Origin of the sequence: Acinetobacter wuhouensis (assembly GCF_001696605.3) — a bacterium.
In the GTDB taxonomy this organism is placed as follows: Bacteria; Pseudomonadota; Gammaproteobacteria; order Pseudomonadales; family Moraxellaceae; genus Acinetobacter; species Acinetobacter wuhouensis.
The window spans coordinates 2,536,452-2,651,794 of the sequence record NZ_CP031716.1; the positions used below are offsets into that span (position 1 = coordinate 2,536,452).

Sequence of the window (115,343 nt, forward strand, 5' to 3'; positions counted from 1 at the left end):
ATTGTGCTGATGATGCTGTAATCGCAATATCAAGCGCGTCGGATTTGGCAGTTAAAGCCGTACTAATTTTATACTGTTCAGCCAATTCATAAATAACTGATAAATTCGGTTTTGCCTGAATTACCTGCTGTTCAGACTCACACACCAAAATAAAAGCCTGCGCATTACGATAGACTGCTTGAATTGGTTGATCAATCACTTGATTTAACAACTCAGGATAATCATTTAATTTCTGCGCTGTTCGAATTGGAAAATTCATTTGAATCTTGCCATCATCTGCCTTATTGATAATGAAAATGCCTAAATTTTTCACATGAAATTGAATCGTTTTTGACAGCGTATAATCTTTAAATAATACAAAGGCAGATGCCAACGTCGCATGTCCACAAAAATCCACTTCAACTTTGGGTGTAAACCAGCGAATGTGGTAATTCTCCTCATCAATTGGTTTTACAAAAGCGGTTTCTGCTAAATTATTTTCTAGGGCAATATTTTGCATCAATGCATCATCAAGCCATTCATCGAGTACCAAAACCGCAGCAGGATTCCCCTTAAATAATTCTTGTGTAAAAGCATCGACTTGATACATTTTCATGGTTCAAACTCCTTATCTAATTAATGTTACGCAGTAACATCAAAAACATTTTTGTTTCTCAATAAAATTGGATACACGATAACGTCATCCGCAACGTGTTTGAGGCAGGACTACATCTATAAGTTAATGTTTCTGCGATATATCAATCAAAAGATGGTAGTTGACGAGTTTTGCGGATGACAATGGTTTTGCCTACTTTTTCCGAAAAAAAAGTAGGGCGAGCCGCAGGCTAATCCTGAAATTAAAACTTTCGATGTACGACTCCGCCGAGTGTGCTCTAAAACAGTTTGAAAAGTGCATCGTTTTTTAAAGTGCTTAACATCAGTTATTTAAGATAATTTTAAACAATTATCAAAATGAATACAGATACAATTTAGATCATAAAATAGGTACAGATTAAAAACCAATGCATTCTCAACTTTGCCTAAACTACCCATTCACATGAACAAGATGGTATAAGACATAAGTTATTTCAAATAGTTGGGATATGATGAAAATAATGAATTTAACTGCATTCAAGCTAATGATGCTCGGCTTGATTATTTTCAGTCCGATGGCACATGCTAAAAATGAAACGTGGCTTGCGGGTACACGCTACAAAGGTCAACTGACCATTCCAATGGGAAATCAAACCCTTTTATGGAAATGTAATGGCTCAGTATGTCGTGTGTCAGGTTCATTTACCCATACATTATCACTTGAAGCATGTCAGGCATTGGTCAAACGTACAGGACCACTACGTTTCTTCAAGAATACTCAGGGAAAAATTTGGACATATAACTCAAAAGAATTGGCTGAATGTAATAAAGCTGCGCGTTAAGTTTTATTATTTTTTTCAATCGTTGAAATAAAAAGAGAGATCTTCTAGACCTCTCTTTTTACTTGAAGAATAAATTCATCCAACATCAATTAACGATTCGCCAATTCACCATGTTCTTCTGACATTAAAATCTCTTGATTGGTTTGCCCCATGAGCTGACTGGTCACCATGCCTGCTGTCATCGAACCATCGACATTTAAAGCTGTACGCCCCATATCAATCAAAGGCTCAATTGAAATCAGCAATGCAACCAAAGTTACAGGCAACCCCATAATTGGCAACACGATTAAAGCGGCAAAAGTTGCTCCACCACCCACGCCTGCGACACCAATCGAACTTAAAGTCACCACACAGACTAAGGTTAAGATCCAAACAGGATCAAGTGGATTGATTCCTACAGTTGGCGCAACCATGACTGCTAACATTGCAGGATATAAGCCTGCACAGCCATTTTGTCCAATGGTTGTACCAAATGATGCAGAGAAACTGGCAATAGACTCAGGTACACCAAGACGTTGAGTTTGCGCCTCAATATTCAAAGGAATACTGGCAGCACTTGAACGACTGGTGAAAGCAAAAGTCAGTACAGGCAATACTTTTTTGAAGAAGCGTAATGGGTTCACACCTGTGAGCAATAAAACAATTGCATGCACCCCGAACATAATCGCTAAGCCGAGATAAGAAGCCACGAGGAAACCACCTAAGTTGATAATATCCGCAGCTTTTGAACTGGCAACAACTTTAGTGATCAAAGCAAATACGCCATAAGGAGTAAATGTCATCACCAAACGTACCAATTTCATCACCCAAGCTTGTAAAGTATCAATTGCGGTGACGATACGTTGCCCTTTTTCCGCATCATCTTTAATTAGATTTAATCCTGCTAAACCCAATAAAGTTGCAAAAATGACCACACTGATAATTGAGGTTGGATGCGCGCCCGTTAATTCAGCAAAAGGATTGGTCGGTAAAAATGATAGGATAAAATCTGGGACACTTAAATCTGTTACTTTTCCAATATATTCCGTTTGAATTGCTTCTAGACGTGCTGTTTCTTGCATACCTTGTACCAAACCAGCAGCGCTTAACCCAAATAAATTAACCACAAATACACCCACTAAAGCTGCAATAAAGGTGGTGAATAATAAGGTTCCAATACTAATGAAACTGATTTTCCCTAAGGAAGATGCATTGTGTAATTTAATCACTGCGCTCAGAATTGAAACTAAAACCAATGGCATGACCACCATTTGTAATAGTTTCACATAACCATTTCCAACGATATTAAACCATTGAATTGATTCATCTAAAACAGCAGTATTTGTTCCGTAAACCCAATGTAATCCCAACCCGAATACAACACCTAAACATAAGCCTGCAAATACTTTCTTCGCCAGACTCCAGTCTGTTTTTCGCGTTTGCATCAGCAAGATGATTAGGGCAATGAATATGACAATATTCACAATGAGTGGATAATTCATATGAGTTCCAATAGTTTCGATCGCTTTATTATATGCTGAATGTGAAATATCCAACAGTCTTTAGCATTTTTGCAGATTTAACAGCTATTTTTTAAACAATCTGAATCAATAATAAAAACAATTAATTATTGAGAATATGTAAATTTTGCATAAGCTTGTGTAAAGAAAGACTAACTAGATCAAAGCATTCAAGGTAGCTTATGAATCCGTACATTCAACCTGTAGAACTGGAAAAAGCTTATCGCTTGCTCAATCATGGACCTACGGTACTTGTTTCTGCACAGCATGAGGATGAAAGAAATGTAATGACCGCAGCTTGGGCATGTGCTTTAGAACTTGTTCCTGCAAAAGTCAGCGTTGTTTTAGATAAAAGTACCAAGACTCGAAAACTAATCGAAGCTTCAGGTTATTTCATCTTGCAAGTTCCCACATTGAAACAAATTAAATTGGTACAGCAATTGGGGGCAATTAGCCAATTTAATGATCCTCAGAAATTAGAACATTGTCATACCCCTTTATTCCAATTTGAAGATTATCCTCTACCTGCCGTTGAAGATTGTGCCGCTTGGCTAATCTGTGAGTTGATTTCAGAACCCCATAATCAACAAACTCACGATTTATTTATTGGAAGAGTTGTTGCAGCTTATGCTGATTCACGCGTATTTCGTAATGGTCATTGGTATTATCATGAAGTGAGCTCTGAATGGAAAAGCTTACATCATGTTGCAGGTGGACATTATTACACCATTGGCGATCCTGTCGATGCCAATAAATGTTTGTGACACCAAGATCAATTAGACCAAACGATCAAATATCACTCGATAAAATAATGGTTATTTATTGTCTATTGGATCAATTCACTTTATCGTGAATTGGTCAAAACAGATGATGAATCACATGAATAGGATGTTCAGTAATAAAATTCAGCTCAGTCTTTTCCTCTGTTTAAGCATGTGCTTAGGCATTGGCATACTTCGTTTTTCCTATACAGCTTTACTTCCTTCAACTCGTCTTGCATATGGATGGGATACGAATTTTGCCAGCATTCTGAGTAGTGCAAACTTATTGGGTTATTTAATCGGTGCTTTCTGGGCAATGAAATTACCCCAAAACGCCACTATGCCACGCTATATCTTAATTGCAGCTTTTTCAGGCGCAATCAGTTTACTCAGTTGCGCATTTTCAGGATTACACGAAACATGGTATGTGTTTTGGCGTGTCATTTCGGGAATCAGTGGAGGGTTATTGATGATCCTTTCACCGAGTGTCGTAGCACAATGTTGTAAAGCGGAAGATCGTTTAACTATTAATTTTATCGGTTTTAGCGGTATAGGCATCGGGGTTTTATTGGCAACCTTATTCCTCCCCTATTTAGACCGTATTAGCACCCAATCTGCATGGTTGATTTTATTTGCCTTTTCAACGTTGATTTGTTTAGTCATCACCTATTTATTGTCTATTTTTAAAAGTCATCTCAGTCAAATTTCTGCTGCTCCACAGCATATCAATAGCGTCAATGGCATGTATCTGAGTTTGCTTATTGTCTATGCAAGTAGTGCTTTTGCCTATGTGCCACATTCATTATTTTGGATTGATTATCTAAAAAATACGCTACATTTAAATTTATCATTCATTAATTTGAATTGGATTTTATATGGTTCAGGCAGTGCTTTAGGTGCAATCAGTGCTTTCTTATTGGCTCGAAAATTTGGCAATTTCACTGCATTGAAAATTCTCTATAGCCTCTACGTCCTAGCCATTCTTATCGCAATCTTTTCGACCATTTCTATTTTTACTTATATTTCATCGTTCTTTACAGGTTTACTCAACCCTGCTGTTGTATTTTTGACTTCTTATACGATTTTACAGCTCTATGGTATGGCATATAAAAAATTATGGAGTATGGCAACATTGGCTTTTGCCATCACGCAGTTAATCGGTGGAATTTGCTTTAGTGTGTTACAGCATTGGGGTGTATCGTATCATCAGCAATTCATACTGGCTTCCGCTGTATTGTGTATTGGCACAGTTCAATTTCTTGTCTATTCACAAATCAACCGAGCACAGATGCATAATAACTCGAACGAATCGTGATTTTTGACTCGATGTACATACATAACTCTATGCGAACTATGCACGATGAGTAGAGAAATTATTATGTAAATAAAAAGCAGAGCTTCATCAGAAACTCTGCTTTATTCAACCGAAACATATTGTTAAAAATGCGAATTAAATTACTTCGTTGTTGGCATTTTCTCTTTAATAAAATCCACCAATTCAGGATTCTTCGCCACAATTGCACCAGTATGATCAGCTTGTTCTACAAGTAAGAATTTAACATCTGTGCCCATATCTTTGAGACCTTGCTGTAATTGCGCAGTCACTTGATAAGGTACAGCCATATCTAATTTGCCCTGAATAATCATCACAGGTGCATTAATTTTCTTCGTCGCCGGTTGGTTATCTGCTAAGAACTTTTTAACTGTCGCATTCTCTTGGAAATCTCCAGCCAAACCAGGGTAGTTAAGGACGGTCTTACCTGCATTTTTAACTAAGTAATCTTGAATGTCAGCAGCAAATTTATCGTGTAAGTCATTCAAACATAAGCCATTTTCACCTGTAGTGCCTTCTGCAAATTCTGCTACACTTCTTGAACGCTCTTGGAATATCTCGCGATAGTTAAATTTTGGATCATAGGCGGTAATTCCTACAGTGGTATATGCTGCATAAGCCAATAATTCAGCATAAACTTCTACAGCCGTTCCAGTCGGTAGTTTACCTTCTTGTTCTTGCTGAAGAATCCCTTGAATCGCCTGTGGTGCAACCACGGAAATAATATACCCCAAACTGGATGCAGGTGCGCCCGCAACAGCACCTTTGTAGTTAGCATCATTATTTGATAGTTCAGCAGTACCTAACGAGGCATGACCACCCTGAGATTGTCCAACAGACATCCATTGCCCATTGATCTGGGTAGAATAATGTTCTTTATAGGCTTTGACTGCATAAATTGCAGAATTGGCAGCGCTCTTCAAATTAAGGTATGGATGAATACCTGCTGTACCAAGCCCCTCATAATCAGGAGCAATGATAACATAACCTTCTTTTAACAGACTTTCTGCCATATTTTTAAAGCGTGGGTTAAATGCATTATTACTTGGCGCACAGCTATCACCAATCCCAACTGTACCATGTTCCCAAACCACAACTTTCCAACCATCTGTAGGTCGTGTCGTTTTAGGGACAAAGACCATCGCTGTCGCTTTCTTTGTTTCTCCCAAAACATTCGGCATGTTATAGGTCATCACTTTGACCGATGCTGCTGAACTCATTTGATCTAAGTTATATGATTTTTCAGATACATAAGTTTTATTTGATGTCCAATTGTCCCACTTATCATTGTCATCATTACACGCAGTGATCAGCAAAGTTACACTGCACGTCATTGCGATCAGTGTCTTTTTAAAGAATGTCGTCATTACAAAGTCCTCGATTTTTGTTGTATTAACAGCTCCGTGTTGCAACATTGCATCGCATAAATTGTCTTTATCACGTCAAAATATGCAGGCAACTCGCAATAATTAAACATAAAAAAAAGCATCTTACTAGGATGCTTTTTACCAAAAAGTCGAATAACTACTTAAACAAATTCGACCAGTTTTTAGAATATTTAATTTTCAAGACGCAGTTAAAACAATGCGATAAAAATCCCAACAAAAATAATCAAACCTACCCAACGATTATGTCTAAATGCCCAAAAACACCACTGTGGATCGCGATCTTTGGTTTTCGTCCACTGATAAATAAAGTCGGCTATCACCAATAACAATGCAATTAAGCCAATTGGAATTAAAATATTTTCCAAATACAGCGCTGCACCAATCAGAATGACACTGGTTGCCTGCAATAAAGAAATAATTTCAATATCGTATTTTCCAAATAAAATTGCAGTGGATTTCACCCCAATTTTTAAATCATATTCACGGTCAGTAATGGCATACTGCGTATCATAAGCCACCGTCCAAGCTAAATTGCCGAAATAAAGCAACCAGCACGTCCAATCCAAAGGTTTACCCATCGCAGTGAATGACATTGGAATTCCCCATGAAAATGCCATACCTAAAACCACTTGTGGTAAATGGGTATAACGCTTCATAAACGGATAGACAAAAGCCAAAACCAAACCCGCTAATGCACAATAGAATGTGGCGATCGGCAAGAAGAATAAAGTACAAGCACTTAATGCAACCAAACCAATGAATACACCTATTGCTTCTTTGGCGGAAATAACACCAGTTGCCAAAGGACGATTCTTGGTTCGTTCAACATGCGCATCCACTTTACGATCTGCAAAATCATTGATGGCACAACCTGCCGCACGCATGAAAATCGTGCCCAAAACCATTGCCACTAAAGTCACTAAATCAGGAATACCTTCTGCGGCAATCCAGAGTGCCCACATGGTTGGCCAAAAGACCAATTCTGTGCCAATTGGCTTATCAAAACGACATAAATAATAATAAGCTTCTAACCGTTGTCGCCAAGTGGTTTGCTGCGCTATTGCCATGACAGTCCTTCAGTAAGCTTAAATATCAATACTATTTAAAGCTTGGTTAACACATGCTTAGATTTATTCAAATCAAAGCATTATTTAGAATTCATTTGTTGCTGCAAAAATTGTTCAAAAGCAGGTAAAAAAGTTTCCTGTACAATGAATTTACAACCATGCCAAGTATAGCAACTTTGACGCGTCCAACCATCTGCCAACTTTAAAACACGGCGCTCGCACAATGGTGTTGTCCGTTGGAAGAGAAATTTTCCAATCGGTTGATTACGAATGTGTTTAAACAGGCGTGCTTTACGATGGATACTGAGAATAGGAAAAATACTTTTGGCTTTCACCCACGGTTGTGCATCACAACCATATAAATAACTTTCTCGTACCCACGAAGTGTGTTGATACGGCATTTTCATCCATTGACTATCGATCAATGTCATTCTTTGATAATGCTCTTGAAGTGGTTGAACTTTAAAAACTCCACCCGCCACATCAGTTAATTGTTGGGTTAATGAACCTTGTGCATACAACCATGTTTTTAATTCAGGAGGAAAACGCTGATCCCGCATTGAGCATGATTGTTTCAATGTTCTACCCTTCAATTTTTCGATGCCTCAGTGTAACTGAAATTTAGATATTTGTTTGCAATGCGCATTAAAATAATAGGGTTTGGTGTGAAAAATCATCATTTGAGAATTAATTAATATTACTCAATATAGAATTTCAAATCATCAGAAAATATTTTATACACCCTCCACTCTATATTTTTACATTAAAAATGCTTTCTGCTACATTTCAATGAATCGCTTAAATTCCACCTTTATGGACAATAAAATGAAGATAAAAGCACTATTACACTTCAGTCTTTTTTGTATTCCTTCAAGTTACTGTTTTGCACTGGGGCTATCTCAATCGCCTATTCAGCAAGTTACGCTCTACCCGACTGTTGCCAAAATTGAGCGAAGCATTCCAGTCCAAGCAGGTGAACAATTGGTGACATTGACGGGACTTGCAGCTAACTTTGATATCAATCAATTGCAATATCAAAGTACCAATATTGAAGTGAATGCTGTTTCACATACCGACAGTGCGCTTGATAAACCTGCAGGCAATGAATCTAGCCAATTACGCAATAAAATTGATGACATTAAAAAGAAAATTTCTGAGCAAAATTCAATTATTCAAGCGGCTGAACTGCAAAATAAATTTCTGGGTAATGTGACCACTGGCTCTGCTTCAGTTGTACGTGAGCAAGCTTACCAAGCCTTTATTGCCATTGATAAAGCTAAAATTGAAAAAGAAAAACTCGCACAACGCCTAGAAGAACTAGAACAGGATTTAAATGCGATTGGCGATAGCGAGTTTAATCAACGAACGCTTAAATTTTATGTCAATGCACCACAACGTGGTGAAATTACCCTGAGCTATATGGTGCCTTATGCACGCTGGCAACCGACATATAAAGCTGAACTCAATACACAAACCAAGCAAGTCAAACTCACACGTATGGCGATGATTGCGCAAAAAACGGGAGAGGATTGGAATAATGTCAAACTTGCACTATCCACTTCGACACCACAAAATTATGTACAACAAATTCAGCCACAACAATGGTGGGTAGACTATTACGAACCGCAACCATATCCAATGCCTGCACCTGCCCCTGTTTTAGCAGAAGTCGCTTTTTCTGACAGCAGCGCAGAAAAATTAGGAAAAAGTCAACGCAATCCTGCACCAGCTTTTCCTCAATTTCAATCAATGGATCTTAACTTTAGTACCGAATTCCGTTCTGAAACTAAAGCGACTATTCCAAGCAGCCAACAGCAGATTTACTTACCACTCAGCGCCGAACAGTATCCTGCAAAACTTTCAGTTTGGGCGATTCCTAAACAAAGTACACAAGCAACATTAAATGCAGAAATTGCCAAACTTGATCAAAATTGGCCATCTGGAACAGTCAAACTATATCGTGATGGTGACTATATTGGACAGCGCGCATGGAATAATAGTGCTGACGAAGCCTTACAAATGAGTTTTGGTGTAGATGAACAAATTCAGGTTAAAGTTATCGATCTAACGGATAAGAAAAGCCCTGTACGCAGTCAATCAGAAACTATTCAAAAACAGCAGTATTCGATTCAAAATTTGCATAATTATCCAATGGCTGTGACCATTTTTGAGTCAGAACCGCAAAGTCGTAATGACAAACTGACAACGCAATCCGTTTATAGCACACCACCAACAGCAACCAAGTGGAATGACCAACCCAATATCAACCAATGGCACATCAATTTAGAACCAAAACAGACCTTTAAACTAGATGTACAACATCAATTTAAATATCCAAGCAAAGGTAATACTTCAGGTTTTTAAAGTTTAAATTTTAGGAATAATAAAGCCCAGTCTGACTGGGCTTTGTTTTAATCGATATTCTCTATTTAAAACATCAAAGATTAATTAAAATCACCTTCTCTTTCAGGCTGAAAAAGCACTTTTTCAATTTTAATTTTCATAGTGTGACCATCAGGCTGCGGCCATTCAATTTCTTGACCTTCAGCTAAACCAAGAATTGCAGCACCCACAGGAGCAACGATATTCACTTGACCTTTATCACCGTGAAAATCATGCGGATAAACCAAAGTGATTTCTGTCGACTCTGTAGCAGGTGCAATAGTAATCAACACTTTTGCATTCATTGTCACCACATTGGTTGGAACATCTTGTGGTGCAACAACATCAGCTCGCGCCAATTCTTCTTCTAAATGTTGCATTGTCGGCGTCAATTTCGCCTGATGCTCTAACATCGTTTCAAGTCGGTTTAAATCTTGTTCAGAAATAATAATATTCGGTTTTGCCATGTGCTTAATTCCTTTGACCTTTCACATCATTTGCTATAGCAGTGATCATTTTAATAAATTCTATTTCTTTTATAACAGATATTTATATCGTAAGTGGAACTATTCCACTTTTTACTTCAGCATAAAAAAAGCCCCCTTGAGGGGGCTTTCTCAAGTCAATGCTTATTTTGCATAAACTGGAAATTTAGCACATACCGCTTCAACTTTCGCTTTCACAGTATTGATCACAGCTTCATCACCTTTCGCATCAAGGATATCTGCAATCCAGCCAGCCAAGTCACGAACTTCAGCTTCACCGAAACCACGTGTAGTTACAGCAGGCGTACCAATACGGATACCAGATGTAACGAATGGAGAGCGTGGATCATTTGGTACAGAGTTTTTGTTCACAGTAATGTGAGCAGCACCTAACCATGCATCAGCATCTTTACCAGTCACATCTTGCTTAATTAAAGACAACAAGAATAAATGGTTTTCAGTACCACCAGAAACCACATCATAACCACGAGCGATCAATACTTCAGCCATCGCTTGAGCATTTTTAACCACTTGTTGTTGATATGTTTTGTATTCAGGTGCCATCGCTTCTTTAAAGCAGATTGCTTTAGCCGCTACAGCGTGAACTAAAGGACCACCTTGGTTACCAGGGAATACAGCAGATTGAAGTTTTTTCTCGATTTCTTCATTTGCTTTTGCAAGGATTAAACCTGAACGTGGACCACGTAAAGTTTTATGTGTAGTCGTTGTTGTTACGTCAGCAATTTGAACAGGGCTTGGGTAAACACCCGCAGCAACTAAACCTGCAACGTGTGCCATATCTACGAATAAATATGCGCCAACTTTGTCCGCGATGTCACGGAAACGTTGCCAATCAACGATTTGGCTATAAGCAGAGAAACCTGCCACGATCATACGTGGTTTGTGTTCTACAGCTAAACGTTCAACTTCTTCGTAATCGATTTCACCAGTTTCTGGGTTTAAACCGTATTGAATTGCATTATACGTTTTACCAGAGAAGCTAACTTTAGCACCGTGAGTCAAGTGACCACCGTGAGCAAGGCTCATACCTAATACTGTATCACCAGGATTAAGAAGCGCTAAATAAACTGCCGAGTTTGCTTGTGAACCCGCATGTGGTTGAACGTTAGCATAATCAGCACCGAATAATTCTTTAGCACGATCAATCGCCAATTGCTCGATCACATCTACATATTCACAACCGCCGTAGTAGCGTTTGCCTGGATAACCTTCCGCATATTTGTTAGTGAGTTTTGATCCTTGAGCTTCCATTACTGCTGGTGAGCAATAGTTTTCAGATGCGATCAACTCAATATGAGCTTCTTGACGAGCATCTTCTTGAGCAATTGCTTGAGCGATTTCTGGATCAAATTCAGAAATAGAGATATTGGCGAACATTAGCGAGGTCCTATGAATTAGGGCTTTTAAGCCGTGCTAAGATTGCGCGCATTGTAACATGAAATAATCGCTTATACAGAATGAAGTTTGCTCTGTTTTAAATAAAAATGGTTCATGCTTAAAACACGAACCATTTGATTAAAATATGATGATTTTAATATCCATCATGATGTACAGAATCATGAATTTATTGAGCAGGCATCATGCTTTTCACATCGTTCACAATATTCGCTAAATTTGCCGTGTACGCAGTGGTATGATCCCACTCCGCTTCAGTATGATACGTGATGTTACTTTGTTTCGCACCATCTCCTGTGAGTAAAAAGTCTGTCACTTTTTTCGGTACTGTTGCATCCGCACCACCCTGATAAATAATCACAGGCTGATTCAGTTTAACTTGTAACGGTTGAGACTCTGAAATAAGGAATGTGCTCACAGCAGATAATTCAAGAAAATTACTCTGTGTTCTTGGATAACCTTCTAGTGAATAATTATTTTCAGACGCATATTTCATCATTCCGCCCCCCAACGTCAGCCCAACATCCCCTGAACATAATGTTTCAGCAGATTGTGCTAATGTATCTGTTGGGGATTTAAAAACCTGACTAAAAGTTAGTTGTGGATTTTTATTACGCAAGCCCGCTGTAATCAATGCCGTATAGGTATCTAAAGAAGCCAATGTTGAAATTTTAGCGCTTAAATCATTCATTTCATTTGCTTGCGCTTCACCACCTAGCAAAATTAAAGACAGATTAGATGCAGGTGCAACGGCAATCGTTCCTTTATAATTCAGTTGTGCTCTTGATGCATATTGAGCAGCACCTAATACAGCTTGTCCACCTTGAGAATGTCCAATCGCCAACCAATCCTTACTGACAGACTTACCTTGTTTTTTAATATAATCTCGTGCAGCTACAACAGCATCTGTAATCGAATAAGCTTCGCTTTTTAAATTTAAGAATGGATGTACTTCACGACCACTTGGCTCACCTAAACCTTCATAATCTGGCGCAACAACCACATAACCCTGAGCCAGTAATTGCTTCAATAATACTTCTGTCCCTTTTAGACCTTGCTGACTCGGTGCACATTTGTCCGCTACACCTGTAGTCCCATGCGCCCATGCAACCACAGGCCAACCTGCTGCTGGCGGTGTTGTTTTAGGTACAAAAACTAAAGCAGTGGCTTGTGTTTCTTTATCATTTACCCCTTTCATTTTATAAGTCATCACCACACTTTCAGCTGCGACGGCACTCATATCATCTTTAGAATATGCCGTTGGGATTCCCACAACTGGATTGGTAATATTATTGGCATTCGGATCAGTACTTCCACCAATGATTGAACTACCATTATCATCACTATCATTACAAGCACTTAGGATTAAACCAGAACTTAAAATGAGCACCGTTAACAGATTTCTTTTCATGTGACTTATCCTTAAACACAATTTTAAAATTTTGTATGCAAACTACATTTCGCACATTAATTCATCAATACGTCAAAAAAATATGTTAGGCAAGCATTTTTACAGCGAATTTTTAACAATCATTCTATAAATCAAATAAGCTCTATAAGTAGATTAAACTTTAAGAATAACAGCCAATAGATTTAGAATTTTTTTAATCTCACCATCACATTTTGGTCATTCAAAAAATCATGAACATCGGATATTGATAATAAAGTTGTCGTTAAAATAAAAATATCACGCTTTAAATTGTATTCATTTCTCAAAAACGCTAGTGTAATAAAGTTTTCCGTTTTACTGGCTTGGGAATAAAAGGCATGCAGGCAATTATTTTAGATACTGAAACTCATACGCTGAATGGTTTACCCATTGAAATTGCTTATGCACCGATCCAAATTCAAGCTGGCAAACTCAGTCTAGACCGTGAACAAATGTTTGATCAGCTTTATAGCATTGGCGATGAAAAAATCGCTTTCGGTTCAATGGCTGTACATCATATTTTAGAATCAGATTTGATCGGACAACCGAATTTTTCCAGTTTTACATTACCCTCAGACACGACCTATATCATTGGACATAATATTGATTATGATATTCGTGCAATTCAACAATGTGGTCTAGATACTTCTCAGATCAAAGCCATTTGTACCCTTGCTCTTGCACGCTTAGTTTGGCCAGATGCCGAAGCGCATAATATTTCCGCATTGATTTATATGATCAGTAAAGGCAGTGAAAAAGCTCGAGAGATGTTAAAAGGTGCACATCGTGCAGATGCGGATATTATTTTAACTGCCAATATCTTAATGCACATTATTTATCATTTGAAAATTCAAACAATTGAAGAACTTTATGAGGCATCAGAAGATGCCAGAATCCCACGTAGTATCAATTTTGGGAAGCATCGTGGTACTGCGATTGCAGAATTGCCTAACGATTATGTGCAATGGTTACTTCGTCAGGAAGACTTAGACCCATATCTGCGTAAAGCACTCGAAAATGCGAATTTAATCACACTTTAAGCTTATGATTTGTAATAATAAAGTCATATTAGTGTAATTTTCATTCTTTATCCTAGAGTCATTTTATTGGGGAATAAATTGACTCATGGAACATTATATTAAAACTGATTTAGGCATTCAGGCATTACAACAGCGCTCTTTTCAACTTAATGCCCGCCAAAGACAGCTTTTACTTTTGATCGGAACAGATGACTTTAAAATATTGAATAGTGGATTAAAACAACGCCTAGCCACACCTGAACTGATTCAACAACTCGAAGATTTAGGGCTCATTTTTCAAAACCAAACTCATCAAGCAAATCCCGTTACAATTGAATCTACTCAGCGCCAACAATCCCCTGTTCAAAACGTAGACTCGAAAAATTCCAATCAAAAACTCGAATTAAAGAGCAAGGAATACCCTACTGAGATTACTTCACAGCAAGACTCTAAAGAATCATCAACATCCAACATTCAAGTCAGTGAAAAGTTAATTGAAAATGTCCAAGCCAAACCAATACTCGAAAATGTTGTTGAAACCGTAGAATCTATTCAATCCGAACGTATAAGTCTTTCTTTTAATGAAATTCAACAAACAATGTCTAATTTATTGCAAACCCATTGCGGACTCATGGCAAAGCAACTCATCGTCAAAATACAACAGGCGACATCAGTACGTGAATTAAAACTTTGCCAAATGCAATGGATTACCGCTTTACAGGAATCAAGAATTTCACCGATCCTACTGAATCAAACCATGCAGCAAATCAATTATTCATTACAACATTTACAATCATCTTAAATAAAGTAGATTTGCCAATTTTACAATCTTGATTTAGATAAATCAGAAGATCAACTTAGCGCTTTTAAAGTGCTTCTCAGTCTTTTTTTGTCTAATTTTTTAAATTTTAAAATAAACTTATCAATAACTTGTGAATTTTCACCGTAAAATTAAAACAATTGAATCAAATATTTTAGACTTTTGCTGAATCAACGACATCGTATTTTGAACGTATAAAAGTTGTTTTGGGGAAATTTACAAATGACGCATACACAGTATATCCAATTTCATCCTGCGGACGATCCAACTCAGCTCAGTAAAATTGGAAACTGGGTGATTACATTTTTGACTGATCAAGTTTCAAATAAAACACAACTTGCGATCACCAATGTCATCCCATGCCAAATTCAAGAGACACTACAGCCTCGTCGATTTGTGATAGAAAATATGGAAATGGCTCAAAATTGGTCGATTCAATCCATTGAATGTTTTGATAGCACTTTAAATCAAACATCCAAACTGAACTTAGACTCTCGACAAGCTCAACAGTTGATTCAACAATTATTGTCTGAGTTTGAACGCTATGATGTTGAAGCTGTTTATATACAGGCTTGATTTAATTTTAGATTCTTATTCTTTTATCTCGTTTAGAATTGACATAAAAAAACACATGAAAATATTTACATGTGTTTTTTTACGCATTGATCAATCGAATAATAAATTATACAAAACGAATCGGTTTAAACTCAGGTTCAGGCACATGAGAATCACACTCCTCACCTTCTTCCTTATGACCTTTGTCGATATAACCTGAACGCTCTTTTTCAGGAACATTTTGATGTTCCCAAGCAATCACAGCTTGCATACAAATTTGACGTTGCTCTGCGGTTAACACAACACCATTTGGCCATTTACCGATTTCAACGGCTGTTTTCAAACGCTCAACAATATCAGCATCTAAAATAGATAGCATTTGTTCAATATTCATGGTCAATCCTGCTGAAATGAATCAAAATCTTGATTCCAACCAAGTTTCGTACGACAAGCCATATAGAAGTCATAGCCTGGTGGATGTAATAGTATAAGTTTGAATGGATGTTTGCGAATATGCAAACTATCTCCAATATTGAGTGAAACACTATGTTGCCCATCGGCACTGACCATCGGCAAAACACGGTTTTCACGAATCAATATTTTAATTTCACTTTGTCCACCGACGACGATCGGACGGGATGATAATGTATGAGGATGCATAGGCACTAAAGCGATGGCATCCATACTTGGGTGTAGAATTGGACCGCCACCTGAAAGCGCATAAGCTGTTGAACCCGTTGGGGTAGAAACAATTAAACCATCACTGTGCTGACGATAGACGTACTGACCATCAATATTCAGTTCAAAGTCAATCATGTGTACAGATTTACCTGAATGAAGCACCACATCATTCAAAGCAATTGCATCATAAATGCTTTCATTTTTAGAGCGAATTTCCATTTCCAATAGAAAACGGCGATCTAACTGGAAGTCACCTTTTAAGACCTGATCGAGTTTAAATAAAACTTCAGTCGGGGTAATATCGGTTAAAAATCCCAAACGACCACGGTTAACACCAAGTACTGGCGTATTGTATTTAACTAAAGCTCTTGCAGCATGAAGTAAAGAGCCATCACCACCCACCACAATAACCAAATCCACCACTTCGCCAAGCAGATTTTTACTGACCGTTTGCGTATTGGGATAAGGAACCAATGCAGCAGTAGCTGTATCAAAAACTGGATGTAAGCCTAAACTCAATAAATGATCATGGATTAAACACAAAGTATCAATCACTGATGATTTATCAGGTCTGCCAATCAAACCGATATTACGAAACGTTTTTGGTGAAATTTGCACAGGTGCGGTAGCTCCACTTAATATCTGAGATATAATAACACTTTCAGAATATTTTTATAAAATCATTCATAAATGAAAACAAATAGAAACTTTAAAATGCCTTTAAATTTGTTTATTTCACAGATTTATTATTGCAAATTTAAGAAAAGCTTCGCATGATTAGCGAAAATAAATTGGGTATTATCATCTATATATGAAGACCGAACGTGGTATAGGCTTAATTGCACTGATTTTTTGTGTATTGGTTATTGCTGTATTTCTCGCATTTAGCGTCTACTTAATTCGCCTCGACAATGTGATTCGAGATAAATTTGAAGGAAACCGTTGGGATATTCCTGCGAAAGTATTTGCTCGACCTTTAGAAATCTATGCAACTGCGCCTATCGCTCAGTCTGATTTTGAACAAGAATTAAAACTACTCGGCTATAAAGGCAGTGATAGTTATACCAAATCAGGAACTTATGTTACCCAACCCAACACTGTTTATGTCCATACTCGTGGTTTCGATTTTGGCGACAGCGTAGATCCTGAACAAGTGCTTCAAGTTTCATTTACTGGTGATACGGTTGCAGATGTCAAAGCAACTAAACCGACCAATACTGGCATTGCACGTTTAGAACCGATGTTGATTGGTGGCATTTACCCACAGCATAATGAAGACCGTGTGTTAATTAAGCTCAACAAAGTCCCTAAACCTTTGATTGAAGCGTTAATTGCCACTGAAGACCGTAATTTTTATAAACATCATGGTATTTCGTTCCGTGGTACAGCTCGCGCTTTAGTCAGTAACGTGACAGGTGGTAAGCGTCAAGGTGGTTCAACATTAACTCAACAGTTAGTGAAAAACTTTTTCTTAACCCCTGAAAAAACGCTAAAACGTAAAGTCAATGAAGCGCTGATGTCATTGCTACTTGAACTTCACTATAGTAAAGATGAACTTTTAGAAGCTTATTTAAATGAAGTGAATCTAGGTCAAAGTGGTAACTATTCTGTCAATGGTTATGGTTTGGCATCACAATTCTATTTTGGTTTACCTTTAAGCGAACTCAATATTTCCCAACAAGCTTATTTGGTTGGTTTAGTACAAGGCCCAACTTTATTTAATCCTTGGAAAAATCCTGAGGGTGCGAAAAAGCGTCGTAATATTGTGCTGAACAATATGTTGGTCATGGGCTATTTAGACCAAGCGCAATATGAAAAAGAAATTGCTCGTCCACTCAATGTTGTGAGTAAACCATCACTTGGCAATGCCAGCTTCCCTGACTTTTTAGATATTGTTCGTCGTCAACTTAAAACTGAATATCAAGAAACGGATTTGACCAATCAAGGTTTGAGAATTTTTACAACTTTAGACCCGATTGCACAAACACGTGTTCAAAATAGTTTTAGAGAAACAGTAAAACGTTTAGTTAGTTCAAATCCTGCTCGTTTGAAAGACCTACAAGGTGCAGTACTCATTACTCGTCCTGAAAATGGTGAATTGATTGCAGCTGTTGGCTCAACACAAGATTTCACTGGTTTTAACCGAACTGTAGATGCGAAACGTCAAGTTGGTTCATTACTCAAGCCAGTAATTTATTTAAGTGCTTTGGAGTCTGGTCGATATAACTGGGCATCGCAAATTGAAGACTCGCCAATCAGTATTCCAACCGATGGGAATAAGTCTTGGACACCGAAAAACTACAGTGGTAGTGGCTATGGCTTTGTCCCAATGTCACAAGCTTTGGCAAATTCCTACAACTTATCTGCTGTACGCTTGGGGAATGAATTTGGTATTTCAACATTTAGCAATAATTTGACTAAATTTGGCGTAACTTCAAAAATTCCAAACTACCCTTCGATTTTCCTCGGTGCTGTAGATATGTCACCAATGGAAATGACCAGTATTTACGGTAACTTTGCAACAGGTGGATTTAAATATCCAACCAAAGCCATCAGAACCGTGGTTGACTCAAATGGTCGCTTACTTGAACGTTTTGCATTAAATGTACAGCAAACCATTGATCCCTCTACAGCCTATTTACTGAATTTTGGCTTACAACAAGTGATGTCTTCAGGTACAGGGCGTGCGGCGTATGCGAGCCTCCCTGCTGAATTGAAACTTGCAGGTAAATCTGGCACGACCAATGATACCCGTGATTCATGGTTTGCAGGCTATTCAGGTAATCACTTGGCGGTGGTGTGGTTAGGCTTAGACAATAACAAAATAACTGGCTTAACGGGTTCATCAGGAGCATTACCTGTTTGGACCAATGTCATGAAACAATTGCGTCAAAAACCTGTGAATTTGCGTCAAACTGATGATATTTCATGGCAATGGATTAATTCTGGAACAGGTGAACTTTCCGCGCAAGGCTGTGCAGGTGCAATGTATATTCCATTGCTTAGACATACTGTACCGAATCGTGCTGATGCCTGCGGTGCTTCACATTACCAAGTTGAACCGCAGTACATACCTGATACACAACAAAACAGCTCTCAAGCGCAATCAAGCGATAGTATGGACAACTATATCCGTGAAAGTGAAGACAGCATGGATCAAGACTCACGTGGTCGTGTGATTTCAAGTGGCAGTTATAGTCATTGATATTAGAAACTAATATTTGAAATTGGACACCTAAATTGATTTTTGGATGGTTGTTGATATGAAAAGTTATACCGCTCGTATGCCTAAGATTGGTTATGTCACCACGTTATTGACGATATTCGTGGTGACTGGCTGCCAAACTGTTCCCGAACAAAGCAACCATCCTAAAAAGCCGATAGAGAAACAACAAACCACACCTCACAAACAAGGTGTTCCGACACCTGATGGTGTGAAAATTACCCCTTATGAACGTCCTGAAATAAAACGTGAACAAGCTCCAGTGATTATTCCGCAACAAAAAGTTCAAAACCAAACATTTGATGATGGGAAAAATATTCCTGCTGTTCAACAGCTTTTGCAACAAACTCAATCTGCATTTCAAAAAGGTCAATGGGATGAAGCTGAACGCTTCGCACTCAATGCACAACGTCTTGCACCCCAATCAGCCGATGTATTTGCATATTTGGCGCGTATCGCCAATCAAAAGAAGCAATATGCCAATGCTGAATCTTTAGCACGTCGTGGACTCAGTTATGCACAAAGCACCACGCAAAAGAAAGTGTTTTGGAATGTTATTCTACAATCCGCACAACAGCAGAAAAATCAACAAATCATTGCAGAAGCATTAAGACATTTACAAAGTTTGTAATATCATTTTTTCAATATTCCTCATGCTTCCATAACACGATTAAAAATTACGAATCCCTGCAACACCATAAGCACCGTGTTGCTGTGCGATCTCTAAATCATTCGGCTTCAAACCGCCTAATGCAAAAACAGGAATATCTATACTTTCTACATAGCTTGCAAATGTATCCCATCCCAGACCATGTGCTTCAGGGTGCGATTCAGTAGCTAAAACAGGGCTTAAAATCACAGCATCGTAGCCAAGCACCTGTGCTTTTTGTAAAGAAACTAAATCATGACAGGCTGCGATACATCGAATCCCTGTGGGTAATTGCCCTGCCATTTGCGCCATCAATTGATCATGTTTGAAATGGATTGCTGAAACCTTTTTCTGAATCTGTTCAGATAGTTGTTCCCACAAATCGACATTGACAATCAATTTAGACAAAGCTACATCATCTAATTGTTGAATTTGATCAATTGCAGTCTGATCTGCCTCAGTTCGGAAATAAAAAAGTTTGTGATTTAAATCAGCGCCAGTATTTTCAACAAGTGTAATAATCTCAGATGAAATTTTAATCTGGTGTGCCCAAAACAAACGCTGAACAATCGCTTGATTGGCTTTAGGAAAATTCAGTTCTAATAATTGATCACGGCGATACCACGTCCACGGCTTTTGAATATCATTGAGATATTTCTCAGGAACTTGTGCATGAAACAAGTGTAAATATACTTCTATATCTTCATATTCATGATGAATCACATCAAACACATGCCACTGTTGGATGCCGATTCCTACTTCCTCAAAAATCTCACGACGACATGCTTCAACAGGTGTTTCCCCTGCTTCAACTTTACCACCTGGGAATTCATATTTATTGCCCTGATGTTGATCTGCATTGCGCCATCCAACCAAAACTTTTCCACGGTGAAATAATAAGGCGATTGCCACATGAACACTAGGTTTAGACATCTAAACGAATCCCTGAAATTTTATAGAATTGTAAGCAATTATAGAAAATTTATAAATGATAAAAATTATCGTTGACAGAGCTATTCGATAATGATTATCATTTAAATCACTTAGACAGCACCCCACATGGAGTCACAATAATGAACGCACCATTTAGCCTATTCACTCGTAATACTGAAGCTCACCAATCATTACCGATGTTACATTCAAACAATTTATTTGCACTAGGTCGTGAAATTCGCATTATGCATGCAGGAGAAGAATATCGTTTACGTTTAACACGTAACAATCGTCTGATATTGACCAAATAATTATAAGAATTTTAATTAAAACAAAAAACGTGGGAACAAGCAGTATGAATCAGCGCATGCTGCTTTTTTAAGTATTAATACATTTCAAATATTCTCCTCCAAGACTCGCCATTTTTTAAAATACTGATCAAAAAACACTAACCGTTGGATAAATCGAATAAAAACATTAAAAACTAATGAAGATAAAGACTCACTTTTAAACCTCCATGCTCCGAAGCTTCAATATGCATCTGTCCACGGTGCAACTCAGTAACTTTTTTACAAATGGATAATCCCAAACCTGAACCTTGCGTTTTCGTACCCAAAGCTCGATAAAAGCGTTCTCCCAAATGTTTTAAAATGTCCGGAGGAATACCCTCACCATCATTTTCTATTTCAAAAACTTCCCAATTGTTTAAATATCCAAGATGGATGTAAATATTTCCCTGCGGAGGCGTATAACGAATCGCATTGTCGATTAAATTACGGATACAGATGAAGAGTAGTTCCTCATTGCCATATACTTTTACTTGTTCATTTTCAATGTGAAGCTGAATCTGTTTTTCACGTAATTGCGACGCTAAAGTCTGTAAAACCTCTTGCGTGATTGCTTCCAAATCCAACCACGTTTTGGCTAATTCACTGTCATTACTTGGATCTAAACGTGCCAAAAGTAATAAATTTTCGAGTACTTGTGTACCACGATGAACATCTTGTTGGATATTGTCTAAATAAGGTTGTAACTCAGGTAAATCTTGATATTTACGTTTCAGCACTTGCAAGCGCATTTGAATCGCAGAAAGTGGCGAACGTAATTCATGTGAAGCATCCGCAGTAAATCGTTGCTCATTGCTGAGTGCTTGATCTAAACGAGTTAACATCTGATTGAGCTGATTGACCATTGGTTGCAGCTCTTGAAACTCTGGTTGTGGTTGCTGAATGATCGATAAATCTTGGGCATTTTTTCCTGCAATTTCATTGGAAAGTTGCTGAATCGACTTGAATTGTTTTTTAACTGAAAAATGCAAAACGCCCCATTGCACAACCCACAAACCCAACAATACTTCAAGATAAGTAAAGAAACTCTGAGTGAGATCTTTAAACCGTACACTGAGCGGTTGTAGCATGTTCACCGTTAATTTTGAATCATCATCTGTCGCTTGGTAACTTCGTTGCAAACGTTGATCGATCCATACAATGTCATAGCCATTTTGTAAGTCTGTGATCATTCGTTTCTGTGCTACATGCTTTTTTTCTGTATCAATTTCATCTGTGGCAGACTCAGTTGAATCTGTTAGTAACTGTTGTCCATTTACCAATTGATATTGGATATCAAACTCATCACTCAATTCATCCAGTTGTGAACCTGAGTTTTGGCTGAGATCAGACTTCAACAGCATATCTGCAACTTCATCCATGATTTGATCTTGGACTTTCATGGTGTGATAAATCGAAATCCCCACCAAAAGCAATAACGCAAGCAACCCTGCCACAATCGAACTGAGCATGGATGTTTTTATCAGTCTTTTTCGGAGCGAAATTGCTTGGGTCATTGTTGCCTTTTTAAATACCAAAATGAGTTGTGGATGAATTTATGGTTCAAGGTGCTGAACAGATTCAATCTTGTGTCGTATTCTGATTCATTCGATAACCTAAACCGCGTAAAGTCTTAATCAAATGGCTACCGATTTTTTTCCGTAATTGATAGATATACACTTCTATGGCATTACTTTCGATTTCATCGCCCCAAGCATATAAAGATTCTTCTAACTGCTCACGCGTCACCACATGTTCAGGTTTTTGCATCAATTTATATAAAATTTGAAATTCTTTTGCTGTTAAAGCCACAGCTTGCTGATCTTGGAAAACAGTTTTTGCTTGGGGATCTAGTACCAAATTGGCATATTTGATTTCATTGACATTGCTCGACTGCGACTGTCTCAGTTGGGCGCGGACACGGGCTGATAATTCGTCAAGGCTAAAGGGTTTAACCAAGTAATCATTTGCACCCAAATCCAAACCTTGGACACGATCTTGAATGGTATCTCTTGCTGTGAGAAAAATCACAGGTGTATCTGGATAAAGCTTTTTAAGTCGCTGTAGAATTTCATCTCCAGTCGCTTTGGGTAAACCACGATCTAAAAGCACACAATCATACTGATGCTGTTCGATGGCTAAAATGGCATGATCACCACGTTCTACCCAATCAACATTATAACCATCCATTTCTAACCAAGATTTAATGCTTTCAGCCTGTGAGCTATCGTCTTCTGCAAGCAAGATACGCATAAAGTACCTATTTAATGGGTTAATGAATCAGGGAATCTCTGTCTTTTATAAAATAATTTAAAAAATAAATCTGTAGGAACTTGTTGAATGCTTGGGCTAAAGCGAAAAAACCACATGTATCTACATGTGGTTTTAGTTTACAGACGCTTTAAATCAATCTTGTTAAATAAATTTTGCGACTGAATCAATCGGCTGTGAATGAATTAAAACTGAACAGCATCCACATCTATTTCAACACGCTTGGTTGGCTTGTAGTCGATGTCTACTTCACCAATCAACGTAACTGTTGTATTTGGCGCAATCGGTTTGCCTTGCCATAATTCATCATCAATATCGACAGTGATCGTACCTGTGCTGTCACGGAATTGATATTTTTCATCGCCAGTCGCTTTTACTACATGACCACGCAGTTGTACCTTGGTATCATCTTTGAACGTCAAAGCTTGTTTTACCGTGGTTAAGCTCGATGTCAATGCTGATTGGTTGACCGCTGTATTTGCAACTGCAAATGTCGCTGTACCAATTAAACCTGCTGCTAAAATTGTTTTAGAAATTGAGTTCATCTTCTTACCTCATTGCTGTTTGTTATTTCGATAAAGCTATTTAAACAAATCAACATGAGGTGAATCTTAGGAATTCTTCATTTTCAATTTTAAATGCAAATTTTAATTTCCACTTTTAAACGTAAATCCTAGAAACTCATTCAAAAACTAATTCAACGGCACAACTCTTAACACTTCTTCTAAAGTCGTCACGCCTTCTAAAACTTTACGTGCCCCTGAAATTCGTAACGGTTCAATCCCTTCTTGCTTCGCTTGCTGTCTTAAATCATCCAAATTGGCATTGGCACTGATCTTTTGTTTGGCTTCAAGGCTGATTGGCATAAATTCATAAATCCCAACACGCCCTTTATAACCTGTATGACGACATTCTTCACAGCCTACAGCTTTATAGACAAAATTAGGCATTTTGGTCTGATAACCAAAAGTCAGATGTTTCCACTCTTGTTCATTAATAAAAGTTTCTTGTTTACAACTTGGGCACAGTCTACGAACGAGTCGTTGCGCCAAAACACCTAGAATGGTTGCAGCTGTTAAAAATGGCTGAACGCCCAAATCATGTAAACGCGTCAAACTTGAGGGCGCATCATTGGTGTGTAAAGTGGATAGAACCAAATGACCTGTTAGTGCCGCTTGAATCGCCATATTTGCCGTATCTTGGTCACGAATCTCCCCGACCATGATAATGTCAGGGTCTTGTCGCATCAGCGCACGAATACCATCGGCAAAACCAAGATCAATGCCTTGATTGACCTGCATTTGGTTAAAACTCGGCTCTAACATTTCAATCGGGTCTTCAATGGTGCAAACATTGACTTCTTCAGTCGCTAATTGCTTGAGCGATGAATAAAGCGTGGTAGTTTTACCCGATCCTGTTGGACCTGTGACGAGGATAATGCCATGACTATGTTGTGTCAGTGCTTGCCACTGCGATAATAGATGTTCATCAAAACCTAATTGTTGGAAACTACGAACCAAAACTTCAGGGTCAAAAATACGCATCACCAACTTTTCACCAAATGCTGTCGGCAATGTTGATAAGCGCAGTTCTGTTTCTTGCCCTTTTGGTGTACGCGTTTTTAAACGACCATCTTGCGGTTTACGTTTTTCTGCAACATTCATTCGACCTAAAATTTTAATTCGTGAAATCACCGCAGTGAGTGTGTTGGCAGGCATGTTATAAATCGTATGCAACACCCCATCGATACGGAAACGGATTTTTCCTTTTTCTTTACGTGGTTCAAGATGAATATCACTTGCACCCTGTTCAAATGCAAACTGCAAAACCCAATCGACGAGTTTTACAATGTGTTGATCATTGGCATCTGGATTTTGCGTATCGCCCAATTGTAAAAGCGCTTCTACGCCTTTATTTTCCTTATCATAAGACCCTGATTTTTGTGAATTATTCACTGCACGGCTAACTTGATAATATTCAACCAAATAACGCTGTAACTGCTCAGGATTGAGTAAAACTTTTTCAATTTTCTTCGGGCTTAAACTACGTTCTAAGTTATGTATCCAATCGGTGGTAAATGGTTGTGCTGTACCAATCAGAATCTTATCCGCACTCACCTCCACGGCAAGAATTTTATTTCTCAATGCGAATTCTTGTGACATCACACTGGTTAATGAAGTCACATCTGCTTTTAATGGATCAATAGTAAATAAATTGATCTGGGCTTTTTCTGCTAACCATTCGCTCAATGCTGTGAGTGTTAATCGTTTGATTGGATCTTTGGCATCAGGCAATTTAAAATGCGCAATCCATTGCAGAGGATGCCATTTCAACTGCTCACGCTGACGGTGTGTAGTTTGAATCAATAACTTTTCACGTTCGGTGATACGCTCATCTTTTAATAATTGTTCTAAACACCAAGCTGTATCGATTTCAAAATTAAATTGCATTGTTATCTATCCCCAAAACTAGAACTACTATAGCAAAATTAGCTTTTATATCACTTGAATTTTTATTGTTCCTTTCATCTTTTGAATAAACTCAAAAATAGCTTATGTTTTTATGAACTTTGTTATACATTTAAAAGACTTAATTAATTCATGGTTTTATTTGGGGAGAGCTATGAATTTTATATCATTAAATCCGTTATCTCTTAATTCTTATACAGATTTTTTGACGATCATTGCTGCGGCTTTGGGTTGCGGACTTTTGATTGGTTTAGAGCGTGAACGCAGTAAACAACGTGAGAATCAGCATAGTTTTGCAGGTTTACGTTCTTTTGCAATTTGTGCGCTATTGGGCGCGGTTTGTTTTATTTTTGGTCCCTATTTCGGCATTATTGGCGCACTCGCTGTGACGGGCATTGCAATATATTCACTGAAAAATCAGATTGATGATCCTGGGGTTACCACTGAAATTGCGTTTGTTTTGACTTATTTTATCGGGGCAATGTGTCTGTGGAATATTTCCTATGCAGCAGGTTTATCCGTTATTTTAACGATTTTACTCATGACCAAACATTCTATGCACGGGATTGCTGGAAAATGGATTACCGAAGCAGAATTTAGGGATGGTATTTTTCTACTGGCTTTGCTTTTAATTGCGTTACCTTTAACTCCAAACAAACCGTTTTGGGGTTCAGTGCTCAATCCTTATGTCATTTTAAAATTACTCACTTTAATTTTAACTGTTCAAGCTCTTGCACATATTGCCAAACGTTTATTGTCCTCAAAAAATGCCATGATGCTCTCCTCTTTGGCTTCTGGCTTTGTTTCCAGTACTGCAACGATTGCAAGTTTAGGTTTAGAGGTTCGTAATGGTCGTGCTGATGCAAAAGCCAATGCTGGTGCAGCATTGATGTCTTGTGTGGCAACACTTTTACAACTTTTGATTATTGTCATTGGGATAAGTTTGTCGTGGTTTAAAGTCATTCTTCTTCCAAGCCTTATTGCCATGTTGATTTTGATCATTTTCTCGGTATGGTTCATGCGCAGTTCTCAAACTTTAGAAAGTGTTCAACAGTCAGACAGTCGGATGTTTAGTTTAAAAGAGGCTGCGATTATTGTTATTTCGTTAACGGTGATTCAAGCGGGTGTCTATGGGCTGAATGTTATTCTTGGTGATGCTGGGTTAATTGCGGGAACGCTTTTGGCATCTTTGTTTGAAATTCATGGCGCGCTTTCAACAATTGTGATTCAAGGCGAGCCTAGTAATTCAGTTTTAGCTTGGGCATTTGGACTTGGTTTGGGCGCACACGCAATTGCAAAATCGGTCAATGCTCTCCTTACAGGTGGAACACGTTTTGCTTTAGTTTTTGCTCCGATTCAAATTTTGCATATGACGATTTTTGTCCTGATTTTTTTCTGGATGCTCAATTTGTAGTGGTTTTTCTAAGCTGCCTATATGGCAGTGAACCTACACCTGTATTTCGTGGAACTTACCACAATTTTCTAAGCTGCCTACATGGGAGTGAACAGCGTAAATGGCGGGCGGATTTTCATTTAGTTTTTCTAAGCTGCCTACATGGCAGTGAACAGGAACAAGCCGAGGATTGATCCAAAGAGCGCTTTCTAAGCTGCCTATATGGCAGTGAACCCTGTGGTGTATTACCACTCTCAACAATTTGCTTTCTAAGCTGCCTATATGGCAGTGAACACGCCACAATTGACGACCATTGCCCGCAATGTTTTCTAAGCTGCCTATATGGCAGTAAACATTCTTGCTTAACAAGGTCTGCTACTTCTTGATTTCTAAGCTGCCTACATGGCAGTGAACAAGCACCCCCATTGGTGGGGTTGACTTATAAATTTCTAAGCTGCCTACATGGCAGTGAACACACACCATCCAATGTTTATGCGTCAGCATAATTTCTAAGCTGCCTACATGGCAGTGAACTTGGGATTGGCTTTTCTCTCATATCAAGCAATTTTCTAAGCTGCCTACATGGCAGTGAACCGACACCAAGAATGCTGAACTTTGGAGAAAATTTTCTAAGCTGCCTACATGGCAGTGAACCGGAATTGTCGGCTTTGCTTTCTGATGGTGAATTTCTAAGCTGCCTATATGGCAGTGAACAGAAATTGACTTTAACCAACAACTGCCGTCTTTTTCTAAGCTGCCTATATGGCAGTGAACGTACTTTTTCAGGTTTTGGCTCAGAAGTGGAATTTCTAAGCTGCCTATATGGCAGTAAACCCTGACCAATTGCTCCTGAAGTAGGATCCATTTTTCTAAGCTGCCTATATGGCAGTGAACGACTTTATAATTGAAACAAAGGAAAGAATTGATTTCTAAGCTGCCTATATGGCAGTGAACGGGGTGGGTGGAAAGTGAATAAAATATTGTATTTTCTAAGCTGCCTACATGGCAGTGAACTGAGCGCTACAATGGGCAAGGCGAAACTATTATTTCTAAGCTGCCTACATGGCAGTGAACTTGCCAACTTGCCTTTACGACCGCCTGACCATTTTCTAAGCTGCCTACATGGCAGTGAACGCTCAATCAAAAAAGTTTGAACCTGCAGTCGATTTCTAAGCTGCCTACATGGCAGTGAACCATAATACATCTCGCCTTCTTCATTAATGTTCTTTCTAAGCTGCCTACATGGCAGTGAACTTGCTCTTGACGTGCTTTTTTCCATCCACCTTTTTCTAAGCTGCCTACATGGCAGTGAACACCAGAGAACGTGGACTTTTTCATGCTTCGCATTTCTAAGCTGCCTACATGGCAGTGAACAGGAAAAAGAAAAAATTTAATTTATGTTTGGATTTCTAAGCTGCCTACATGGCAGTGAACTTGCTTCTTCTTTCATACGTTTTTTTTGGTCGTTTCTAAGCTGCCTACATGGCAGTGAACTTTATATAATGAGTTGTAATTTGAGGATTAAATTTCTAAGCTGCCTACATGGCAGTGAACAGAACGTGCATTGTGGCGCAAATGGTGAAGCATTTCTAAGCTGCCTACATGGCAGTGAACCCTCAGTCGCAGTTTAACTACAAAATCGCATATTTCTAAGCTGCCTACATGGCAGTGAACACAAATAAATACTAGTAAACATGTTAACTGTATTTCTAAGCTGCCTACATGGCAGTGAACTTTCTCTCCCTAGCTCTGTAAATATGTACATTTTTCTAAGCTGCCTACATGGCAGTGAACAGGAATACAAAAATGAAATTAACAACTGAAGCTTTCTAAGCTGCCTACATGGCAGTGAACATTTACAGTCAGGAGCGTCGCCCTTTCACGGCTTTCTAAGCTGCCTACATGGCAGTGAACCAACATAGTTATTTGCTTGAGTTACTTCCTGCTTTCTAAGCTGCCTACATGGCAGTGAACCTTTAGCTGTTGCAACTCAATCCTTGCTTGATTTTCTAAGCTGCCTACATGGCAGTGAACTGCTTAAGTCTTTTAAAAAAGAGATTCCTGCTTTTCTAAGCTGCCTACATGGCAGTGAACGCTTTAAATCTTTTGGATTAGGACAAACAACATTTCTAAGCTGCCTACATGGCAGTGAACCAATTACTCGGTTTTATTGCTTTGATCATTGCTTTCTAAGCTGCCTACATGGCAGTGAACTATTGTTTCTGCCTTGGCTTTCGCCATTACTTTTTCTAAGCTGCCTACATGGCAGTGAACTCGAACGGTCTGAAATAGTGATGACCAGTAAATTTCTAAGCTGCCTACATGGCAGTGAACACTTTATAACGGTGCAAAAAATGTTTTAATTATTTCTAAGCTGCCTACATGGCAGTGAACTAGATAATTCTAAAATCATAGGGTTTTTTGAAGTTTCTAAGCTGCCTACATGGCAGTGAACCTGCCGTTTCTATCAGATTAACAATGAATGCATTTCTAAGCTGCCTACATGGCAGTGAACCATTTGTAAAGCTCGTGGAAATCGACTTCAACTTTCTAAGCTGCCTACATGGCAGTGAACGTCCACACCGACACCTTTTATGCGTCCTTGGTTTTCTAAGCTGCCTACATGGCAGTGAACAATTAAGCCGATTTAAACCACAAGCACTATCATTTCTAAGCTGCCTACATGGCAGTGAACCGGAACTCAAAATGAACGAGGAAATAAAGATTTTTTCTAAGCTGCCTACATGGCAGTGAACAAGAGCTATGTCCCAGTTGTCATGTTTCATATTTTCTAAGCTGCCTACATGGCAGTGAACTTTTGGAAACTCGTCCTTTTCAGGCATTAAGATTTCTAAGCTGCCTACATGGCAGTGAACAATTGAAAGAGATCCGAGCAACTGATGGTTCATTTCTAAGCTGCCTACATGGCAGTGAACTTTAGCTCGTATGTTGGATTGGTCTAAAGCTTTTTCTAAGCTGCCTACATGGCAGTGAACACCTTTCCCGAAAGGCGCTCAAATCAGTAATGTTTCTAAGCTGCCTACATGGCAGTGAACAATTGTGCCGCGTCTAAGTTCAGCAGCAACACTTTCTAAGCTGCCTACATGGCAGTGAACCCAGCAAGTTTTCTTTATAAGCAAAGTCGCATTTTCTAAGCTGCCTACATGGCAGTGAACGACATTGCACGTGTATTTAATGCGCTTGCACATTTCTAAGCTGCCTACATGGCAGTGAACGAAACTCATGCAAAATTGTACTTGGCTCAACTTTTCTAAGCTGCCTACATGGCAGTGAACTGGGTCCATGTCGTTGTTATCTGCAATTACCATTTCTAAGCTGCCTACATGGCAGTGAACATGCGCGAATACGTTTTAAGACTCGGCCAGATTTTCTAAGCTGCCTACATGGCAGTGAACAATATCAACGAACTTGTTGTCATGATCTGTATTTTCTAAGCTGCCTACATGGCAGTGAACAAAAAGCTCGCAGAAATGCAGTTTGCCTGGGATTTCTAAGCTGCCTACATGGCAGTGAACAAAAACTTCTTAGATGCTGTTGAGCAGTGTAATTTCTAAGCTGCCTACATGGCAGTGAACATAAATATAACGAAGGCGCAAAACTTTATGTTTTTCTAAGCTGCCTACATGGCAGTGAACGAGCCGCCCAACCTTCTAACTTTTGTCTATCTTTTCTAAGCTGCCTACATGGCAGTGAACTGTAATTTTACAGCAAAAAATAAAGTTATAACAGTGAGTTAAACCTTAAAATCCATAAAAGACCCAAGTTTCACCCCACGTTTATAACCTATTGATTTTATTAGACTGTTAAAGAGTGAAAAAAGATTGGGTTAAAATTCAGGTACAGTCGATACCGAACTTAAACCATAAGTGCTAAAAACCTGAGTTTCAGATTTTGTCGCAGATTTCTTTTCAATAAAAAGTTTAAAGTAATTTTTATCCTTTAATTCTAAATTAGGCGCTGTACTATCACTCAACATTTGAATAAAAGGCAAATTGGTACTTTTCACAAATTTCCGATAATGCGCTAAAGCATTTTCATAATCGTAACGCCCATTTTGAGCTTCAGCACGTGCTAAGCGCTCTGCACTGCTTTTCACCTGTTTGCGCTTATATATTGCATAACCCGTTACTTTGTCATCAGGAACAGTCTTAATTGAACTAATATGTACATAGTCCAAATAACGTTCTAACCACTTTTGCACCTCAACACAGGTTAAATCATTTTCTGATTGCGCAAAAATCCGTAATTTCTCACCGACAAAACCGTTTCCCTTGTTATAGTCAAAGCGATATTCAGGAAATGAAAATCCGACATTCACTTTATTATCAGCATCTTTCATACTTGCCAGAGCAAGATGTAATTGCTTATAAACTTTAGACCATAAAAAGTGGATTGAAATATCATCATCAGGCAGAAATTTAATTTCCAGATAATATTTCATTATTTATCGCTCTCCCCAAACACACCACCACGAACCAATACTGCCATTACATAATGCTGCTGTTCTAAATCAGGTGCTTTACCTTCATTGACCCATGCATCAAATAAACTATAAAAATCTTTCTTTTCTTTAGGCTGACGATATGCTTTACCTTCAGAAGTCACTGAACCATAAGGTTCAACAGCAATTGGCTTTTCTGCATTTGGATACCATGTATCAATCGTGCGCAAAGCATTACCAATTTTCTGTGAATGCATACCTGCTTCTTTATTTTCAAAGCTATATAAAGTTTTACTTTTCGCACCTTTTGAATTGCTTGCATCCAAAATCAATTCTTGTGATGGATAAACCTCCTGCCCTTCACCCAAGCGCGCAAAACCCGTCACTTTAAGCAAAACATGCTCGTCACCATTGAGACCGACCTGTAACCAGTCCGCTAATTTTTTCAATTCAGCTTGCTGATCCTGATGAACAGCCGCTTGATTTAAACGATTATTCAGCGCATCAAAGTTTAAGGTTTCCGCAGCTTTCCCATCAACAATACGCGCAACGGAAACACTGACATTTTCAGCCCCGATACGATTGCGCCATAAAAAACGCCCATTGGCTAAATTCACTGCATAACGACTCGCCAGTTCTGTAAATTTATTTTCAGCTTGATACCCAGAAACAACTGCATCCAAACGCTCTGCGAAAGCAACATCATTACACGCTGATGGTTGTCCTACATTAGGCAAAACACGTAAGGTAAAACTAACTGCGACTGTATCCTTTCCTTGTGGCAATGCAGCGACATCAACTGTCTGCAAATTAGCTTTATTTACCGCAGCATCAATATAAGCAGGATCGACCTCTTTACTGTTTTTAGGGCGGTTAGAAATCGTACCACGAACCGATTTTTCCTGAATCACAATCGCCTTATTGCCTGCTCCTTGTGCAATATCTCCCCAATTCACCGCAGACATACGTCCATCAGATGGATCTAAATGGCGGTTAAATGAAAGTACCGATGCCGTTTTTAATTTCTCGTTTTTAGCCATGATTAATATTCCTCTTCTTCTGATTCAAATTCGATAGATTGGTTTTCACTGTCATTATTAGACAATGATGTTAAGTTCTGTTTTGGTGCAAAAGGCTGTACAAGTTCGTATACGCCCTTTTCAGGTTCTGAATTGTAATTCCATAAAATGTCTGTAATATTTTCAATACGATGCGGGCTTTTCCATTCAGCAAGACTAAGCAAAGTTTCTACAAAAGTTGCTGGATATTGGTCATTACGCAAACCTTTAATAACACCCTGCTCCTGCATATCTGTTAAAGCGGCATAACCAATTGGAATAGGCACAAGCCAGCCTTTTAAATGTTCAGGGCGACTGCGGACTTTCCAGCTCCCCAATTTTTCCTTAGCATCCTCTGCTTCTAAACTTTCATCATTTTCGGTACTGACAAAATTTAAGCGCTGAATATCCAATAAGGTATCAAGCAAATTTGGCTCAGTCTTTTGTGTTGAAACATAGTTTGGATATTGCTTAAGCCATGCTTGATGTGCCAATAAAACCTCTTGTCGATGCTGTAAAGCAAAACCAGGCAATACATAACGACGCAATGCTTTAGTTTTTTCTTCAGCTCCGCTCCGTGACCAATTGATTAATTTCGGCTGAATACGTTTATGCGGAAAAATAGAGCCCCCTGCTAAACGCATGCCGTAAATGAATTGATTGATCTTTTTCAATAAGGCTTGACTTGTTTCAGATAAATCTTCGTCATTGGCTGATAAATGTTGTTCTAAGCCCTCACCCGTGAAACCAATCACCAAACTGACTTCAATATGCCCTTTACCCTCTTCAATCATTGCGGGTGTAGAACCATCTGCCTTTAAAGGATGACGCGCTAAATTGAGCTGATAAGGTGAATAACGATAGCTGCTACTTTTTGTCACTTGTGGTGTAAATTGATGTGAAATAATACCAATACCGCAGCATTCCACTTCTCGATAAGCATCAATCGTATTTAACTGACGTTGCAAATTATGCATCAAACCTGTAAATGCACTCGGTGCAGGAAATCCCCATGTCAAATAACTACTGATAATAGATACGTTTTCAACATTCAAGCGCACGACATACAATGCTTTCGGATAGGAATATGACATTATGCAAACTCCTCTTTCAGCAATTGCAATTTTTCCCGCAAAATCAGTGACCAAGCTCGATCTTCGTGATCATCTAAATCGACCAGTTTAGCTTTTTTCATGAGTAGCTCACTGAGCCAACGACCAAAGTTATAACCAACTTCCACATGCCAATCCCGCTCACGATAGGCTTCCAACCACTTGGTTTCCTCCTCCGTAAGTTCACCTGCATCTTCTTTATCAAAAAGTTCTTCGCGGTAACCACGATCCAACCAGAAACTTTCAGCAGTGCTATACACACTTTTCTGCTGAGTCCAACCCGATGGTGCGCTTTGCTGTAATTCAAAACTCATATCAAGTACACAGTCAGCCAATTGCACCACTAATTCATCTCGTTCCTCACGAAATTCAACAGTATTACGGCGATCTTCTTTACGATACAAAGCAATAAGTTTGCCTAATAGCGGTTTAATGTCTTTCCGATTGGTTAAATATGCGGTAAACACTGAAGCACTTTTGGGCAACTCCACCATTTGACCTTGCCACGTTGGCGGAATTGAAGGTAATAACCACATAGAACCACGTCGATCACTATTTAACTGCGAAATATTTTGCGGCTTTGACCCACCGAAATTTTGCACCAATAAATTTGGATACTCGCGACTTTCCTGTTCTGCATGTAGTTTATTAAAACGTGCTTCTCGCAGTTTTTTGCTTTCTTCACTAAAACGATCTGATGAAATTTGCTGATAAACACGATGTGCCAAACTGCTTGGATATAACAATACCAAAGTATGGTAGTCATCTTGCTCGACGGGAAATAACACCTGTTTAGACAAACGACCTGCATTGAGTTCTGTCGGCAATTGGCTAAAAGCTAAAAAGCGCTGATAGCGAATCTGTGCGGATTCTTGATTTAGAGCCAATGCTGCAATCAGCTCCTCATCTGCTTTCAGCAATCGTTCCAGTAAAGATACATTTTGAAATTGCAGTCGTAGCAATTTAAATACGTCCAATACTGCTGCATTGCCAATCACATCAGCATCCAGCTGCATTCCTTGCGACCCAACAAAATCGTGTGCTTTTTCACTGCTACTGTAAAACATTGCGGATGCTTTGGAATCAGGATGATGCTGTTTTGGTGTATGGGTCGCTAGGCGCAACTGACTGATTCGTAAACTCGCATCTTCCAGCCATGTTTCAGGCTGATATTTTTCCAACAACTTATTGCGTTCTTCCACATCATCTTCTTTGAGTTTTTCCAGCTTTTCATTTAAACGCCCCTGAATGTATTGCTCGATTAACTCACGAATGCTTGTGGCTTCGGAATTTGAAATTCCGTCTACTTCTTCATTCATGACTCCTCCATTTTAACCTAGTTAGTATTATATTAATTACAATTTTTTACTTACCAATATTTTTAACATAAAGGTTATTTCGATACAATCTCGATACTGAGAGATCAATCACTGCTTATAGGCAGCTTAGAAATAGTTTGAATTCTCTTAATTATTCACTGCCATATAGGCAGCTTAGAAAGCTTGGTTTATCAGGGGTTATTCCCTGATAAACCCTAGCCAATTGTGGTAAAGCCATTTACGGTTTTCTTTCAGCTCAGGTAAAGTTAAACTTAAATATCGTCCGCAATTTTCCATCCAGTTACGCTCATTTGGATTTGTATCTAAATATTTCATCAAAACTGATTCAGGCTGTTGATTTGGCCAGCAATGAATTTGTAAATTTTCAATCAACTCTATTCGACGCACTAAACTTTCTTTTTTAAGCCAATTGCCTGTTTTATCGTTATATTCTTGCAACTCTAAAGGCTGCTCTTCTTCTGCCCGCAATGCCATAAAGTTTTCAGCTTGTGACTGCCTAAACCGGCTCAAACGCTGCAAAATTCCTGTGTAATGAATGGGTGTATTCCAAAAATCATAAACTGGAAATTTCACTCGAGGTTCAGACATTGAAATATCATGATCCAGTTTGGTACTGATTCCACGATTTAACAACACATGCATCATGCGATCATGTTCCAGATCCGCCAAACGGAAGTAACCATTTTGATAATTTGCACGAATTTCATCTGGAATATTCGGTCTAAGACGAGCTGTCGCATCTAAATTTTCTAAATGAGTGTCAGCAATCAATCCATCATCTGCGTTTGGAGCAGAGCTTTTTAAATAATGCTGTGCAACCTTAAAAGTTGAACTTTCAAATCCTGGTTTGGAAAAACAAGTTTGTGCTGCATATTGATAATGCCGAACGTTAGATTCCATCAGAAAAATATTCACTTGATCATAAGCTTCAGAGCGATGTCGTCTTGCCCGACCCGATGCCTGAATAATGGATCGCATAGATGAAGGTTCTAAAATCATCCAGTCATAATCATGGTCACGCCCCACTTCACATACAGGTGAAGCCAAAACTAAAATAATATGTTTCTGTTCAGGATAACGCTGTAACCAAGCTTTGATCATCTCATGATCGTGAGGCTGTTTTCCTTGATTTCGATCCAGTATTTCATCCAGATACTTTTCAATATTCGCCCGCATTAACAACGGAAAACGTGAGTGATAAACACATAAATGAACACGTGTATCAGCATCAATTTTTTGCTTTAGAAGATTTTGCGCAATCGTCGCTAATGGGTCTATATTGGCAAAACGCACCAATCCCACACTGTATTGCTTTCCGGTCTCAGGATCTGTCAATGCATTCAACTCATGTGCTTTTAGTGTAGTTTCTAAAATTTTTTGTGTGAACACATTCTGCCATTTTTCCTGTGCAGAAATTTCACGAGGCAATCCGACCCATTCAACAGTTCGTCTTTTAGTCATTGGCGCTTGCTGATTTAAAAACTCAACACGCTGTTTCGTAAATTTTAAATGCGCTTTTTTAAATGAAGCTTCAACTTCTGAGTTACTCATCGTTACTGTGCAAGGAATGACTTCATGAAAAATACTGGATTTATTTTCATCAAACCAAGCCGCAATAATCGGTTGATCTTTATCTGTTCGATTTGCATTATAAAACTTACGTCCCGAACTATAAGCCAGATACAGACCATTAATTTCTGCGGGTGTTAATGTCGCAGAAGATAATAGCACCCGACTGCCCAATAACCCTGCCCAATGTACCAAGCGGGCTAAAGCATAATAATCTTCAGGTGAGAAATCATCAGGCTCATCAAAAACCAGATCGGAGGACATTAAGCGCAGCATCGGCGCAATTTGCTTACCGCCACGCGTACTTTCAGTGGCTGGAATCAAATGATCAATAGTGCAACATAGAATTGGACTATTCAGCATTTTCTTCACTTGATGATTGCCTTTCAGCCATTTGGCAAACATATGCTGATTGTCTAAGATGCCTTCAAAATCTATTTCACAATCATCAAAATCGACAAAGCTTTCTGCATCAGATAAGCCTATTAAAGATTCAGCCCCCATATTTTCAGCCAAAAACTGATTTTGTTTTGGATCTAAGCTTTCAATATTTTCTTCTAAAATTTCAGATGAATCTTTTTGGCTGTAATGTTCAAAGATTTCTTTGACTGCGCCTCCACCAACCATAATTGCCAGATCAGTTTCATCTAAATCTAATTTTTGTCTTAATGCTTTACCCGTTTGCAAGGTAAGAGTTCGCAATCCCAAAGCAATATTAAAACGCGCACCTTTTTCAGGATCAGCCAATCCATACATAATGCGTGTATTAGCCAGTGTTTTACCACGCCCTGTTGATGCCAAATTCACGCCAAAAAAACCATGATTTGGATAGTTTTTTTGGATAAATTTTGCTTCTTGATAGGCTTTATCTTGCCATTGATAATAGGGATTATTGGTTTTTCCCTCTAAACTTTTTTGCTGCGGCAATCGATCAAAAAGTTCATGCAAACGTGTCATCGCGCCCATCAATTGACGCACATTTTGACTCACACCAACCAAATGATCATCTAATGGCTGTTTTAATTCACCAAACTTATCGGTATTGGCAAATTTTTTATAACTCGGATCATGCCATTGTGCTGTTGGATCACAGCTTGAGTAATAGTGATCCGACAGCATTAAAACCAAACGAGAAATATGACTGACATAAGGATCATCCAGACTCGGTAAATGTGGCAAAGCTATAAATTGCTTGAGTTTAATGGCACAGGCTTGCGCTTCTTTACACCAAGTATGACTATTAAATGGAATATCTTCCGCTTGAATATTCCAGCATTTTTTTATTTCTTTTGCCTTGTTTTTATCATCATCTAAATATGAACGTGGATAACACCATTTAAAATTCAAGTCTGTTAAAACAGTACCAAACTTATTAGCGGCATATGAACGGTCTGCATTGGGATCTTTACTTAAGATACTATTTGGAATAGGCAATCGATGATGAGAAATAATAAGCCATGCTGTTAATTGCGCAATCTGAGGCAAGCCATTAAAAGGCGAACTCAGCGTATTAACACCATCATCTTTGATTAAATGATTCAACCAAGTTAAATTATCTTTTCTACATGAAATTTCTGATAACTTATTAATCCAGTTTGCATCTTCAGTTCCACAATTTCGAACAAAAGCTTCAAATAAACGCAATGAAATCCATTCATGACGAAATGGATCTGCAATTGGTTTACTGCTTTTATTGGCATTAGCTAATTTGGCAGCGAAGAAAGGATTAATTTTTCCAAAATCATGAAACAAAGCCGCAATACGGCTAATTATGGAAATCAACGCTGCTGAATGCCAATTGCTGTCTGTATAATCAATTATCAGCTTCTTCTTCGTCCGATTCACAGGAACAATCCCCTCTGAATTAAACTTATTCCGATTTCCCACCACCCACAGCAATTCACTTCTACGTCGCCCACGTATCCAATGACAACTCACCGCAGTACTTTTGGTCACGGTTTTACGAAGTAACTTTTTTACAGCAATCAAACCATCTTCCGTGATTACGGTTTGCCACGTGTTATCCCCGATCCGATCTGCAAAAGCATCAAGTACACGGCGAGTACGTGGAATCGCTTTCTTTTCACATTGGGAAATAAAGGTCACGATCATCATGCATCCCCATCTACATCATGCGTTCTGCAAGCTTGTGCTTTCACCTGATCAAACATCCAATCCAGGCATTTATGCTCTATAAATTTCTGTAAAATCTGAGATCTGAACTCTTGCTCCGTCATCTTTTCTTTAGCACAGATAAAGGCATAAGGTAAAACCACAGCATCCTTAATTAAATCCGCCACATCAAAGACCAAAGCCCCACGACGAGTTTTACCATGCATCACCGCAAAACCATGTGGAATGCCTAATACCCAAAGTGTGGTTGCAGCGAGTCCATATGCCAAATAATTCCCATGATTAAGGAAGTCATTGGCTAAGTCTCCTTGTTCAGGATTACGGCTAAAATCTTTAGAGCCTGTCCGAGTGGCAGCAATTTTATAAAGTTGTTTAGTGGTCGCAGCTTCGGCAAGTAATAAGTCACCGACTTTATTTAAATTTGGAATTTTCTTTTCAAAACCATTTAATGCATTTTGAATATCTAAATCATCCAGAAAAAAACCTTCGGCTTTTAAGTCACGATCTTTGTCCCAAATTTTTCGGATAAATTCGATCCGTGCAAGTTGGAACTGCTTAGCAACCTCTAAACGCTTCTGATCATCAAACCAGAACTGCATCCAACCCTGCATGTATTCAGTTGGGCGGTATTCACTCTGTGGCGTCATCCATTCTATTTCACAACCCATAAACAATGGTGTTCCGCCACCGCCACAAAAACCGACCAATACGCCTGCACTCGCAAGCATACGCATAGCTGCCTGACTGATGGACGTACCTGTGCCAAGCATCACTACCGTAGTATTGGCAATAGGAATATTCCAGTATTGATTTTCATTTTTAGCTTCGGTCAGATAAAGCACCCGACCATCTTTTTGCATGACACGCGCGTGTTCAAGATAGTAAATATTAGCGCGTTTAGAATGTAATATTGCTTTTAAATCAGAGGGATTGAGTTGTTCCATTTTTATTCAAAATTATAATGTATTCACAGCAGTATAATCAGAATAATAGGAAGTTATAGTTATACCAACGAATGATACGACAAAATACGTCGCTTAAGAATCAAACCATTTTATTGATGATTTCAGATCTGTTTAGCAGTATAAGATCAAGTCTTCATCAACTTGAATAATGGAGATGAACTGTACAGATAATTTTTAATTCAGTTATTTTTTGTCTGATGCTGGCTGTCAAAAACTTCATACGTCAAACGCCCTGTTTGTATTTCTGAATGGGGTTCAACCTCTTGCAATGTATTTAAACAACGCTGTGCCAAGTGAATATATTCCTCAGTCCCTTTGCTTTTCCACGCAATTTCTTTGGCTTCCAAATCACGAATCACTTTTGCAGGACTGCCCAAAGCCAAAACATTGGCAGGAATGATCGCTTTGGCTTTGACGGTACTATTTGCCCCAATAATAGTATTTTCACCAATTTCAGCATAATCCAAAATCACGCTGTTCATTCCTACTAAAACATTTTTGCCAATTTGACAGCCATGTAAAATCGCAGCATGTCCGATATGTCCATATTCTTCCACAACAGTCACGCTATTTGGGAATCCATGAATCACGCAGTTATCTTGTACATTGGCATTTTTCTTGATGTGAATGCCACCAAAATCAGCACGTAAGGATGCAAAAGGTCCGATATATACGCCTTCTTCGATGATCACATCACCAATTAAGACTGCTGTGGGGTGTACATAGGCTTTGGGGCTGACGACAGGAATCACACCATCAATTGCATAACAGGTCATATTTTAGTCCTTTAAAAAATAATAACATTGTGAAAATATAAATAATTTATCTTGAGTTTTATATATGTCATATCATTCTGAAAATATAAACTTCTCACTCAACGGCAACATCTATATCACTTAATGCAATAGCATCATTTATAGTGAAATCAATAGACTTCTTGCGAAAGTTAGTTTCGGTAAGATTTAGATCAATATTGAAATGTTCCCTCTCCTTTTAGGAGAGGGTTAGGGAGAGGTTTTTATTTATGAACCCTCATCCTAACCTTCTCCCAAAGGGAGAAGGGACTCCCGATATTTTTTTGAATAACGCAAGAAGCCAATATAAAACTATATATTTGTGATAAGCCATTTTATAAAATCAAACAGCTAACTCTTCCTGTTTTAAACCACCAAAACGTTTATAAAATTGCGGATGCAGTGGTGGCATTGCTCCTTCAGAAGTTCGGGCAAACTCCATAAAGAACTCTTCACCGCTCGACACCACCAATTGATATAAATTACTGCTCAAATTACGGGCATTTAACGACAACCAATTAGAAGGTAATAATTCCGATGGCAAATCAGGGTCTTTGAGTAAAATACGGCGATATTGATGAATCAATAAAATCCGAATTTGGAATGCCTGAACTGCATCTAAATCATCGGCATTTTCAACAATATTCATAAACTCACGGAAGTCTTTGATAAATTTGTCATAACGGGCATGTAACTCTGCCACTGACCAATTGGTCTCCACCATGCGTTTAACTGTTGGATAAGATTCTTGCCAAAGCTGTAAAGTTTCAGCTTTGAAAATCACCACTTGATCGGTCATTTTCAGATTGAGCAATAAATTTTGCAGTTTTAAATGATCACAGCCCGGATATGCCATCACATTACTTGCGATATTGGCAAAGCCTAACCATTCCAACTCCTTCTTTAACACCAATTTATTTTCAAGATCAACTGAACTGAGCAGTACCAAGTCCCATTTTTGATCCCATTCAATATGATTGAAATTATAAATTTTAGCATCCGCTTGTACAAAGCGCTGTCGACTTGTTTCAGTCACCCGATAGTAGCTGGTGCGCCCGATTTTTTCGGACACCAACCAACCATTTTGTACCAAACGAAACACCGCAGTTCGTACTGAACGCTCATTGAACCCAAACACATCCATCAATTGAATCAGGCTTGCAAGACTGATAATCCCACCATGATGATATACACAATCACCAAATACGGTCATGATCAAAGACGTGCCACTCAGTGCTTCTTTGGCAATAAAATCATCAATTGCGAGTTTGAGTTTTGGATTCATATCGTTTCACTATAACCTTATATTTTTCAACCAATTCAGTACAAATTTACATAGATCAACTAAGCAGACTTGTAGTGTTCCTGAACAATATGGCGAATGTCAAATACACGTTGTGCCTTGCCTTCTGAACGTGGCAATGTGCCTTCCTGTAAAACTTCCACGCTGACCGAAATCCCCACCATGGTTTTAATCTGACTTTTCAATTGAGCAGCCAATTGTTGGATTAAATCAGGATGAATATCTTGACGCATTTCAGTACGAATATGCAATGTATCTAAATGACCTTGCTTACAAATTTGAATTTCATAATTCGGCAAAAGTTGCGGAATATGTAAAATCTGTTCTTCGATCTGCGTTGGGAACACATTCACCCCACGGATAATCATCATATCATCACTACGACCGACAATTTTATCCATACGGCGCATTGGACGTGCAGTTCCTGCCAATAGTCGGGTTAAGTCACGGGTACGATAACGAATCACAGGCATACCTTCTTTGGTAATGGTGGTGAATACTAATTCGCCTAACTCACCATCTGCCAATACTTCACCTGTTTCAGGGTTGATGATTTCAGGATAAAAATGATCTTCCCAAATGGTTGGACCATCTTTACTTTCAATACATTCCATCGCCACACCCGGTCCCATCACTTCTGACAGTCCGTAAATGTCCAATGCATTGATACCAAAACGATCTTCAATCTCGTTACGCATTTCATTGGTCCACGGTTCAGCACCAAATACACCTGTTTTGATTGAACATTTTGCCGTACCAAATTTTTTCTCTAAGGCCTCAATGATATTTAGACAGTACGATGGTGTGACCATCAACGCAGTCGGTTTAAAATCATTGATTAATTGCGCTTGTTTATCGGTTTGCCCACCTGACATTGGAATCACGGTTGCGCCTAAACGCTCAACACCATAATGCGCACCCAAACCACCTGTGAATAAGCCATAACCATAAGACACTTGAATGGTATCTTTATTGCTCAGCCCTGCGGCACGGAGTGAACGTGCGACCACATCCGCCCAAATGTTAATATCATTTTGCGTATAACCCACCACCGTTGGTTGACCTGTGGTACCTGAAGAAGCATGGACACGGACAATCTGTTCCTGTGGCACTGCAAACATGCCAAAAGGATAGTTATCACGTAAATCTTTTTTGGTGGTAAATGGGAATTTGGCTAAATCCGCCAAGCTTTTTAAATCATCAGGATGCACACCTGCATCATCAAATTTCTTTTTATACACGCTACTGTTGTCATAAGCATGGTGCAAAGTCTTTTTCAGACGTTGTAATTGCACACTGCGTAATTCATCTATAGAAGCGGTTTCGATTTGTTCCAAAGCATTATTATTCATCTTATTTCTCCTTGGACAGCCATCCTTTGGCTGTCATTTACAATCCTGTTGTGTCTTAACTTTTAATCCTTAAAAATTAAGTTTAAGCGACATTTTCCAAAATCAGCGCCACACCTTGCCCAACACCAACACACATGGTGCAAAGTGCGTATTTTCCTTGACGACGTTTAAGTTCATGCATGGCAGTGATGACCAAACGTGTTCCACTCATACCAAGCGGATGTCCTAGTGCAATTGCACCACCGTTTGGATTGACACGTGCATCATCATCTTTTAAACCCAACTCACGCATCACCGCCAAAGACTGTGCTGCAAAAGCTTCATTCAATTCAATCACATCCATTTGATCCAAACTTAAACCTGCAAGTTTCAAGACTTTTTGCACCGCAGGTACAGGACCGATGCCCATATATTTAGCTTCTACACCTGCGCTTGCAATCGCAATCACTTTGGCAAGCGGTTCTAAGCCATTGTCTTTGGCAAAATTCTCACTCGTCAAAAGCACACAAGCTGCACCATCATTCACACCTGATGCATTGCCCGCAGTCACCGAACCACCTTCTTTACGAAATGGCGCTTTTAACTTTGCCAATGCTTCAAGTGTGGTATCTGCACGTGGATGTTCATCCTCAGTCACTTGAACCGTATTTTTCTTACGATCCGTAATATTTACAGGCAATATTTCTGCTTTAAAAATACCACTTTGCTGCGCTTTTGCGGTTTTTTGTTGGCTGTTAAATGCAAATAAATCTTGATCTGCACGACTGATTTGATATTTTTCAGCCACATTTTCAGCCGTTTCAGGCATGCTATCCACACCAAAATTGGTTTTGAATTTTGGATTGATAAAACGCCAACCAATCGTGGTGTCATAAATACTTGGGGTACGGCTAAATGCAGCTTCAGGTTTAGACTGTACAAATGGCGCACGGCTCATCGACTCTACGCCCCCTGCCAAGACAAATTGCGCTTCACCTGATTTGATCGCACGGGCTGCCAAACCTACTGCATCCAAACCCGAAGCACATAGACGATTTACGGTAATTGCAGGCACAGCATCAGGTAAGCCCGCCAATAATGCAGCCATACGGGCAACATTACGGTTATCTTCCCCTGCTTGATTGGCACAGCCTAAAATCACTTCATCCAACTGTTCCCAAGGCAAATCAGGATGTTGCTGTTTTAAATATTCAATTGGCAATGCTGCCAAATCATCAGCACGAATGCTGCTCAACGCACCTGCATAGCGACCGATCGGGGTACGAATTGCATCACAAATAAATACCTGTTCCATTATTCTTCTCCCTTAGCCTGCTTGTTTCAGTGTTTGAGCTTCTGCTTCTTCATCTGTGTGATGAATAGATTGCAGTGCGACTTTTTTACGTAAATACAAGCTTGGACGATAACGTTCCTCGCCATAGATGCGGTATAAATTTTCAAGCGTATTTAGAATCTGTGTATAACCGATTTGAGCTGCCCATTGGAATGGACCTTGCGGATAATTCACACCATATTTCATTGCAGCATCAATATCTTGTTCAGTGGCAATGTCATGTAACACTGCTTCACAGCCTTCATTCACCAACATGGCAATGCTACGCATCACGAACAATGCAGGATGGTCTTTGACCCAAATACTTGTCACGCCCAACGCTGCAAAAAGTTGGCTGACTTTTTCACGATCAGCGGTGCTACATAATGGCGAAGCGGTTAAAACCACAGCCTTAGCCGTTGCCCAATCCGCATGCCAATCCATCAACACCACTTTTTCACGGGTATGATCAAGTTCTACAGACTGCCCTTGACTGAGTTGAATGGTAATGTCGTCCAAGCAAAGCTGTTCATGATCTGCAATTGCATTGGAAATATGAATATTATCCGCATTTTTAAGACGTTGAATCAGACCTGTGTCATGCGCCCACTCACCAACAACCTGTAGATTGAATGTTGCAGATTGAACAGCAGAAAGGTCAGCTAAATGATAGCTTGGTGTACGTTCTGCCTGATGATAATCATAAAAACCTTGTTGGCTTTTACGACCATAACAACCTGCATCGACCAATTCTTTTTGGATCAACGATGGACGATAGCGTGGCTCATAGAAAAATTCTTGATAGACGCTTTGTGTCACAGAAAAATTGACATCTTGCCCAATTAAATCCGTCAGTTCACATGGACCCATGGCAAAATGACCACATTCACGCAAAATAAAATCAAGCTGTTCAGGCGAGGTGACATTTTCCTGCAATGCACGAAACGCTTCCGCATAATATGGACGTGCAACACGGTTCACGATAAAACCCGGTGTTGATTTTGCTGTCACAGGGACTTTTTTCCATGCTTGCATCAAGCTGAATAATGACTGTGCAATCTGTTCCGAAGTTTTTAAACCACGGATAATTTCCACCAACTTCATCACAGGTGCAGGGTTAAAGAAATGCAAACCTACTACACGCTCAGGATGTGGAATCACTGAAGCAATTGCGGTGATTGAAATCGAAGACGTATTTGACGCGAAAATAGTCTGTTCTGAACAAATTTCTGCAAGCTGTTTGAATAAGCTTTGTTTAACTTCTTTCTTTTCCACCACAGCTTCAACGATCAAATCTGCAATCGAAAGCTGTTGAAGCTCTGCAACGATTTGAATATTGCCAAGCGTCGAATCAACTACGGCTTGGGTCATTTTTCCCAATTGCACACGTTTTTCAAGTTGTACTTTTAATTGTGCAAATGCAGCATTGGCTTTTTCTACATCCAAATCAAATACATAAGTTGTATGACCGTGCATGGCTGCGAGTTGGGCAATGCCCATTCCCATTGTCCCTGCACCAATCACAGCGACTTTTGCTTGCTGTAAATTGAGGTTTTGCATGATCAGCATCCTCTAAATTCAGGAGTACGTTTTTGCATAAATGCTTGTACGCCTTCCTTATAGTCACTTGAACGCCCTGCCAAACGTTGTAAATCACGTTCTAAAATCAGTTGTTCATCCAAATTATTGTCTGCTGCGGCATTGATGGCTTTTTTGATCAATGACAAGCCATAAGTTGGTTGGGTTGCCAAATGTTCCGCCATTTTTGCAGCTTCAATTTTTAATTCTTCATCTGCAACACATTGCCAAATCATGCCCAATTGCACCGCTTTTTCAGCAGGGATTTTATCGCCCAACATCGCAAGTCCCATCGCTTGTGCACGACCGACCAAACGTGGCAAGAACCATGTACCACCTGAATCAGGCACTAAACCTAAGCGACAAAATGCTTGGATAAATGAAGCTGATTGCGCTGCAATCACCACATCACAAGCCAAGGCAATATTTGCCCCTGCACCTGCGGCAACACCATTTACCGCACAAATTACCGGTTTTGGCATTTCCGTAATCAATTTAATCAATGGGTTATAATATTTTTCAATTGATAATCCCAAATCAGGTGCATCCGCATTTGGATCAACCACACGGTCACCCAAATCTTGCCCTGCACAAAAACCACGACCTTCCGCAGAGATCACCACTGCACGAATGTTTGAATCTTTAGCCCATGCTTTCAGCGTTTGTGACACTTCCTGATGCATGGTTTCATTAAAGCTGTTTAACTGTTTTGGACGGTTAAACGTTAAATAACCGACTGCATTTTTTTCTTCTGCAATAATTGTTTGGTAATCCATCACACACCTCTAAAATTTGGTTGTCTTTTTTCTAAAAATGCATTGATGCCTTCTTGGCGATCTTGGGTCGCTGCAAGCCAAACAAAATGCTGACGTTCTTGCTTCAAGCCTTGGCTTAAAGTCACTTCATGAATAGATTTCAAAGATTGTTTAATGACACGGATCGCAAGTGGTGCTTGCTTAGCAATTTTTTCTGCAAGTTCAATCGCATATTGCACGGTTAATTGAGTCGGACAAATTTGACTTGTGATGCCATGTTGCAAAGCGGTTTGCGCTGAAATTCGCTCACCTGTCATTGCCCAACGCATGGTCAGTTGTTGCCCCATCAAACGTGCTAAACGCTGTGTGCCACCTGCTCCCGGTAACATGCCTAAACCAATTTCAGGTAAAGCAAATTGTGCATTTTCACCTGTCAGTACGATGTCACCATGTAAAGCCAACTCAAAGCCTGCGCCAAAGGCAAAGCCATTGACTGCAACAATGATCGGTTTGGAAAACTCATCAATCTGTTTCCATAATAATGGGCGTTGATCTTGTTGAATCGACACTACATCCAAAGCCGCAAGTTCATTTAAATCTGCACCCGCAGCGAAACAGCTTTCATTGCCGGTAATCACCACGGTTTTAATGTTCGAATCTGCATCCACACTTTTCAGTAAAGTCACAAGTTCTTGTAATGTGGCATTATTTAAAGCATTGCGCTTTTCAGGGCGATTCAGTTCGATCAGCATCACGCCTGATTTCACCTGTTGGCTTTTTAAGAATTCCATCTCATTGCTCCACTTGATGTTTTGATTTGATTTTTATTAGAGTTTTTCAATTTCTAAAATATCAAATCCTGATTCATCAAAACTGTATTCATCAATGTTCTGTTTTTACACGCTGTTTTAAATCCTCAATTTCAATCTCGTGATTGAATATTGGAACCCATTTTAGTCATCAAAGCTGATTCGCACATTTGGCGTTACAGGACGTGCCTGACAACTTAAAACATAACCACGCTCAACTTCTTCAGGCTCTAAGCTGTAGTTGATCGCCATGTCGACCTGACCTTCCAAAACTTTACATTTACAGGTTGCACATACACCGCCTTTACATGCATAAGGTAAATCTGCACCTGCACGAAGCGCTGCATCTAAAATGCTGTCATCTTCTTTCGATACTTCGATGATCAACTCACGACCATCAAGTACGATATTGACTTTTTCTTCATTACGGCTTTCGATCTGTTCCGCAGTGGCTTTTTTCGCTGTACCTGTATTAAAGCGTTCAGTGTGAATTTTGCTGCGTTCAATACCAAGTTCAGGCAATACGGTTTCAATCGCATCCATCATTTCATCAGGACCACAGGCAAAACAGTGATCAAAATCCGCATTGATCAAATCCGCTTTAAATAATGACTGTAATTTTTCAGCATCAATACGACCATTAAATAAAGCACTGTCATTCATTTCACGAGAAAAAACATTCACCAACTGAAAACGATTTTTAAAGCGATCTTTCAAATCCATAATTTGCTCAGCAAACATGGTTTGTTTCCAAGTACGGTTGCCATAAATCAAAGTAAAATTGGCATCTTCCTGTTGCAATAACACGGTTTTGACAATGGATAAAATCGGAGTAATACCACTGCCTGCGGCAAAGCCAAGATAATTTTTACCACCGACTTTGGCAGCTTTTTGGAAGAAAACGCCTTGTGGTGGCATGACTTCAAGCTGATCGCCTGCTTTTAAATTGTCATTTGCCCAATTTGAAAATTGTCCTTGATCAATTTTTTTAATGGCAATGCTCATGTCTTCATTGTGATCACTGCAAATCGAGTAACAACGGCGAATTTCACCTGCATCGGTTAAATGACGAATGGTGAGATGTTGACCTGCCTGATATTGAAAATCAGCTTGTAATTCAGGGCTAACCTCAAATGCAATACAAATTGCCTGCTCAGTTTGAGGCGTAATTGATTTAATGGTTAATGGTATAAATTGACTCATTTGAAAATCCCTCTTTCTGTTTAGATGTTGGTGTGTTCAGCATTTTTAAATCCACCCCAACCCTCCTTTTTCAAAGGAGGGAGTTTTCCATTACTAAAATTATTTTAGTTCCGGTAATTCCTCTCTTTTTCCTTGCGCCATATATGGCTCAGGGCTAGGGGAGATTTTTAGCATTTGTTCAGTAATTTACTTAACTCACCACCATCAATATTTCGATTTAACCTCTAAATGCCTTAAATACATTTAAAATAGTCAAATGGTTCTAAGCAGTCTTTGCATTGATATAAGGCTTTACATGCAGTCGAACTAAATTCACTTAATAATTTGGTGTGTACACTGTGGCAATGTGGGCATTCAATGCCATCGGTCAATGCCACATGAGTACCACAGCTATGCGCTTCGCCTTTTGGCGGTGCGATGCCGTATTTTTTCAATTTGTCTTTGCCGTTTTGGCTAATCCAATCGGTTGTCCACGCTTCGGATAAATCTACAACGACATTGACAGGGGTAAGTTGATGCTGTGTAAATGCTTGTTCAATTTCAGCTTTTAATACATCTGTTGCAGGGCATCCGCTATAAGTTGGTGTCAGTCGAACCACAAGTTCATTGTCCTGATTGAATTCCACACCACGAATCATGCCCAAATCCACCACAGACAAAACAGGGATTTCAGGATCAGAAATTTGTGCCAAAACATCCCAACATTGATCAGTACATTGTCGAATTAAATTCATGGAACTTGCTCCTTGTTCTGACTGAATTACCAATTCATATTTGGATAACTGCGTTGCATAGATTGCATTTCAGCCAAAACATAGCCCAAATGTTCAGTATGCAAACCTTGTTTTGCACCACGGCGATACGCACCCAATTCAGGAATGTTCAAGCCATAATGAGCAGCTTCTGCATTTACAATGTCTTGCCACTGTGCTTTTAACAAAGTGATATTTGGAATCACGCCGTCTTGTACCAATTGCTGTTCATCTGCACTGAGATCAAAAAGTTCTTCGGTAAAACGCCACAATTCATTTAAACCATTTTGGGTTCTTTCATGCGCTTCTGCTGTACCGAGACTTAAACGCTCCATCCAAGCGGTTGAAAAACGTAAGTGATATTTCACTTCACGCAAAGACTTGATGGCAAAAGCACGTAGTTCCGCATGATTGCTATTACTTAAAGCTGCGAACAATAAATGGTGATAATGATCCATTAACCATTGACGCACGATGGTTTGCGCAAAGTCGCCGTTTGGTTGTTCGCAAAGCAATAAATTGCGATATTCACGTTCAGTGCGAAAAAAAGCCAATTGATCTTCATCACGACCTAGACCCTCGACTTCACCTGCAAGGCTCAACACCGTGCGAGCTTGACCAAGTAAATCCAAACCAATATTGGCAAGTGCAATATCAAGTTCCAATTCAGGCGCATGACCACACCACTCCGCCAAACGGTGCGATAAAATCAGTTGGCTGTCTGCCAAATGCAAAAGATATTGAGAAAATACTGAATGATTCATTTGCCTGCTCCTTACATGTGCTCAATGCCATCAGGGATATGGTAAAAAGTCGGATGACGATAAACCTTATCCAAAGCAGGATCGAAAAATTCTTCTTTTTCCTCAGGTTGTGAACAAGTGATCAACTCAGATTTCACCACCCAAATGCTGATCCCTTCGTTACGACGGGTATACACATCACGGGCGTTTTGCAAAGCAATTTCAGCATCAGGCGCACGTAAGCTACCCACATGACGATGACTTAAACCTTGTTTACTACGTACAAATACTTCGAATAACGACCAATTGTTTTTATTGTTCATGAGAGAATCCTTCCTGAAATTTAAACTGATAATGAATCAATGTGCTGAAAATTAAGTGTGCTGTGAATTAAGCGACTTTTGCAGTTTCATCAGCTTGCTGCTTTTGTGCATACACCGCTGCTGAATCACGCACCCATTTTCCGCCTTCCCACGCTTTGCGACGTGCTTCGATGCGCTCATGGTTGCAAGGACCTTTACCTGCAAGGATGTCATTGAACTCATCCCAATTGATTGGACCTGACTCGTAATGCCCTGTTTCTTCATTAAAACGTAGATCAGGATCAGGTACAGTCAAACCCAACATGTGTACTTGTGGCACAGTGTTATCAACAAATTTTTGGCGTAATGCATCATTACTGAATAATTTGATTTTCCACTGCATGCTTTGTGCACTGTTTGGAGAATTGTCATCACTTGGACCAAACATCATTTGCACAGGCCACCAAAAACGATTCACCGCATCTTGCGCCATCTGTTTTTGCTCAGGTGTGCCATTTGCAAGTTGCATCATCGCCTCAAAACCTTGACGTTGATGGAAACTTTCTTCTTTGCAGACACGAACCATGGCACGTGCATAAGGACCATAAGAGGTACGACACAATGCCACCTGATTCACAATCGCAGCACCATCGACCAACCAACCGATTGCGGCAACATCTGCCCAAGACAATGTTGGATAGTTGAAAATAGAAGAATATTTCATACGACCTGCGATGAGTTTATCCATCATGTCGTCACGGTCTGCACCCAAAGTTTCAGCCGCACTATATAAATACAAAGCATGCCCTGCTTCGTCTTGCACTTTTGCCAACAATACTGCTTTACGTTTCAAGCTTGGCGCACGTGTGATCCAATTGCCCTCAGGTAACATGCCAACCACTTCTGAGTGTGCATGTTGTCCGATTTGGCGAATTAAAGTTTTACGGTATGCATCAGGCATCCAATCTTTTGGTTCGATTGAAATGTCCTTTTCAAGCGCTTGATCAAAATCTTGTTGATGATTTTTCATTGTGTCCTCACTTATCCCAAGTGTTTATGAGATTTAAAGTAAAACGATACGAATAAAAAATCAATACTATTTTATATGTATCATATTAAAATTTTCAGCAAAATTATTTAACTTACTGTATTTCAATAATATTAATTTTTAAATATTTGTTGTTACAGCATTTTAATGGAAAAATATTTGACAATTTAAAAATAAAGGAACAAATTATGAATCATCAAAATTAAAAATTTATGTAAAACGTATCATAAAAGGAGTTAGCCATGCTTGAGCTAGATGCAGGATCAAATCCAACCGAGCACAACGCAGATCACGATGCTTCCACACAAGCATCTGACGTGAAAAAATTAAGTTCTTTGGTTTATGGACAGAACTTTATTGCACAAAATGAGTTCCGTACTGTTTACCATGCCATTACAGGTGCAGCGATTTATCAAGTCAGCAGCCAAGGCATCGACACCAAAGCCATTGTTGAATTTGCAAAAAGCAAAGGTTCAGCGATTGCCAATCTGACATTCCATGAGCGTGCCAATGCTTTAAAACAAGTAGCGCAATATCTACTTGAACGCAAAGAAAGTTATTATGAACTTGCCAAAGCAACAGGCTGTACCCGTAAAGATGCTTGGATTGATGTCGAAGGCGGAATCGGTACTTTATTTGCCTACTCAAGTTTAGTCCGCCGTGAACTGAGCGATGAAACTGCATTGGTTGAAGATGCTTGGATTCCATTGTCAAAAAATGGCACCTTTGGCGCAAAACACATCCTCAGCCCGAAAGCAGGTGTTGCGGTACACATTGACGCATTTAACTTCCCGATTTGGGGAATGTTGGAAAAAATCGCACCAACACTTTTGGCAGGTGTGCCTTGTATCGTTAAACCTGCGACTGAAGGCGCAGAAATGACCCATGCTGTAGTTGCTGATATTTTGGCAAGTGGCTTCTTACCTGAAGGTGCTTTACAGCTGATCTGTGGTCAGACTTATGATTTATTTGAACATTTAAATGCACAAGATACTGTAACCTTTACAGGTTCAGCCTCTACAGGTCAAAAATTACGTGCCCATCCACATTTAAATCAATATTCAATTCCATTCAGCATGGAAGCGGATTCGGTGAATAGTGCGATCCTGACTGAACAAGCCAATGACGAAACGATTGACCTATTTGTACGTGAAGTTTTCCGTGAAATGACCACCAAAGCAGGTCAAAAATGTACTGCGATTCGTCGTGCTTTTGTTCCTGCAAATTTATTGGATACGGTACAAAGCCGTTTGGTTGCGAAGCTACAAAAAGTCGTGGTCGGTAATCCTGAACTTGAAAATGTCACCATGGGTGCATTGGCAAGTGTTAAACAAAAACACGATGTGGCTGAAAGAGTTGAGCAACTCAGTCAAGATGCTGAAATTGTTTTTGGTAGCCATTTACGTCAAGACTTTAACATTGTTGCAGAACACCCTGAAAATGGTGCGTTCTATCCACCGACAGTTTTGGTGTGTAAATCACCCAATGAAGCCCAAGCCATTCACCAAGTTGAAGCATTTGGTCCTGTGGTCACCTTGATGCCTTATCACAATCTTGCCGAATTGGCACAGTTAGTAGCAAAAGGCGAAGGTAGTTTAGTTGCTTCTGTGGTTCGCAATGCGGATGAAAATGTTGAACAAATCATTGCCAAAATCGCACCATGGCATGGTCGTGTACATGTACTTGATGCTGAAAATGCCAAAGAAAGTACAGGTCATGGTTCACCACTTCCATTGCTTGTGCATGGCGGTCCGGGACGTGCAGGTGGCGGTGAAGAACTCGGTGGTTTACGTGCAGTAAAACATTATATGCAACGCACTGCGATTCAAGGTTCACCAAATGCGATGACCCAAATCGGACACAGTTGGACGATTGGTTCGCAAGTGTTTGAAGATCGTGTTCATCCGTTCAAAAAATCCTTTGATGAACTGCGTGTAGGTGAGCGTTTATTAACAGCTCGTCGTACGGTGACTGAAGCAGATATTGTGAATTTTGCATGTTTAAGTGGTGATCACTTCTATGCACACATGGACAAAATCGCTGCGGCAGATTCCCTGTTCGGTGATCGTGTTGCGCATGGCTACTTTATCGTTTCGGCAGCGGCAGGTTTATTTGTCGATGCTGCACCGGGACCTGTGATTGCTAACTATGGTATGGACAATTTACGTTTTGTTGAACCCGTGAAAATTGGTGACACCATTCAAGTGGAACTGACTTGTAAGCAAAAAACACCAAAACCATTGCGTGATCCTGAACAAAAACCGCATGGCGTGGTGGTTTGGGACATTAAAGTCAAAAACCAACGCAATGAATTGGTCGCAACTTACGACATTTTAACCCTCGTAAATCGTGACTAAAATTGTGTGAAGATTCATTTAATTTTAATTAAACTGAATTTGAATAATCTTTGTTTTCGATAGCTCACTTGTGAAAATATGTTACTGATTAATTCAGATCAATATTGAAGTTCCCTCTCCTTTCAGGAGAGGGTTAGGGAGAGGTTTTCAATGAAAGCCCCAACCTAATCACGGAATTATTACCTCCTAAGAGAAATTAATTCCGAATACACTTTTAAATATTTTTTGAATCTTAAATCTGAATATTCTGTGTCTAATGCAAGAAGTCTAATCATTACTAAGGTGGTTCATACTCAAAAATATGAATAAATGCATTTCCAAATATGGATTTTGGAGCATCATTGAAGGATTTCAAAATGAATAAAGTCTATCCAAATAGTCAGGCAGCACTGTTTGATATTGTTCAGGACAATATGCTGATTGCTGTCGGTGGTTTCGGTTTATGTGGCATTCCTGAGTTACTTATTCAAACCTTACGTGACTCCAATGCCCAACAACTGACTTGCATTAGTAATAATGCAGGCATCGACGGTATTGGTTTAAGCCTATTACTTGAATCACGCCAAGTGAAAAAAATGATATCATCCTATATTGGTGGCAATAAAGAATTTGAACGCCAATACCTGGCAGGTGAACTCGAAGTTGAACTCACCCCACAAGGTACATTGGCTGAAAAGCTACGTGCCGCAGGCGCAGGGATCCCCGCTTTTTATACCAAAACAGGTGTAGGAACAGCGGTACAAGAAGGCAAAGAAGTCCGTAACTTTAACGGACAAAACTACCTACTTGAAGAAGCCTTAAATGCAGACCTTGCTTTAGTGAAAGCCTATAAAGCGGATAAAGCAGGCAACTTAGTGTTCCGCAAAACTGCCCGCAATATCAATCCTGACTGTGCGATGGCTGCCAAACTCACCATCGTAGAAGTTGAAGAGTTGGTCGAAATTGGAGAATTAGATCCCGATGACATTCACCTCCCCGGTATTTATGTCGATCGTATCGTGGTTAATCCAAATCCAAACAAACACATTGAAATTCGAACCATCAAAAGTGCTGCATAAGGAATACGCTCATGGCTTGGACACAAGAACAAATGGCACAACGTGCTGCACAAGAGTTACACGATGGCGATTATGTCAATTTAGGCATCGGTTTGCCAACATTGGTAGCGAATTATATCGATCCTGAACTGCATATTTGGCTGCAATCTGAAAATGGTTTATTGGGCATTGGCGAATTCCCGCTTGAAGAACAAGTCGATGCGGATCTGATTAATGCAGGAAAACAAACAGTTACCACTAAATCAGGCGCATCTTTTTTCTCAAGCTCAGACTCATTTGCCATGATCCGAGGTGGTCATGTCGATGTGGCAATTTTGGGTGCAATGCAAGTGTCTAAAACAGGCGATATTGCCAATTGGATGATTCCAGGACATAAAGTCAAAGGCATGGGCGGTGCAATGGATTTGGTTGCAGGCGCTAAAAAAATTGTGGTGATGATGCAACATTGCAATAAAAATGGTGAAGCCAAAATTTTAGATCAATGCACACTCCCCTTAACAGGACAAGGCGTGGTGAGCCGAATCATCAGCAATTATGGTGTATTTGATATTATTGACAATACAGTACGCATCGTTGAACTTGCGCCTGACATCAGTCTTGAAGAAGTCATTCAAGCTACAGGTACGACTTTAATTTATGACGAAACTACGTTAGATGCTGCGTGATTAAATATTTTGCGTAACTGTAAAAATTCCTCATGATTTAATCATAAATATCTGTTTTTTTTACGTTAAATCATTACAAATAAGTTACTTTGAATAAGGATTAAATACTAGACTTCTTGCGAAAGTTAATTTCAGCAAGATCTGAATCAATATTGAATGTTCCCTCTCCTTTCAGGAAGAGAAATATCGTTTCGCAAGCGGTAGAGGTTGTCTATTTAAAAGCCCTCACCCTCTTGTAATGCCAGTCAGTTAAGGATTTTTGAATCCTCCCCTTGCGGAACATGTTCCTCACCTTTTTCCAAAGGAGGGATGAGTAGCTCAGCTACGCAAGATTACTAAAAATCATTTTAGTTACAAGAAGTTCCCCCTCTTTTTCAAAGATGAGTAGCTAGGCTACGCAAGAGGGGAGATTTTAGGAATTTTCAAATAATTTTGCTTAACTGATCAGCATTACTCATCCTCTTGCTGAGTTGCCTCCTTATCCCTGAGATATGGCGCAAGAGAAGGAACTTCATTACTCATTATAGAACTATGATTGGCACACACATCAACACCAATGCGATGTATTAAAACCACATCCATTTCCTCCCCTAGATAAAAGACCTTTTATCTAGGCTTTTTTGCGATTACAATAATAAAACATGATACACTTTTGAAAATTATAAATTATTTTTACATCATATTATTTTAAATAAACAACACTTTTCAATAAATTAAAAATAATAAATTATTGATATATAATTTTTATTTAAATATAAAATCCAATAAAACAAAGTTCATAAATTTATTTAAAAGATACAATTTTAAATAAATATTATTTAAGGTGTATCTTTTTAAAAATTATTAAGCATAATTAAATGAATTGATTCATGACGAATCATCGCGACAAGGATATGGTTCCAATCAAAAACTAAAAAATAGATTGAAGCCGCTCGCACAAGACAAAAAAGGAAATGCTATGGAAAATTCTCAAGTAGAACTGCACAGCCCGACGCTTGCATTACCCCATGCGTCACGTACCCGTAAAATCGCAATGGCAACCATCGTGGGCACTACCATCGAATGGTACGACTACTTTATCTATGCCGCAGTTGCGGGCTTAGTCTTCAATCAACTGTTCTTTAAACCCGCAGGACCTGTCTTTGCAACCCTATTGGTTTTTGCATCGGTGGGAATCAGTTTCATTTTCCGTCCTTTTGGTGCATTCATCGCAGGCTATTTCGGCGATAAATTTGGACGTAAAACCGTACTTGCCATCACCTTGATCATGATGGGCGGTACCACAACTTTGATTGGCTTACTGCCGACCTATGACAGCATCGGCATTGCTGCACCGATCATTTTGATTTTACTACGAATCTTACAAGGTATCTCCGCAGGTGGTGAATGGGGTGGCGCTGTGTTGATGGCAGTTGAACATGCACCGACTGAAAAACGTGGTCTATTCAGCTCATTCCCTCAACTTGGCGTTCCACTTGGTTTATTGCTTGCATCTTTAGTACTCGTGGTCATGACAGGCTATGTATCACCGGGTGAAGAATTTATGGCGTGGGGTTGGCGCATTCCATTCCTATTGAGTATTTTACTGTTCGCTTTGGGTTATTGGATTCGTCGTTCAGTTGAAGAAAGCCCGATTTTTGAAGAATTAAAGCAAAAAGGCACGACTCAAAAACCAATTCGTGAATTGTTTGGTCAATACAAAAAAGTCATTTTCAGTTCAGCATTGTTGATCGCAGGAACAACTGCACTCGGCTATATGACTGCGGGTGGTTTCATCCAAAGCTTTACTACCAATCCAAAAGGTTTAAACCTCGACCGCCCTACTATTCTTGGTTTAGTCAGTATTTCAGCGGTAATTTGGACATTCTTCACGTGGTTGTCAGCCGTTCTTTCTGACAAATTTGGACGTAAACCGATTTATATCGTGGGTTCAATCATCCAAGTCATTACTGCACTCGCGCTATTTCCATTGATCAGTACAGGCAACTACGGCTTGATCATGTTGGGCTTGGCACTTTTATCTATGGGTATCGGTATCACTTACGGCGTACAAGCAGTTTTCTATTCTGAACTGTTCCCTGCTTCGATTCGTTTCTCAGGTATTTCAATTACCTATGCGATTGGCTCGATCATCGGTGGCGCATTTGCCCCGCTTATCGCAGCAGCACTTATTGGCAAAGTAAATGGAATTTATTTGGTCAGTGCTTATTTGACTGTAATGTCAGTGATTGCATTCCTTGCGATTTGTATTTTCAAAGATCGTACAAGCATCGCACTCGAACCTGATGCAGAAGACGTTCAAAAACAATCGCCTTTCATTTGGAAATAAACTTAAGCCAAGGATGCCTTATGTTAAAAAAATGCTCATTTTCAACACTTTTTTCCGCACTGATGCTGATCAATGGCTGTGCCATGATGCAACAACTTCATGCGGAAGATGAATGGAAATTCACCCTGAAAAATGCCTATATCGACCGTAATTTTGATCAGTCAAATGTCAAAGATACAGGCAGTTGGTCACAAGGTGCGTCATTATTTTACACTTCAAAATTTCATGACACACCGCTACAAATTTTAGATCAGCCGATCCAAATCGGTGTCGATGGTTCGGTGCAATATGCAGTACGCCTTAGCAACGATAAGCATGTGGATGATACGGTGCTGCCTTTTGACCCGATCAAAAAAGAACAAGCCGATGATTATTTAAAATACGGTGGCACACTGAAACTGAAATATGATCAGGCAGAACTGCGTGTTGGGGAATTGTGGCTGAATTTACCGATGACCACCGTCGACACAAGTCGCCAGCTACTCACCACTTATCAAGGGGTGAATTTAAAATTTCCTGTGATGGAAAAATTAAAAGTTGAACTTGGACATGTCACTCGTAATTCACCACGTAACAAAGAAGATTTCTATAAATTTTCTTATACGCAAAATGGGGTAAAACACTATTCAGATGGCTTGGACTACATCAACTTTGTCTATGATGTAAATAAAGATTTGAATGTGAATTACTACTATGGGCATTTGGATAATTTATATGACAAACATTATTTAGGTGTTGAACATAAATATCCGATTGCCGAAAATATCGCACTACATTCCAAGTTGCGCTATTTTAATTCACAGGACAATAGCAGTGCATTAGACATCGACAGTCAAAACATAGGCTTATTGGAAACGGTAAAAGTAAAAAATCATAGTATTGGCGTGGGCTATCAGCAAATCGTGGGCGATGCCTACCCTTTACCGGATGGTTTTTTACCTGAGTTATATTTTATCAATTGGAATGTCACCGGCTTTTTCAAGAAAAATGAGAAATCTTGGCACTTCATCTATGGTTATGATTTTAAAGACTATGTACCTGGTCTGACAAGTACTGCCAAATATGCCATGGGCGATGATATTAAAATGGCAAATGGGCAGAAAAATAAAGAATCTGAGTTTAACTTATTTACAAGTTATACCTTCCAACAACCGATGCTCAAAGGTTTTTCGATACAACATTTATTTGCCAAATATGATCAAGATCATGGCAATGACTTTGTAGAAAATCGTTTCTTTATCAATTATCAACGTAAGTTTTAAGCCGATGTAAAATATGAGCAACTGCATCAACATGATGTTGTAAATCAGTTGCTCATAAAAACTCAATTTTCATCAGTTATAAAAATTTTCACTTTAGAACATAAATAATTCATTCATCAGCAAACGCATCATCAATCTCACTCTTTAGCCTTATGGCACTCATTTTGCTTAACAAATATTACGTTTTTAAAGATTCGTAATATTCAAGCGAAATAGGGGGCAAAATGGGCAAAATCACAATGGATGTTAGAAAAAGGCACAAGCTTTTACTTAGCTTTTGTTCTTTTCTCATTCCGATTCTAATTTGGTGTGCTGTCAGTTATTTGCCTTTTATTTGGCATCCTCAAGTTCAAATCACCAACTCCGGCAGTGTCGCATATTTACAAGTTGGCAGTCGGGTTGATAAAAATGTGTTCTACAGCGAAGCACAAAATGCCGTAGATCAGCATGCAGCTCCACCTCAAGGTATCCTTGTCAACCCAATATATTTACCTGCACCGCATGAGGTCGCAAAAGCTTTGGTGACGGCATTTATCACACCACCCGAACAACCTGACACGCCTTGGTTTCATCAAAGTCTATGGCATAGCATCAAAATTGTATTCCTGGCATTTTTTATTTCATCAATCATCGGCATTCCGCTCGGTATCCTCTGCGGTTTTTCTCAAAAAATATCCCTACTCACCGAACCCTTTGTTGAGTTTTTCCGATACTTACCTGCACCTGCATTTGGTGCGCTCGCTGTGGCAATTTTAGGTATCAATGACGCACCAAAAATCGCCATTATTGTTATTGGGACTTTATTTCAACAAATTTTAATCATCGCCAACACCACCCGAATGGTTGATAAAAGTTTGATCGAAGCAGGTTATACCTTGGGAACGAATAAATTGAAGAGTTTATTTAATGTCGTTATTCCTGCTGCCCTGCCTGATATCTATCGTGATTTGCGTGTTCTACTTGGTTGGGCATGGACATATTTAATTGTCTCAGAATTGATCGGGACAACATCGGGGATTACATGGTTTATCACCCAACAAGCACGTTACCAAAACTTTGACAATGTCTATGCAGCCATCCTGATTATTGGTGTCATTGGTCTTGTGTGTGATTTGATTCTAATGAAATTCGGCGAGCGCATGTTCGCATGGAAAGCAGGAGTAAAATAATGAACCATTCAACATTTAATGCGCATGAATACTTTCAAAAAATCTATGCACGTCCTGTTCTTTTAGAAGCCAAAAAACTCAGCCAAGTGTTTAAACATGGCAAAACTGAACGCACTATTTTAAATCAGCTCGATTTGAAAATTCATAAACGTGAATTCATTTGTGTGATTGGTCCATCGGGCTGTGGAAAATCCACACTTAGTCGAATCGTTGCAGGATTAGATCCCTATAGTCATGGCGAACTGATTGTGGATGGCGAGTTAATCACAGGTCCCAGCCCTGAACGAGGTATGGTATTCCAAGGCTATACCCTTTTCCCGTGGAAAACAGTCAAAGAAAATGTCATGTTTGGCCCACTCATGAAAGGTGCGAGTAACCCTTCCGCAGAAGCGGCTGCACGTGAATGGATCAATCTCATTGGTTTGGAAAAGTACGAAAATCAATATCCACATCAACTGTCAGGGGGAATGAAACAACGTGTCGCTATCGCACGGGCATTGGTCAATGAACCTAAAATATTATTGATGGATGAACCTTTTGGTGCGCTTGATCCACACACCCGTCAGAAAATGCAAAAGCATTTAATGGATCTTTGGCAAAATATTGATATTACAATTATTTTCGTTACTCACGATATGGATGAAGCGATTTTATTGGCAGATCGAATTGTTGCCTTAAAAGCCAATCCAGGTGAAATCAAAGAAATCATCGAAGTGCATTTACCTCGCCCTCGAACTCCTGAATTAATGCAGACACCAGAGTTTAAAAAATTGCGTGAGCGTGTGGATGACTTAGTTCATGCACAAGATGATGAAGTTGATCCTGCATTGGAGGATTTACCGAAAATTCCGCTGATGACTTCAGTCAATGAAGATTAATGTTCTATCCAAACCAATATAATTTTTCAATAAATCAATTTCTTACCAATTTTATAAAGGCTTATTCAATCATCCATGATGAATAAGCCCTATCTAAGCCCTAAAAACTCAATATTTAAATAAGAATGAGAACCACGAATATTGTTCGTTTTCGGTTGATCTATATTTTCAAATAAAAAACACTTTAGTAATGAAAAGCTCTATTCAATTAAGTAATACATTTTCATCAATCAAGACTAAAATTTATCATCATTCATATTCTAAGCATTAGTTTCGCCACTAAACCTAAATGATTTGTTTATTAAATTGCTTTAATTCTTTTTTTTAAAGATCAGCATTCTGTTTAGTTTTTATCGATTTCAATTCTTAATAGGCAAAAAGCCTGAATCTTTAAATATTTCAGGCTTTTATATTATGTCATCAAGGCGATTTTATGGAGATCATTTTAACGCTTGAATCAATGTTGGATAAATCAAGCCATCTACGTTCTGTTCTGTTTTATAGATGCCATTTTCAACATTGAATTTATTGACATGGTAGGACGAACCGTAGATTGAATCAAAACCTGTACCTTTGGTAAAGACTTTTTGGTTGGCTTCAAGATCCAGCAAATGTGTACCATCCACCATAGATTCATACTGTTTTGGATCAACCCCAGAACGTGCAGCCATAATTTTTATAGCGTCACCACGAGTTGCAGGGTCATTGATATATTTAACGGTTTTGTCCCAAACTTGAAGTAACTTTTTCCATTCCTCTTGATGTGCGGTTAAATGACTCATATTCACAGTTAAGGTGTCATAAATTAACCCAGGTTTATCTTTTGAGGAGTAAATAATTTTAGCTCCTGAAACAGCCTTCAGTGCCTGACTTGCCACAGGTTGCCAAACTGCAATCGCAGAGACATCAGGACTTGAAAATACTTGGGGTAATTGATTGGTTGTAGAGTTGACCAATTTAACATCCGTTGCGGAAATTTTTTGATCTGATAATGCGGTTGCCAATAACAAATGATCGACCAAACCTTTTTCAACTCCGACTGATTTTCCTTTTAAGTCTTGGATTGAATTAATCCCTGCTTTGGCAATAATCACATCATTGCCTGCGGAATAGTCCGTTGCCAAAATCATCATGCCTTGTGTACCACCAGAAGCGGTCACAAGGTTATCGCCATTGGTCACAAATACAGCATCTAATTGGTTCGCTGAGAAAGCGGAGAGTGAAGCTGAATAATCAAACCATTTAAAATCAACATTTAGCCCTGCTTCTTTTAACCAACCTTTCTCTATTGCGACCTGCCAAGCCACCCATCCTGGCCAGTCACTATATCCAATCGTGATCGGTTTACTGTCTACTGATGCTTTGCTACCGTCCTTCGCTTCAGGAATTTTTGCCGTGTTATCACAACCACTGAACAGGATTGTAGAAACAATCGATGCAGATAAAAGTGCCTTTTTAATCATGATATTACTTCCCCAGTTTTTGTTGAATTTGATGTTGCATTATTTTGCTTTAACGACTGAATATAACTGCGCCAACCACCGAAGTGACTAATATCGGTAGCATCTTGGATCGCATAAGATTCACAAATAAAGCCTTTTACCCATGAGCCATCTTCGAGCTGTACATTGCCGATCCCAAGCGGTGCAGGGACTTCAGCGACAATTGCACCAAAATTGGCAAGTGGAATATCCCATACTTCAAGTTCGATACTTTGACCCTGCGCATCACATTGCAGTCCAGGTTTTGGTGGTGTGGTATTTTTTAGCGCATAAAGTTTATAGTTTGCAGCACTCTTGGTTTTCTTTAGCAAGGTCGCTAAACGTGTGGTCAATTGAAAATTTAAAGGCATACCCGTTAAATGAGCACCAACAACTGCCAATTTCACTGAATTATTGGATTGAATTTCGAGTGTTTTTTGATAATTTTGCTCTGATGTTCCAAGTGTTAATGCTGTTTCTGCTTGCCATTTTTGTGCAAAATTTGCCAAAGCTTGATCGTGCCAAGCAGGCGCAATAAAGGTTACGCCACTTGGCACTCCATCAGCTCGAATGACATTGGGCAAGGCGATTGCTGATAAATCGGCAAAATTGACGAAATTGGTATAAGCCCCCATGTGTGAATTTTTCACAATAGGATCAGCTTCAACATCCATAATTTTATAAATCGTTGGTGCAGTTGGTACCATCAATGCATCATACGGCGTTAGGGCTAAATTTATTTTTCGAGCCAATTCCGCTCGATTGTATTCCGCTTGTAGCGCATCGGTTGCTTTAAATTTATCTGCTTGTGCAATGATCTGTGCAATCACAGGATGTGCTTGATCACGTGTAATTAATTTCTCTACAGCAACTGTCCGTTCAGCAACCCATGCATCATTGTAAAGTGCCTGAGCAAGTTGATTAAAATCTGTAAAATCAATTTCTTCAACCTGATAACCCAGTGTTTTTACACGCTCAATCGCAATTGAAAATGCTTTTTCAGTTTCTATATCCCCATAAAACTCAAGTTGTTTCGGGACGGCTATTTTGCCTTTGGAAAATTGTGTTGGTACATTGGCAGGATGTGTTCGTGAATATACATCTGCATCATCATAACCTTGCATGATGTTTGCCACTGCCCACGCATCGTCTATGGTCAGTGCAAATATAGAAATTACATCTATAGTTCGACATGCAGGAATTAGCCCCGTTGTAGAAAACCAGCCTTTGGTGGGCTTTAATCCCACGATATTGTTGTGTCCTGCGGGTACACGTCCCGACCCCGCAGTGTCTGTGCCTAAACTGAATGGAACAACACCTTTGGCAACTGTTACCGATGAACCTGAACTTGATCCGCCACTGATATATTCAGGATTGAAACTATTTTTCACTGCACCATAAGGTGAGCGCACACCAACCAATCCTGTCGCAAATTGGTCAAGGTTGGTTTTACCGATGACAATCGCCCCTGCTTTTTTGAGTTTGGCGACAACTGTTGCATCCGTAGTTGCTAAATATTCTGCCTCTTTACATGCGGCAGTCGTATGAAATCCTGCAACATCTATATTGTCTTTGACTGCAAATGGTACACCGTAGAGTGGTAAATCTGTATCTTGATTTTTTAATTGATCTATTTGTGTTTGAAACTGTGCTGTAGATGCAATCTCAATCCAAGCATGATCATCATTGCTAATAGATTTTACGTAATCAAATAAATCCTCCAGTTTGATCTGCTTATTTTCATAAGCATTTTTCCAATCTTGGATCGTCCATAGCTGTTTCACGCGCTTACTCCTTATTCAATCATTTTGTGGAATGGGCGGCATCACGGCATCCATCAGTTCAAGATGCCCTTTGATCACGCCTTTTAATGCGATAAATTGTTGGCTGATATGTCGAAGTTCAGAACTTGCCCCTTGCATCAGCATGACTTGTAATATTTTCTGTTGATCGAGTTGAATATGTAGTGAGCTAATCACTTGTGCTAAAAACTGCTGTTGTAAATCAATCAGTTGATTACGAAGTTGTATGTGTTCAACCTCATAAAGCAGTGTCAATGTTCCGACCATCACTGCATTTGTGTGTTCTTGCGCTGCAGTCAAATGCCGATTGATCATATCCACGATTGCTTGTGATCGGCTTTCGTAGTGTTGATCGACAATTTTTTGGTCGAGTGCATTGAGTGTAGTTTCAGGCACAGTAACGCTAATCCGTGCCAATTTTGCTTTGGGCACGGTTTATCCTTTTTTAGTGATCACTGAGCTGTGTTGTTTGATATGAACACCTGCACGAGCAGTAAAAAGTTCGACAAGAAATACTTTAAGTGGATGTGCTTTTTTGGCTTGAGGATGGGGATTGTTCATATCGCAACTCCTGAAAGTATTACTAAATTAATTTTTAGTATTACTTGATAGGAAATGCAGAAAGCGTGCCAATTTAGAAGCTATATTTTTCGAGATTTAAGGATAAATCACGCTTACTTTTTGGGCATAAAAAAGCCCCATGCACGGGGATGGGGCTAGATGTATAATTATTTTTAAGGCATACCCATTTTAACAAATGACAACACTGAACAGAGTATTTGGAAAATAAAATGAACTGTTAGTGTAAATGAATCGTTGCCTTTGCTACATCATAGTGGGATTTATCCAACTTATTTTGCTGAAATAACCAAGTTGCTACTTCTGGCCAAAAATACATTGCAGATTTTGAAGCCAAGCCGTACATAGGACGAGGAAAATTACCATTTCCACGTTTATTTTGCGCATAAAGTGATAATGCCTGACGACTCATTCCCGCCCTTTCTGCCATTTCAGACAAAGTAGAATAACCTTGTTCTTCAACAACTAAATCACTAAATCCAAGTGAACTGATATTATCAATAGCAGACTGAATGGCTTGTTCAGCATTTTCTGCTTCACGATCAAATTCTAAATAGACCGTGCCGTTATAACTACAAAGTAAGGCATCATCACAGCCTGCTTCAAAGAATTGATCTTCCAATGTTGCCAGATCAGAATCTGCATCACGTACAACGATCGTAAAGTGATAAGTATTCATTCTTCCTCTCCATTACATTGCTTTACTTTCTGCATAATTTGCTTTGCGTGAGTTTCAGGGTTTTTAGGCGTACTCCAAATACTCATTTGATGCTCAGAATGCCCGAGAATACATTTAAGTCGACAAAAGGCATGACCTGATTTACCTGTTTCAATAACATCCCAACCATTTTCAATTGCATATTCAATCGCTTCTCGAATATGTTTATTAGGATGTCTTTTCATAATTATTCTCTTTATTTATGTTTCAAGATTAGCAATAGCGTTGTCATACGTCAACAATTTTTAAATATCGGTTCTAAAGTATTTTTATAAAAACATTGTCATGTGCTTTTGCCTGTATAGCACTAATACCAAAATAATTTGCTAAATTATCTAACAAAATTGATACATCATCTAAGTCTGAGTCAATAAACTGCTCACTTTAAATATTCATATATGAATTGCTCAAAATTTTTACTTACTCTTAACTGAGCTGAAAAAGACATTCATTCATCCTTTTTATTCAATGTTCTCGTTTATTTTAAACAAAAAACCGCCCTTACGGACGGTTCTCTACCTACTATTTTCTCAAGCCACAGGCGCTAACGTAAACAACACTTGCCCTGTTTTCACCGTTTGACCTTTTTCAATGGTAATCGCTTCAACCTTCATCCGTTCAGGTGCAATGATAGGAATTTCAATTTTCATGGCTTCAATCACAGCAAGCGTTGCACCTTCTTCCACAATATCACCCGAAGCACATTCAATTTTCCAAATCGAGCCAGGCATGTGCGATTCAACCGCACAACCACCCTCAGGAATCAAAACAGCTTCACCATCATCCACAGCATCTAAACTTTCAGAAACATATTCCTGCAAGCCCGCTTCATGCCAACGACGACGTTCAGCCTCAAAATTGGCTTGTTGCAAAGCTTTAAATGCATGAATACTGTCTTGATTGGCTTCTAAAAACTCATTGTATTCTTTAAGGTTTAACACACCCTCTTCAATACGAAGTTTTAAACGTCCTGCTTTAAAATCCTCACGCATTTGCAAAAGTTCAGCTTCAGACACTTCATAAAACTTCACTTGGTCAAAGAAACGCAATAACCACGGCATACCTTGTTCAAAATCAGGATTTTTACGATAACGACTCCACATTTGTGTAGTACGCCCAACAAACTGATACCCGCCAGGCCCTTCCATGCCATAGACACACATATATGCCCCACCAATACCCACAGCATTTTCAGGCGTCCAAGTCCGAGCAGGATTATATTTAGTGGTCACTAAACGCTGACGTGGGTCAAGCGGTGTGGCAACGGGCGCACCGAGATATACATCACCTAAACCCATAACCAAATAGTTGGCACTATACACCACATCTTTAACCGCTTGTTTGGATGCCAAGCCATTGATACGGCGAATAAATTCAACATTATCAGGACACCACGGCGCATCTGGACGTACAATTTGGGTATAACGCTCTGTTGCCAATTGCGTTTGTGAATCTTCCCAAGCCAAAGGCAGATATACTGTTCTCGAAGGAACTTGCATATTGTCAATATTTGGCAATTCAGCTTCTGCTTTTTGAAGCTGCGCCAATAATTCAAGTTGATCAATTTTGATTGAGTCAAAATGAATCTGTAGTGATCGAATCCCAGGTGTGAGGTCAATAATACCTTGAATATTCTGTTCTTTTACCCATTGCATCAAGGCATGAATACGGAAACGAAGATTTAAATCAAGGACTAATTCACCATATTCCACAAGTAAATAACTATTTCCTGCAGGACGATAAGTCACACTTGGTAAATCATCTTGTCCATCCAATGTCGCCAAAACAGCATCATTTAAGGTCTCCATTTCAGCATGTAAAGATGGATTAAAATCAATCATTGCTGTGTCAGATGCGCTAATACTTTGATGATATTTTTGATCTAGAGCTTTGGCTTGCGCATAACTCACAGGAATGAATTTTACCTTATCACCTGCTTTCAGCTGACCTATTTTCCAAAGCTCAGAATGGATCACCACCGCAGGGCATACAAAACCACCTAAACTTGGACCGTCTGGCCCGAGAATAATCGGCATATCACCGGTAAAATCAATTGCGCCAATCGCATAGGCATTGTCATGAATATTAGAAGGATGCAAGCCTGCTTCGCCACCATCCTCACGTGCCCATTCAGGTTTTGGCCCCACCAAACGAATCCCTGTACGACTGGAGTTATAGTGAATTTCAAATTCATTGGCAAAAAAAGTATCTATATCTTGTTTGGTAAAGAAATCTGGCGCACCATGTGGACCATACATCACCGCAATGTCCCAACTATGGCTAAAGCTTGGGATATTTTGAGTGTCTAACTGCGTTGACTCTGCTGAGGAATATGCTGTGATCGGCAACATATCTCCGATCAATAAATTACGTCCTGCATGACCGCCAAATTGTCCCAATGTAAATGTCGCTTGTGAACCTAAATATTCAGGTACATCAAAACCGCCTTTAATCCCGATATAACTTCGGCAGCCTGTCATGATCGTACCGCATTTTAAGACCTGACCTTTTTTGACATTGATAGTCTGCCACATCGGCACATTGACGCCATCAAGTTTTGATGGCATTTCACCACCTGTAATTACAATTTGGCTATCACAATGGAACTTTAAACTTGGCCCCTGCAAGGTACATTCAAGTCCCGCGGTATTTTTTGCATTGCCTAATAACTGATTGGCAACGCTTAAACTCAATGGATCAATTGCACCTGATGGTGGTACACCGACATCCCAATAGCCCAAACGTCCATCTACATCTTGGATTGAAGTTTGAATCCCTGATTGTAACACTTCAATTTTTTGGGTTTTCCATTCAAAGTTATTTAAAAAACGTGTGGTTTGTGTCCCCGCTTTAAACACGTCACCATCAACAATATTTTGTAAATATTCAAGATTGGTTTCAATGCCTGCGACTTTCGTTTTTGCCAAAGTGTCAATCATGGCTTGAATTGCAGATTCACGACTGTCACTTGTCACGATAATTTTAGCAATCATCGGATCATAAAAAGACGAGACATTTGAACCTGTTTCAACCCATGTTTCATTACGAGCATGGTCATCAAATTGCACATGCGTCAGTAAGCCTGCACTCGGTTGGAAATTTTTGATCGGGTCTTCAGCATATAAACGTACTTGGATGGAATGACCTTTTGAACTTAATTTGTCAATCGGTGCAACCCAATCGCCACTGCCTAAAGTGATCATCCATTCAACTAAATCAACACCAAAAACTTGCTCCGTCACACCGTGTTCTACTTGTAAGCGAGTATTTACTTCTAAGAAATAGAATTCTTGCGTGTCCGTATCCATGACAAATTCAACCGTACCTGCGGAACGGTAATTCACAGACTGCATCAGTTGAATCGCAACATCTTGGATATATGCACGTTGTTGATCATTCAAATGCGGTGCAGGGGTTTCCTCTATTACTTTTTGGTTACGTCGTTGTACCGAACAATCGCGTTCACCCAAAGCCAGGATTTGTCCCTCACCATCACCAAAAATTTGCACTTCGATATGTCGTGCATTTTGGACAAATTTTTCTAAATATAATCCTGCATCTTTGAAATTGGCTTGGGCTAGGTATGAAACAGTTGCGTATGCTTCTTTAAGTTCTTCGGCATTCCACACCAAGCGCATACCAATCCCACCGCCACCTGCGGTACTTTTGAGCATGACGGGGTAGCCAATACGCTCAGCTTCAAGCAGTGCTTCTGTTTTATCTACAAGTAATTGACTACCAGGCAATAAGGGAACATTGGCTTGAATCGCCAATTCACGCGCCGTATGTTTTAAGCCAAATGACTTCATTTGCGCTGAGTTTGGACCTAAAAATACAATGCCTTGCGCTTCACACAAATCACAAAACTCTGCATTTTCAGAAAGAAAACCATAACCTGGATGAATCGCTTCTGCACCTGTTTGCATTGCGACATCTAAAATCTTATCGACATTTAAATAACTTTGACTTGCAGGAGAATCACCAATAAATACAGCTTCATCCGCTAAAGTGACATGTAAGGAATCACGATCAGCTTCTGAATAGACCGCTACAGATTGAATACCCAACTTTTTAAGTGTACGAATCACTCGGCAAGCAATTGCACCACGATTGGCGATCAGGACTTTATTAAACATTTTTATGCTCCTTCTGCTTCACGCACGATCAATTGAATTTGAGTTGGATTATAGGCATTACATGGATTATTCAGCTGAGGACAATTTGAAATCAGTACGATTAAATCCATTTCAGCCTGAATTTCGACGTATTTTCCTGGTGCAGAAATTCCATCATCAAACTTCAATGCACCATCCTCAGTCACAGGAACATTCATAAAAAAGTTAATGTTTGGTCCGATATGTCTCACATTTAATTCATGTTTTAGTGCAATTGGATGCTTCGCCAAAGCGTACATGAAGTTATTTCGGCAACTGTGCATCGGATACTTATCATGTGAATAACGCACTGTATTACTTTCGCATGAACATGCACCACCCAATGTGTCATGACGACCACAATTATCATCATGAATCACAGCGATCGGACGACCAAAATTACTATATAAAGTTGTGCCTTTTTCCAAATAAATTTGTTGATTCATCGCCAATGTATCTGTTGCGCTATAACGTTCATCTGGATTTTCAGCACTGATAAAGAGCGTATCTACAGCCTGATTTCCCTCAAGATCAACAATACGGAAAAATTGCCCTTTTTTAACTTCACACATCCATGCTTCGCCGGCTGGACACACTTCACTGAGCACTGTTTTTTCAAAAGATTGTAAAATTGTCATGGTTATTCTCCTGCTGGCTTAAACATTACTTTCAAGTGCGTAATAACGTGCGTTATTTGCATAGGCACGTTGATTTTGCGGACACGAATCACGACAAATATCATGCTCACTCAAAGGCAAAGCTTTAAATAATTGCATATTCACATCGGCAGGTTGATAACGATCACTATTGTCTAAGGCATGCGGTGCAGCGGACAGAAATACCAAACAATCCATCTCAAAACGCAGTTCAATCACTTGATTGGTACGATCAGCATGGATATATGACAACTCACCACAATCATTGGGAGTAACTTTTGAAAATAAATTGACAGTAGCACTCAAATCTTTTTGAGCGAGTGAGAATTTCGCCATTTCGACCAATAAGCCATCCAAGCCACTTTGGTACATCTCATTTCGAGCATCTTGAAAGGTACAACTTCCGAACTGCTTTTTAATATATTCAGGACGACTCGCACCACAAAAGGCATCGTTCCAACCTTGATCATCATGAATGATGGATGCCATGACACGCCCTAAATCTGAATACAGTGCATGACCTGTCGATAAAAAAGCCGTATGTTGTCCTTTGAGGCTATCGGGCATGTTGTATCGTTCTAATTGATCTGCTGCATTTACACAGAAGAATGATACGTTGGCATTTTCGCCTAATGATTTAAATTGGAGTACTGTCCCTTTTTGAATTCGTCCCGACCAATGATGCCCCCCGGGTAAAACTTCACTCCACAAGATTTTGTTATCGCGATATTGATTTGCATGTTCGCCCATTTGCTCTACCTCATTTAAGGTTAATCCAACCTCCCGGGCTTTTATCCCTCCGTGTAGCTCAATTGAGCCGTAAACTCTCGGTCACAGCACAGCCAATCTTCATTGCGCTGCCGGAACCCTAGTTCACTTTATGATGATGAGTAATTAGCAAATAGCGTGCCATTTCAGTATTACGTTTTTTTGTTTTAGTCGTATTTTTTGAGCTATTCAGGTGCGGGGTTTAATTTTTAATGAGGTTAATGTGCCAACTTTTGGGTCATTTAAATTGAGTTAAATTGTTCAAAATGATGTGCCTTGTCATTTCAGCACACCATTTTGAAATTTACACACTAGTTATTTTCAAAATGAAATAATTTCAAAAATCAAACATCAGAATTGTGACGTGACTCAAGGATGAACAATAATTTTAACTGCTGACTCGTTATTGTGAATCAAAGTTTCAAATCCTTGAGCAACCAAATCATCCAGTGCAATTCGTTGGGTAATAAACGGTTCTAGATTAATCTTGCCCTGCTCCACCAAACGAATGGTTTCCTGATGATCATTCACATAAGCAATAGTGCCTCGGATATCCAATTCTTTCATCACCACGCTATGCACATTGATGGTTGCGGGATGACTCCAGATTGACACGATCACCACGACGCCTGTTGGTTTCATGGCAGCAACCAAGGTATCCATCACTTTATTGACACTGCTGCATTCAAAAGCAACATCCACGCCACGATCCTGCGTGATTTTCATCACTTCAGCCACGACATCGACTTGCGAGGGGTCTAATACATAATCCGCAACGCCTGCTTCCAGCGCTTTTTCTTTCCGTTTAGCACTGAGTTCAGTGATAATAACTGTCAAACCTTTGGCTTTTAAAATGGCGGATAATAACAATCCGATTGGACCTGCCCCACCAACCAGTGCAATATCTCCCGCCTTTGCACCACTTCTAACATAGGCGTGATGACCAACAGATAAAGGCTCAATCAACGCAGCTTGATCTAAGGGAATATCATTGGAAATCGGATGTACCCAACGGCGTTGCACCGCAATCTTTTCAGACAATCCGCCACCACGCCCACCTAAACCAATAAAATTCATATCTTTAGATAAATGATAATTGTCATTGGGTCCTGTCGCTACATCATCAGCAATGATATAGGGTTCAACAACCACATGTTGTCCAACCTGAATATCATCCACACCTTCTCCTACAGCATAAACCACACCAGAAAATTCATGTCCCATGGTCACAGGTGCTGACTCTCCTGAAATAGGATGTGGATGCCCACATGGTGGTATGAAAATAGGTCCTTCCATAAACTCATGCAAGTCTGTCCCGCAAATCCCACACCAAGCGACTTGTATCCCGACGGTTCCTGCCAAAACTTGTGGTTCAGGAATATCTTCTATACGAATGTCACCCTTGTCATAAAAACGTGCTGCTTTCATATTGCTTCCTTCAACATCTTTTTATTGATAAAAATCTGATGGCTTGTTCTCACAATATTCAGCAATTGAAAATGACGGAACAAGCCTATGATTTAAATGTAAATTGCTCTTTTAAATATGAATCGCACGTTGCATCGCTGCCAATACTGACTCATGCATCGCTTCAGACAACGTTGGATGAGGGAAAATCACCTGTGCCAAACTTTCATCCGTAGCTTCCAAATATTTCGCTATCGCAAAGCTCTGGATATGTTCAGTCACTTCATGACCGACCATGTGTGCACCCAACAACTCACCAGTTTCCTGATTGAAAATAGTCTTAATAAAGCCTGCTGAGTCACCCAAAGCCAAAGCCTTACCATTGGCCTGTAAAGGGAACTTCCCTACATTGATACTGTAACCGGCTGCTTTGGCTTTCTGCTCAGTCAAACCAATACTCGCCACTTGCGGATGCGTGAAAATACAGCCCGGAATTTGCGTGCGATCCAAAGCATGAACATTGGCAACACCTGCAATTTTTTCTACACATAAAATGGCTTCATGACTCGCCTTATGTGCCAAACACGGTGCGCCTGCCACATCGCCGATCGCATAGACACCAACTACATTGGTTTTGCACCATTGATCTACTTTGATAAAGCCATTTTCAAATTCAATGCCTAAAGTTTCCAAGCCAAGCTTTTGAGAATTTGGACGTACGCCAATCGCAGACAGTACTTTATCTACAGTGATAACATTAATTTCTGATGAGGTTTCGACATGACATTGAACTTGACCATTGGTAATTTCAATTTTCTGTACAGCAGCATCCGTCAGAACCTGCATACCCTGCTGTTCAAACTGTTTTTGTACGTACTTGGCGACTTCCGCATCTTCACTGGGTAATATTTGCTTGGCAATATCGACCAAGGTCACTTGGCAACCTAAATCCTGGTACAAACTGGCAAATTCACTGCCAATCGCACCTGAGCCAACCACCAAAAGTGACTTAGGCAATTCTTCAGGGATTAAAGCTTCTTTATAGCTCCAAACATACTGACCATCGACAGGGACTTGCGGTAAATTGGCAGCTTTAGCCCCTGTCGCCACAATAATATGTGGTGCAGAAATCTGCTGTTTTTGACCTTCAGCATCGGTTAATTCAAGTTGTTCTTTGGCAATAAATTGCGCCCTTGCGGTAAAAACAGTGACCTGATTTTTTTTCAGCAATTGTCCAATGCCTTGTACCAACTGACTCGATACCTGGCGGCTATGCTGTACCAATTGCTGAATATCAAAATCAACCGCACCAACAGTGAAGCCAAACTGACCTGCATGTTTAAGTTGTTGAGCGACCGCTGCACCACTCAACAAGGCTTTGGTTGGAATACAGCCCCAATTTAGGCAAATTCCACCCAAATGTTTCTCTTCAACAATGGCGGTTTTCAAGCCCAGTTGGGCTGCGCGAATCGCAGCCACATATCCACCAGGGCCAGCACCAATGATGATGACATCAAATTGTGTGTCTGACATGATTATTCTCCTACACCAAAATCAATGCAGGATTTTCAACAAACTGCTTAAAGGCTGCCAAGAATTTTGCACCCAATGCACCATCAATCACTCGATGATCACAGGACAAGGTCGCGGTCACCATTTGACGTACCACAATCGCATCACCTTCAACAATCGCGCGTTTTTCAGCCGCTCCCAAAGCGAGAATTGCGCCTTGCGGTGGATTGATAATCGCATCAAAGGCTTTGATGCCTAACATTCCCAAATTGGAAATGCTGAAACTACCACCCTGGAATTCATCAGGCGCAAGTTTTCCTGTCTTGGCACGTGTTGCCAAATCACGCATATCATTGGAAATCTGTGCCAAAGACTTGCTGTTGGCAGATTTAATAATCGGTGTGATCAAACCATTTTCAATCGCCACAGCAACTGAAATATCCGCTTGATTAAACTGTAAAATTTGCTGATTTTCTTCATCAAACTGTACATTGACCTGTGGCACTTTAACCAATGCTGCCGCAGCGGCTTTGATCAGCATATCGTTAATCGACAATTTAACCTGTGGCACAGTGGCATTAATTTGCTGTCGTAAGCCCTGAATTGCATCGACATTTAAATCAACCGTTAAACGGAAATGTGGTGCATTACGTTTTGCAGCTTGTAAGCGTGATGCAATGGCTTTACGCATCCCATTCATTGGAATCGCTGTAACTTGAGCGGTTTCTGATGAAGTACTCCCTACAGTTTCAACAATGGTTGGATTTTCACGTTGATAAACAGCTTCAACATCTTCTTTCGATACTCGACCACGTGAACCCGAAGCACGGCAATCATGTAGATTAATCCCCCACTGTTTTGCCAAACGACGTGCAACTGGGGTTGCTAAAACCTGGCTATCATCCGCTGTAGATTTTGCAACTTTTCCACTCGATTGGTGACGTACATCTGGCCACGCTCCATCTGCTGCCTGCACTGCAAGTTGAATATCTTTGACACTGATACGACCTTCACGTCCTGAACCTGTGATCTGTGCTAAATTGACATTGTGTTTTTCAGCCAATTTCAAAGCATGCGGTGTAGTAAATATTTCATCGACCTGCTGATAACCTTGTAAAGTTGCAGGCACTGAATAACCACCTTGCGCAACGGGTTTGGTTGCTTTTGGCGTACTATTTTGTACAGGTGCAGTCTGAACTTTTGTTTCTATGGTCGCAGTTGTTGTAGTTGCTACTTTTTCAGCGACCACTTCGGTAGATTTGGTTTCAGTTGCTGCTGTGCTTGATCCACCCAAAGATTGAGCAAATGCTTCAATTTCTGCATCGGACACTTGGCTGTCTGCACAAATGGCAATGATTCCACCGACAATTAATGTATCACCTGCTTTGGCAATAATTTTGCGTAAAGTACTGTCAAAAGGGGCTTCTAATACATTGACGATTTTTGTAGTTTCAATTTCACAAATTTCATCGCCTTTATTAAAAGTCGTGCCTTCCTGAATCAGCCATTGGGCAATCGTACCCTCTTCCATCGACAAACCCCATTTTGGGATTTCCAAGGTTTTAATTTCGCTCATCCTAAGCCTCCAAAGTTTTACGTACAGCCTGTTCGATACGTTCTACACTTGGTAACCATTCTTTTTCCAATACAGGCGAAAATGGTACTGGCGAGTGTGGTGGCGTAACCAATTCGATTGGCGCTTTGAGATAATAAAAACCTTTTTGTGCAATCAATGCTGCGACATCATGCCCAAAACCACAACGTGCTGCAGACTCATCCACAATCACCACACGACCTGTTGAAGCAACAGATTCCAAAATCCCTTCTTCATCGAGTGGAGAAATGGTACGTGGATCAACTACTTCAACTGAAATGCCTTCTTTGGCTAATTTATCCGCAACTTCATTGGCACGATGCACCATTAAACTCAGCGCAATAATTGTGACATCAGTGCCTTGGCGTGTGTAATTTGCCACACCGAATGGAATGGTATATGCACCATCTGGCACTTCGCCTTTGATGTCATACAACAGTTTATGCTCACAGAACACCACAGGATCGTCATCACGAATCGCTTGAATCAATAAGCCTTTCACATCGTAAGCACTCGATGGCACCACGACTTTTAAGCCTGGTACAGCCGCAAAAACGTTATAAGGTGACTGTGAATGTTGCGCTGCTGCCGAGAAACCTGCACCGATCATGCCACGTACCACCATTGGTGCTTTAGCTTTGCCCCCAAACATATAACGGAACTTGGCTGCTTGGTTATACAACATGTCATGACACACGCCGTAGAAATCCATAAACATCAAGTCCGCTACTGGACGTAAACCTGTTGCAGCAGCGCCTGCTGCCATTCCTATAATTGCCGATTCGGTAATCGGGGTATCAATTACACGCTCAGAACCGAACTCAGTCCACAAGCCTTTGGTCACACCGAGTACGCCACCAAAGCCTTCCAATTTATTGTCATCGGTATTTTTACCGCCATGACCACCACGAACATCTTCACCCACCACGATCACACTTGGATCACGGCGCATTTCTAATTCAATCGCTTCTTTAATCGCATTTCGATAACTTTTATTTGGCATTGCTTTACTATTCCTTTAGTAAGAGACGTAAACATCGGTAAGCAGTTGAGAGACTTCTGGATAATTGGCAGCACGGGCTTTTGCAACCGCAGCATCTACATTGGCTTTTGACTCTGCATCAATCGCATCCAGTTTGGCTTCATCAATTTTTCCTTTGACTTTTTCACGGAAGATTTTCAAAGGATCTTTATGCTCTTTGACATAATCAAGTTCTTCCTTAGAGCGGATCAAACCTGGATCACCTTCGAAATGTCCATAAAAACGGTTGGTTACGCTTTCAATCACACTTGGACCTTCGCCACGGCGTGCACGCTCAATCGCTCTTTGTGCAACCTCATACATCGCAAAGAAATCAGTACCATCTACTTTTTCCGCAGGCATACCAAAGGCTGCTGCACGTCCTGCAATATCTTTGCTACCGACCGCATAATCATGTGCTGTACCTTCACCAAAACCATTATTTTCAAAGACAAAAACCACAGGCAATTTTAAAACCACAGCCATGTTCATCGCTTCAAACGTCAAGCCTTGATTCGAGCCACCATCCCCTGTAAAGGACAAACCAATTCCGCCTGTTTTAAGAGTTTTGGCCGTCAACGCAGCTCCAATCGCCAATGGTGGACCACCACCGACAATCCCGTTTGCACCGAGCATGCCTTTGTCCAAATCGGCAATATGCATTGATCCGCCCTTGCCGCGGCAAAGTCCGTCATCTTTACCAAAAATTTCCAACATCATGCCGTGGATATCACAACCTTTGGCAATACAGTGTCCATGACCACGATGGGTAGAGGTGATAAAATCTTTATCCGTTAAATTTTCACAAATCCCCACCGCAACGGCTTCTTCACCGCTATAAAGATGAATAAAGCCAGGAATATCGCCTGTATTATTTTCATCATGTAGACGATCTTCAAACTCACGAATATCTCGCATCCGTCGATATGCTGCTAGCAATTGCTCTTCCGTTAATTGCATATATTTTGTCCTTTATCATTTAATCAAAAAGTAAATCCATATTATAAATTTCAAATATGGATGTTTAATTCCTGTTTATTTATATAAAATTATTTTCAAATTAATTAATATTAGACTAAAAAAATATTATTTAAAAAATCCAAATAAAAACATTAAAAACAAGAGCTTAAAACCAAAAAATAATTGTAATTTTTTTATAATTTTCAAAAACTTAAAAAACCAAACCTTTACCCAACCTTTATTTTATAATATTAATATTTTGTATTAATTTATTATTTTTAAAACAGATTAAATATATTTGACATTTAAAATATAAATGCCATTTTATATTTAATTCACTATCTTATGGACGATTTAAAATGGATTTAAAACGCTCAATTACAACAGGTCAAAAATTACGTGGCGCAGATAAAATGTCACGTATTCCTGTAAAAATTATTCCGACTGAACAAATTCCCAAAAAGCCTGAATGGATTCGCGCCAAAATTAGTCATCCAGAAGAAATCGCACAGATTAAAAGCCTATTACGTCAGCAAAAACTACATACTGTTTGTGAAGAAGCTGCTTGTCCAAACCTGCCCGAATGCTTTGGTGGTGGCACAGCAACCTTTATGATTATGGGCGATATTTGTACCCGCAGATGCCCTTTCTGTGATGTGGCTCATGGTCGTCCCAATACCTTAGATATTAATGAGCCCACACATTTAGCTGAATCGGTGAAAAATTTAAATCTAAAATATGTGGTGATCACTTCTGTAGATCGTGATGATTTAGCAGATGGTGGTGCACAACATTTTGCTGATTGTATTCACGAAATTCGTAAAACGAGTCCAGATACATTGATTGAAATTCTTGTACCTGACTTTCGAGGAAGATTAGATATTGCCTTAAAAATTTTGAGTGAAACTCCACCCGATGTGTTTAATCACAATATTGAAACTGTGCCACGTTTATATCGTGCCATGCGTCCAGGTTCAGACTATCAACATTCTCTTGATTTATTGAAATCATTTAAACAACTCAGACCAGATATTGCGACCAAATGCGGATTAATGGTTGGGCTGGGTGAAGTGGAAGCCGAAGTGATTGTATTGCTAAATGATCTCAGTGATCATGCCGTGGATTATGTCACCATTGGACAATATTTACAGCCTTCAAAATCTCATGCACCTATTCATCGTTTTGTTTCACTTCATGAATTTGAGCATTATCAAACTCATGGGCAATTACTAGGGTTTAAAAATATCTGGAGTGCGCCTATGGTTCGTTCAAGTTATTTTGCTGATCGCCAATTTAAAGGTGAAGCTGTACCTAAACCCTTTTCACGTGAAAAAATCTAATCTTTGTTACAGATAAAGCGATTTATTCCAACCAAAGTTGTATATGTTTTACACGACTTTTTTCATAAAATTTAAACTGAAAATATTTTTATAATGTGTAACTCTAGGATTTTTAAACCGTGATGGATGAGTAATTCGTTGGATAGAGGTTATCCGTATTCAACAAATATAAAATCCGATAAATATAATAAATACAGTATGTTGATGAATATAGCTCAATCATGAAGGAATATGATATGAATCTATGGAATAAGTTGCAGCGTTCTCCGCAACAACTGCAAACAACTCATTTTGTGAATATGGACTCAATTACATCAGCACCATTATTTACACTCACTCAAGAAGAACAACCTTCTCTATTTCGTCGATCTATTCAACATAAACATCAAGATTTGCTCAAAATTGCTGAAGATTCAGGTATGGCGATTGGGGTGACAGATCATCAAGGAACACTACTTTGGACATGGAGTAGTCGTCCAATGCTCTCTTCAGCAGAACAAGCTCATTTTGTCGAGGGCGGTCATTGGTCAACTCAAGCTGTAGGAACCAATGCAATTGGGTTAGCACTCAACAATCATATAGCGAGTTGTGTTTATTCTCATGAGAATCAAATGCATAGCGTACGTGATTGGGTATGTTATGCAACGCCAATTTTAGATCCAATATCTGGGCAATTTCATGGAGTTATTAACCTTTCGACTAAATATAAAAAACATACGTCACTTGGACTTTTAGCTGTAGAGCATTGTGCCGAATTAGTAAAGCGCGCGATTCAATTTGAACAAAAAAATGTTTTATACATAAAAGCTTTGGGAACTCCTCAAGTACAGTTTAATCAACAAACGATCCCGCTTACACATCGGCAAATTGAGATCCTCTGTATGTTGGCATTATATGCAGAAGGGATTAGTTTAAATGAATTGCACTATGCGCTTTATGGTGACCGCAATATTAGTGAAAAAACGCTAAAAGCTGAACTTTCCCAACTCAGAACACTGTTGCCTGACTGCATTCTTTCACGCCCCTATAAATTAGCATGTGAAGTACAAACTGATTTTTTACGTGCTGAAAAATCACTAGATGCAGGCTTTTTGGCTAGCATTTTTTCACTCTATAAAGGGAGTTTTTTAACGAAATCTGAAAGTCCTGTTTTATCTTCGTGGCGTGATTGTTTCGATGCTCGTTTAAGCCATCTGATTTATCAAATGGAAGACATTGATCAACTTCTCAAATTGGTTGGACGTGTTCCAGACCGAATTGATGCCATGCATCGTTTGCTCGAATTACTTCCATCCAACCATCAACTGAGAGAGAAAATTTTACAAAGGCTTTGATTCAATACGCTTCTCTACTTTCAAAAATATTAGCTAAGGTCAAAGCCCTTAGAAAAAGTAGCTACTATTCAATTAACAGCCTCTTTCTATACCCCTTCATAGAATGAATAGGCTGAAATTGCTTTTATTTTGATTAAGCCTATATCGGGTAAAAAATTCTGCATCAGCAAATATTTTGGTTAAGCTTCTTTCAACCATCCAATTGCATTTATTTAAAGTGAAGCAACTACTTATTTTAAATAATAATTTTTCATACTAACTATACCTTCCAATATCTTTTTATACTTCGTTAATTGTCGCATTTGCTAGGATATGTTTACATTTTAAGTATAGAATTTACTCGATAAAAGGAACCAAATAAATATACAAGCTAATGCAACAGCCCCTCATAACTACACTTTAGCTGATCATAACTTGTTACTATCCCTCTAAATTGTTTCAACCTACAAAAGGATCAGCAGGCTTTAGTTACTGTTCTACTCAGCAGGAAAAGTATGATGGGGTTAAAGGGCATATTGTGATTAATTTATTTTGCAATAGACGGAGCAAACAAGTGAAATTAAGAAATAATTCCCCTGAAAACATAACATTTTGATCGCTAGTCATAAAAAAACCAGTTCAAAAGAGCTGGTTTTTTTATGTATTTAGATAAGATTAGAACAATCGATTCATACCATTCAACGTTGCTACACGATAAGCTTCTGCCATCGTTGGATAGTTGAACGTGGTTTCCACAAAATACTTAATGGTATTGTTACCACTTTGCATCACGGCTTGACCAATGTGGATAATTTCCGCAGCATTATTACCGAAACAATGTACACCAAGCAACTCTAACGTATCACGATGGAACAAGATTTTAAGCTCGCCCACAGTATCACCTGTGATCTGCGCACGTGCCAAATGACGGAACGATGCTTGACCCACTTCATACGGAATTTTTTCTTCAGTGAGCTGACTTTCAGTTTTACCAAAGAAAGAAATTTCTGGAATGGTGTAAATCCCTGTTGGAATATCTTTCACAGGTTTAACATCAAGCTCACCGCTCATATTCGAACCTGCACAACGACCTTGGTCATAAGCCGCCGAAGCAAGCGATGGCCAACCGATGACATCACCTGCAGCATAAATATTTGCAACTTCAGTTTGATACTGATCATTGACCGCGAGCTGACCACGACTGTTTGGTGTGATACCAACATTTTCAAGACCTAAGCCATCGGTATTCCCCGAACGACCGTTACACCACAAGATCGCATCGGCTTTGATTTTCTTACCACTTTGTAAATAAAGCACTACATGATCATCAGCAGTTTCTAAATGATCAATTTGCTCATTGTGACGAATCAACACACCTTGTTCACGCAAGTGATATGACAATGCATCAGCAATTTCATCATCCAAATAGCTTAAAAGCTGATGCTGAGTATTAATCAAGTCAACTTTATGATCTAAACCGATGAAAATAGAGGCATATTCGCAGCCAATTACACCTGCACCATAAATGATGATTTTATGAATCGTAAAATCTAAATCTAAAATTTTATCTGAATCAAACACGCGTGGATGATTAAAATCTAAGCCTTGAGGATGATATGGACGGCTACCTGTTGCAACCACCAATTGTTCATATCCAAGGGTTTCTTTAATGCCATCTTCACCAAAAATAATCACGCTATTTTGATCTTGGATATATGCTCGACCGTGGAATACATCAATATTGTTACGATCATAAAAGCGTGAGTGCGTATCCACTTGTTGTTGGATAACTTTATGTGCATTACGCAATACTTGTTTCATGGTGAATTGTTTCCAATCCCCCACTTTTTTAAACATTGGATCACGTTGGTAACGAATGATGCTCGAAACAGTTTGACGCAGTGCTTTACTTGGAATTGTTCCTACGTGAGTACAGTTACCGCCAAGTTGTTCACGTACATCAACGATCGCAACACGCTTACCCGATTTAGCAAGCTTCATTGCCGCGCCTTCACCAGCAGGTCCTGAGCCAAGTACGACTGCATCGTATTTCACATAATTCCCACTAACGACTTCTTTCTTACGTGGCATTCAAAGCTCCTTATATTCAATTCAGTCTAAGTCTTATGCGATATTATGAACTAAACTTGAATAATTTTCTGTATTTCACATGCATATATTCTGTGATAACCACATTTAGTATATGAATAGTGTTTTTACCCCATCTTTTGCCATTTCAGCTATAATGTTAAGCATATCCCCCGTAGAAAACAGTGGAAAAGTTGAATATGTCAGAGAACCGTAAACCAGAACAGGGTGTCAAGTTACGTGGTGCAGAGAAAGTCGCGCGTATTCCTGTAAAAGTTATCCCAACGGTTGAAGCACCTCGAAAGCCTGATTGGATTCGTGTAAAAATGGCTGCGCCTGATGAAGTTCAACGTATTAAAACCACCTTGCGTGCGCAAAAATTACATACTGTCTGTGAAGAGGCTGCTTGTCCGAATCTTCCTGAATGTTTCGGTGGTGGTACTGCAACCTTTATGATCATGGGTGATATTTGTACGCGTCGTTGTCCATTCTGTGATGTGGCACATGGTCGTCCAAATGCACTTGATCCTGATGAACCACGTCACATGGCTGAAACCATTGCTAATCTTGGTTTGAAATATGCTGTAATTACATCTGTAGACCGTGATGATCTATTAGATGGTGGTGCGCAACATTTTGTCGATTGTATTAAAGAAGCACGTTCGCAAAGCCCTAAAACATTATTAGAAATTTTAGTCCCAGACTTCCGTGGTCGTATGGATATTGCCCTACGTATCATGACTGAATGTCCACCAGATGTGTTTAACCACAACATCGAAACTGTGCCGCGTCTATATAAAGCAATGCGTCCGGGTTCAGATTATCAGCACTCTTTAAATTTATTGAAAATGTTTAAAGAATATTGCCCTGATGTGCCAACGAAGTGTGGTTTGATGGTGGGTATTGGTGAAACTGAAGAAGAAGTGATTGCGTTGTTGGATGATCTTCATGCACATGGTGTGGACTATGTGACGATTGGTCAATACTTACAACCATCGAAAGAACATGCGCCAATTGACCGTTTTGTAACGCCTGAAGAATTTGAACGTTATACTGCACATGGGCAAAAGCTTGGTTTCCGTAATATTTGGGCTGCTCCAATGGTTCGTTCAAGCTACTTTGCTGATCGTCAATATTATGGTGAGCCTGTACCACAAGTACGCCGTAAAACTGATCCTGCAAAGAAAATTGCAGTACAAACTATTGAAGCTTAATTAAAATTTTGCTTTGAAAATGAAAAGCCAATCGGAAATGATTGGCTTTTTTATTTAAGCTCGATACTTATAAATTTATCTACACTTCCCTACAGTCTTCCCCTCAATCATACTGTTTGAAGATTGAAGTTTTGTCACTGGAGAACAATAAAAATTACCCGAAATCATAGCCTTGTCTAAGCTAATCACAGCAGGTGCTTGAACATCGCCTTCGATCATGGAGTTAATCAGTTTAACCGATCTCGCTGTCGTCGCTTGAACATTTCCAGAAACAGAAGAGTTATTTAAAACCAAACTCGCGCCTTTTTGAACAGTGATCGTGCCATCTACAGATGATAGATTCACTGTACATGTTGCACCTGCGGGTACAGTCAGACTTCCTACAGCATTATTACTAATTGTACTACTACAATTTGCTGCAAAAGTAAGTTGAGCGGTTGCTAAACCAGCGGTCACCATAACGGTTTTTAGAAAAATATTTTTCATATAGAACATCCTCGGAAATTTTAAAATTTTATTTAAATTAAACTTATTATTTAAAACATCTTTATAGTATGTGTTTTCATATGACGTTTTGATTACAGATCTGTTGATAATTATTAGTGCTACGTAAAGTTTGTAAGCCATCTGCGTCAATCATGTTCAAATTGTGAAGTGATGATATACAAGCTGTAAATCTAGTATAGATATGCACATAGTGATAAAAAAAACCGACACTTTAAAGTATCGGTTTTCACATTCAATGATATTTAAGTTTGCCGTTAAAGATTAAGCTTTCAACCATTTTTCAGCTTTAGCTTGATCTTCAACTTTCAGCTCTACAGTCGTCAGCTGTACTTCCCCACCTTGCAGTTCAAACTGAATAAATTCATCACGACGGAAAGCATGAACAGTATATGTACCCTGCTGTTTTGCATATTTTGCTAACAATTTTTCAGATGCCTTCAAGCCATCGATTGCGATGATCACATCATTGGCAGAAAGACCGGCTTTTGCACCTACACCCTCACGATTGGCTTGCTGAACCAAAACACCTTCTGGCTTTTCAGTGATTTTCAAACCAAATGGCAAGGTCTTTTCATTTTTCAATGTATAACTTAAACCAAACTCAGGGAACAATTGATCTAAAGGTAATTCATCTGTGGTATTGATCAAATGGTTGACTTGCTCAATCCAGTTGTCGCCCGTTAATTCATTGCATAACTCAACAATGGTACGTTCATTGACTTGAATGCCATTTTGCGTATTTTCATATAAACGACGCATCAAAGCATCTAGGCTTGAACCACGTAAACGTAATCCTAAGTCTAAGCACAGTGCCACTAAACAGCCTTTGTTGTAGTAACTCGTACCCGCATTATTTGAGTTTTCATCTTGGCGATAGAATTTAATCCATGCATCAAAACTTGACTCAGATACAGTTTGGATAAAACGTCCTGGATTTTGTAAATAACGATCAATTTGACCTTTAAGTAATTTCAAATAGGAGTCTTGAGAAATCACGCCACTACGGAGCAATATCAAATCGTCGTAATAAGATGTAAAACCTTCAAAAATCCATAATAAAGACGTTAAGCTTTCTTTATTTAAATCATAATTGGCTAGGTTTTCAGGACGAATAAATTTAACCAACCATGAATGGAAATATTCATGGCTACATAAACCAAGGAAACGCTGATAATCCGCTGAAGGTTCAGTCGGCTCATCGGCTTTGGGTAAATCATCACGTGGTGAGATCAAACTGGTACTGTTTGGATGTTCCAAACCACCATAGCTACTCCCTGTTGCCATGGTCATAAAGGTATAATTTTCAAATGGTGCTGAACCAAACATTGAAATTTCAGTACTACAGATTTTTTCAATGTCTTGCTTCATCCGTTCAGCATTCATTTTATGCTGACCTGACACCACAAATTCATGTGGAATGCCGTTCGCTTCAAAGCTAAAACGAGTTTGATCTGCAAGCTCAAATGGTGCGTCAATCAACTGCGCATAATTATCCGCTTTTAAGGTATAACGCCCTTTCACCAAACTTTTTGAAACCAAACCTGTTGCAAGTTGGAAATGTTTAAGTTCATCTGGTAAGAACACTTCTAATTCAACTGCTGAATTTTCTTGATCTTGTAAACCCAAACAGATACAGGCTGGATTGACATATAAACGAGTTTGGTCAACGTATGCACCACGTACAGACAGATCATAAGCATAGACATCATACTCAACTGTAATCAGTTCATGATCCGTATTAAATAAACGCCATTTATTCTTTTCGAATTTACTGATTTGAAGTTGACGACCTGCTTCATCATAGGCTTTGACAGATTCAATATGTTTGGCAAATTCACGAATTAAATAACTGCCTGGAATCCAAATTGGGAGTGATAAAACTTGCGTTGGATTGGCAACAAAACGCAAGGTAACATGGATGAGATGCTGACGAAAATCGTCGAATTCAATTTGATAATGCAACATAAATATATATTCGAAAATAGACAGTGAAATATTACCAATTAGATTAGCATTTTTTTACAAAGTCGGGCGATTTTAGTCTAAATTGTCTACAATTCTTACTGGCGAAGTCCTTAAAAAAGGCATAGCATTCGCAGAGTTTGTGCACTCTTGCCATAGGATTGGCTAAAAAGGTAAATCTGTTGAAAATATTCGCGTCTTTCGTTGCGGTTGTGGGCTTAGTCTGTTCCACGCTTGTCAATGCTGCTCTACTAAATATTAATCCGCAATCTGTTGAAGCTGAAGCTTGGACCATATTAGATACGCAAACGGGTCAAACCATTGCAGAATATAATAGTCATGTCCAACGTGCTCCCGCTTCAATGACCAAGATGATGGTCGCTTATATCGCTTTAAAAGAAATAAAAGCGGGACATCTTAAAAAAGAAGAGATTATTACCGCAACACCTGTTGTGCAAATGGTGCAATGGGATGAATCCCAAATGTATCTTAAACAAGGTGAACAGATTTCAATTGATCAATTGCTAGCAGGTTTGATTGTCATGTCTGCCAATGATGCAGCGGTGACATTGGCAGAACGCATTTCAGGTGATGTCCCTACCTTTGTCGCACGTATGAACAAAGAAGCACAAGCTTTGGGGATGAAAGACACTCACTTTGCCAATTCACCTGGTATCACCATGCCAGACCATTTCTCATCTGCGCATGATATGGCTCTTCTTGGGCAAGCTGTTACTATGCAAACACCTGAATATATGCATTATTCAGTGATGCCTAGTTTTAGCTATAACCAACGTTTTCATCACGCGACCAATTTAGTTTTAAAGTCTGACCCTAGTGTCGACGGTTTAAAAACAGGTTTTACCAAAGCCGCTGGATACAACTTAGCCTTAACTGCACACAGACCTTCTGGTGTAGAGGAATCACCCGATCGTCGTTTAATCGTGGTGGTCATGGGTGCAAAAAATGCTATCAAACGTGCTGAAATCGCACATAAACTTTTAAACTTAGGTTATGCCTATACCCGTGATGAAGTTGCGATTAAAGACAAGCAATTAATCGCAAAACTTCCTGTGATTAAATCAACGTTGAAAATGTTTAAAGTAGAAGCGAAGAAGCCACAGTTAGTGACTACATCATTATATAACGATCCTACACCAATTGATTTGATGACGTTTGATGTGGTGAATAGTCGTGTGATGAAGACTGACCTAAATGGAACTTTGACTGCTGTTGAACCACTGACAACCACACAAACTCACTTGAATGTTCAACTGAATGAAACAGCACTTACAGCACCTTTAGAAAAAATTATGCATCTGGCTAAAGTGAATGTATATCAAGACAATCAATTGATTCAAAGCTTTGATATTGAAGATGAAGTTCATATTGAACAGGCTTCATGGTTTGAGCGTTTACTGGAATGGTTAAGCTCATTTTTTAAATAGTGAATCAACTTCAGATAAAACCAACTAAAACAGTTAGATTTATTGTAATTATGTAACTTGTATTACAAAAAAAACCGAAAATACAAATGAGGATGGCATATTAAACCATCCTCTATTTTTATAACTACTATTAGGTTTTTTCTATGTCAAATCTTCATCATATCGTGATCGTTGGTGGTGGCGCAGGTGGATTGGAGTTGGTCACACAACTCGGTGATACGCTCGGGAAAAGTAAAAAAGCAAAAATTACTTTGGTCGATCAAAAGCTTACTCACATTTGGAAGCCCTTATTGCATGAAATTGCAGCAGGCACAATGAACCCGAGTGATGAAGAAACCAATTATTATGCACATGCGGCAAAACATCATTACGAATTTGTTTTAGGTCGCTTTGAACAACTCAATCGTGAAAACAAAACCATCGTTCTCAGTAAAACACAGTCGGGGAAATACGACTCAAATCAAGACTCAATTGAACTCAGTTATGACACTTTAATTCTTGCTGTCGGTTCGATTTCCAATGACTTCAATACCTCAGGTGTAAAAGAGTTTTGTCATTATCTAGACAGTCGCCAACAAGCTGAAATTTTCCAACAAGATTTACTGCATTTGTATTTAGATGCGCAAAATAAAAATATCGACCGTGAATTGCAAATCGCCATTATTGGCGCAGGTGCAACTGGTGTTGAACTTTCTGCGGAATTGGTTCAAGCCAAGCAAAATTTTTATAAATATGGATTAAATAAAATTAATCCAAACAATGTCAAAATCACACTCATTGAAGGCGCAGAACGAATTTTACCTGCTCTCTCTGATAAAATTGCTGAACATGCAACACATCAGTTGAAACGTATGAAAATTGATGTCCTTACATCAAAGCGTGTTGAAAAAGTCGATGCAGATAAAGTTTATTTCAATGATGGTACTTCTGTCGATGCACAGCTCAAAGTTTGGGCGGCTGGAATTAAAACACCAAAAGTCATTGCAGATTTAGAAGGTTTTGAAAAAGACCGTATGGGACGAATCAAAGTCTTTGCAACGCTTCAAACTCAGGCTGATCCAAACATCTTTGCTTTTGGTGACTGTGCACATTGTATTTTAGATGCTCGTGAAGCCCCGCTTGGTCCACGTGCGCAAGTCGCAAGCCAACAAGCAGCTTTTCTTGTTGATGCGATGAGTGCTCGCTTAAAAGGTCGCCCACAACCAATGTTCCAGTTTTCAGACAAAGGTTCATTGGTTTCGCTCAGTGAAAATAAAGCTGTGGGTGAATTACTGGGACAAGTCAATGTTCAAGGCTTTGTGGCAAAGTCGATGTACGTTTCATTGTATCGTATTCACCAAGCGACCATTTATGGCTATGCCCATGCAGGTTTATTGACGGCTAAAGATTTTGTTACACGAAAAATTGCGCCAAAAATTAAATTGCATTGAAATTTAACATTTCGCCCTTATTAATGATAAAACGCTCAAAATACAGCTGAAAATGCAATTTTTTAGTAATTTTAGTCTACAAAAATTGCATTTCACTTTATGATGTAAGCTTAAAATTTTTCGATTACCGAATGGATCAATAACATGACTGCTATTGCAAATAACAACGTGGTTTCTTTCCACTATACGTTGACTAACGCAGAGGGCGAAACTCTAGACAAATCACAAGGTGAACCACTTGCTTATTTACACGGCGCAGGTAACATCATCCCTGGTTTAGAAAAAGCTTTAGAAGGTAAAACTGTAGGTGACAAATTTACAGTAACGATTCCAGCTGCTGAAGGTTATGGCGAATATAACCCTGACCTTGTTCAAGAAGTTCCAGCGCAAATGTTCCAAGGTGTTGAAAACATCGAAGCGGGCATGCAGTTCCAAGCTCAAACTGATGACGGTGTTCAAATCGTAACAGTTAAAGCGATCGAAGGCGAAAACGTAATCGTTGATGCTAACTTCCCATTGGCAGGTCAAGACCTTACTTTTGAAGTTGAAATCGTTGAAGTACGCGATGCTTCTCCAGAAGAATTAGAACACGGTCATGTACACAGTGCAGGTGGTCATCACCACTAAGATCTGACCGATCTGATCAAAAGGCAAAGTTTTTACTTTGCCTTTTTTATGGATGAAAATATAAGATTAAAGTACGGACGAGTATAAAGAGTAATGATGCAACGACAACTCATTTGGTTTCGCCAAGACTTACGTATCCAAGATCATGCTGCACTTTGGCATGTAACCCAGTCTGGACACACCACTGCCCTCATTATTTTTTCGCCTGAACAATGGAGAATTCATCATGATGCTCCGATTAAAATCGACTTATATTTACGTCAAATTGAACAGCTTAAACACAGTCTTGAATCACTCAATATTCCGCTGATCATCAAAATTATTCCTTTATGGAAAGACCTTACCCAAGAGATTCTCAAACTTTGTTATGATTTAAATATTGAAAATGTACATGCCAATGTTGAATGTGGTATCAATGAACTGAATCGTGATTTTCAAATCCAAAAAGCACTCAATCAACATCACAAAGACCTGATTCTGCATCATGATCGAAGCATTTTCCCTATCGGTTCGATTCGTAATAAATCCAATCAACCTTATCAAGTGTTTGGTGCATTTAAGAAATATTGTTATGAACAGTTCAGTATTTCAATTCCACACTGCTATCCCGAACCTGAAATTCAACAACCTATAGCCTTAGAAAAATTAGACCATTTAGAAATAGCAAATCATTCGAATATTCCAACATTAAGCGATCTTGGTTTTGATGATGTTGATCATCCACATACCCATTATCCAGTTGGTGAAAAATATGCTCATGAATTATTAGATCAATTTATTGCAGACCAAGTTCAACATTATCAAGCTGAACGTGACTTTCCAAATATTCAAGGGACGAGTCAGCTTTCTGCATATTTAAATATCGGGATACTTTCAATTCGCCAATGCTTGAATGCCCTATTCCGCGATCAGCAAGGTTATTTCCATATTGACAATATTGGGCAACAAACGTGGTTAGATGAACTGCTATGGCGAGAGTTTTATCAACATATTTTGTTTGATTTTCCACGTGTTTCAAAGCATTTACCGTTTAAAGAGATGACTCAAAAACTTCAATGGCGTGATGCACCTGAAGACCTTAAAGCTTGGCAAATGGGACTTACAGGCATTCCGATTGTCGATGCAGGCATGCGCCAGCTTTTACACACAGGATGGATGCATAATCGTGTGCGGATGATTGTTGCGATGTTTCTCACTAAGAATTTACTGATTGATTGGCGTTCGGGCGAACAATGGTTTATGCAACATTTGATTGATGGAGATTTGGCAGCCAATAATGGCGGTTGGCAATGGTGTGCGTCAACAGGTACAGACTCCGTTCCCTATTTCCGTATTTTCAATCCTATTAGCCAATCACAAAGATTTGATGCACAAGGTGATTATATTCGGCAATGGGTTCCTGAATTGGCACATTTAGATGCAAAATCTATTCATGAACCTTATGCGAAACATTTGAATATTGAGCTGAATTATCCAAAACCGATTGTAGATTTAAAACAAAGTCGAATCCGTGCAATTGAAGCTTTTAAGCAACTTTAATCACTTAAAAGCTTCTATTGTGCCTCTTTCAACCGACACGTTGATACGTATTTAATTGTTCAAGTATTTGTTTTACTGGTCGTTCGATTGATTCAAAGTAACAGTAATATTTAAATACGCTGTCTAATGCAACATAAATGATTTTTTGTTCTGAAACTGACCAAACTTGTGCATGATTTGAACCTGACAAGGTACTGCCACTGAGTTGAAATAAATATAAATCTTGTTCTCGTTGCGGTGCTTTTTCATTTTCGTATTTATTGATATTTGATAATATACGGTAATTTTTATTAATCAGCCATTTTTCACTGAACCACAATTGTAGCAAGTCACCTAAGCATAATTTTTTTTCAGAAAATGGCCAAACATCGAGATGAGCATGCTCAACTTCTAGGTAATATTGTTCAGGGTTTTGTAGAATAGACAAATAATTGTCTTGATAAAAAGAGAGGTTTTCAAAAATTTGAGAAATCGTAAGCGTATTCATTCGCTGTCTCCTATTTAGCCATTTTAGTGCTGGCAAGTTGGTTAAATCCACACGGTTTAAGCATTGCTTAAACTCACTTTATGAATTTAATCTAACAAGCAAATTTAGCTGTTGCAAGCTTTTCAATTATTTTTTCTGAAAGTTTTCAGTTTTTTGCTCAAATTAAAAGCATATAACTAAAAAATGAAGCCAACATGACAATTAAGGCTTGACCCCTTTTTAAATCTCCTTATAATCGCATTCAGATTCTCCAATAGCTCAGTCGGTAGAGCGACGGACTGTTAATCCGCAGGTCCCTGGTTCGAGCCCAGGTTGGAGAGCCAAATACTAAAAAGCCCACTCATTACGAAGTGGGCTTTTTTTATATCAATACTTTAAACTGCCTACATGGCAGTGAACCAGTTTATTTCTCTCTCATTGTGCCAAATACATTTCTAAGCTGCCTACATGGCAGTGAACCCAAATATTCACGAGAGGGAATATCACCCCATTTTCTAAGCTGCCTACATGGCAGTGAACGCGGTGCTACATACTGCGAAAGACCGCCTCAATTTCTAAGCTGCCTACATGGCAGTGAACCACTATGGCGGCGCAATGTTCACGTCTACATTTTTCTAAGCTGCCTACATGGCAGTGAACTTGCTGAAAGTCTGGTTTACTCGTTTAGAAATTTTCTAAGCTGCCTACATGGCAGTGAACACCACTGGTTTAATGGTGATATTCGCGATTATGTTTCTAAGCTGCCTACATGGCAGTGAACATTAAAATATGCACAAGTTCACTATCTCTTAAATTTCTAAGCTGCCTACATGGCAGTGAACCAAAGAATCATCAACTGGATCTTTATATCCTTTTTCTAAGCTGCCTACATGGCAGTGAACACTGCAAGATCGCCCAAAAGGCTTTCTGTTAAATTTCTAAGCTGCCTACATGGCAGTGAACTGCTTAAGTCTTTTAAAAAAGAGATTCCTGCTTTTCTAAGCTGCCTACATGGCAGTGAACATTTGCTGTGCTTCATAAATATCAACAACACATTTCTAAGCTGCCTACATGGCAGTGAACTACATCGCTAAGCGAATTGCTTTGATGCCTTTTTTCTAAGCTGCCTACATGGCAGTGAACTCGGACTTAATAATCTTAAATATTTTTCCACTTTTCTAAGCTGCCTACATGGCAGTGAACGTTTTCCGAGTTTTAAAACGACATTTTCCGATTTTCTAAGCTGCCTACATGGCAGTGAACTGCAACTTATACAAATGATGAAATTCATCTAATTTCTAAGCTGCCTACATGGCAGTGAACCCGTCAAAGTCATCATGTGCAATATCGACACGTTTCTAAGCTGCCTACATGGCAGTGAACCTGTTTGTGTTGCTGCACTAATGAGATTACGTTTTCTAAGCTGCCTACATGGCAGTGAACTTACAGATTATTGTACGCATAGAAGTCTTACTTTTCTAAGCTGCCTACATGGCAGTGAACCACCCGATGGAATGTTCTTAACTTGGGCGCATTTTCTAAGCTGCCTACATGGCAGTGAACCACCCGATGGAATGTTCTTAACTTGGGCGCATTTTCTAAGCTGCCTACATGGCAGTGAACATAGAAATTGCTTGGCATGCTGTGACAATCACTTTCTAAGCTGCCTACATGGCAGTGAACCTCCGCACTATCAGGAAGCGATGTGTACATTATTTCTAAGCTGCCTACATGGCAGTGAACTGTAAGCCCATCGACATTCACGTCATCCCATTTTTCTAAGCTGCCTACATGGCAGTGAACTTGAAAGTCGCACCGCGTCATGTTGCCCTTGTTTTCTAAGCTGCCTACATGGCAGTGAACTCGGACTTAATAATCTTAAATATTTTTCCACTTTTCTAAGCTGCCTACATGGCAGTGAACGGTTTTCGCACTGTTATACTAATTGTTCCATCTTTCTAAGCTGCCTACATGGCAGTGAACATTTAGAGTGGCAACCGCAACCAGTTTCAAGCTTTCTAAGCTGCCTACATGGCAGTGAACGTAAATCAAACATGCCTACTTTAGTTGATTCATTTCTAAGCTGCCTACATGGCAGTGAACGTCGAGATATAGACCCGATATAGAACTTTAGGTTTCTAAGCTGCCTACATGGCAGTGAACAGACGATAAAAGTGTTCTCGAAGCTATCGAACTTTCTAAGCTGCCTACATGGCAGTGAACGCAACAAGTAAACCGATATAAGTCAAAATATCTTTCTAAGCTGCCTACATGGCAGTGAACGCAACAAGTAAACCGATATAAGTCAAAATATCTTTCTAAGCTGCCTACATGGCAGTGAACAGCAATTCTTGCTCTTTATCATTCATTCTTACTTTCTAAGCTGCCTACATGGCAGTGAACCTCTTCATACGATAAAAGCCCGCAACACGGCGTTTCTAAGCTGCCTACATGGCAGTGAACTAATCAATTGCGTATAAAAAAGCCACCATTAATTTCTAAGCTGCCTACATGGCAGTGAACAAGTCAGACTGAAGTCAATCTTTATACGAACATTTCTAAGCTGCCTACATGGCAGTGAACGAATATCAAATCAGTTCTTTAAATTAAATTGATTTCTAAGCTGCCTACATGGCAGTGAACTGATGTATAGAATGCGCTGAATTGCGTTTTAATTTCTAAGCTGCCTACATGGCAGTGAACCCGAAAATTACTTGATAGGTTTCCCAAAACAGTTTCTAAGCTGCCTACATGGCAGTGAACCATCAAAAAGATGAAAAATCATTTTGGGATAATTTCTAAGCTGCCTACATGGCAGTGAACGCCACATTGACAAAGATCAGCGACCAATCTATTTTCTAAGCTGCCTACATGGCAGTGAACACAGCAACACCGTTATGCGGACTTATCCATCGTTTCTAAGCTGCCTACATGGCAGTGAACGCCAGATGGAGTTGTAATTGTGTCGTCATTAATTTCTAAGCTGCCTACATGGCAGTGAACGTTACTGGCACGCAAAGTGATCCAGTTAAGATTTTCTAAGCTGCCTACATGGCAGTGAACATCCTGATGGTTGTTTTTATCTGAAAGTCGTTTTTCTAAGCTGCCTACATGGCAGTGAACTGCCAATCCATCATAGGCGCAACGGATATACGATTTCTAAGCTGCCTACATGGCAGTGAACCCCAAGATGTTTTTGATGCTCATTTTGATGCATTTCTAAGCTGCCTACATGGCAGTGAACGAATGATGTAGCAAAAACACTCGATCTGACATTTTCTAAGCTGCCTACATGGCAGTGAACTTGGAATAAGTGTTTTATAGGGATGGTTGGCATTTCTAAGCTGCCTACATGGCAGTGAACAGTAAAACTCTAACCACAAACAAAATAAAAACATAGAGTTATTTCAAAAATATGCAAAATACCCAAGTTTTTTATTCAACTTGCAAGTTATTGATTTATATAAGCTGTTAAAGAGTGCTTAAAATATTGGGGTAAAAACTTGGCTTTGTCAAAACAAAAAAAGGAAGTGTCACCACTTCCCTCTCTTTAAACATTTAAAACATCAAGCAACAGCTTTCATCGGTACACCACTATGAAAGCGGAATAACTTATCTGGACTTAAAATTAATTCTTTTTCCACTTCACGAATCAACTCAATCCGTTGTTGAATATCCTCTTCAGGATCTTTCAACTTCGCAGTTTTGGCAACATCCAAAGCCAAAGTCAAATAATCTTCATAATGACGAGATTCAGACTTCAACAAATAACGATAATAACGCCCTAACTCTTCATCAACAATCGGTGCTAAAGCATAAAAACGCTCACACGAACGTGCTTCCACAAAAGCACCTATCACTAAAATATCAATCAAAGCTTCAGGCTCATAAGTACGGATTTCCTTACGCAAACCACCTGCGTAACGACCTGCACTTAAACCCTGCCACTCTTGACCGCGTTTGGTCATAAACTCTAAAACTTGCTCATAATGCAACATTTCTTCACGAACAAGTTGCGCCAACTTCACTTGCAAATCGGTAAAAAAACTATAGCGGAACATCAAATTCATGGCTGTTCCTGCCGCTTTCTTTTCACAGTTTGCATGATCTTGCATGAGTAATGGGAGATTGTTCAATGCCTCATCCAACCAAGCTTTTGGCGTTTCACAGCCTAAAAAAGCAATCACTGGTTGCATCAGTTCATCATAATTCAAATTTGACATGATCAATATTCAATAAGGTAAAACAAAAAATAACTAACTTTAAAAAACCAACTTACAAAAACAATTAACTTGCTGCTTGAATCGTAGCTTTCATATCTTTCACAGCTTGTTCTAAGCCAACAAAGACACTTTCAGCAATAATCGAGTGACCAATATTCAACTCATAAATTTGTGGAATTGCCGCAATTTCTGCAACATTTTTCAGGTTCAAGCCATGCCCAGCATTCACCACTAAACCTTTAGAAGCAGCATATTCAACACTTTTGATAATGCGCTCTAATTCATGGTGATGCGTATCTTCATCATAAGCTTCCGCATAAGCACCTGTGTGTAATTCAATCGTTGGTGCACCACATGCAATTGCAGCATCAATTTGAGCAAAATCAGGATCAATAAATAACGATACATCACAGCCAATCGCAGTAAGTGCCTGAGTAGCAGCTTTTACATCCTCAAAATGACCAACCACATCCAAACCACCTTCCGTAGTCACTTCTTGGCGCTTTTCAGGCACAAAACAGACATGATGCGGTTGAATCTCTTTGGCAAAAGCAACCATTTCATCAGTCACAGCAATTTCCAAATTCATTCTCGTCTTCAACACAGGACGCATACGACGCACATCATCATCTTGGATATGACGACGATCTTCACGTAAATGTAGTGTAATGCCCTCTGCCCCTGCTTGTTCGCAAACCAGTGCGGCTTTCACAGGATCAGGATAAGTTGTACCACGCGCTTGTCTGAGTGTTGCAACGTGATCGATGTTTACACCTAGCAATGCAGCCATAACATTTTCCTAATGAACAATAAATGAAAAACTAAAATGAAATTAACGACTCAATGATTTAGATTGAGCATTTTGAATCCAAAGTTGACGACTTTTCAAAGGTCGATCACCCAGTAACGATGTGATCATCTGTCGATACAGCTTGGCTAATAATTGTAACTGTTCTGAACTAAAATCCATACCCTTTTCATAATTTGCCATACTGAGAATTTGCTGTCCTAGCAATGTCGCGGATGAGCTATGCGCAACGGGAATAAAACCATCAGACAACTGAAATTGATAACGCTGATTTTCAACAATTTCATGCTGATTTGAATCATGCGCATAATCTAAGGGATAACCCAATTCTTCTAATAATGCATGTTCAAACTGACGTAAAATTTGTCTTAAAAATAAATCCGCTTGTGAATGATCAGCTAATTTTTGTAAATGTTGTAAAGTTAAATGATATTGCTCAAAAGTCTCAGGCATTTCCTGCTCAAGCGGACATAAGCGAAGAATAATCTCATTTAAATAAAAACCTGAAAAAAACGCATCACCATAAAAGAATACAGGTTGATTAAGTATTTCCAGTTTAGAAAAATTTTTAAGCTCAGATTTACCTGAAGCCGTTAATGTAATGGGTTGATATTGAGGGGGTGGTGTTTGACGGAGAATACCATCGACACGCCCATGCTCTTGCGTAAACAAGTGGACGATATGACTACGTTCTCTGTACTTACGATGATGAATTAAATAACCATGTAAAACTTCATTACGCATAAATCAGTGTTTCACTCACACTGAAATGATGATTCATCATAATCAATCTTTTTTATTATCTTTTTCTTCATCTTCGTCATCACCATCTGGGATGACTGCACCTACGACAGCGGCTGTCCCTTTGACAACCCCTTTCGTAGTTTTATAGGCAACTTTTACAGGAACTGTAACGAGTTTATGTACACAACCTTGAAGCATGAAAATACATGTCACGATAGCAATTACTTTGATCATTACAGTTTTATTCCTTTAAAATTTAGCGATTAAATATCGCTATAACCTAAACTTTTCAGTGCACGTTCATCATCAGACCAACCACCTTTTACTTTCACCCAAAGTGTGAGCATGATCTTTTGTTCGAACATTTTTTCCATGTCGACACGTGCATCCATACCGATTTTTTTCAGCTTAGCACCTTTTTCACCAATTACGATGGCTTTTTGTCCAGGGCGATCAACAAAAATAGTCGCATCGATATAAGTACACGCTGCTTTAGGACGACCCGTTTTTTCATTAATGGTCGCCTCTTCCGTTTTAAATGATTCAATTTGAACCGTTAAATCATAAGGAAGTTCTTCACCTAACTGGCGCATGATTTTCTCACGAATGATTTCACTCGCAAGGAAACGTTCAGAACGGTCTGTTAACTGTTCTAGCGCATATAGTGGTGGTTGGAATGGAAGATATTTTTCAATGGTATTACGCAAATGATCTAAATTTGCACCACGTAGCGCAGATACAGGAACAATTTCAGCGAAATTCATTAATTTTGCACGTTCTTGAATCAATGGCAAAGCATGGTTTTTATTTTCCAGTGTATCAATTTTATTGATCACAAGAATCACTGGCATATCTGCATTTTTCAGCTTTTCCAATACCAACTCATCGTTCTGAGTCCATTTGTCTGCATCTAAAACAAATAAAACCAAATTGACATCACGCAATGCAGAATGCGCTGCACGATTCATCATTTTGTTAATGGCACGCACTTCTTTCTTGTGCATCCCTGGGGTATCTACAAATACCGCTTGTGATGTCTCACGGCTGTCGATTCCGACAATTTTATGGCGAGTAGTCTGTGGTTTACGCGAAGTAATCGATAACTTTTGACCCAAGATATGGTTCATCAAAGTCGATTTACCCACGTTTGGGCGACCTACAATTGCCACAAATCCACTTTTATAATCCGCAGGAATTTCTGTCCCTTGCGAACTAAAAAACTGGTTAATTAAGTCATTGCCGTTTTCAGACGGCTCGTGATCAGCATCGTTGTGATCGGAATGTGTATTCATGCAGTTTACTGCTCCAATAGCTTTAAAAAATCCGCCGCAACTGCCTGTTCTGCAAAGCGACGGCTCGATCCCTCACCCATCATTTTAGGTAAGCCATCTACGGTACATTCTACTTTAAAATGTTGATTCGGTGCATCACCCTGAATATCTACAACCTCATAAATCGGCAAATGTTTTTTATGAGCTTGTAGATATTCTTGCAAGCGAGATTTTGGATCTTTCAATTGATCCGTTGGCTCAATATTTTCAAGGTAAGGTTCATACCACTTCAGCACGATTGAACGCAATAATGGTAAGTCCTGACTATCGGTATAAATCGCACCAATAATTGATTCAACCGTATCTGCCAATATTGACTCACGATGATGACCGCCAGATTTCAATTCACCTGTACTGAGAATTAAACTTTTACTAAGGTTTAAATCATTGGCAATTTTACCCAAGGCTTCTTGACGCACCAAAGTTGCACGCATACGCGTTAAGCGACCTTCGTTTTCCTGAGGGTATTCATGATAGAGATAATTCGCAATAATCATCCCAAGCAATGAATCGCCTAGAAACTCTAGGCGTTCATAATTGTATTTGTGACTCACCGAGCGGTGTGTCAGCGCGAGCTGTAATAACTCGTATTGTTTAAACTGATAACCAATTCTGCTTTGTAAGCGAGGATCACTTACTTTCAACTGACCTTTTATCAAAACTCTTCTCGAATGTGAGGACTAAATCAATATTCAGCATGAAAGGCTTTCGCACTTCATATTTCTTAGTCACTTGTAAACCATCTTTTGTTGATACTTTCGCAATATCCTCGAATTTAACATCTCGAATATTATTCATATCAAACTTTTGTCCCATCTTGGAACTAAACTGTGTTGGTGTAATATCATTTGGGCTGTTTGATACCAATTCAGCAATTTGCTTATTGATCGCATTATCATCCCAATATAATGGCCATACAGCAACTATGATCTTCAATAGAAATGCTGCAGCAATTATCCCCACTAAAATTCCAATATATGAAGCGCCTTGTTGATTTTTACGCATTTTTTATATCCAACAGGTAAAAGAATAATCCTTAATTCCAATTGAAAATAATGACGTGGAATGATCAATTGGATTGATTCAGACTGTTTCACAACCTTCAATAAGGTATAGACTTTTGAACAATTAAATTTATAAATTTATCAAAAAATCTAAGATGCTTATTATCCTTAAAATTCATGCAACTTACTAGTTGTAATTATTTGTTATCGTGTTTTTTCTTACAAAGTGACAAAAACTGGGGTTTTAGTAGATAAAAATAAAGATCAATAAAAATTGATCTTTATTTTAAACTTGGACATTGTGCTCTTAGTTAATTGCACCATTACGGCTAAATGATGGAACTTTCAGACCTGGTTCTTTGTGCATCCACACATAGATTGCATGACCTGTTAAGTTTTCTTCAGGTACAAAGCCCCAAAAACGACTGTCCGCACTTTGGTCACGGTTATCACCCATCGCAAAATATTGACCTTTTGGTACGGTCACTTCCCAACTTTGCCCATTGGTTTTGACAAAGCGATCGTTAGCAGTAGCAACATACGGAAGGTCTTGTTTTTTCTGCGCATAGTTAAATGCTGTAACCAGTGTATTTTGACCTTCAAGTAGGCGAACTAAATGCTTATGTTCACCCATTTTTTCATAGTAATAGATCGACTTTGGCGTATCCAAAATATCTTTTTCACGACTGAACTCAGTCGGAATCTGCTCGACATTTTTACCATTGATGATCAATTGACCATTATTAAATTCAATATGATCGCCTGGTAAACCAATAATACGTTTGATATAGCTGATTTTCGGATTTTCAGGATAACGGAAAACGGCAACATCACCACGCTGTGGCTCACCAACATCGATAATCTTGGTATTGGTAATCGGTAAACGAACGCCATATTGGTATTTATTGACCAAAATATAATCACCTGTTTCTAAGGTTGGAACCATAGAGTCAGACGGAATATTAAACGGTTCAAAAAAGAATGAACGCAGCACTAAAACCACTGCAAGCACTGGCCAGAAGTCGTAAGCCCATGAAATGATAAAATTTTCATTCCCCTTACCTTTTGTTGCACGTTGCTTCAAAACAAACTTATCCAGCAACCATAAGCCGAAAAAGATAAGCGTCGCAGGTACGAGAATTAAATTAAAATCAAAATCCATGAGCAATCAGACCTCTAGTTTTTATCTGTCTACTTTTAACACAGCAAGGAACGCTTCTTGTGGAATTTCAACACTTCCCACTTGCTTCATACGTTTCTTACCTTCTTTCTGTTTAGATAACAGTTTCTTCTTACGTGAAACGTCACCACCATAACACTTCGCCAATACGTTTTTACGCATCGCTTTCACTGTAGAACGTGCAATAATCTGTGCACCAATGGCAGCCTGAATTGCCACATCAAACATTTGACGAGGAATCAAGTCTTTCATTTTTTCTACCAATGCAATACCACGATGACGAGCATCTTGACGATGGCAAATCATGGCTAAGGCATCAACCTTATCACCATTAATTAACACGTCCACCTTAACCAAAGATGAAGACTCAAAGCGTACAAAATTGTAATCGAGTGATGCAAAACCGCGCGAACAAGACTTTAATTTATCAAAGAAATCCATCACCACTTCAGCCATTGGGATTTCAAAGGTAATTGACACTTGGTTTGCCATAAATTTCATGTCTTTTTGCACACCACGGCGCTCAACACATAAAGTCATGACATTACCCAAGTAGTCTTGAGGCACGAGAATATGACATTCTGCAATCGGTTCACGTAAATCTTCAACTGTTGAACCATCTGGCATTTTTGACGGGCTGTCGATGTATTTAGTATCGCCATTTTTCATCAATGCTTCATAGATTACGGTCGGTGCAGAACTGATCAGGTCTAAATCGTACTCACGCTCTAAACGCTCTTGTACGATTTCCATGTGTAGCATTCCTAAGAAGCCACAACGGAAACCAAAACCTAAAGCATCTGAGCTTTCAGGTTCAAAAAATAATGCAGAGTCGTTAATTTGTAGTTTGTGCAAAGCTTCACGGAACGGTTCAAAATCACTAGCATCGATCGGGAACAAACCTGCGTAAACTTGAGGTTTAACCTTTTTAAAACCAGGTAAAGTAGCAACTTCTGGTGTTGTTGCTAGGGTAATCGTATCCCCGACTGGCGCACCAAAAATGTCTTTGATTCCAGCAATCACAAAGCCAACTTCACCAGCTTCCAAAATACCTGTTTCAGTGTGTTTTGGATTAAAAATACCGACAGAAGTAATGATGTGCGTTTGGCCTGTTGATTTCATCAACATCTTGTCGCCTTTTTTCACGCGACCTTGTTTCACACGGACTAAAGACACAACGCCTAAGTAGTTATCGAACCAAGAGTCAACAATCAACGCTTGTAATGGTGCATCACGATCACCTTCTGGTGCAGGAATCACATTGACCAATGTTTCTAAAACACCTTCAATACCTAAACCTGTTTTCGCAGAACAAGTCGGTGCTTCAGTTGCTTCAATTCCGATGATGTCTTCAATCTCTTGAATCACACGCTCAGGTTCTGCCTGGGGTAAATCAATTTTATTTAAAACTGGAAGAACTTCTAAACCTTGCTCAATCGCGGTATAGCAGTTTGCAACAGACTGTGCTTCTACACCTTGCGCAGCATCCACGACCAATAATGCACCTTCACACGCCGCTAGAGAACGTGACACTTCATACGAAAAGTCCACGTGTCCTGGGGTGTCAATAAAGTTCAATTGATACTCTTGACCATTTGGATGAGTATAGTACAAGGTCACCGAAGTTGCTTTAATGGTGATCCCACGCTCACGCTCCAATTCCATAGAATCGAGAACTTGCGCTTGCATTTCACGATCTTGCAAACCACCACACGTTTGAATAAAACGGTCAGCAAGTGTCGACTTTCCGTGGTCAATATGCGCGATGATCGAGAAGTTTCGGATATTTTTAATATCAACAGATTTTTTAGCTTGCGCCATGGGCTACCTTGAACAATGAATAGCGCTATGTATGAAAATTAAAACTACATAGCAAAAGCGTTTATGAAATTGGCACGGATTATAGCAGAATGGCGTTATAGGAAAAGGATTATATTGTGCTGAATATTGAAAGAATTTAAGACTGATTCAGCTCGGAAAAAATAATACGCACTATTCAAAATCTAGTTTAAAAATCTGTCGGGCACTAATCTCTAAATTTAAACGAATTTGTTCAGCGACTTTTGATTTAACTTGTTGAAAACCATGCTTCAAAAGCAGATTCATCGAGCCTACATTTCCCTCATACACTTCAGCAACAACAAAGCTGATTTTCTTTTCAAATAATGGTTGGGTTTTGAGTTCCATTAAAATTCGACGCAAAACTTCCGACATATAGCCTTTTTGCCAATAGTCGGGATGCAGCTCACATCCGATCACAACACCATATTTACCCTCAACCTCAAGCACACGATTTACCCCAAAACTGCCAATAACTTGACCTGTTTTTAAACGAATCGCATAACGATACCCCAGATGATTTCGATATTTTTGAGAAACCCTTGTAATCCAGTCCTCTGCTTGTTTGAACTTGGTAAATTGGGTATCTCCATAATATTTCATCACCAAATCATTGGTAAATAATTCAAAATAGGCGGCAGCATCATGTTGTTCAATTTCATTGAGAATTAGACGTTCAGTCATTAATGTTTTTAAATTATCCACAATGCCTCACCCACACTTTTAAATGATTATTTTCCTGTTAAATCAAATGGATCTACTTCAGCATCAATCGGTTGATACGCCTGAATAAAAGTCGGTGACATACGTTTAGGACGACCAGTGGCTATTTCTATACATGCCCACTTGGTATTGCCTGTAAATAAGAGACTTTTGTCTTTGGCATTAAAAAAGGCATATTGGCGGAATGAATACAAAGCATTGATGTCATATAACCAAGTGCGCAAAATGATTTCATCATCTATCAGCGCAGCTTTACGATATTGCACATGATGTTCAATCGCCACCATGGCATGCTTCATTTCAAGATATTGCTCTAAGCCTACACCTAATTGTTCAATATGTGCTGATGCAACATCTTGCATCCACTGTATATACACCACATTATTCACATGACCTAAAACATCGATATGTTCTGGTTTAACTTGAATGGTTAAATCAAATAATGAACTCATGTGACATTTCCTTACCCTGATAATCTTTTAAAAATACTTTAATTTTTAAAACTATTTAATCTTCAATTTTGAATACACGGATATTTTTGCATAAAAAAGCCACTCTTTGAGTGGCTCATTCGCATCAAAATCAATTCTATTATTGAATACGTAAACCAATCATCGCATGTTGTCCTTCACGAACAATCGCCACACGCGCGACGGTATTTTTTTGCAAGTCAGCAACTGCCTCGACAAAATCGTTGGCAGTGTCCACTTTCTTATTATTCACTTGAGTAATAATATCACCTGCTCGAATACGAGACTGTGCAGCAAGACCACCTAGTGTAACATCCTGAATGAGTACACCACCTTTGACACCAGATTTAGTTTTCTCTTGCTCTGTTAAGTTGCGAATAGCAACACCTAATACAGGTCCTTTGCGTGCCTTTGTGGCACTTTGTACCGCATCTTCTTTTGCAGGCGTATCATCAGGAGCAACGGTTAAGGTCGCAGAAATCACTTTTGGCTTATCATCACGTAATACTTCTAGACGAACTGATTGCCCTGGTTGAGTACGATTCAGATAGTTTAACAATTCAGATGTACGAGAAATTGGTGAACCATTGTATTTCATGATCACATCACCAGATCTAAACCCTGCTTTTGCCGCAGGAGAATCAGGCGCAACTTGGGTAATCAATGAACCTTCCGGTTTATCTAGTTTATAAGCTTCTGCTAAGTTACGATCAATATCTTGCAACATTACGCCCAGATAAGAACGGGTGACTTTACCATTCTTTTTCAGTTGATCGACGACATCCATTGCCACATCAATTGGTATGGAGAATGACAAGCCCATATAACCACCCGTACCACTAAAAATACGAGAGTTCACACCGACCACTTGCCCTTGTTGATTGAACAATGGACCACCAGAGTTACCTGGGTTCAAGGCCACATCGGTTTGGATAAATGGAACTGAAGTTTCACCCATCATATTACGTGACTTGGCACTGACAATCCCTGCTGAAGCTGAATAGTCAAAACCAAACGGGGAACCAATCGCGAGTACAGGTTGCCCCACTTTAAGCTGGTCAATATTTCCAACGGACAATGATGGGAAATTATTGCCTTCAACTTTTAATAATGCGACATCGGTACGTTCATCACTACCAACGACTTTCGCATCAATCTCACGACGATCGTTGAGCATGATGGTCACTTTAGATGCATCTTCTACCACATGATGGTTTGTCAATAAGTAACCATCTTTACTGATAAAAAAAGCACTACCGTACGCTGTTTTTTCTTGTGGTGCACGTTGCTGTGGAATAATGATCTGATTACCAAAGAAACGTTTTAAAATTTCAGGAACTTGTTGTTGTAACAATTCTTCCTGAGATATTTTTTTAACAACATTGACACTCACAACCGCAGGGCTGACTTGTTCTACCAAGTTTGAAAAATCAACAGGTGTCGAAGCTTGAACTTGTGATGTTGCCGCAGCGACAGTAAAGACTGCTGCATACATTCCCTTTTGTACTAGACCATTACTCATTTATCACGAACCTACATCTTGTGTTTTTACTTAAAAATGTTTGTAACATACTATTTGATGTCTTTGCGTAATAATATGTTTTCATTTTTTTATAAAACAAGACTTTACTTAATTATTTCTTAAAAGTCCTTATATCTAGTATTTAGACTAAAATCTGACACGTATAACTATTGTAATTTGTTCAAAAAAAGAGTGTTATAAGCAGACTTTTTTGAAATTAGCTGATGGACATGTCTAATTTAAACACAACACATCAATTTGATGTGATTATTGTGGGTAGTGGCGGTGCTGGTTTAAGTTTAGCTTTATCCTTGCCTGAACATTTTAATATTGCTGTTTTAGCCAAATCGACACTGACCGATGCGAGCACCTATTTTGCTCAAGGTGGTGTTGCTGCTGTTCTCGATGAAACAGATTCTATTCAACAGCATATTGATGACACTATGATTGCAGGTGCGCAATTATGTGAATTAGAAGCAGTGAAACATACAGTTGAAGGTGGTCGCCCGTCTGTAGACTTTCTGCTCAATCACGGTGTGCAATTTACTTTAGATGAAGATGAACAATTGCACCTTACTCGTGAAGGTGGGCATTCTCAGCGCCGTATCATTCATTCGGCAGATGCAACAGGTAAAGCGATTTCAACCACACTGGTTCAAAGAGCGCAAGAAAAGCAAAATATTCATATTTTTGAGAATTACATCGCAGTTGATCTCATTACCTTACATAAATTAGGTCATACCCAACAAGAGAATCGTGCTGTCGGTCTATATGCCTTAGATGAAAAAACTGAAACAGTACATACATTCTTAGCACCATTTACTGCCCTCGCCTGTGGTGGTGCAATGAAAGCTTACCTTTATACCTCTAATCCTGATATTGCCACAGGTGATGGGATCGCGATGGCATATCGTGCAGGCTGTCGTGTAGCGAACATGGAATTTAACCAATTCCACCCAACTTGTTTATATCATCCGCAAGCGCGTTCATTTTTAATCACAGAAGCCATGCGTGGCGAAGGTGCATATTTACGTTTACCTGATGATGAACGCTTCATGCTCCGTTTTGATGAGCGTGCTGAACTTGCCCCGCGTGATATTGTTGCACGTGCGATAGACTATGAAATTAAGCGCTTAGGCATACGTCATGTCTGGTTAGACATCACACATAAGCCTGCTGAATTTGTTAAAGAGCATTTCCCCACACTTTATGCACGTTTAATGGAACTCGGAATCGACATTACCAAAGAGATGATTCCTGTTGTTCCGGCAGCACATTATACTTGTGGTGGCGTCGTGGTTGATGAGCATAGCCAAACTGATCTTGCTGGCTTATATGCGATTGGCGAAACGTCTTATACGGGTTTACATGGTGCAAACCGTATGGCAAGTAACTCTCTTTTAGAATGTTTTGTCTATGGAATGAGTGCAGCCAAAGATATTGAAGCAAAATTTGGACAAGCTTTTAATCTTCCAACTGTCCCTGAATGGGATGCGTCTCAATCGACCAATCCAGATGAAGATGTCGTAATTCTGCAAAACTGGGATGAATTACGTCAAACCATGTGGAACTATGTCGGAATTGTTCGTACCACCAAACGTCTACAACGTGCCTTGCATCGTATTGAGATGCTGAAAAAGGAAATTACGGAATATTACCAAGACTATCATGTCAGTAAAAACTTGATTGAATTGCGTAATTTGGTCATGGTTTCTGAAATGATTGTACGTTGTGCAATGGAGCGTAAAGAGTCGCGTGGTCTACATTACACCTTAGACTATCCAGAGCTTTCACCTGAGTTAAGAAAAACAGTACTCACACCGCCTAACTTTACCGTAGAAACTCCATTGGTGAATGAAGAGCTTATTGTTTCTTAATATTTTTATTGGTCAATTTAAAGTGCCTTCTCTTTACAGAGGAGGCACTTTTTTATCGACAATACATTCATTTTAAAAATACTTCTATTCACCATAATACACTTGATACGCACTATGAAAAGTTTGTGTATGCAAAGCAGTTAAGTCACCCAAGTCTTGATAGCCTCCCGCCAAAACAAACATGATCGGAATCCCTGCTTTTTTTGCCATATTAAAGACCATTTCATCGCGTTTCTGGATCAATTCAGTTGTGAACCACGCTGAACCATAAGGATCGGCTTGATGACAATCCATACCTGCTTGATAAATAATAATATCTGCTTGCCATTCATGTGCCTTTTGAAAAGCTTCATGCAATGCCATCAGATACTGCGCAAAACTTCCATTCTTAGTATGTACATGGCGACTTTCAGCCCGTTCATAAGTTGGATAACCAAAAGCCAGACCATAAATACTAAAATTATATAAATTATTATACTTACGGGTAAATTCAGCGGTACCATCCCCGCCATGTTGGTCACAATCTAAGATAAAAATTCGTTTATTCGGATATTGCTGTGCAATCAGAGCCAAACCATTAAAAGTACAAAATGAACCACCGTATTCAGGTCGCGCATGATGAAAACCTTGCGCAATATTTGCAGCAATCCCATGTTCAAAAGCCAATTCTGTTGCCATTAGTTGCCCTGCATTAATGGCTAAAACCGCATCACGTAACTGCTCATTCCACGGTTTAAACCCTGCAAAAGTTGCAAGCTTATTGGGCTGACCAGTCATAAAAGCTTCGACATATTTAGGAGAATGTAATGCTTTTAAAATCTCAGGGTCTAATATTTTTGGTTCGTGAAATTCAAAATTCTTCACGTTATTTTGATTAAATTGCTGTAATTGCTCTGCAACAGCAAGCAGTTTTTCCATGCTATTGGTATGCGTTTGAGCAAAATAGCGTGGCGAAAAACATACATTTAACATAAAAAACTATCCGAGACTTAGCGCACTAAGTTGCGACTTTGCAACATCATCCAATTGTTTTAACAATGTCGTATCTGGACTAAATAACCCATTATGTACTTGCTGTTCAAAATGGGTACTAAACGCCCTCTTACGATTTTCAGGAGAGATCGCCAATGTCGTTAAACGTAAAAACCAAAATTTTTGAATCGCCTGATACGGAATAATAAAACCTTTAAACTCTTTATTTGGGCTTTTATCTGTAATTTGTTCAATATCATATTCGACTGAAAATAATGAACCCACTGGAATCCGTATACCATTCATTATAAGCGGCTGTAAATTAATACATGAATGATTATCTCCCATATTCATCTTTTCAATCAGCAACGGCTGATTTTGATCATCCACAAAAATATTAATTGAGCCCTGTCTGAGCATGGAACGATGGGCAATTTTCAGAAAAAAAGCTTCTGCCATTGGACATGAGCCAACTTTTGGCTTTTCTGATAAAGTTTGAATTTCGATATAGCCTGTTTCACGCGCTGACTTGGGCAAAATCACGTCCTCTAACATCGCACAAATGATTTTACTTTCTTCGAGTTGTGCAGATTGTGACACTTTTCTTAAATTTGCCTGAAATCGAACCTCTTGTTCCACTAATGTTTTGAAGTCATCTTCTTTTGCTTGGCGAATAAAATTTTGAATAGATACATTCTGATCTAAATTATGCCAATCTTCGATTTCTAAATCATACAAACTCTTTTGATCGATAATTTTTTTTAATTTTTTAAAATCATAATCTTGGAATATTTTTAGATCTGTGCCTTCAATTTGATCACGTGGGAAATTGATGTATTCTGCCAAAACACGTGTCGCTTGCGTAAAGCCACAGCCACGACGCTCGGTTTGATGTGAATAGTGTTCATTCAGCATTTCCGTCAATTTTTCAGATAAAGGAAAAACCTGTTCCTTAAACAACTGGACGACTTCATGATCTAATGACATATTCTCGCTTCCATTTACTATATATTTTTTAAATAATGTATTTATTATTAATAATTTAACATTATAAAAACGAGAGTACACTGCAAATTTGATTTTTATTCGAAATTTAATGAAGCATTTTTGAGAACATTAGGGTCTGTTGACAATTCGTCCATGTTTGCGACTTTGTATATTTTTAGCTGATACTAGGCGTGAAATACGAAACTTAGTTATTTTAAGTGAGTAGTTCACAACGAAGTAGCAGCTAAAAATACACTAGTCCCGAAGGGTTGTGGCTAAAATTATCGCAAACTTCGTTATGAAGTTTAAAAATGGAACCACCATTCTTTGCACTTCATGCCTCGTCTGCTCAATTTTAGCCGACAACGCAAGCCATTTATGAAATGTCAACAGACCCTAAAGTAAATGGTAGATTTAATGTTCTCAATTTTTTGAATTTTACTTTTGAGGTGGAACTGAATACGTCCCTGTCACATGTGCCACAGGATCATCGGAATCCAATGAATAAATCCATACTTCACCAACAATCAGTGCTTTACCCACTTTCATCAATCTACACACACCACGAATATCGACACCACCAGAAGGTTTGCGTAAAAAATTAATATTCATATTGGTGGTCACAGCCAAACCGATCAATCCAATTTCACCCATAATCGCAACATAAAGAGCGAAGTCAGCCAATGCCATCATGGTTGGCCCTGAAATTGTGCCCCCTGGTCGAAGATCATTCTCTGCGACATGCCATACCAATGAAGCACCCTTTTCAGTCACCTCTTCAATTTCGCATCGCTCTAAGCTTGGGCTAAAAAATTGCTGTAAAAATTGTACAATTTCGGTCTTATTGCTTTTCATCTTATAAAGTCTTCCTATCCCTGACCATTGACAATATAAAGCCTTTTACCCACCAAAACACTAACACTTTCGCTCAAAAAAATAGGTTGAATTTTATCATTCAACCTATCCTCTAAATTTAGAACTGACTTGGAATTTTATTTAACATAAGCCAATGCATCGGCAAATACTTTTTCTTGCGCTTGAATCGCATCTAGACGCTTCATACGCTCAGGGTCACGTGCATGAATTTCAGCAAATCCACTGCGTACCGATTCAAAAAATACCACTTTTTCTTGCTCAAAACGATCTAAATCCCCACGCGCTCTTGCACGGGTCATTCCTAGTTCAATTGGTGCATCGAGCCAAAAAGTAATATCAGGCATTTTTGAAACAAAGTTTTGATTTAAAAGTTGTAATTTTTCACGACTTAAACCACGACCCGCACACTGATAAGCAAAGCTCGAATCGGTAAAACGATCACACAAGACAATTTTACCTTCCGCTAATGCAGGTAAAATTACCAGTTCCAAATGCTGTGCGCGCGCTGCGTACATCAATAACAATTCAGTATCATGACTCATTTGCTCATCATGATTGACTGACAGCAATAAAGAACGGATTTGTTCAGCAAGAGGCGTTCCACCTGGTTCACGAGTCAGAACAACCGCTTTTCCTTGTTGCTGAAAATGTTCATACAACTTTTGGATGAGCGTGGTTTTACCAACCCCTTCAGTACCTTCAAAACTAATAAACATGCTCATTCCTTAATTCTTCGCTCGCATAACTTCAATATATTCTCGTACCGCACGATTATGGTCATCCAAGTTTGCTGAGAATTTATGACCACCATTGCCTGTTGCAACAAAGTAAATATTGTCAGAATCATCAGGATGCATGGTCGCTTCAATGGCTTTTTTACTTGGTAAAGCAATCGGTGTTGGCGGTAAACCATTGATCGTATAAGTATTATAAGCAGTCGGTGTACGTAAATCTTGTTTAGAAATTTTGCCTTGGTATTTATCACCCATACCATAAATCACCGTAGGATCTGTTTGCAAACGCATCCCTAATTTTAAACGGCGGTAGAATACCCCTGAAACTTGACGAAGCTCACGATCTACACTGGTTTCTTTTTCGATGATTGAAGCCATAATCAATGCTTCATATTTATCTTTATACGGTAAATTTGGAGCACGTTTTTCCCAAGCTTCATCTAAAATTTTCATTTGACGTTGATATAAATCCGTCAAAATTTTCTTATCCGATTCACCTTTATCAAAGAAATACGTATCTGGTGCAAACAAACCTTCAGGATGATCGTATGGAATATTTAATGCTTTCAGCATTTCAGCAGGCGGTAAATGAATCACTGATTTCTCAATCAATGGATCATTTTTTAAAGATTGAATTAACTGTTTAGACGTCGTCCCTTCAATCACCAAAAGACGGCTCATTTGTGCATTTTCAACGTTAGAAATCATTTCCAAAACTTGACGAACGCTCATCCCTTGTTTGACTTCATAAACACCCGCTTTCATGGTGTCATGGATAAAAAGTTTGCGATAAAACTTCAGTACAATTGGAAAGCTAACTTTATTCTCTTTTGCAAGATCATCAATAAAGCCTGTATACGTTTCACCATTTGTAATCGAAAGCTTTTGCTTTGCCCCCTCGACGGGATAACTTTTGAAAATGCTCATTTTTAAAATAATGGTGGCAATCACCAAGATCGCCACCAATACAATGATGATCCCTTTATAAATTTTATTGCCCGTTTTATCAGAAGTATTCTTTTTAGATTTGGGCTTTGATTTTGCTTTAGACATGAGAATTAAACTGACTTAAATTTAAAGTTTGGAATAACTCAACACAAGATTGAGTGTTTAAAGGCTGTTGATTTAAAGTTTCAACAATTTTCATCGGGCTCAACGCATTGCAAAAAAATACGCTTTGAAAATTACGTATTTCATCCATATCAATATAACGTTGTTCGCATCGAATACCTTGCTGATGCATTCGAGACAAAATTTCAGCTCGCATCACACCATGTACGCCATTATAACGAAGTTCAGGCGTAATCCATGTATTGTTTATTTGAATAAAACAATTACTGCTCACCCCTTCAACAATCGAACCTTGTACATCCGTAACCAGCGCTTCCAACCAGCCCTTTTCTTGTGCTTCTTTCTTTAACATGACTTGTTCTAAACGGTTTAAAGTCTTTAAACCGACTAAATTTGGCATGACTAAACCAATCGCTTGTTCCAAAACACCACTATGAATAAACTCAGGTTGAAAAGCATCCGTCGCTTTTGGGTAAAATAGTACATATAAGTCAGCATCATGCTCAGGCATGGCATAACCACGATCGCCCTCACCACGACTTAGAATAATTTTCAACGTACCATTTAGACTTGGAAATTGTTGCTTTAATACATCCAAAGATTGCTCTAAAACATCAAAATTGAATTTTAAATACAAGCGTTCAGCGGCTAGTTTTAAACGTGCACGATGTAAGGACTCTAACTCCATGACATTTTGATGAAATCTTGCAGTGGTAAAACAACCATCACCATAATGAAAAGCTCGATCTAAAAGTGGAATAAAATCAATTTTTTGAGCATTTTTAAAGCAAATCATGATGCAATTTTCCTGACCTATGCACAAATGACGATAACAATATCTGCATTAACTAATTCACATTTATTCATATAAAATTCGTTTTTTATTATTTTTTATGAATAAAGACTAGCGTTATGCTCACTCCATCTTACCGAACTTATGAAATAAATGGGGCAAAAAATGCAGTTCACTCAACTAAAATTCGCTGTTGTTGCAGCATTATTATCAACAACTTCTCTCAGCGTTACAGCGAAAGATTTTTTAAATGTTTCTTATGATCCGACACGCGAACTGTATGAAAATTTCAACAAAAGCTTTTCGACATATTGGAAATCTAAAACTGGTCAAACGATTGACTTTAAACAATCTCACGGCGGTTCTGGCAAACAAGCTCGCGCTGTGATTGATGGTTTACAAGCTGATGTGGTGACTTTAGCACTGGCAGCAGACATCGATGCAATTGCACAAAGTACGAATCTATTACCAAAAGACTGGCAGAAGAAATTTCCACAAAACTCGACACCGTATACATCAACCATCGTTTTCCTTGTTCGTAAAGGCAATCCAAAAGGCATTAAAGACTGGGGCGACTTGGTAAAACCAGGTGTTGAGATCGTAACACCGAATCCAAAAACATCGGGTGGTGCACGTTGGAACTATTTAGGAGCATGGGCTTGGGCAAAACACCAATATGGTTCTGACGCGAAAGCACAAGACTTTGTTCGTCAAATTTATAAACAAACCAAAGTGTTGGACTCAGGTGCGCGTGGTGCGACCACAACATTTGCTGAACGTGGTATCGGTGATGTGCTCTTGGCTTGGGAAAATGAAGCTTTCCTCTCGACTCGTGAACAACCCGGTAAATTTGAAATTATCACACCTTCACTTTCAATTTTAGCTGAACCACCTGTTGCGATTGTTGAAAAGAATGCTGAGAAAGATGGCAACTTAAATCTTGCAAAAGCATATTTAAACTATTTGTACTCACCAGCAGGTCAAGAGATTGCAGCGAAGAACTTCTATCGCCCACGTAATGCAGCTACTTTGAAAAAATATGCAACGACATTCAAACCTTTAAAATTGGTAACGATTGATAAAGAGTTTGGTGGCTGGACCAAAGTTCAAAAACAACATTTTGATAATAATGGTGTATTTGATCAAATCGTCAAAGCCAATGCAGCAAGTAAATAAGATTTAAATAAAGTTCATTCAAGAAATAGGAGCATAGACATGATTCACACAATTATTGTTCCAGGTGTAGGTGGCAGTGAATATGATCATTGGCAATCAAAACTACAACGTGAACTCGTGTCTTGTTCCCGTGTACAACAACAGGATTGGAATCTACCGATTCTCAAAGATTGGGTTGCTCAATTTATCGAAACGCTGAATAAAGCTCAAGATCCTGTTCAAATTGTCGCTCACAGTTTCGGATGTCTTACGACTGTTGCAGCCTTAGCACAACATCCTGAAGTTACAGCTAAAGTTAGAAAAGTTATTTTAGTTGCACCAGCCAATCCATCACGCTTTGGTGAAGCAGGTTTTGCACGGAACAGTCTTGGAAACTACGAAGCTTATTTTCATGGACTTAAAATCAATGTTGCTGCTGAAATGATCATTTCTGAAAATGATCCATGGCTAGATTTTGAAAATGCGCAGAAGCTGGCGAAGGCTTGGAAAATCAGACCTAGAAACTTAGGACAAGTGGGACATATCAATGTTGCATCTGGTTTTGGACATTTTCCTGAAATCTATGACCATTTAATTTTAGAGAAACAAGATTTCTTTATTAGTAAT

The 115,343-nt window shown here is 39.2% G+C and carries 97 protein-coding genes, 1 tRNA gene, 1 pseudogene, 2 CRISPR repeat arrays and 1 riboswitch (2 of these 102 cut by a window edge); of the genes and pseudogenes, 29 read left to right on the plus strand and 70 right to left on the minus strand.

What is annotated here, in order from left to right:
- On the minus strand, positions 1-595 hold the 5' portion of the coding sequence (locus BEN71_RS12850) for a PhzF family phenazine biosynthesis protein (protein ID WP_068975359.1). Its footprint begins 248 nt before the window's first position; 595 of the gene's 843 nt are visible here — the first part of the coding sequence; the start codon lies at positions 593-595; the stop codon falls past the left edge of the window.
- A 499-nt stretch (positions 596-1,094) separates the two neighbouring features.
- On the opposite strand from BEN71_RS12850, the gene BEN71_RS12855 reads away from it, so the two are divergent.
- Positions 1,095-1,415: a hypothetical protein gene (locus tag BEN71_RS12855; RefSeq protein WP_227542606.1), complete on the plus strand. Its 321-nt coding sequence runs from the start codon at positions 1,095-1,097 to the stop codon at positions 1,413-1,415.
- Positions 1,416-1,504: 89 nt separating this feature from the next.
- Here the strand turns inward: BEN71_RS12855 and BEN71_RS12860 are convergent, their stop codons facing one another.
- Positions 1,505-2,896, minus strand: coding sequence for an L-cystine transporter (locus tag BEN71_RS12860; protein WP_068975360.1), 1,392 nt, complete (start codon positions 2,894-2,896; stop codon positions 1,505-1,507).
- A gap of 200 nt (positions 2,897-3,096) precedes the next feature.
- Between BEN71_RS12860 and BEN71_RS12865 the strand changes: the two genes are divergently transcribed.
- Complete coding sequence (locus tag BEN71_RS12865; RefSeq protein WP_068975361.1) at positions 3,097-3,678, plus strand: flavin reductase family protein; 582 nt, start codon at positions 3,097-3,099, stop codon at positions 3,676-3,678.
- A 124-nt stretch (positions 3,679-3,802) separates the two neighbouring features.
- Positions 3,803-4,990, plus strand: coding sequence for a YbfB/YjiJ family MFS transporter (locus BEN71_RS12870; RefSeq protein WP_167443688.1), 1,188 nt, complete (start codon positions 3,803-3,805; stop codon positions 4,988-4,990).
- 140 nt (positions 4,991-5,130) lie between these two features.
- Here the strand turns inward: BEN71_RS12870 and BEN71_RS12875 are convergent, their stop codons facing one another.
- From BEN71_RS12875 to BEN71_RS12885, 3 genes are all read right to left on the minus strand, one after another.
- Positions 5,131-6,375, minus strand: a complete 1,245-nt coding sequence (locus tag BEN71_RS12875) for an alpha/beta hydrolase family protein (RefSeq protein WP_068975363.1) — start codon at positions 6,373-6,375, stop codon at positions 5,131-5,133.
- Between the two features lie 209 nt (positions 6,376-6,584).
- Positions 6,585-7,463, minus strand: coding sequence for a 4-hydroxybenzoate octaprenyltransferase (gene ubiA, locus BEN71_RS12880; protein WP_068975364.1), 879 nt, complete (start codon positions 7,461-7,463; stop codon positions 6,585-6,587).
- Positions 7,464-7,543: 80 nt separating this feature from the next.
- On the minus strand, positions 7,544-8,023 hold the full coding sequence (locus BEN71_RS12885; RefSeq protein ID WP_068975365.1) for a chorismate--pyruvate lyase family protein: 480 nt from the start codon (positions 8,021-8,023) through the stop codon (positions 7,544-7,546).
- A 265-nt stretch (positions 8,024-8,288) separates the two neighbouring features.
- On the opposite strand from BEN71_RS12885, the gene BEN71_RS12890 reads away from it, so the two are divergent.
- Positions 8,289-9,827 (plus strand): DUF4139 domain-containing protein, encoded by a 1,539-nt coding sequence (locus BEN71_RS12890; RefSeq protein ID WP_068975366.1) that lies wholly within the window; start codon positions 8,289-8,291, stop codon positions 9,825-9,827.
- Positions 9,828-9,907: 80 nt separating this feature from the next.
- Here the strand turns inward: BEN71_RS12890 and rnk are convergent, their stop codons facing one another.
- From rnk to BEN71_RS12905, 3 genes are all read right to left on the minus strand, one after another.
- Positions 9,908-10,312 (minus strand): nucleoside diphosphate kinase regulator, encoded by a 405-nt coding sequence (gene rnk, locus BEN71_RS12895; protein ID WP_068975367.1) that lies wholly within the window; start codon positions 10,310-10,312, stop codon positions 9,908-9,910.
- A gap of 162 nt (positions 10,313-10,474) precedes the next feature.
- Positions 10,475-11,728 carry a serine hydroxymethyltransferase gene (gene glyA, locus BEN71_RS12900; RefSeq protein WP_068975368.1) on the minus strand — a complete coding sequence of 418 codons (1,254 nt, stop codon included), beginning with the start codon at positions 11,726-11,728 and terminating at the stop codon, positions 10,475-10,477.
- 187 nt (positions 11,729-11,915) lie between these two features.
- Positions 11,916-13,157 carry an alpha/beta hydrolase gene (locus tag BEN71_RS12905; RefSeq protein ID WP_068975369.1) on the minus strand — a complete coding sequence of 414 codons (1,242 nt, stop codon included), beginning with the start codon at positions 13,155-13,157 and terminating at the stop codon, positions 11,916-11,918.
- Positions 13,158-13,513: 356 nt separating this feature from the next.
- Between BEN71_RS12905 and BEN71_RS12910 the strand changes: the two genes are divergently transcribed.
- The 3 genes from BEN71_RS12910 to BEN71_RS12920 all read left to right on the plus strand — a co-directional run bounded on the left by BEN71_RS12910 (position 13,514) and on the right by BEN71_RS12920 (position 15,590).
- Positions 13,514-14,215: a DUF3820 family protein gene (locus BEN71_RS12910; protein WP_068975370.1), complete on the plus strand. Its 702-nt coding sequence runs from the start codon at positions 13,514-13,516 to the stop codon at positions 14,213-14,215.
- A gap of 85 nt (positions 14,216-14,300) precedes the next feature.
- Positions 14,301-14,996, plus strand: a complete 696-nt coding sequence (locus BEN71_RS12915) for a hypothetical protein (protein ID WP_068975371.1) — start codon at positions 14,301-14,303, stop codon at positions 14,994-14,996.
- A 240-nt stretch (positions 14,997-15,236) separates the two neighbouring features.
- Positions 15,237-15,590 carry a hypothetical protein gene (locus BEN71_RS12920; protein ID WP_068975372.1) on the plus strand — a complete coding sequence of 118 codons (354 nt, stop codon included), beginning with the start codon at positions 15,237-15,239 and terminating at the stop codon, positions 15,588-15,590.
- A 106-nt stretch (positions 15,591-15,696) separates the two neighbouring features.
- Here the strand turns inward: BEN71_RS12920 and BEN71_RS12925 are convergent, their stop codons facing one another.
- Both BEN71_RS12925 and BEN71_RS12930 read right to left on the minus strand, forming a co-directional pair.
- Entirely contained in the window at positions 15,697-15,963 is a 267-nt protein-coding gene (locus BEN71_RS12925) for a YeaC family protein (protein ID WP_068975373.1), read from the minus strand.
- Between the two features lie 2 nt (positions 15,964-15,965).
- Positions 15,966-16,904, minus strand: a complete 939-nt coding sequence (locus BEN71_RS12930; RefSeq protein ID WP_068975374.1) for an NAD(+) kinase — start codon at positions 16,902-16,904, stop codon at positions 15,966-15,968.
- Between the two features lie 157 nt (positions 16,905-17,061).
- Between BEN71_RS12930 and mrcB the strand changes: the two genes are divergently transcribed.
- Both mrcB and BEN71_RS12940 read left to right on the plus strand, forming a co-directional pair.
- Entirely contained in the window at positions 17,062-19,455 is a 2,394-nt protein-coding gene (gene mrcB, locus BEN71_RS12935; RefSeq protein ID WP_068975375.1) for a penicillin-binding protein 1B, read from the plus strand.
- Between the two features lie 79 nt (positions 19,456-19,534).
- A complete protein-coding gene (locus BEN71_RS12940; protein WP_068975462.1) occupies positions 19,535-20,104 on the plus strand; it encodes a tetratricopeptide repeat protein in 570 nt (189 codons plus the stop codon).
- Positions 20,105-20,143: 39 nt separating this feature from the next.
- On the opposite strand, the gene BEN71_RS12945 is transcribed toward BEN71_RS12940, so the two are convergent.
- Positions 20,144-21,055: an NUDIX domain-containing protein gene (locus BEN71_RS12945; protein WP_068975376.1), complete on the minus strand. Its 912-nt coding sequence runs from the start codon at positions 21,053-21,055 to the stop codon at positions 20,144-20,146.
- A gap of 140 nt (positions 21,056-21,195) precedes the next feature.
- Here BEN71_RS12945 and hemP point away from each other — a divergent pair, with 140 nt between their 5' ends.
- Positions 21,196-21,366: a hemin uptake protein HemP gene (gene hemP, locus BEN71_RS12950; protein WP_004721884.1), complete on the plus strand. Its 171-nt coding sequence runs from the start codon at positions 21,196-21,198 to the stop codon at positions 21,364-21,366.
- Positions 21,367-21,539: 173 nt separating this feature from the next.
- Here the strand turns inward: hemP and BEN71_RS12955 are convergent, their stop codons facing one another.
- From BEN71_RS12955 to BEN71_RS12970, 4 genes are all read right to left on the minus strand, one after another.
- The gene (locus BEN71_RS12955; RefSeq protein ID WP_068975377.1) at positions 21,540-22,898 is read right to left on the minus strand and encodes a sensor histidine kinase; all 1,359 of its coding nucleotides are present in this window, start codon (positions 22,896-22,898) and stop codon (positions 21,540-21,542) included.
- Positions 22,899-22,962: 64 nt separating this feature from the next.
- Entirely contained in the window at positions 22,963-23,634 is a 672-nt protein-coding gene (locus BEN71_RS12960; RefSeq protein ID WP_068975378.1) for a response regulator transcription factor, read from the minus strand.
- Between the two features lie 203 nt (positions 23,635-23,837).
- Complete coding sequence (locus BEN71_RS12965) at positions 23,838-24,197, minus strand: NirD/YgiW/YdeI family stress tolerance protein (RefSeq protein WP_068975379.1); 360 nt, start codon at positions 24,195-24,197, stop codon at positions 23,838-23,840.
- A gap of 147 nt (positions 24,198-24,344) precedes the next feature.
- On the minus strand, positions 24,345-26,102 hold the full coding sequence (locus BEN71_RS12970) for a GspE/PulE family protein (protein WP_068975380.1): 1,758 nt from the start codon (positions 26,100-26,102) through the stop codon (positions 24,345-24,347).
- Between the two features lie 172 nt (positions 26,103-26,274).
- Here BEN71_RS12970 and BEN71_RS12975 point away from each other — a divergent pair, with 172 nt between their 5' ends.
- Complete coding sequence (locus BEN71_RS12975; RefSeq protein ID WP_068975381.1) at positions 26,275-27,534, plus strand: MgtC/SapB family protein; 1,260 nt, start codon at positions 26,275-26,277, stop codon at positions 27,532-27,534.
- A gap of 5 nt (positions 27,535-27,539) precedes the next feature.
- A CRISPR array of direct repeats spans positions 27,540-31,229; the repeat unit is 28 nt; unit sequence TTTCTAAGCTGCCTACATGGCAGTGAAC.
- Between the two features lie 131 nt (positions 31,230-31,360).
- On the opposite strand, the gene cas6f is transcribed toward BEN71_RS12975, so the two are convergent.
- The 18 genes from cas6f to paaA all read right to left on the minus strand — a co-directional run bounded on the left by cas6f (position 31,361) and on the right by paaA (position 52,085).
- Positions 31,361-31,975, minus strand: coding sequence for a type I-F CRISPR-associated endoribonuclease Cas6/Csy4 (gene cas6f / locus BEN71_RS12980; RefSeq protein ID WP_068975382.1), 615 nt, complete (start codon positions 31,973-31,975; stop codon positions 31,361-31,363).
- Positions 31,975-33,015 (minus strand): type I-F CRISPR-associated protein Csy3, encoded by a 1,041-nt coding sequence (gene csy3, locus BEN71_RS12985; RefSeq protein WP_068975383.1) that lies wholly within the window; start codon positions 33,013-33,015, stop codon positions 31,975-31,977. The genes cas6f and csy3 overlap by 1 nt, the downstream gene beginning before the upstream one ends.
- Before the next feature lie 2 nt (positions 33,016-33,017).
- Positions 33,018-34,127 (minus strand): type I-F CRISPR-associated protein Csy2, encoded by a 1,110-nt coding sequence (csy2, locus tag BEN71_RS12990; protein ID WP_068975384.1) that lies wholly within the window; start codon positions 34,125-34,127, stop codon positions 33,018-33,020.
- A complete protein-coding gene (gene csy1 / locus BEN71_RS12995) occupies positions 34,127-35,464 on the minus strand; it encodes a type I-F CRISPR-associated protein Csy1 (RefSeq protein ID WP_068975385.1) in 1,338 nt (445 codons plus the stop codon). Before csy1 ends, csy2 begins: the two co-directional genes overlap by 1 nt.
- A gap of 198 nt (positions 35,465-35,662) precedes the next feature.
- Entirely contained in the window at positions 35,663-39,169 is a 3,507-nt protein-coding gene (cas3f, locus tag BEN71_RS13000; protein WP_227542608.1) for a type I-F CRISPR-associated helicase Cas3f, read from the minus strand.
- The gene (gene cas1f / locus BEN71_RS13005; protein WP_068975387.1) at positions 39,166-40,131 is read right to left on the minus strand and encodes a type I-F CRISPR-associated endonuclease Cas1f; all 966 of its coding nucleotides are present in this window, start codon (positions 40,129-40,131) and stop codon (positions 39,166-39,168) included. Before cas1f ends, cas3f begins: the two co-directional genes overlap by 4 nt.
- A gap of 200 nt (positions 40,132-40,331) precedes the next feature.
- A complete protein-coding gene (locus tag BEN71_RS13010) occupies positions 40,332-40,928 on the minus strand; it encodes a DapH/DapD/GlmU-related protein (RefSeq protein WP_068975388.1) in 597 nt (198 codons plus the stop codon).
- Between the two features lie 361 nt (positions 40,929-41,289).
- Positions 41,290-42,231, minus strand: a complete 942-nt coding sequence (locus BEN71_RS13015) for a PaaX family transcriptional regulator (protein ID WP_068975389.1) — start codon at positions 42,229-42,231, stop codon at positions 41,290-41,292.
- Positions 42,232-42,290: 59 nt separating this feature from the next.
- Positions 42,291-43,601, minus strand: a complete 1,311-nt coding sequence (paaK, locus tag BEN71_RS13020; RefSeq protein WP_068975390.1) for a phenylacetate--CoA ligase PaaK — start codon at positions 43,599-43,601, stop codon at positions 42,291-42,293.
- 82 nt (positions 43,602-43,683) lie between these two features.
- Positions 43,684-44,895 (minus strand): 3-oxoadipyl-CoA thiolase, encoded by a 1,212-nt coding sequence (pcaF, locus tag BEN71_RS13025; protein WP_068975391.1) that lies wholly within the window; start codon positions 44,893-44,895, stop codon positions 43,684-43,686.
- A gap of 12 nt (positions 44,896-44,907) precedes the next feature.
- Complete coding sequence (locus BEN71_RS13030; protein ID WP_068975392.1) at positions 44,908-46,473, minus strand: 3-hydroxyacyl-CoA dehydrogenase; 1,566 nt, start codon at positions 46,471-46,473, stop codon at positions 44,908-44,910.
- Between the two features lie 2 nt (positions 46,474-46,475).
- Positions 46,476-47,267, minus strand: coding sequence for a 2-(1,2-epoxy-1,2-dihydrophenyl)acetyl-CoA isomerase PaaG (gene paaG, locus BEN71_RS13035; protein WP_068975393.1), 792 nt, complete (start codon positions 47,265-47,267; stop codon positions 46,476-46,478).
- Positions 47,267-48,037 carry an enoyl-CoA hydratase-related protein gene (locus tag BEN71_RS13040; RefSeq protein ID WP_068975394.1) on the minus strand — a complete coding sequence of 257 codons (771 nt, stop codon included), beginning with the start codon at positions 48,035-48,037 and terminating at the stop codon, positions 47,267-47,269. The genes paaG and BEN71_RS13040 overlap by 1 nt, the downstream gene beginning before the upstream one ends.
- A 162-nt stretch (positions 48,038-48,199) precedes the next feature.
- Positions 48,200-49,258 (minus strand): 1,2-phenylacetyl-CoA epoxidase subunit PaaE, encoded by a 1,059-nt coding sequence (gene paaE / locus BEN71_RS13045; RefSeq protein WP_068975395.1) that lies wholly within the window; start codon positions 49,256-49,258, stop codon positions 48,200-48,202.
- Positions 49,259-49,491: 233 nt separating this feature from the next.
- Positions 49,492-49,992, minus strand: a complete 501-nt coding sequence (paaD, locus tag BEN71_RS13050) for a 1,2-phenylacetyl-CoA epoxidase subunit PaaD (protein ID WP_068975396.1) — start codon at positions 49,990-49,992, stop codon at positions 49,492-49,494.
- Positions 49,993-50,018: 26 nt separating this feature from the next.
- Positions 50,019-50,774 (minus strand): 1,2-phenylacetyl-CoA epoxidase subunit PaaC, encoded by a 756-nt coding sequence (gene paaC / locus BEN71_RS13055; protein ID WP_068975397.1) that lies wholly within the window; start codon positions 50,772-50,774, stop codon positions 50,019-50,021.
- A gap of 11 nt (positions 50,775-50,785) precedes the next feature.
- Positions 50,786-51,076 (minus strand): 1,2-phenylacetyl-CoA epoxidase subunit PaaB, encoded by a 291-nt coding sequence (gene paaB, locus BEN71_RS13060; RefSeq protein ID WP_068975398.1) that lies wholly within the window; start codon positions 51,074-51,076, stop codon positions 50,786-50,788.
- A gap of 67 nt (positions 51,077-51,143) precedes the next feature.
- The gene (gene paaA, locus BEN71_RS13065) at positions 51,144-52,085 is read right to left on the minus strand and encodes a 1,2-phenylacetyl-CoA epoxidase subunit PaaA (RefSeq protein WP_068975399.1); all 942 of its coding nucleotides are present in this window, start codon (positions 52,083-52,085) and stop codon (positions 51,144-51,146) included.
- A gap of 260 nt (positions 52,086-52,345) precedes the next feature.
- Between paaA and paaZ the strand changes: the two genes are divergently transcribed.
- The 7 genes from paaZ to BEN71_RS13100 all read left to right on the plus strand — a co-directional run bounded on the left by paaZ (position 52,346) and on the right by BEN71_RS13100 (position 61,821).
- Positions 52,346-54,460: a phenylacetic acid degradation bifunctional protein PaaZ gene (paaZ, locus tag BEN71_RS13070; protein ID WP_068975400.1), complete on the plus strand. Its 2,115-nt coding sequence runs from the start codon at positions 52,346-52,348 to the stop codon at positions 54,458-54,460.
- Between the two features lie 356 nt (positions 54,461-54,816).
- On the plus strand, positions 54,817-55,518 hold the full coding sequence (locus tag BEN71_RS13075; RefSeq protein ID WP_068975401.1) for a CoA transferase subunit A: 702 nt from the start codon (positions 54,817-54,819) through the stop codon (positions 55,516-55,518).
- A gap of 11 nt (positions 55,519-55,529) precedes the next feature.
- Positions 55,530-56,183 (plus strand): 3-oxoacid CoA-transferase subunit B, encoded by a 654-nt coding sequence (locus BEN71_RS13080; protein ID WP_068975402.1) that lies wholly within the window; start codon positions 55,530-55,532, stop codon positions 56,181-56,183.
- A gap of 958 nt (positions 56,184-57,141) precedes the next feature.
- Positions 57,142-58,512: an MFS transporter gene (locus BEN71_RS13085; protein ID WP_068975403.1), complete on the plus strand. Its 1,371-nt coding sequence runs from the start codon at positions 57,142-57,144 to the stop codon at positions 58,510-58,512.
- Between the two features lie 20 nt (positions 58,513-58,532).
- The gene (locus tag BEN71_RS13090; RefSeq protein WP_068975404.1) at positions 58,533-59,774 is read left to right on the plus strand and encodes an OprD family outer membrane porin; all 1,242 of its coding nucleotides are present in this window, start codon (positions 58,533-58,535) and stop codon (positions 59,772-59,774) included.
- A 224-nt stretch (positions 59,775-59,998) separates the two neighbouring features.
- The gene (locus tag BEN71_RS13095) at positions 59,999-60,943 is read left to right on the plus strand and encodes an ABC transporter permease (RefSeq protein WP_068975405.1); all 945 of its coding nucleotides are present in this window, start codon (positions 59,999-60,001) and stop codon (positions 60,941-60,943) included.
- Positions 60,943-61,821, plus strand: a complete 879-nt coding sequence (locus BEN71_RS13100; protein WP_068975406.1) for an ABC transporter ATP-binding protein — start codon at positions 60,943-60,945, stop codon at positions 61,819-61,821. Before BEN71_RS13095 ends, BEN71_RS13100 begins: the two co-directional genes overlap by 1 nt.
- A 440-nt stretch (positions 61,822-62,261) precedes the next feature.
- Here BEN71_RS13100 and BEN71_RS13105 read toward each other — a convergent pair whose 3' ends face one another.
- The 14 genes from BEN71_RS13105 to BEN71_RS13165 form a co-directional block, all read right to left on the minus strand.
- Positions 62,262-63,284, minus strand: a complete 1,023-nt coding sequence (locus BEN71_RS13105; protein ID WP_068975407.1) for an ABC transporter substrate-binding protein — start codon at positions 63,282-63,284, stop codon at positions 62,262-62,264.
- Positions 63,281-65,086 carry an allophanate hydrolase gene (gene atzF / locus BEN71_RS13110; RefSeq protein WP_068975408.1) on the minus strand — a complete coding sequence of 602 codons (1,806 nt, stop codon included), beginning with the start codon at positions 65,084-65,086 and terminating at the stop codon, positions 63,281-63,283. The genes BEN71_RS13105 and atzF overlap by 4 nt, the downstream gene beginning before the upstream one ends.
- A gap of 15 nt (positions 65,087-65,101) precedes the next feature.
- Entirely contained in the window at positions 65,102-65,536 is a 435-nt protein-coding gene (locus BEN71_RS13115) for a CopG family ribbon-helix-helix protein (protein ID WP_068975409.1), read from the minus strand.
- Between the two features lie 3 nt (positions 65,537-65,539).
- Positions 65,540-65,665, minus strand: a complete 126-nt coding sequence (locus BEN71_RS19465; protein WP_264757089.1) for a hypothetical protein — start codon at positions 65,663-65,665, stop codon at positions 65,540-65,542.
- Positions 65,666-65,903: 238 nt separating this feature from the next.
- On the minus strand, positions 65,904-66,362 hold the full coding sequence (locus BEN71_RS13120; RefSeq protein ID WP_068975410.1) for a helix-turn-helix domain-containing protein: 459 nt from the start codon (positions 66,360-66,362) through the stop codon (positions 65,904-65,906).
- Positions 66,359-66,586, minus strand: a complete 228-nt coding sequence (locus BEN71_RS13125) for a ribulose bisphosphate carboxylase small subunit (RefSeq protein WP_068975411.1) — start codon at positions 66,584-66,586, stop codon at positions 66,359-66,361. Before BEN71_RS13125 ends, BEN71_RS13120 begins: the two co-directional genes overlap by 4 nt.
- A 345-nt stretch (positions 66,587-66,931) precedes the next feature.
- Positions 66,932-70,537 carry an urea carboxylase gene (uca, locus tag BEN71_RS13130; protein WP_068975412.1) on the minus strand — a complete coding sequence of 1,202 codons (3,606 nt, stop codon included), beginning with the start codon at positions 70,535-70,537 and terminating at the stop codon, positions 66,932-66,934.
- A gap of 2 nt (positions 70,538-70,539) precedes the next feature.
- Positions 70,540-71,193, minus strand: a complete 654-nt coding sequence (locus tag BEN71_RS13135) for an urea amidolyase associated protein UAAP2 (protein WP_068975413.1) — start codon at positions 71,191-71,193, stop codon at positions 70,540-70,542.
- Positions 71,194-71,211: 18 nt separating this feature from the next.
- On the minus strand, positions 71,212-71,961 hold the full coding sequence (locus tag BEN71_RS13140; protein ID WP_068975414.1) for an urea amidolyase associated protein UAAP1: 750 nt from the start codon (positions 71,959-71,961) through the stop codon (positions 71,212-71,214).
- Between the two features lie 28 nt (positions 71,962-71,989).
- Positions 71,990-72,094: riboswitch (guanidine-I (ykkC/yxkD leader) on the minus strand.
- Between the two features lie 254 nt (positions 72,095-72,348).
- Positions 72,349-73,407 carry a 2,3-butanediol dehydrogenase gene (locus BEN71_RS13145; RefSeq protein WP_068975415.1) on the minus strand — a complete coding sequence of 353 codons (1,059 nt, stop codon included), beginning with the start codon at positions 73,405-73,407 and terminating at the stop codon, positions 72,349-72,351.
- A gap of 111 nt (positions 73,408-73,518) precedes the next feature.
- Complete coding sequence (lpdA, locus tag BEN71_RS13150) at positions 73,519-74,919, minus strand: dihydrolipoyl dehydrogenase (RefSeq protein WP_068975416.1); 1,401 nt, start codon at positions 74,917-74,919, stop codon at positions 73,519-73,521.
- Between the two features lie 10 nt (positions 74,920-74,929).
- Positions 74,930-76,474 (minus strand): 2-oxo acid dehydrogenase subunit E2, encoded by a 1,545-nt coding sequence (locus BEN71_RS13155; RefSeq protein WP_068975417.1) that lies wholly within the window; start codon positions 76,472-76,474, stop codon positions 74,930-74,932.
- A 1-nt stretch (position 76,475) separates the two neighbouring features.
- On the minus strand, positions 76,476-77,495 hold the full coding sequence (locus BEN71_RS13160) for an alpha-ketoacid dehydrogenase subunit beta (protein ID WP_068975418.1): 1,020 nt from the start codon (positions 77,493-77,495) through the stop codon (positions 76,476-76,478).
- Between the two features lie 15 nt (positions 77,496-77,510).
- Complete coding sequence (locus BEN71_RS13165) at positions 77,511-78,473, minus strand: thiamine pyrophosphate-dependent dehydrogenase E1 component subunit alpha (RefSeq protein ID WP_068975419.1); 963 nt, start codon at positions 78,471-78,473, stop codon at positions 77,511-77,513.
- A 359-nt stretch (positions 78,474-78,832) separates the two neighbouring features.
- Here BEN71_RS13165 and lipA (BEN71_RS13170) point away from each other — a divergent pair, with 359 nt between their 5' ends.
- Both lipA (BEN71_RS13170) and BEN71_RS13175 read left to right on the plus strand, forming a co-directional pair.
- On the plus strand, positions 78,833-79,813 hold the full coding sequence (gene lipA / locus BEN71_RS13170) for a lipoyl synthase (protein ID WP_068975420.1): 981 nt from the start codon (positions 78,833-78,835) through the stop codon (positions 79,811-79,813).
- Between the two features lie 299 nt (positions 79,814-80,112).
- A complete protein-coding gene (locus BEN71_RS13175; RefSeq protein WP_227542685.1) occupies positions 80,113-81,147 on the plus strand; it encodes a helix-turn-helix domain-containing protein in 1,035 nt (344 codons plus the stop codon).
- A 323-nt stretch (positions 81,148-81,470) separates the two neighbouring features.
- On the opposite strand, the pseudogene BEN71_RS13180 reads toward BEN71_RS13175, so the two are convergent.
- Together BEN71_RS13180 and sthA are read right to left on the minus strand one after the other, a co-directional pair.
- Positions 81,471-81,598, minus strand: a pseudogene (locus BEN71_RS13180) (IS5/IS1182 family transposase); the annotation flags it as partial.
- Positions 81,599-81,801: 203 nt separating this feature from the next.
- Positions 81,802-83,217 carry a Si-specific NAD(P)(+) transhydrogenase gene (gene sthA / locus BEN71_RS13185; protein WP_068975422.1) on the minus strand — a complete coding sequence of 472 codons (1,416 nt, stop codon included), beginning with the start codon at positions 83,215-83,217 and terminating at the stop codon, positions 81,802-81,804.
- Between the two features lie 197 nt (positions 83,218-83,414).
- Here sthA and lipA (BEN71_RS13190) point away from each other — a divergent pair, with 197 nt between their 5' ends.
- Positions 83,415-84,428, plus strand: a complete 1,014-nt coding sequence (gene lipA, locus BEN71_RS13190; protein ID WP_068975423.1) for a lipoyl synthase — start codon at positions 83,415-83,417, stop codon at positions 84,426-84,428.
- A gap of 75 nt (positions 84,429-84,503) precedes the next feature.
- Here the strand turns inward: lipA (BEN71_RS13190) and BEN71_RS13195 are convergent, their stop codons facing one another.
- The gene (locus BEN71_RS13195; RefSeq protein WP_068975424.1) at positions 84,504-84,914 is read right to left on the minus strand and encodes a hypothetical protein; all 411 of its coding nucleotides are present in this window, start codon (positions 84,912-84,914) and stop codon (positions 84,504-84,506) included.
- 282 nt (positions 84,915-85,196) lie between these two features.
- Complete coding sequence (locus BEN71_RS13200) at positions 85,197-86,900, minus strand: M61 family metallopeptidase (protein WP_068975425.1); 1,704 nt, start codon at positions 86,898-86,900, stop codon at positions 85,197-85,199.
- 179 nt (positions 86,901-87,079) lie between these two features.
- Between BEN71_RS13200 and BEN71_RS13205 the strand changes: the two genes are divergently transcribed.
- From BEN71_RS13205 to BEN71_RS13220, 4 genes are all read left to right on the plus strand, one after another.
- Complete coding sequence (locus BEN71_RS13205; protein ID WP_068975426.1) at positions 87,080-88,345, plus strand: D-alanyl-D-alanine carboxypeptidase PBP6B; 1,266 nt, start codon at positions 87,080-87,082, stop codon at positions 88,343-88,345.
- Between the two features lie 143 nt (positions 88,346-88,488).
- A complete protein-coding gene (locus BEN71_RS13210; RefSeq protein WP_068975427.1) occupies positions 88,489-89,775 on the plus strand; it encodes an NAD(P)/FAD-dependent oxidoreductase in 1,287 nt (428 codons plus the stop codon).
- Between the two features lie 144 nt (positions 89,776-89,919).
- On the plus strand, positions 89,920-90,402 hold the full coding sequence (locus BEN71_RS13215; protein ID WP_068975428.1) for an FKBP-type peptidyl-prolyl cis-trans isomerase: 483 nt from the start codon (positions 89,920-89,922) through the stop codon (positions 90,400-90,402).
- A gap of 96 nt (positions 90,403-90,498) precedes the next feature.
- Positions 90,499-91,941: a cryptochrome/photolyase family protein gene (locus BEN71_RS13220; protein ID WP_068975429.1), complete on the plus strand. Its 1,443-nt coding sequence runs from the start codon at positions 90,499-90,501 to the stop codon at positions 91,939-91,941.
- Between the two features lie 28 nt (positions 91,942-91,969).
- On the opposite strand, the gene BEN71_RS13225 is transcribed toward BEN71_RS13220, so the two are convergent.
- A complete protein-coding gene (locus BEN71_RS13225; RefSeq protein WP_068975430.1) occupies positions 91,970-92,428 on the minus strand; it encodes a hypothetical protein in 459 nt (152 codons plus the stop codon).
- A 247-nt stretch (positions 92,429-92,675) separates the two neighbouring features.
- On the opposite strand from BEN71_RS13225, the gene BEN71_RS13230 reads away from it, so the two are divergent.
- A tRNA-Asn gene (locus tag BEN71_RS13230) sits at positions 92,676-92,751 on the plus strand.
- 48 nt (positions 92,752-92,799) lie between these two features.
- Positions 92,800-95,771: a CRISPR direct-repeat array (repeat unit 28 nt; unit sequence TTTCTAAGCTGCCTACATGGCAGTGAAC).
- 202 nt (positions 95,772-95,973) lie between these two features.
- On the opposite strand, the gene miaE is transcribed toward BEN71_RS13230, so the two are convergent.
- The 12 genes from miaE to BEN71_RS13290 form a co-directional block, all read right to left on the minus strand.
- The gene (gene miaE, locus BEN71_RS13235; protein ID WP_068974730.1) at positions 95,974-96,630 is read right to left on the minus strand and encodes a tRNA-(ms[2]io[6]A)-hydroxylase; all 657 of its coding nucleotides are present in this window, start codon (positions 96,628-96,630) and stop codon (positions 95,974-95,976) included.
- A 64-nt stretch (positions 96,631-96,694) separates the two neighbouring features.
- On the minus strand, positions 96,695-97,420 hold the full coding sequence (pdxJ, locus tag BEN71_RS13240; RefSeq protein WP_068974731.1) for a pyridoxine 5'-phosphate synthase: 726 nt from the start codon (positions 97,418-97,420) through the stop codon (positions 96,695-96,697).
- A 42-nt stretch (positions 97,421-97,462) separates the two neighbouring features.
- Positions 97,463-98,182, minus strand: a complete 720-nt coding sequence (gene recO, locus BEN71_RS13245) for a DNA repair protein RecO (protein ID WP_068974732.1) — start codon at positions 98,180-98,182, stop codon at positions 97,463-97,465.
- A gap of 42 nt (positions 98,183-98,224) precedes the next feature.
- Positions 98,225-98,416 (minus strand): NF038104 family lipoprotein, encoded by a 192-nt coding sequence (locus tag BEN71_RS13250; RefSeq protein WP_068974733.1) that lies wholly within the window; start codon positions 98,414-98,416, stop codon positions 98,225-98,227.
- A gap of 29 nt (positions 98,417-98,445) precedes the next feature.
- The gene (gene era / locus BEN71_RS13255; protein ID WP_068974734.1) at positions 98,446-99,474 is read right to left on the minus strand and encodes a GTPase Era; all 1,029 of its coding nucleotides are present in this window, start codon (positions 99,472-99,474) and stop codon (positions 98,446-98,448) included.
- Positions 99,475-99,479: 5 nt separating this feature from the next.
- Positions 99,480-100,172, minus strand: coding sequence for a ribonuclease III (rnc, locus tag BEN71_RS13260; RefSeq protein ID WP_068974735.1), 693 nt, complete (start codon positions 100,170-100,172; stop codon positions 99,480-99,482).
- On the minus strand, positions 100,144-100,518 hold the full coding sequence (locus BEN71_RS13265) for a DUF4845 domain-containing protein (RefSeq protein WP_068974736.1): 375 nt from the start codon (positions 100,516-100,518) through the stop codon (positions 100,144-100,146). The genes rnc and BEN71_RS13265 overlap by 29 nt, the downstream gene beginning before the upstream one ends.
- 306 nt (positions 100,519-100,824) lie before the next feature.
- The gene (lepB, locus tag BEN71_RS13270; protein ID WP_068974737.1) at positions 100,825-101,679 is read right to left on the minus strand and encodes a signal peptidase I; all 855 of its coding nucleotides are present in this window, start codon (positions 101,677-101,679) and stop codon (positions 100,825-100,827) included.
- Between the two features lie 21 nt (positions 101,680-101,700).
- Entirely contained in the window at positions 101,701-103,518 is a 1,818-nt protein-coding gene (lepA, locus tag BEN71_RS13275) for a translation elongation factor 4 (RefSeq protein ID WP_068974738.1), read from the minus strand.
- A 171-nt stretch (positions 103,519-103,689) separates the two neighbouring features.
- The gene (locus BEN71_RS13280; RefSeq protein WP_086322787.1) at positions 103,690-104,241 is read right to left on the minus strand and encodes a GNAT family N-acetyltransferase; all 552 of its coding nucleotides are present in this window, start codon (positions 104,239-104,241) and stop codon (positions 103,690-103,692) included.
- 26 nt (positions 104,242-104,267) lie between these two features.
- A complete protein-coding gene (locus BEN71_RS13285; protein ID WP_068974739.1) occupies positions 104,268-104,711 on the minus strand; it encodes an acyl-CoA thioesterase in 444 nt (147 codons plus the stop codon).
- A gap of 139 nt (positions 104,712-104,850) precedes the next feature.
- Positions 104,851-106,251: a Do family serine endopeptidase gene (locus BEN71_RS13290; protein ID WP_068974740.1), complete on the minus strand. Its 1,401-nt coding sequence runs from the start codon at positions 106,249-106,251 to the stop codon at positions 104,851-104,853.
- A 224-nt stretch (positions 106,252-106,475) separates the two neighbouring features.
- Here BEN71_RS13290 and nadB point away from each other — a divergent pair, with 224 nt between their 5' ends.
- Positions 106,476-108,128, plus strand: a complete 1,653-nt coding sequence (gene nadB, locus BEN71_RS13295; RefSeq protein WP_068974741.1) for an L-aspartate oxidase — start codon at positions 106,476-106,478, stop codon at positions 108,126-108,128.
- Positions 108,129-108,212: 84 nt separating this feature from the next.
- On the opposite strand, the gene BEN71_RS13300 is transcribed toward nadB, so the two are convergent.
- From BEN71_RS13300 to pabC, 6 genes are all read right to left on the minus strand, one after another.
- Positions 108,213-109,100, minus strand: coding sequence for an arginase family protein (locus BEN71_RS13300; RefSeq protein WP_068974742.1), 888 nt, complete (start codon positions 109,098-109,100; stop codon positions 108,213-108,215).
- Positions 109,101-109,106: 6 nt separating this feature from the next.
- Positions 109,107-110,087: a hypothetical protein gene (locus tag BEN71_RS13305; RefSeq protein ID WP_068974743.1), complete on the minus strand. Its 981-nt coding sequence runs from the start codon at positions 110,085-110,087 to the stop codon at positions 109,107-109,109.
- A gap of 438 nt (positions 110,088-110,525) precedes the next feature.
- Positions 110,526-110,942 (minus strand): PaaI family thioesterase, encoded by a 417-nt coding sequence (locus tag BEN71_RS13310; RefSeq protein WP_068974744.1) that lies wholly within the window; start codon positions 110,940-110,942, stop codon positions 110,526-110,528.
- A 137-nt stretch (positions 110,943-111,079) separates the two neighbouring features.
- Positions 111,080-111,679 carry a dTMP kinase gene (tmk, locus tag BEN71_RS13315; RefSeq protein ID WP_068974745.1) on the minus strand — a complete coding sequence of 200 codons (600 nt, stop codon included), beginning with the start codon at positions 111,677-111,679 and terminating at the stop codon, positions 111,080-111,082.
- A 9-nt stretch (positions 111,680-111,688) separates the two neighbouring features.
- Positions 111,689-112,750: an endolytic transglycosylase MltG gene (mltG, locus tag BEN71_RS13320; RefSeq protein ID WP_068974746.1), complete on the minus strand. Its 1,062-nt coding sequence runs from the start codon at positions 112,748-112,750 to the stop codon at positions 111,689-111,691.
- Positions 112,743-113,564: an aminodeoxychorismate lyase gene (gene pabC / locus BEN71_RS13325; RefSeq protein ID WP_068974747.1), complete on the minus strand. Its 822-nt coding sequence runs from the start codon at positions 113,562-113,564 to the stop codon at positions 112,743-112,745. Before pabC ends, mltG begins: the two co-directional genes overlap by 8 nt.
- Before the next feature lie 162 nt (positions 113,565-113,726).
- Here pabC and BEN71_RS13330 point away from each other — a divergent pair, with 162 nt between their 5' ends.
- Both BEN71_RS13330 and BEN71_RS13335 read left to right on the plus strand, forming a co-directional pair.
- On the plus strand, positions 113,727-114,737 hold the full coding sequence (locus BEN71_RS13330) for a sulfate ABC transporter substrate-binding protein (protein WP_068974767.1): 1,011 nt from the start codon (positions 113,727-113,729) through the stop codon (positions 114,735-114,737).
- A gap of 39 nt (positions 114,738-114,776) precedes the next feature.
- On the plus strand, positions 114,777-115,343 hold the 5' portion of the coding sequence (locus BEN71_RS13335) for an RBBP9/YdeN family alpha/beta hydrolase (protein WP_068974748.1). 39 nt of this gene lie beyond the right edge of the window; the window shows 567 of its 606 coding nt (coding positions 1-567); its start codon is at positions 114,777-114,779; the stop codon falls past the right edge of the window.

Excerpts from the sequence above, each read along its gene's own strand:
- tmk (WP_068974745.1), bottom strand. The coding sequence starts at position 111,679 with ATGTTTATTAGTTTTGAAGGTACTGAAGGGGTTGGTAAAACCACGCTC.
- rnk (WP_068975367.1), bottom strand. The coding sequence starts at position 10,312 with ATGGCAAAACCGAATATTATTATTTCTGAACAAGATTTAAACCGACTT.
- ubiA (WP_068975364.1), bottom strand. The coding sequence starts at position 7,463 with ATGGCAATAGCGCAGCAAACCACTTGGCGACAACGGTTAGAAGCTTAT.
- pabC (WP_068974747.1), bottom strand. The coding sequence starts at position 113,564 with ATGATTTGCTTTAAAAATGCTCAAAAAATTGATTTTATTCCACTTTTA.
- BEN71_RS12955 (WP_068975377.1), bottom strand. The coding sequence starts at position 22,898 with ATGACCCAAGCAATTTCGCTCCGAAAAAGACTGATAAAAACATCCATG.
- BEN71_RS12910 (WP_068975370.1), top strand. The coding sequence starts at position 13,514 with ATGCAGGCAATTATTTTAGATACTGAAACTCATACGCTGAATGGTTTA.
- cas1f (WP_068975387.1), bottom strand. The coding sequence starts at position 40,131 with ATGGAACAACTCAATCCCTCTGATTTAAAAGCAATATTACATTCTAAA.
- era (WP_068974734.1), bottom strand. The coding sequence starts at position 99,474 with ATGAATACACATTCCGATCACAACGATGCTGATCACGAGCCGTCTGAA.
- paaB (WP_068975398.1), bottom strand. The coding sequence starts at position 51,076 with ATGAACAATAAAAACAATTGGTCGTTATTCGAAGTATTTGTACGTAGT.
- BEN71_RS12860 (WP_068975360.1), bottom strand. The coding sequence starts at position 2,896 with ATGAATTATCCACTCATTGTGAATATTGTCATATTCATTGCCCTAATC.
- paaD (WP_068975396.1), bottom strand. The coding sequence starts at position 49,992 with ATGAATTTAATTCGACAATGTACTGATCAATGTTGGGATGTTTTGGCA.
- BEN71_RS13105 (WP_068975407.1), bottom strand. The coding sequence starts at position 63,284 with ATGATTAAAAAGGCACTTTTATCTGCATCGATTGTTTCTACAATCCTG.
- BEN71_RS12885 (WP_068975365.1), bottom strand. The coding sequence starts at position 8,023 with ATGCGGGATCAGCGTTTTCCTCCTGAATTAAAAACATGGTTGTATGCA.
- lipA (WP_068975420.1), top strand. The coding sequence starts at position 78,833 with ATGGATTTAAAACGCTCAATTACAACAGGTCAAAAATTACGTGGCGCA.
- BEN71_RS12915 (WP_068975371.1), top strand. The coding sequence starts at position 14,301 with ATGGAACATTATATTAAAACTGATTTAGGCATTCAGGCATTACAACAG.
- BEN71_RS13165 (WP_068975419.1), bottom strand. The coding sequence starts at position 78,473 with ATGCAATTAACGGAAGAGCAATTGCTAGCAGCATATCGACGGATGCGA.
- BEN71_RS13220 (WP_068975429.1), top strand. The coding sequence starts at position 90,499 with ATGCAACGACAACTCATTTGGTTTCGCCAAGACTTACGTATCCAAGAT.
- paaZ (WP_068975400.1), top strand. The coding sequence starts at position 52,346 with ATGCTTGAGCTAGATGCAGGATCAAATCCAACCGAGCACAACGCAGAT.
- BEN71_RS19465 (WP_264757089.1), bottom strand. The coding sequence starts at position 65,665 with ATGAACAATCCCCATCCTCAAGCCAAAAAAGCACATCCACTTAAAGTA.
- lpdA (WP_068975416.1), bottom strand. The coding sequence starts at position 74,919 with ATGTCAGACACACAATTTGATGTCATCATCATTGGTGCTGGCCCTGGT.
- BEN71_RS12920 (WP_068975372.1), top strand. The coding sequence starts at position 15,237 with ATGACGCATACACAGTATATCCAATTTCATCCTGCGGACGATCCAACT.
- BEN71_RS12875 (WP_068975363.1), bottom strand. The coding sequence starts at position 6,375 with ATGACGACATTCTTTAAAAAGACACTGATCGCAATGACGTGCAGTGTA.
- lipA (WP_068975423.1), top strand. The coding sequence starts at position 83,415 with ATGTCAGAGAACCGTAAACCAGAACAGGGTGTCAAGTTACGTGGTGCA.
- BEN71_RS12865 (WP_068975361.1), top strand. The coding sequence starts at position 3,097 with ATGAATCCGTACATTCAACCTGTAGAACTGGAAAAAGCTTATCGCTTG.
- lepB (WP_068974737.1), bottom strand. The coding sequence starts at position 101,679 with ATGGATTTTGATTTTAATTTAATTCTCGTACCTGCGACGCTTATCTTT.
- BEN71_RS13135 (WP_068975413.1), bottom strand. The coding sequence starts at position 71,193 with ATGACAATTTTACAATCTTTTGAAAAAACAGTGCTCAGTGAAGTGTGT.
- BEN71_RS12945 (WP_068975376.1), bottom strand. The coding sequence starts at position 21,055 with ATGTCTAAACCTAGTGTTCATGTGGCAATCGCCTTATTATTTCACCGT.
- BEN71_RS13095 (WP_068975405.1), top strand. The coding sequence starts at position 59,999 with ATGGGCAAAATCACAATGGATGTTAGAAAAAGGCACAAGCTTTTACTT.
- BEN71_RS13160 (WP_068975418.1), bottom strand. The coding sequence starts at position 77,495 with ATGCCAAATAAAAGTTATCGAAATGCGATTAAAGAAGCGATTGAATTA.
- BEN71_RS13305 (WP_068974743.1), bottom strand. The coding sequence starts at position 110,087 with ATGTCATTAGATCATGAAGTCGTCCAGTTGTTTAAGGAACAGGTTTTT.
- paaK (WP_068975390.1), bottom strand. The coding sequence starts at position 43,601 with ATGAATAATAATGCTTTGGAACAAATCGAAACCGCTTCTATAGATGAA.
- BEN71_RS13120 (WP_068975410.1), bottom strand. The coding sequence starts at position 66,362 with ATGAATACTTATCACTTTACGATCGTTGTACGTGATGCAGATTCTGAT.
- BEN71_RS13140 (WP_068975414.1), bottom strand. The coding sequence starts at position 71,961 with ATGGGCGAACATGCAAATCAATATCGCGATAACAAAATCTTGTGGAGT.
- mltG (WP_068974746.1), bottom strand. The coding sequence starts at position 112,750 with ATGTCTAAAGCAAAATCAAAGCCCAAATCTAAAAAGAATACTTCTGAT.
- paaG (WP_068975393.1), bottom strand. The coding sequence starts at position 47,267 with ATGGATTACCAAACAATTATTGCAGAAGAAAAAAATGCAGTCGGTTAT.
- cas6f (WP_068975382.1), bottom strand. The coding sequence starts at position 31,975 with ATGAAATATTATCTGGAAATTAAATTTCTGCCTGATGATGATATTTCA.
- paaC (WP_068975397.1), bottom strand. The coding sequence starts at position 50,774 with ATGAATCATTCAGTATTTTCTCAATATCTTTTGCATTTGGCAGACAGC.
- BEN71_RS12870 (WP_167443688.1), top strand. The coding sequence starts at position 3,803 with ATGTTCAGTAATAAAATTCAGCTCAGTCTTTTCCTCTGTTTAAGCATG.
- uca (WP_068975412.1), bottom strand. The coding sequence starts at position 70,537 with ATGTTTAATAAAGTCCTGATCGCCAATCGTGGTGCAATTGCTTGCCGA.
- BEN71_RS12965 (WP_068975379.1), bottom strand. The coding sequence starts at position 24,197 with ATGAACTCAATTTCTAAAACAATTTTAGCAGCAGGTTTAATTGGTACA.
- BEN71_RS13265 (WP_068974736.1), bottom strand. The coding sequence starts at position 100,518 with ATGCGTAAAAATCAACAAGGCGCTTCATATATTGGAATTTTAGTGGGG.
- BEN71_RS12925 (WP_068975373.1), bottom strand. The coding sequence starts at position 15,963 with ATGAATATTGAACAAATGCTATCTATTTTAGATGCTGATATTGTTGAG.
- BEN71_RS12940 (WP_068975462.1), top strand. The coding sequence starts at position 19,535 with ATGCCTAAGATTGGTTATGTCACCACGTTATTGACGATATTCGTGGTG.
- BEN71_RS12855 (WP_227542606.1), top strand. The coding sequence starts at position 1,095 with ATGAATTTAACTGCATTCAAGCTAATGATGCTCGGCTTGATTATTTTC.
- BEN71_RS12975 (WP_068975381.1), top strand. The coding sequence starts at position 26,275 with ATGAATTTTATATCATTAAATCCGTTATCTCTTAATTCTTATACAGAT.
- csy1 (WP_068975385.1), bottom strand. The coding sequence starts at position 35,464 with ATGAATGAAGAAGTAGACGGAATTTCAAATTCCGAAGCCACAAGCATT.
- BEN71_RS13300 (WP_068974742.1), bottom strand. The coding sequence starts at position 109,100 with ATGTTAAATGTATGTTTTTCGCCACGCTATTTTGCTCAAACGCATACC.
- BEN71_RS13290 (WP_068974740.1), bottom strand. The coding sequence starts at position 106,251 with ATGAGTAATGGTCTAGTACAAAAGGGAATGTATGCAGCAGTCTTTACT.
- BEN71_RS13085 (WP_068975403.1), top strand. The coding sequence starts at position 57,142 with ATGGAAAATTCTCAAGTAGAACTGCACAGCCCGACGCTTGCATTACCC.
- miaE (WP_068974730.1), bottom strand. The coding sequence starts at position 96,630 with ATGTCAAATTTGAATTATGATGAACTGATGCAACCAGTGATTGCTTTT.
- glyA (WP_068975368.1), bottom strand. The coding sequence starts at position 11,728 with ATGTTCGCCAATATCTCTATTTCTGAATTTGATCCAGAAATCGCTCAA.
- paaA (WP_068975399.1), bottom strand. The coding sequence starts at position 52,085 with ATGAAAAATCATCAACAAGATTTTGATCAAGCGCTTGAAAAGGACATT.
- BEN71_RS13210 (WP_068975427.1), top strand. The coding sequence starts at position 88,489 with ATGTCAAATCTTCATCATATCGTGATCGTTGGTGGTGGCGCAGGTGGA.
- recO (WP_068974732.1), bottom strand. The coding sequence starts at position 98,182 with ATGCGTAATGAAGTTTTACATGGTTATTTAATTCATCATCGTAAGTAC.
- BEN71_RS13285 (WP_068974739.1), bottom strand. The coding sequence starts at position 104,711 with ATGAGTTCATTATTTGATTTAACCATTCAAGTTAAACCAGAACATATC.
- BEN71_RS13155 (WP_068975417.1), bottom strand. The coding sequence starts at position 76,474 with ATGAGCGAAATTAAAACCTTGGAAATCCCAAAATGGGGTTTGTCGATG.
- pdxJ (WP_068974731.1), bottom strand. The coding sequence starts at position 97,420 with ATGGCTGCATTGCTAGGTGTAAACATCGATCACGTTGCAACACTCAGA.
- BEN71_RS13200 (WP_068975425.1), bottom strand. The coding sequence starts at position 86,900 with ATGTTGCATTATCAAATTGAATTCGACGATTTTCGTCAGCATCTCATC.
- csy2 (WP_068975384.1), bottom strand. The coding sequence starts at position 34,127 with ATGTCATATTCCTATCCGAAAGCATTGTATGTCGTGCGCTTGAATGTT.
- pcaF (WP_068975391.1), bottom strand. The coding sequence starts at position 44,895 with ATGGAACAGGTATTTATTTGTGATGCAATTCGTACCCCGATCGGTCGC.
- BEN71_RS13100 (WP_068975406.1), top strand. The coding sequence starts at position 60,943 with ATGAACCATTCAACATTTAATGCGCATGAATACTTTCAAAAAATCTAT.
- BEN71_RS13175 (WP_227542685.1), top strand. The coding sequence starts at position 80,113 with ATGGACTCAATTACATCAGCACCATTATTTACACTCACTCAAGAAGAA.
- cas3f (WP_227542608.1), bottom strand. The coding sequence starts at position 39,169 with ATGATGATCGTGACCTTTATTTCCCAATGTGAAAAGAAAGCGATTCCA.
- BEN71_RS13145 (WP_068975415.1), bottom strand. The coding sequence starts at position 73,407 with ATGAAAGCAGCACGTTTTTATGACAAGGGTGACATTCGTATAGAAGAT.
- BEN71_RS13015 (WP_068975389.1), bottom strand. The coding sequence starts at position 42,231 with ATGAATCCAAAACTCAAACTCGCAATTGATGATTTTATTGCCAAAGAA.
- BEN71_RS13225 (WP_068975430.1), bottom strand. The coding sequence starts at position 92,428 with ATGAATACGCTTACGATTTCTCAAATTTTTGAAAACCTCTCTTTTTAT.
- BEN71_RS13010 (WP_068975388.1), bottom strand. The coding sequence starts at position 40,928 with ATGACCTGTTATGCAATTGATGGTGTGATTCCTGTCGTCAGCCCCAAA.
- BEN71_RS13195 (WP_068975424.1), bottom strand. The coding sequence starts at position 84,914 with ATGAAAAATATTTTTCTAAAAACCGTTATGGTGACCGCTGGTTTAGCA.
- BEN71_RS13080 (WP_068975402.1), top strand. The coding sequence starts at position 55,530 with ATGGCTTGGACACAAGAACAAATGGCACAACGTGCTGCACAAGAGTTA.
- csy3 (WP_068975383.1), bottom strand. The coding sequence starts at position 33,015 with ATGGCTAAAAACGAGAAATTAAAAACGGCATCGGTACTTTCATTTAAC.
- BEN71_RS12970 (WP_068975380.1), bottom strand. The coding sequence starts at position 26,102 with ATGCAATTTAATTTTGAAATCGATACAGCTTGGTGTTTAGAACAATTA.
- BEN71_RS13330 (WP_068974767.1), top strand. The coding sequence starts at position 113,727 with ATGCAGTTCACTCAACTAAAATTCGCTGTTGTTGCAGCATTATTATCA.
- BEN71_RS13090 (WP_068975404.1), top strand. The coding sequence starts at position 58,533 with ATGTTAAAAAAATGCTCATTTTCAACACTTTTTTCCGCACTGATGCTG.
- BEN71_RS13215 (WP_068975428.1), top strand. The coding sequence starts at position 89,920 with ATGACTGCTATTGCAAATAACAACGTGGTTTCTTTCCACTATACGTTG.
- BEN71_RS13075 (WP_068975401.1), top strand. The coding sequence starts at position 54,817 with ATGAATAAAGTCTATCCAAATAGTCAGGCAGCACTGTTTGATATTGTT.
- BEN71_RS13125 (WP_068975411.1), bottom strand. The coding sequence starts at position 66,586 with ATGAAAAGACATCCTAATAAACATATTCGAGAAGCGATTGAATATGCA.
- BEN71_RS12905 (WP_068975369.1), bottom strand. The coding sequence starts at position 13,157 with ATGAAAAGAAATCTGTTAACGGTGCTCATTTTAAGTTCTGGTTTAATC.
- nadB (WP_068974741.1), top strand. The coding sequence starts at position 106,476 with ATGGACATGTCTAATTTAAACACAACACATCAATTTGATGTGATTATT.
- lepA (WP_068974738.1), bottom strand. The coding sequence starts at position 103,518 with ATGGCGCAAGCTAAAAAATCTGTTGATATTAAAAATATCCGAAACTTC.
- BEN71_RS12960 (WP_068975378.1), bottom strand. The coding sequence starts at position 23,634 with ATGCGTATCTTGCTTGCAGAAGACGATAGCTCACAGGCTGAAAGCATT.
- BEN71_RS13310 (WP_068974744.1), bottom strand. The coding sequence starts at position 110,942 with ATGAAAAGCAATAAGACCGAAATTGTACAATTTTTACAGCAATTTTTT.
- BEN71_RS13040 (WP_068975394.1), bottom strand. The coding sequence starts at position 48,037 with ATGGAATTCTTAAAAAGCCAACAGGTGAAATCAGGCGTGATGCTGATC.
- paaE (WP_068975395.1), bottom strand. The coding sequence starts at position 49,258 with ATGAGTCAATTTATACCATTAACCATTAAATCAATTACGCCTCAAACT.
- BEN71_RS12890 (WP_068975366.1), top strand. The coding sequence starts at position 8,289 with ATGAAGATAAAAGCACTATTACACTTCAGTCTTTTTTGTATTCCTTCA.
- hemP (WP_004721884.1), top strand. The coding sequence starts at position 21,196 with ATGAACGCACCATTTAGCCTATTCACTCGTAATACTGAAGCTCACCAA.
- mrcB (WP_068975375.1), top strand. The coding sequence starts at position 17,062 with ATGAAGACCGAACGTGGTATAGGCTTAATTGCACTGATTTTTTGTGTA.
- BEN71_RS13030 (WP_068975392.1), bottom strand. The coding sequence starts at position 46,473 with ATGCAAAACCTCAATTTACAGCAAGCAAAAGTCGCTGTGATTGGTGCA.
- BEN71_RS13250 (WP_068974733.1), bottom strand. The coding sequence starts at position 98,416 with ATGATCAAAGTAATTGCTATCGTGACATGTATTTTCATGCTTCAAGGT.
- sthA (WP_068975422.1), bottom strand. The coding sequence starts at position 83,217 with ATGCCACGTAAGAAAGAAGTCGTTAGTGGGAATTATGTGAAATACGAT.